119 protein-coding genes and 1 pseudogene (2 of these 120 cut by a window edge) are annotated in these 112,658 nt (G+C 66.9%); 48 read left to right on the top strand and 72 right to left on the bottom strand.

Features of this window, described 5'->3' with window-relative positions; translation table 11 throughout:
* From JOF56_RS21465 to rpsO, 3 genes are all read right to left on the bottom strand, one after another.
* Positions 1 to 1,166, bottom strand: the 5' portion of a protein-coding gene (locus JOF56_RS21465; RefSeq protein ID WP_209640921.1) for a M16 family metallopeptidase. The gene continues 211 nt to the left of window position 1, outside the view; the window shows 1,166 of its 1,377 coding nt (coding positions 1-1,166); its start codon is at positions 1,164 to 1,166; its stop codon lies off the left edge, out of view.
* Positions 1,163 to 3,418, bottom strand: coding sequence for a polyribonucleotide nucleotidyltransferase (locus JOF56_RS21460; RefSeq protein ID WP_209640919.1), 2,256 nt, complete (start codon positions 3,416 to 3,418; stop codon positions 1,163 to 1,165). Before JOF56_RS21460 ends, JOF56_RS21465 begins: the two co-directional genes overlap by 4 nt.
* A gap of 219 nt (positions 3,419 to 3,637) precedes the next feature.
* Entirely contained in the window at positions 3,638 to 3,907 is a 270-nt protein-coding gene (rpsO, locus tag JOF56_RS21455) for a 30S ribosomal protein S15 (protein ID WP_209640917.1), read from the bottom strand.
* A 185-nt stretch (positions 3,908 to 4,092) separates the two neighbouring features.
* On the opposite strand from rpsO, the gene JOF56_RS21450 reads away from it, so the two are divergent.
* Together JOF56_RS21450 and JOF56_RS21445 are read left to right on the top strand one after the other, a co-directional pair.
* Positions 4,093 to 5,298, top strand: coding sequence for a sensor histidine kinase (locus tag JOF56_RS21450; RefSeq protein WP_209640915.1), 1,206 nt, complete (start codon positions 4,093 to 4,095; stop codon positions 5,296 to 5,298).
* Entirely contained in the window at positions 5,295 to 5,939 is a 645-nt protein-coding gene (locus JOF56_RS21445) for a response regulator transcription factor (RefSeq protein WP_209640912.1), read from the top strand. Before JOF56_RS21450 ends, JOF56_RS21445 begins: the two co-directional genes overlap by 4 nt.
* A gap of 12 nt (positions 5,940 to 5,951) precedes the next feature.
* Here JOF56_RS21445 and JOF56_RS21440 read toward each other — a convergent pair whose 3' ends face one another.
* The 3 genes from JOF56_RS21440 to JOF56_RS21430 all read right to left on the bottom strand — a co-directional run bounded on the left by JOF56_RS21440 (position 5,952) and on the right by JOF56_RS21430 (position 7,446).
* Complete coding sequence (locus JOF56_RS21440; protein ID WP_245378337.1) at positions 5,952 to 6,290, bottom strand: hypothetical protein; 339 nt, start codon at positions 6,288 to 6,290, stop codon at positions 5,952 to 5,954.
* A gap of 100 nt (positions 6,291 to 6,390) precedes the next feature.
* Positions 6,391 to 6,666 (bottom strand): hypothetical protein, encoded by a 276-nt coding sequence (locus JOF56_RS21435; RefSeq protein WP_209640911.1) that lies wholly within the window; start codon positions 6,664 to 6,666, stop codon positions 6,391 to 6,393.
* 177 nt (positions 6,667 to 6,843) lie between these two features.
* Entirely contained in the window at positions 6,844 to 7,446 is a 603-nt protein-coding gene (locus tag JOF56_RS21430) for a DUF4383 domain-containing protein (protein ID WP_209640909.1), read from the bottom strand.
* 294 nt (positions 7,447 to 7,740) lie between these two features.
* On the opposite strand from JOF56_RS21430, the gene JOF56_RS21425 reads away from it, so the two are divergent.
* Positions 7,741 to 8,418: a hypothetical protein gene (locus JOF56_RS21425; protein WP_209640907.1), complete on the top strand. Its 678-nt coding sequence runs from the start codon at positions 7,741 to 7,743 to the stop codon at positions 8,416 to 8,418.
* 14 nt (positions 8,419 to 8,432) lie between these two features.
* Entirely contained in the window at positions 8,433 to 8,609 is a 177-nt protein-coding gene (locus tag JOF56_RS21420; RefSeq protein WP_209640905.1) for a hypothetical protein, read from the top strand.
* Here JOF56_RS21420 and JOF56_RS21415 read toward each other — a convergent pair.
* The 5 genes from JOF56_RS21415 to JOF56_RS21395 form a co-directional block, all read right to left on the bottom strand.
* Entirely contained in the window at positions 8,606 to 9,067 is a 462-nt protein-coding gene (locus JOF56_RS21415; protein ID WP_209640903.1) for a 2'-5' RNA ligase family protein, read from the bottom strand. The two genes, JOF56_RS21420 and JOF56_RS21415, sit on opposite strands and share 4 nt — an antisense overlap.
* Positions 9,064 to 9,543, bottom strand: coding sequence for an XRE family transcriptional regulator (locus JOF56_RS21410; protein ID WP_209640901.1), 480 nt, complete (start codon positions 9,541 to 9,543; stop codon positions 9,064 to 9,066). Before JOF56_RS21410 ends, JOF56_RS21415 begins: the two co-directional genes overlap by 4 nt.
* Positions 9,544 to 9,634: 91 nt before the next feature.
* Entirely contained in the window at positions 9,635 to 10,585 is a 951-nt protein-coding gene (locus JOF56_RS21405; protein ID WP_209640900.1) for a bifunctional riboflavin kinase/FAD synthetase, read from the bottom strand.
* A 29-nt stretch (positions 10,586 to 10,614) separates the two neighbouring features.
* Complete coding sequence (gene truB / locus JOF56_RS21400) at positions 10,615 to 11,511, bottom strand: tRNA pseudouridine(55) synthase TruB (RefSeq protein ID WP_209640897.1); 897 nt, start codon at positions 11,509 to 11,511, stop codon at positions 10,615 to 10,617.
* A 55-nt stretch (positions 11,512 to 11,566) separates the two neighbouring features.
* Complete coding sequence (locus JOF56_RS21395) at positions 11,567 to 12,283, bottom strand: Scr1 family TA system antitoxin-like transcriptional regulator (protein ID WP_209640896.1); 717 nt, start codon at positions 12,281 to 12,283, stop codon at positions 11,567 to 11,569.
* Between the two features lie 100 nt (positions 12,284 to 12,383).
* Between JOF56_RS21395 and JOF56_RS21390 the strand changes: the two genes are divergently transcribed.
* The gene (locus tag JOF56_RS21390; protein ID WP_209640894.1) at positions 12,384 to 13,205 is read left to right on the top strand and encodes a helix-turn-helix domain-containing protein; all 822 of its coding nucleotides are present in this window, start codon (positions 12,384 to 12,386) and stop codon (positions 13,203 to 13,205) included.
* Between the two features lie 61 nt (positions 13,206 to 13,266).
* On the opposite strand, the gene JOF56_RS21385 is transcribed toward JOF56_RS21390, so the two are convergent.
* Positions 13,267 to 14,523, bottom strand: a complete 1,257-nt coding sequence (locus tag JOF56_RS21385; RefSeq protein ID WP_209648386.1) for an MFS transporter — start codon at positions 14,521 to 14,523, stop codon at positions 13,267 to 13,269.
* 86 nt (positions 14,524 to 14,609) lie between these two features.
* The gene (locus tag JOF56_RS21380) at positions 14,610 to 15,902 is read right to left on the bottom strand and encodes an MATE family efflux transporter (protein ID WP_209640892.1); all 1,293 of its coding nucleotides are present in this window, start codon (positions 15,900 to 15,902) and stop codon (positions 14,610 to 14,612) included.
* Positions 15,903 to 15,969: 67 nt separating this feature from the next.
* Between JOF56_RS21380 and JOF56_RS21375 the strand changes: the two genes are divergently transcribed.
* Together JOF56_RS21375 and JOF56_RS21370 are read left to right on the top strand one after the other, a co-directional pair.
* A complete protein-coding gene (locus tag JOF56_RS21375) occupies positions 15,970 to 16,494 on the top strand; it encodes a CGNR zinc finger domain-containing protein (RefSeq protein WP_209640891.1) in 525 nt (174 codons plus the stop codon).
* A gap of 4 nt (positions 16,495 to 16,498) precedes the next feature.
* Positions 16,499 to 17,467, top strand: a complete 969-nt coding sequence (locus JOF56_RS21370; protein WP_209640889.1) for a DHH family phosphoesterase — start codon at positions 16,499 to 16,501, stop codon at positions 17,465 to 17,467.
* On the opposite strand, the gene JOF56_RS58090 is transcribed toward JOF56_RS21370, so the two are convergent.
* Both JOF56_RS58090 and JOF56_RS21360 read right to left on the bottom strand, forming a co-directional pair.
* Positions 17,451 to 17,978: an alpha/beta hydrolase gene (locus JOF56_RS58090; RefSeq protein ID WP_245378336.1), complete on the bottom strand. Its 528-nt coding sequence runs from the start codon at positions 17,976 to 17,978 to the stop codon at positions 17,451 to 17,453. The two genes, JOF56_RS21370 and JOF56_RS58090, sit on opposite strands and share 17 nt — an antisense overlap.
* Before the next feature lie 508 nt (positions 17,979 to 18,486).
* On the bottom strand, positions 18,487 to 19,017 hold the full coding sequence (locus tag JOF56_RS21360; RefSeq protein WP_245378335.1) for an SRPBCC family protein: 531 nt from the start codon (positions 19,015 to 19,017) through the stop codon (positions 18,487 to 18,489).
* Between the two features lie 17 nt (positions 19,018 to 19,034).
* On the opposite strand from JOF56_RS21360, the gene JOF56_RS21355 reads away from it, so the two are divergent.
* Positions 19,035 to 19,424, top strand: a complete 390-nt coding sequence (locus tag JOF56_RS21355; protein WP_209640884.1) for a VOC family protein — start codon at positions 19,035 to 19,037, stop codon at positions 19,422 to 19,424.
* A gap of 35 nt (positions 19,425 to 19,459) precedes the next feature.
* Positions 19,460 to 22,327: a DEAD/DEAH box helicase gene (locus JOF56_RS21350; protein WP_209640882.1), complete on the top strand. Its 2,868-nt coding sequence runs from the start codon at positions 19,460 to 19,462 to the stop codon at positions 22,325 to 22,327.
* On the opposite strand, the gene JOF56_RS21345 is transcribed toward JOF56_RS21350, so the two are convergent.
* Positions 22,324 to 22,752 (bottom strand): MarR family transcriptional regulator, encoded by a 429-nt coding sequence (locus JOF56_RS21345; RefSeq protein WP_245378334.1) that lies wholly within the window; start codon positions 22,750 to 22,752, stop codon positions 22,324 to 22,326. The genes JOF56_RS21350 and JOF56_RS21345 overlap by 4 nt on opposite strands.
* A gap of 137 nt (positions 22,753 to 22,889) precedes the next feature.
* Here JOF56_RS21345 and JOF56_RS21340 point away from each other — a divergent pair, with 137 nt between their 5' ends.
* Positions 22,890 to 23,096 (top strand): alpha/beta hydrolase, encoded by a 207-nt coding sequence (locus tag JOF56_RS21340; RefSeq protein WP_245378333.1) that lies wholly within the window; start codon positions 22,890 to 22,892, stop codon positions 23,094 to 23,096.
* A 70-nt stretch (positions 23,097 to 23,166) separates the two neighbouring features.
* Here the strand turns inward: JOF56_RS21340 and JOF56_RS21335 are convergent, their stop codons facing one another.
* Positions 23,167 to 23,595, bottom strand: a complete 429-nt coding sequence (locus tag JOF56_RS21335) for a MerR family transcriptional regulator (protein ID WP_209640878.1) — start codon at positions 23,593 to 23,595, stop codon at positions 23,167 to 23,169.
* 39 nt (positions 23,596 to 23,634) lie between these two features.
* Between JOF56_RS21335 and JOF56_RS21330 the strand changes: the two genes are divergently transcribed.
* From JOF56_RS21330 to JOF56_RS21315, 4 genes are read left to right on the top strand one after another with little or no spacing between them, the layout of a single operon-like run.
* Positions 23,635 to 24,300 (top strand): class I SAM-dependent methyltransferase, encoded by a 666-nt coding sequence (locus JOF56_RS21330; RefSeq protein WP_307855191.1) that lies wholly within the window; start codon positions 23,635 to 23,637, stop codon positions 24,298 to 24,300.
* 41 nt (positions 24,301 to 24,341) lie between these two features.
* Positions 24,342 to 24,935: an ArsR/SmtB family transcription factor gene (locus JOF56_RS21325; protein WP_209640876.1), complete on the top strand. Its 594-nt coding sequence runs from the start codon at positions 24,342 to 24,344 to the stop codon at positions 24,933 to 24,935.
* Positions 24,936 to 24,937: 2 nt separating this feature from the next.
* Positions 24,938 to 25,348 carry a VOC family protein gene (locus JOF56_RS21320; protein WP_209640874.1) on the top strand — a complete coding sequence of 137 codons (411 nt, stop codon included), beginning with the start codon at positions 24,938 to 24,940 and terminating at the stop codon, positions 25,346 to 25,348.
* Between the two features lie 5 nt (positions 25,349 to 25,353).
* A complete protein-coding gene (locus JOF56_RS21315) occupies positions 25,354 to 26,088 on the top strand; it encodes an SRPBCC family protein (RefSeq protein ID WP_209640871.1) in 735 nt (244 codons plus the stop codon).
* Between the two features lie 62 nt (positions 26,089 to 26,150).
* On the opposite strand, the gene JOF56_RS21310 is transcribed toward JOF56_RS21315, so the two are convergent.
* The 7 genes from JOF56_RS21310 to rimP form a co-directional block, all read right to left on the bottom strand.
* Complete coding sequence (locus JOF56_RS21310) at positions 26,151 to 27,998, bottom strand: ABC transporter ATP-binding protein (protein ID WP_209648383.1); 1,848 nt, start codon at positions 27,996 to 27,998, stop codon at positions 26,151 to 26,153.
* 209 nt (positions 27,999 to 28,207) lie between these two features.
* The gene (rbfA, locus tag JOF56_RS21305) at positions 28,208 to 28,657 is read right to left on the bottom strand and encodes a 30S ribosome-binding factor RbfA (protein WP_209640869.1); all 450 of its coding nucleotides are present in this window, start codon (positions 28,655 to 28,657) and stop codon (positions 28,208 to 28,210) included.
* A gap of 27 nt (positions 28,658 to 28,684) precedes the next feature.
* Positions 28,685 to 28,981, bottom strand: a complete 297-nt coding sequence (locus JOF56_RS21300; protein WP_209640867.1) for a DUF503 domain-containing protein — start codon at positions 28,979 to 28,981, stop codon at positions 28,685 to 28,687.
* A gap of 78 nt (positions 28,982 to 29,059) precedes the next feature.
* Entirely contained in the window at positions 29,060 to 32,200 is a 3,141-nt protein-coding gene (gene infB / locus JOF56_RS21295; RefSeq protein ID WP_209640865.1) for a translation initiation factor IF-2, read from the bottom strand.
* An 89-nt stretch (positions 32,201 to 32,289) separates the two neighbouring features.
* A complete protein-coding gene (locus JOF56_RS21290; protein ID WP_245378332.1) occupies positions 32,290 to 32,661 on the bottom strand; it encodes a YlxR family protein in 372 nt (123 codons plus the stop codon).
* 18 nt (positions 32,662 to 32,679) lie between these two features.
* Entirely contained in the window at positions 32,680 to 33,696 is a 1,017-nt protein-coding gene (gene nusA, locus JOF56_RS21285; protein ID WP_209640863.1) for a transcription termination factor NusA, read from the bottom strand.
* Positions 33,693 to 34,208 (bottom strand): ribosome maturation factor RimP, encoded by a 516-nt coding sequence (gene rimP, locus JOF56_RS21280; protein WP_209640861.1) that lies wholly within the window; start codon positions 34,206 to 34,208, stop codon positions 33,693 to 33,695. Before rimP ends, nusA begins: the two co-directional genes overlap by 4 nt.
* Positions 34,209 to 34,326: 118 nt before the next feature.
* Here rimP and JOF56_RS21275 point away from each other — a divergent pair, with 118 nt between their 5' ends.
* Positions 34,327 to 34,782 (top strand): hypothetical protein, encoded by a 456-nt coding sequence (locus tag JOF56_RS21275; protein WP_307855190.1) that lies wholly within the window; start codon positions 34,327 to 34,329, stop codon positions 34,780 to 34,782.
* Entirely contained in the window at positions 34,779 to 35,258 is a 480-nt protein-coding gene (locus tag JOF56_RS21270; protein ID WP_209640859.1) for a ferritin-like domain-containing protein, read from the top strand. The genes JOF56_RS21275 and JOF56_RS21270 overlap by 4 nt, the downstream gene beginning before the upstream one ends.
* Positions 35,259 to 35,261: 3 nt before the next feature.
* Here the strand turns inward: JOF56_RS21270 and JOF56_RS21265 are convergent, their stop codons facing one another.
* Both JOF56_RS21265 and JOF56_RS21260 read right to left on the bottom strand, forming a co-directional pair.
* Positions 35,262 to 35,972: a hypothetical protein gene (locus tag JOF56_RS21265; RefSeq protein WP_209640857.1), complete on the bottom strand. Its 711-nt coding sequence runs from the start codon at positions 35,970 to 35,972 to the stop codon at positions 35,262 to 35,264.
* 22 nt (positions 35,973 to 35,994) lie between these two features.
* Complete coding sequence (locus JOF56_RS21260) at positions 35,995 to 37,026, bottom strand: aminotransferase class V-fold PLP-dependent enzyme (RefSeq protein ID WP_307855189.1); 1,032 nt, start codon at positions 37,024 to 37,026, stop codon at positions 35,995 to 35,997.
* Between the two features lie 60 nt (positions 37,027 to 37,086).
* Between JOF56_RS21260 and JOF56_RS21255 the strand changes: the two genes are divergently transcribed.
* Complete coding sequence (locus JOF56_RS21255; RefSeq protein ID WP_209640853.1) at positions 37,087 to 37,497, top strand: secondary thiamine-phosphate synthase enzyme YjbQ; 411 nt, start codon at positions 37,087 to 37,089, stop codon at positions 37,495 to 37,497.
* Here the strand turns inward: JOF56_RS21255 and JOF56_RS21250 are convergent.
* Positions 37,435 to 38,445, bottom strand: a complete 1,011-nt coding sequence (locus JOF56_RS21250; RefSeq protein WP_209640851.1) for a YhgE/Pip domain-containing protein — start codon at positions 38,443 to 38,445, stop codon at positions 37,435 to 37,437. The genes JOF56_RS21255 and JOF56_RS21250 overlap by 63 nt on opposite strands.
* Before the next feature lie 139 nt (positions 38,446 to 38,584).
* Here JOF56_RS21250 and JOF56_RS21245 point away from each other — a divergent pair, with 139 nt between their 5' ends.
* Both JOF56_RS21245 and JOF56_RS21240 read left to right on the top strand, forming a co-directional pair.
* Complete coding sequence (locus JOF56_RS21245; protein WP_209640849.1) at positions 38,585 to 39,280, top strand: DUF8017 domain-containing protein; 696 nt, start codon at positions 38,585 to 38,587, stop codon at positions 39,278 to 39,280.
* Positions 39,281 to 39,304: 24 nt separating this feature from the next.
* Positions 39,305 to 40,123: a DUF8017 domain-containing protein gene (locus JOF56_RS21240; protein ID WP_209640847.1), complete on the top strand. Its 819-nt coding sequence runs from the start codon at positions 39,305 to 39,307 to the stop codon at positions 40,121 to 40,123.
* Here JOF56_RS21240 and JOF56_RS21235 read toward each other — a convergent pair.
* Together JOF56_RS21235 and JOF56_RS21230 are read right to left on the bottom strand one after the other, a co-directional pair.
* Positions 40,117 to 40,422 (bottom strand): transcriptional regulator, encoded by a 306-nt coding sequence (locus tag JOF56_RS21235; protein ID WP_209640845.1) that lies wholly within the window; start codon positions 40,420 to 40,422, stop codon positions 40,117 to 40,119. The genes JOF56_RS21240 and JOF56_RS21235 overlap by 7 nt on opposite strands.
* Positions 40,419 to 41,291: a hypothetical protein gene (locus JOF56_RS21230; RefSeq protein WP_209640842.1), complete on the bottom strand. Its 873-nt coding sequence runs from the start codon at positions 41,289 to 41,291 to the stop codon at positions 40,419 to 40,421. The genes JOF56_RS21235 and JOF56_RS21230 overlap by 4 nt, the downstream gene beginning before the upstream one ends.
* Positions 41,292 to 41,401: 110 nt before the next feature.
* On the opposite strand from JOF56_RS21230, the gene JOF56_RS21225 reads away from it, so the two are divergent.
* Both JOF56_RS21225 and JOF56_RS21220 read left to right on the top strand, forming a co-directional pair.
* Entirely contained in the window at positions 41,402 to 42,115 is a 714-nt protein-coding gene (locus JOF56_RS21225) for an HAD family hydrolase (RefSeq protein WP_307855188.1), read from the top strand.
* A 10-nt stretch (positions 42,116 to 42,125) separates the two neighbouring features.
* Positions 42,126 to 42,950 carry a DUF8017 domain-containing protein gene (locus tag JOF56_RS21220; RefSeq protein ID WP_209640838.1) on the top strand — a complete coding sequence of 275 codons (825 nt, stop codon included), beginning with the start codon at positions 42,126 to 42,128 and terminating at the stop codon, positions 42,948 to 42,950.
* 71 nt (positions 42,951 to 43,021) lie between these two features.
* Here the strand turns inward: JOF56_RS21220 and JOF56_RS21215 are convergent, their stop codons facing one another.
* The 3 genes from JOF56_RS21215 to mtnA all read right to left on the bottom strand — a co-directional run bounded on the left by JOF56_RS21215 (position 43,022) and on the right by mtnA (position 47,745).
* Positions 43,022 to 44,770 (bottom strand): proline--tRNA ligase, encoded by a 1,749-nt coding sequence (locus JOF56_RS21215; protein ID WP_209640836.1) that lies wholly within the window; start codon positions 44,768 to 44,770, stop codon positions 43,022 to 43,024.
* 67 nt (positions 44,771 to 44,837) lie between these two features.
* On the bottom strand, positions 44,838 to 46,763 hold the full coding sequence (locus JOF56_RS21210; RefSeq protein ID WP_209640834.1) for a bifunctional aldolase/short-chain dehydrogenase: 1,926 nt from the start codon (positions 46,761 to 46,763) through the stop codon (positions 44,838 to 44,840).
* The gene (mtnA, locus tag JOF56_RS21205; protein WP_209640831.1) at positions 46,744 to 47,745 is read right to left on the bottom strand and encodes an S-methyl-5-thioribose-1-phosphate isomerase; all 1,002 of its coding nucleotides are present in this window, start codon (positions 47,743 to 47,745) and stop codon (positions 46,744 to 46,746) included. Before mtnA ends, JOF56_RS21210 begins: the two co-directional genes overlap by 20 nt.
* A 145-nt stretch (positions 47,746 to 47,890) precedes the next feature.
* Here mtnA and JOF56_RS21200 point away from each other — a divergent pair, with 145 nt between their 5' ends.
* From JOF56_RS21200 to JOF56_RS21190, 3 genes are all read left to right on the top strand, one after another.
* Positions 47,891 to 48,241, top strand: a complete 351-nt coding sequence (locus JOF56_RS21200; protein WP_245378331.1) for a VOC family protein — start codon at positions 47,891 to 47,893, stop codon at positions 48,239 to 48,241.
* Between the two features lie 15 nt (positions 48,242 to 48,256).
* Positions 48,257 to 48,994, top strand: a complete 738-nt coding sequence (gene yaaA / locus JOF56_RS21195) for a peroxide stress protein YaaA (protein ID WP_209640830.1) — start codon at positions 48,257 to 48,259, stop codon at positions 48,992 to 48,994.
* Positions 48,995 to 49,221: 227 nt separating this feature from the next.
* Positions 49,222 to 50,622: a DEAD/DEAH box helicase gene (locus JOF56_RS21190; RefSeq protein ID WP_307855187.1), complete on the top strand. Its 1,401-nt coding sequence runs from the start codon at positions 49,222 to 49,224 to the stop codon at positions 50,620 to 50,622.
* 75 nt (positions 50,623 to 50,697) lie between these two features.
* Here the strand turns inward: JOF56_RS21190 and cobA are convergent, their stop codons facing one another.
* Positions 50,698 to 51,912, bottom strand: a complete 1,215-nt coding sequence (gene cobA / locus JOF56_RS21185) for a uroporphyrinogen-III C-methyltransferase (RefSeq protein WP_209640828.1) — start codon at positions 51,910 to 51,912, stop codon at positions 50,698 to 50,700.
* Positions 51,913 to 51,995: 83 nt separating this feature from the next.
* Here cobA and JOF56_RS21180 point away from each other — a divergent pair, with 83 nt between their 5' ends.
* The 4 genes from JOF56_RS21180 to JOF56_RS21165 all read left to right on the top strand — a co-directional run bounded on the left by JOF56_RS21180 (position 51,996) and on the right by JOF56_RS21165 (position 55,482).
* On the top strand, positions 51,996 to 52,907 hold the full coding sequence (locus JOF56_RS21180) for an alpha/beta hydrolase (RefSeq protein ID WP_209640826.1): 912 nt from the start codon (positions 51,996 to 51,998) through the stop codon (positions 52,905 to 52,907).
* 93 nt (positions 52,908 to 53,000) lie between these two features.
* Positions 53,001 to 53,621 carry an RNA-guided endonuclease InsQ/TnpB family protein gene (locus JOF56_RS21175; protein ID WP_209640824.1) on the top strand — a complete coding sequence of 207 codons (621 nt, stop codon included), beginning with the start codon at positions 53,001 to 53,003 and terminating at the stop codon, positions 53,619 to 53,621.
* Positions 53,622 to 53,717: 96 nt separating this feature from the next.
* Positions 53,718 to 54,479 carry a DeoR/GlpR family DNA-binding transcription regulator gene (locus tag JOF56_RS21170; protein WP_209640822.1) on the top strand — a complete coding sequence of 254 codons (762 nt, stop codon included), beginning with the start codon at positions 53,718 to 53,720 and terminating at the stop codon, positions 54,477 to 54,479.
* Between the two features lie 181 nt (positions 54,480 to 54,660).
* Entirely contained in the window at positions 54,661 to 55,482 is an 822-nt protein-coding gene (locus JOF56_RS21165; RefSeq protein ID WP_209640820.1) for an ATP-binding cassette domain-containing protein, read from the top strand.
* Positions 55,483 to 55,496: 14 nt separating this feature from the next.
* Here JOF56_RS21165 and JOF56_RS21160 read toward each other — a convergent pair whose 3' ends face one another.
* Positions 55,497 to 56,249: an SDR family NAD(P)-dependent oxidoreductase gene (locus JOF56_RS21160; protein ID WP_209640818.1), complete on the bottom strand. Its 753-nt coding sequence runs from the start codon at positions 56,247 to 56,249 to the stop codon at positions 55,497 to 55,499.
* 109 nt (positions 56,250 to 56,358) lie between these two features.
* Between JOF56_RS21160 and JOF56_RS21155 the strand changes: the two genes are divergently transcribed.
* Complete coding sequence (locus JOF56_RS21155) at positions 56,359 to 57,516, top strand: alkaline phosphatase PhoX (protein WP_209640816.1); 1,158 nt, start codon at positions 56,359 to 56,361, stop codon at positions 57,514 to 57,516.
* Here the strand turns inward: JOF56_RS21155 and JOF56_RS21150 are convergent.
* Positions 57,513 to 58,211 carry a PIG-L deacetylase family protein gene (locus JOF56_RS21150; RefSeq protein WP_372448059.1) on the bottom strand — a complete coding sequence of 233 codons (699 nt, stop codon included), beginning with the start codon at positions 58,209 to 58,211 and terminating at the stop codon, positions 57,513 to 57,515. The genes JOF56_RS21155 and JOF56_RS21150 overlap by 4 nt on opposite strands.
* 17 nt (positions 58,212 to 58,228) lie before the next feature.
* Positions 58,229 to 59,320, bottom strand: a complete 1,092-nt coding sequence (locus JOF56_RS21145) for a cobalt-precorrin-4/precorrin-4 C(11)-methyltransferase (protein WP_209640813.1) — start codon at positions 59,318 to 59,320, stop codon at positions 58,229 to 58,231.
* A gap of 72 nt (positions 59,321 to 59,392) precedes the next feature.
* On the opposite strand from JOF56_RS21145, the gene JOF56_RS21140 reads away from it, so the two are divergent.
* On the top strand, positions 59,393 to 60,553 hold the full coding sequence (locus tag JOF56_RS21140; RefSeq protein ID WP_209640811.1) for an 8-amino-7-oxononanoate synthase: 1,161 nt from the start codon (positions 59,393 to 59,395) through the stop codon (positions 60,551 to 60,553).
* Here JOF56_RS21140 and JOF56_RS21135 read toward each other — a convergent pair.
* The gene (locus JOF56_RS21135) at positions 60,522 to 60,965 is read right to left on the bottom strand and encodes a GNAT family N-acetyltransferase (protein ID WP_209648378.1); all 444 of its coding nucleotides are present in this window, start codon (positions 60,963 to 60,965) and stop codon (positions 60,522 to 60,524) included. The two genes, JOF56_RS21140 and JOF56_RS21135, sit on opposite strands and share 32 nt — an antisense overlap.
* Positions 60,966 to 61,012: 47 nt before the next feature.
* Positions 61,013 to 61,804: a S1 family peptidase gene (locus tag JOF56_RS21130; RefSeq protein ID WP_209640809.1), complete on the bottom strand. Its 792-nt coding sequence runs from the start codon at positions 61,802 to 61,804 to the stop codon at positions 61,013 to 61,015.
* A gap of 104 nt (positions 61,805 to 61,908) precedes the next feature.
* On the opposite strand from JOF56_RS21130, the gene JOF56_RS21125 reads away from it, so the two are divergent.
* Entirely contained in the window at positions 61,909 to 62,736 is an 828-nt protein-coding gene (locus tag JOF56_RS21125) for a M15 family metallopeptidase (protein WP_307855186.1), read from the top strand.
* A gap of 6 nt (positions 62,737 to 62,742) precedes the next feature.
* Here JOF56_RS21125 and JOF56_RS21120 read toward each other — a convergent pair whose 3' ends face one another.
* A complete protein-coding gene (locus JOF56_RS21120) occupies positions 62,743 to 63,825 on the bottom strand; it encodes a M48 family metallopeptidase (protein WP_307855185.1) in 1,083 nt (360 codons plus the stop codon).
* Between the two features lie 141 nt (positions 63,826 to 63,966).
* Here JOF56_RS21120 and JOF56_RS21115 point away from each other — a divergent pair, with 141 nt between their 5' ends.
* The 3 genes from JOF56_RS21115 (at position 63,967) to JOF56_RS21105 (ending at position 67,880) form a co-directional block, all read left to right on the top strand.
* The gene (locus tag JOF56_RS21115) at positions 63,967 to 64,494 is read left to right on the top strand and encodes a YbhB/YbcL family Raf kinase inhibitor-like protein (RefSeq protein WP_209640807.1); all 528 of its coding nucleotides are present in this window, start codon (positions 63,967 to 63,969) and stop codon (positions 64,492 to 64,494) included.
* Between the two features lie 38 nt (positions 64,495 to 64,532).
* The gene (locus JOF56_RS21110; protein WP_209640805.1) at positions 64,533 to 65,924 is read left to right on the top strand and encodes a mycothione reductase; all 1,392 of its coding nucleotides are present in this window, start codon (positions 64,533 to 64,535) and stop codon (positions 65,922 to 65,924) included.
* A gap of 66 nt (positions 65,925 to 65,990) precedes the next feature.
* The gene (locus tag JOF56_RS21105; RefSeq protein WP_209640802.1) at positions 65,991 to 67,880 is read left to right on the top strand and encodes a transglycosylase domain-containing protein; all 1,890 of its coding nucleotides are present in this window, start codon (positions 65,991 to 65,993) and stop codon (positions 67,878 to 67,880) included.
* A gap of 7 nt (positions 67,881 to 67,887) precedes the next feature.
* Here JOF56_RS21105 and hrpA read toward each other — a convergent pair whose 3' ends face one another.
* Positions 67,888 to 71,763 carry an ATP-dependent RNA helicase HrpA gene (gene hrpA, locus JOF56_RS21100; protein ID WP_209640800.1) on the bottom strand — a complete coding sequence of 1,292 codons (3,876 nt, stop codon included), beginning with the start codon at positions 71,761 to 71,763 and terminating at the stop codon, positions 67,888 to 67,890.
* 177 nt (positions 71,764 to 71,940) lie between these two features.
* Here hrpA and JOF56_RS21095 point away from each other — a divergent pair, with 177 nt between their 5' ends.
* Positions 71,941 to 72,621 (top strand): FadR/GntR family transcriptional regulator, encoded by a 681-nt coding sequence (locus JOF56_RS21095; protein ID WP_209640798.1) that lies wholly within the window; start codon positions 71,941 to 71,943, stop codon positions 72,619 to 72,621.
* Positions 72,622 to 72,876: 255 nt separating this feature from the next.
* Here the strand turns inward: JOF56_RS21095 and map are convergent, their stop codons facing one another.
* From map to dxr, 6 genes are all read right to left on the bottom strand, one after another.
* On the bottom strand, positions 72,877 to 73,737 hold the full coding sequence (map, locus tag JOF56_RS21090; RefSeq protein ID WP_209640796.1) for a type I methionyl aminopeptidase: 861 nt from the start codon (positions 73,735 to 73,737) through the stop codon (positions 72,877 to 72,879).
* Positions 73,738 to 73,746: 9 nt separating this feature from the next.
* Positions 73,747 to 75,549, bottom strand: a complete 1,803-nt coding sequence (locus tag JOF56_RS21085) for a penicillin-binding transpeptidase domain-containing protein (protein WP_307855184.1) — start codon at positions 75,547 to 75,549, stop codon at positions 73,747 to 73,749.
* A 36-nt stretch (positions 75,550 to 75,585) separates the two neighbouring features.
* Positions 75,586 to 76,440: a GNAT family N-acetyltransferase gene (locus JOF56_RS21080; protein WP_209640794.1), complete on the bottom strand. Its 855-nt coding sequence runs from the start codon at positions 76,438 to 76,440 to the stop codon at positions 75,586 to 75,588.
* 95 nt (positions 76,441 to 76,535) lie between these two features.
* On the bottom strand, positions 76,536 to 77,690 hold the full coding sequence (gene ispG, locus JOF56_RS21075; protein WP_209640792.1) for a flavodoxin-dependent (E)-4-hydroxy-3-methylbut-2-enyl-diphosphate synthase: 1,155 nt from the start codon (positions 77,688 to 77,690) through the stop codon (positions 76,536 to 76,538).
* Between the two features lie 10 nt (positions 77,691 to 77,700).
* Complete coding sequence (locus JOF56_RS21070) at positions 77,701 to 78,912, bottom strand: M50 family metallopeptidase (RefSeq protein ID WP_209640791.1); 1,212 nt, start codon at positions 78,910 to 78,912, stop codon at positions 77,701 to 77,703.
* A gap of 2 nt (positions 78,913 to 78,914) precedes the next feature.
* Entirely contained in the window at positions 78,915 to 80,060 is a 1,146-nt protein-coding gene (dxr, locus tag JOF56_RS21065; protein ID WP_209640790.1) for a 1-deoxy-D-xylulose-5-phosphate reductoisomerase, read from the bottom strand.
* Positions 80,061 to 80,149: 89 nt separating this feature from the next.
* Here dxr and JOF56_RS21060 point away from each other — a divergent pair, with 89 nt between their 5' ends.
* Positions 80,150 to 80,404, top strand: a complete 255-nt coding sequence (locus JOF56_RS21060) for a DUF2631 domain-containing protein (RefSeq protein WP_209640788.1) — start codon at positions 80,150 to 80,152, stop codon at positions 80,402 to 80,404.
* A 218-nt stretch (positions 80,405 to 80,622) separates the two neighbouring features.
* Here the strand turns inward: JOF56_RS21060 and JOF56_RS21055 are convergent, their stop codons facing one another.
* From JOF56_RS21055 to rlmN, 10 genes are all read right to left on the bottom strand, one after another.
* Entirely contained in the window at positions 80,623 to 82,404 is a 1,782-nt protein-coding gene (locus tag JOF56_RS21055; protein ID WP_209640786.1) for a hypothetical protein, read from the bottom strand.
* Positions 82,405 to 82,476: 72 nt separating this feature from the next.
* On the bottom strand, positions 82,477 to 82,830 hold the full coding sequence (locus tag JOF56_RS21050; protein ID WP_209640785.1) for an arsenate reductase family protein: 354 nt from the start codon (positions 82,828 to 82,830) through the stop codon (positions 82,477 to 82,479).
* Positions 82,831 to 82,844: 14 nt separating this feature from the next.
* On the bottom strand, positions 82,845 to 83,582 hold the full coding sequence (locus JOF56_RS21045; RefSeq protein ID WP_307855183.1) for an ArsR/SmtB family transcription factor: 738 nt from the start codon (positions 83,580 to 83,582) through the stop codon (positions 82,845 to 82,847).
* 66 nt (positions 83,583 to 83,648) lie between these two features.
* On the bottom strand, positions 83,649 to 83,906 hold the full coding sequence (locus JOF56_RS21040; RefSeq protein ID WP_209640781.1) for an amphi-Trp domain-containing protein: 258 nt from the start codon (positions 83,904 to 83,906) through the stop codon (positions 83,649 to 83,651).
* A gap of 183 nt (positions 83,907 to 84,089) precedes the next feature.
* Positions 84,090 to 84,314: a hypothetical protein gene (locus JOF56_RS21035; protein WP_209640779.1), complete on the bottom strand. Its 225-nt coding sequence runs from the start codon at positions 84,312 to 84,314 to the stop codon at positions 84,090 to 84,092.
* On the bottom strand, positions 84,304 to 84,726 hold the full coding sequence (locus JOF56_RS21030) for a PIN domain nuclease (RefSeq protein WP_209640776.1): 423 nt from the start codon (positions 84,724 to 84,726) through the stop codon (positions 84,304 to 84,306). Before JOF56_RS21030 ends, JOF56_RS21035 begins: the two co-directional genes overlap by 11 nt.
* On the bottom strand, positions 84,723 to 84,938 hold the full coding sequence (locus JOF56_RS21025) for a type II toxin-antitoxin system VapB family antitoxin (protein WP_209640774.1): 216 nt from the start codon (positions 84,936 to 84,938) through the stop codon (positions 84,723 to 84,725). Before JOF56_RS21025 ends, JOF56_RS21030 begins: the two co-directional genes overlap by 4 nt.
* Positions 84,939 to 85,035: 97 nt before the next feature.
* Positions 85,036 to 85,467, bottom strand: coding sequence for a type II toxin-antitoxin system VapC family toxin (locus JOF56_RS21020; protein ID WP_209640773.1), 432 nt, complete (start codon positions 85,465 to 85,467; stop codon positions 85,036 to 85,038).
* Positions 85,468 to 85,544: 77 nt separating this feature from the next.
* Positions 85,545 to 85,709 (bottom strand): FitA-like ribbon-helix-helix domain-containing protein, encoded by a 165-nt coding sequence (locus tag JOF56_RS21015; RefSeq protein ID WP_307855182.1) that lies wholly within the window; start codon positions 85,707 to 85,709, stop codon positions 85,545 to 85,547.
* Between the two features lie 50 nt (positions 85,710 to 85,759).
* On the bottom strand, positions 85,760 to 86,866 hold the full coding sequence (rlmN, locus tag JOF56_RS21010; protein WP_209640770.1) for a dual-specificity RNA methyltransferase RlmN: 1,107 nt from the start codon (positions 86,864 to 86,866) through the stop codon (positions 85,760 to 85,762).
* Positions 86,867 to 86,982: 116 nt separating this feature from the next.
* On the opposite strand from rlmN, the gene JOF56_RS21005 reads away from it, so the two are divergent.
* The 4 genes from JOF56_RS21005 (at position 86,983) to JOF56_RS20990 (ending at position 89,925) form a co-directional block, all read left to right on the top strand.
* Positions 86,983 to 87,495, top strand: coding sequence for an RNA polymerase sigma factor (locus tag JOF56_RS21005; protein ID WP_209640768.1), 513 nt, complete (start codon positions 86,983 to 86,985; stop codon positions 87,493 to 87,495).
* On the top strand, positions 87,495 to 88,355 hold the full coding sequence (locus JOF56_RS21000; protein ID WP_209640767.1) for a VOC family protein: 861 nt from the start codon (positions 87,495 to 87,497) through the stop codon (positions 88,353 to 88,355). Before JOF56_RS21005 ends, JOF56_RS21000 begins: the two co-directional genes overlap by 1 nt.
* A 130-nt stretch (positions 88,356 to 88,485) precedes the next feature.
* The gene (locus JOF56_RS20995; protein WP_209648374.1) at positions 88,486 to 89,148 is read left to right on the top strand and encodes a peptidylprolyl isomerase; all 663 of its coding nucleotides are present in this window, start codon (positions 88,486 to 88,488) and stop codon (positions 89,146 to 89,148) included.
* A 30-nt stretch (positions 89,149 to 89,178) separates the two neighbouring features.
* Positions 89,179 to 89,925 carry a thioesterase II family protein gene (locus JOF56_RS20990; RefSeq protein WP_209640765.1) on the top strand — a complete coding sequence of 249 codons (747 nt, stop codon included), beginning with the start codon at positions 89,179 to 89,181 and terminating at the stop codon, positions 89,923 to 89,925.
* Positions 89,926 to 89,940: 15 nt separating this feature from the next.
* Here JOF56_RS20990 and JOF56_RS20985 read toward each other — a convergent pair whose 3' ends face one another.
* The 5 genes from JOF56_RS20985 to JOF56_RS20970 all read right to left on the bottom strand — a co-directional run bounded on the left by JOF56_RS20985 (position 89,941) and on the right by JOF56_RS20970 (position 94,961).
* Positions 89,941 to 91,353, bottom strand: a complete 1,413-nt coding sequence (locus JOF56_RS20985; RefSeq protein ID WP_307855181.1) for a S28 family serine protease — start codon at positions 91,351 to 91,353, stop codon at positions 89,941 to 89,943.
* Positions 91,354 to 91,503: 150 nt separating this feature from the next.
* Positions 91,504 to 92,712, bottom strand: coding sequence for an ABC transporter permease (locus JOF56_RS20980; protein ID WP_245378329.1), 1,209 nt, complete (start codon positions 92,710 to 92,712; stop codon positions 91,504 to 91,506).
* Positions 92,705 to 93,376 carry an ABC transporter ATP-binding protein gene (locus tag JOF56_RS58085; protein WP_307855180.1) on the bottom strand — a complete coding sequence of 224 codons (672 nt, stop codon included), beginning with the start codon at positions 93,374 to 93,376 and terminating at the stop codon, positions 92,705 to 92,707. Before JOF56_RS58085 ends, JOF56_RS20980 begins: the two co-directional genes overlap by 8 nt.
* Entirely contained in the window at positions 93,373 to 94,443 is a 1,071-nt protein-coding gene (locus tag JOF56_RS58080) for a peptidoglycan-binding protein (protein ID WP_245378328.1), read from the bottom strand. Before JOF56_RS58080 ends, JOF56_RS58085 begins: the two co-directional genes overlap by 4 nt.
* Positions 94,440 to 94,961 carry a hypothetical protein gene (locus JOF56_RS20970; RefSeq protein ID WP_209640761.1) on the bottom strand — a complete coding sequence of 174 codons (522 nt, stop codon included), beginning with the start codon at positions 94,959 to 94,961 and terminating at the stop codon, positions 94,440 to 94,442. Before JOF56_RS20970 ends, JOF56_RS58080 begins: the two co-directional genes overlap by 4 nt.
* A gap of 114 nt (positions 94,962 to 95,075) precedes the next feature.
* Here JOF56_RS20970 and JOF56_RS20965 point away from each other — a divergent pair, with 114 nt between their 5' ends.
* The 3 genes from JOF56_RS20965 to JOF56_RS20955 all read left to right on the top strand — a co-directional run bounded on the left by JOF56_RS20965 (position 95,076) and on the right by JOF56_RS20955 (position 97,601).
* Positions 95,076 to 95,732: a response regulator transcription factor gene (locus JOF56_RS20965; protein ID WP_209640760.1), complete on the top strand. Its 657-nt coding sequence runs from the start codon at positions 95,076 to 95,078 to the stop codon at positions 95,730 to 95,732.
* The gene (locus JOF56_RS20960; RefSeq protein WP_245378327.1) at positions 95,729 to 96,931 is read left to right on the top strand and encodes a sensor histidine kinase; all 1,203 of its coding nucleotides are present in this window, start codon (positions 95,729 to 95,731) and stop codon (positions 96,929 to 96,931) included. The genes JOF56_RS20965 and JOF56_RS20960 overlap by 4 nt, the downstream gene beginning before the upstream one ends.
* 97 nt (positions 96,932 to 97,028) lie before the next feature.
* Positions 97,029 to 97,601, top strand: a complete 573-nt coding sequence (locus tag JOF56_RS20955; RefSeq protein WP_209640759.1) for a PadR family transcriptional regulator — start codon at positions 97,029 to 97,031, stop codon at positions 97,599 to 97,601.
* Positions 97,602 to 97,606: 5 nt separating this feature from the next.
* Here JOF56_RS20955 and JOF56_RS20950 read toward each other — a convergent pair whose 3' ends face one another.
* Together JOF56_RS20950 and JOF56_RS20945 are read right to left on the bottom strand one after the other, a co-directional pair.
* Positions 97,607 to 98,665, bottom strand: coding sequence for a threonine aldolase family protein (locus JOF56_RS20950; RefSeq protein ID WP_209640758.1), 1,059 nt, complete (start codon positions 98,663 to 98,665; stop codon positions 97,607 to 97,609).
* Between the two features lie 9 nt (positions 98,666 to 98,674).
* Positions 98,675 to 99,406, bottom strand: coding sequence for a class I SAM-dependent methyltransferase (locus JOF56_RS20945; protein ID WP_209648371.1), 732 nt, complete (start codon positions 99,404 to 99,406; stop codon positions 98,675 to 98,677).
* Positions 99,407 to 99,537: 131 nt separating this feature from the next.
* Between JOF56_RS20945 and JOF56_RS20940 the strand changes: the two genes are divergently transcribed.
* Positions 99,538 to 100,362, top strand: a complete 825-nt coding sequence (locus tag JOF56_RS20940) for a VOC family protein (RefSeq protein WP_209640755.1) — start codon at positions 99,538 to 99,540, stop codon at positions 100,360 to 100,362.
* A gap of 33 nt (positions 100,363 to 100,395) precedes the next feature.
* On the opposite strand, the gene JOF56_RS20935 is transcribed toward JOF56_RS20940, so the two are convergent.
* The 5 genes from JOF56_RS20935 to rpsB all read right to left on the bottom strand — a co-directional run bounded on the left by JOF56_RS20935 (position 100,396) and on the right by rpsB (position 104,458).
* Positions 100,396 to 101,259: a phosphatidate cytidylyltransferase gene (locus tag JOF56_RS20935; protein ID WP_209648370.1), complete on the bottom strand. Its 864-nt coding sequence runs from the start codon at positions 101,257 to 101,259 to the stop codon at positions 100,396 to 100,398.
* Positions 101,260 to 101,271: 12 nt separating this feature from the next.
* Positions 101,272 to 101,829, bottom strand: coding sequence for a ribosome recycling factor (frr, locus tag JOF56_RS20930; protein ID WP_209640752.1), 558 nt, complete (start codon positions 101,827 to 101,829; stop codon positions 101,272 to 101,274).
* Positions 101,830 to 101,883: 54 nt separating this feature from the next.
* The gene (gene pyrH / locus JOF56_RS20925) at positions 101,884 to 102,627 is read right to left on the bottom strand and encodes a UMP kinase (RefSeq protein ID WP_209640750.1); all 744 of its coding nucleotides are present in this window, start codon (positions 102,625 to 102,627) and stop codon (positions 101,884 to 101,886) included.
* A 108-nt stretch (positions 102,628 to 102,735) separates the two neighbouring features.
* Positions 102,736 to 103,551, bottom strand: coding sequence for a translation elongation factor Ts (tsf, locus tag JOF56_RS20920; RefSeq protein WP_209640748.1), 816 nt, complete (start codon positions 103,549 to 103,551; stop codon positions 102,736 to 102,738).
* Between the two features lie 76 nt (positions 103,552 to 103,627).
* The gene (gene rpsB, locus JOF56_RS20915; RefSeq protein ID WP_209640747.1) at positions 103,628 to 104,458 is read right to left on the bottom strand and encodes a 30S ribosomal protein S2; all 831 of its coding nucleotides are present in this window, start codon (positions 104,456 to 104,458) and stop codon (positions 103,628 to 103,630) included.
* 344 nt (positions 104,459 to 104,802) lie between these two features.
* Here rpsB and JOF56_RS20910 point away from each other — a divergent pair.
* Positions 104,803 to 105,234: pseudogene (locus tag JOF56_RS20910) on the top strand (peptidoglycan DD-metalloendopeptidase family protein); the annotation flags it as partial.
* Positions 105,235 to 105,372: 138 nt separating this feature from the next.
* On the opposite strand, the gene JOF56_RS20905 reads toward JOF56_RS20910, so the two are convergent.
* Both JOF56_RS20905 and JOF56_RS20900 read right to left on the bottom strand, forming a co-directional pair.
* The gene (locus JOF56_RS20905; protein ID WP_209640745.1) at positions 105,373 to 106,317 is read right to left on the bottom strand and encodes a FliA/WhiG family RNA polymerase sigma factor; all 945 of its coding nucleotides are present in this window, start codon (positions 106,315 to 106,317) and stop codon (positions 105,373 to 105,375) included.
* Positions 106,318 to 106,417: 100 nt separating this feature from the next.
* Complete coding sequence (locus JOF56_RS20900) at positions 106,418 to 107,410, bottom strand: tyrosine recombinase XerC (RefSeq protein ID WP_372448387.1); 993 nt, start codon at positions 107,408 to 107,410, stop codon at positions 106,418 to 106,420.
* 191 nt (positions 107,411 to 107,601) lie between these two features.
* Between JOF56_RS20900 and JOF56_RS20895 the strand changes: the two genes are divergently transcribed.
* Together JOF56_RS20895 and JOF56_RS20890 are read left to right on the top strand one after the other, a co-directional pair.
* Positions 107,602 to 108,786 carry a S8 family serine peptidase gene (locus JOF56_RS20895; RefSeq protein WP_209640744.1) on the top strand — a complete coding sequence of 395 codons (1,185 nt, stop codon included), beginning with the start codon at positions 107,602 to 107,604 and terminating at the stop codon, positions 108,784 to 108,786.
* A 39-nt stretch (positions 108,787 to 108,825) separates the two neighbouring features.
* A complete protein-coding gene (locus JOF56_RS20890; protein WP_209640743.1) occupies positions 108,826 to 109,053 on the top strand; it encodes a hypothetical protein in 228 nt (75 codons plus the stop codon).
* Between the two features lie 75 nt (positions 109,054 to 109,128).
* Here JOF56_RS20890 and JOF56_RS20885 read toward each other — a convergent pair whose 3' ends face one another.
* Complete coding sequence (locus JOF56_RS20885; protein WP_209640741.1) at positions 109,129 to 111,138, bottom strand: tachylectin-related carbohydrate-binding protein; 2,010 nt, start codon at positions 111,136 to 111,138, stop codon at positions 109,129 to 109,131.
* A 310-nt stretch (positions 111,139 to 111,448) separates the two neighbouring features.
* Between JOF56_RS20885 and JOF56_RS60720 the strand changes: the two genes are divergently transcribed.
* A complete protein-coding gene (locus JOF56_RS60720; protein ID WP_372448386.1) occupies positions 111,449 to 111,817 on the top strand; it encodes a DUF6886 family protein in 369 nt (122 codons plus the stop codon).
* A 2-nt stretch (positions 111,818 to 111,819) separates the two neighbouring features.
* Here JOF56_RS60720 and dprA read toward each other — a convergent pair whose 3' ends face one another.
* Positions 111,820 to 112,658, bottom strand: the 3' portion of a protein-coding gene (gene dprA / locus JOF56_RS20875; protein ID WP_307855794.1) for a DNA-processing protein DprA. 199 nt of this gene lie beyond the right edge of the window; 839 of the gene's 1,038 nt are visible here — the last part of the coding sequence; its start codon lies beyond the right edge, outside the window; the stop codon is at positions 111,820 to 111,822.

The following is a 112,658-nucleotide window of genomic DNA, read 5'->3' as shown; positions in this document are numbered from 1 at the left end:
CTGGTGTCCTCCAAGCCAAGCACGAGTCCACCACGCAACTGCCCCTTGCCACGGGCCACTTCCGCGTCGGACAGGCCTTCACGAGCCACCTTGTGCAGGACCTCACGGATGACCGAAGCCGTCTCGCCGAGACGATCCGGCTGCACGCCCGCGTAAACAGAGAGGTGCCCGGTGTCCGAATAGGACGCGACCGAGGAGTACACCTGGTACGCCATCCCACGGTTCTCCCGGACCTCCTGGAACAGCCGCGAACTCATGCCGCCGCCCAAAGCTGCGTTCAGCACGCCAAGGGTGAAACGGCGTTCGTCATGACGGTCCAGCGCACGCACGCCAAGCATCAGGTGCGTCTGCTCGGTGTCCTCGGTGTGCAGCACGAGCCGAGGCGCGCCCGCAATGCGAGCACGGCCCTTGCGCGCGGGCAGCGGAGCGACCTCGCCGACCAGGCGAGCGCGGAGAGCCTTACGCACCAAGCGAAGCACGTCGGCGTGCTTGATGTTGCCGGCCACCGCGAAGACCATCCGCGGCAGCGTGTAGCGACGCTTGTAGAAGCCGTACAGCGCGTTGCGGCTCAGCTCGGTAATCGACTTCTCGGTCCCGAGGACTGGACGGCCCAGTGTGTGATCCGGCAGCAGTGCCGCGCAGAAGGCGTCGTGCAGCAGGTCTTCCGGGTCGTCGTCGCGCATCGCGATCTCTTCGAGCACGACGCTGCGCTCGGTCTCCATGTCGCGCTCGGCCAGCAGTGCCTCGAACACCACGTCGCACACCAGGTCCACGGCCAGCGGCAGGTCCTCGTCGAGGACGTGCGCGTAGTAGCACGTGTGTTCCTTGGCGGTGAACGCGTTCAGCTCGCCGCCGACGGCGTCGATCTCCTCGGCGATCTGCTGGGCAGTCCGCCGGGACGTGCTCTTGAAGAGCAGGTGCTCCAGATAGTGCGCGGCCCCGGCGACGCTTGGCTGCTCGTCACGGGAACCGACACCGACCCACATGCCGACCGAAGCCGACCGCACACCGGGAACGTGCTCGGTCACGACCCGCAGCCCACCGGGCAGCAGGGTGCGGCGGACCTCGCCCTGCTCGGTGCGCTCCAACGTCCGGGTGGTGCCGGGCTTCTGAAGGAAGGCACTGCCCCGGGAGAGACCCGGGGCAGCACCGTTGCGAACCGTCACGTGGTTGCAGGCTCCTGCGTCGCCTCTTCGGTGGCCGGCGCGGGGGACTCGGCCGGCTTCTCGGCCTCGTCCTCCTTGACCAGGATCAGGCTGATCTTGCCGCGGGCGTCGATGTCGGCGATCTCCACACGGAGCTTGTCACCGACCTTGACGACGTCCTCGACCTTGCCGATGCGCTTGCCGTTGCCCAGCTTGGAGATGTGCACCAGGCCGTCCTTGCCCGGCAGCAGGGAGACGAACGCGCCGAAGGCGGCGGTCTTGACGACCGTGCCCAGGAAGCGCTCGCCGACCTTCGGCAGCTGCGGGTTGGCGATGGCGTTGATCCGCTCGATCGCGGCCTCGGCCGAGGGGCCGTCCGCCGCACCGACGTAGATCGTGCCGTCGTCCTCGATGGAGATGTCGGCGCCGGTCTCCTCGGTGATCGAGTTGATCATCTTGCCCTTCGGGCCGATGACCTCGCCGATCTTGTCCACCGGGATCTTCACGCTGGTCACGCGCGGGGCGTAGGCGCTCATCTCGTCCGGCTTGTCGATCGCCTCGGCGATGACCTCGAGGATCGTCAGCCGGGCGTCGTAGGCCTGCGACAGCGCGCCGGCCAGGACCTCGGAGGGGATGCCGTCGAGCTTCGTGTCCAGCTGCAGCGCGGTCACGAAGTCCTTGGTGCCGGCGACCTTGAAGTCCATGTCGCCGAACGCGTCCTCGGCACCGAGGATGTCGGTCAGCGCGACGTACTCGGTCTTGCCGTCGACCTCGTCGGAGACGAGACCCATGGCGATACCGGCGACCGGGGCCTTGAGCGGGACACCGGCGTTCAGCATCGACAGCGTCGAGGCACACACCGAGCCCATCGAGGTGGAACCGTTGGAGCCCAACGCCTCCGACACCTGACGCAGCGCGTACGGGAACTCGTCCCGCTTGGGCAGCACCGGAACAAGCGCCCGCTCGGCAAGCGCGCCGTGGCCGATTTCGCGGCGCTTGGGCGAGCCGACCCGGCCGGTCTCACCGGTCGAGTAGGGCGGGAAGTTGTAGTGGTGCAAGTAGCGCTTGGTCGTCTCGGGCGAGAGCGAGTCGATCTGCTGCTCCATCCGCAGCATGTTCAGCGTGGTGACACCCAGGATCTGGGTCTCGCCGCGCTCGAACAGCGCCGAGCCGTGCGCCCGCGGGATCACGGCGACCTCGGCCGACAGCTGCCGGATGTCGGTCAGGCCACGGCCGTCGATGCGGACCTTGTCGCGCAGGATCCGCTGGCGGACCAGCTTCTTGTTCAGCGAACGGAACGCCGCGCCGATCTCCTTCTCGCGGCCCTCGAACTCCTCGCGCGCACCGACCGTCTCGAGCACCTCGGCCTTGACGGCGTCGATCGCGGTCTCGCGGTCCTGCTTGCCGGCGATGGTCAGCGCCTCGGCCAGCTTGGCCGACGCGGCGGCCTCGACGGCCTCGTAGGCGTCCGGCTGGTAGGCCGGGAACAGCGGGAACTCGCCGGTGGCCTTGGCGGCCTTCTCCGCCAGCTCCTGCTGCGCGATGCACAGCGAGCGGATGAACGGCTTGGCGGCCTCGAGACCCTGGGCCACGATCTGCTCGGTCGGCGCGGTGCCGCCCTGGCCGATCAGGTCGATCACGTTCTCGGTGGCCTCGGCCTCGACCATCATGATCGCGACGTCATCGCCGACGATGCGACCCGCGACGACCATGTCGAACACGGCCTTCTCAAGCTGCTCGTAGGTGGGGAACGCGACCCACTGGCCCTCGATCAGAGCCACCCGCACGCCACCGACCGGGCCGGAGAACGGCAGGCCGGCGAGCTGGGTGGAGGCGGACGCGGCGTTGATCGCCACGACGTCGTACAGGTCCTGCGGGGCCAGGCTCATCACGGTGACGACGACCTGGATCTCGTTGCGCAGGCCGTCCACGAAGGACGGGCGCAGCGGCCGGTCGATCAGCCGGCAGGCCAGGATCGCGTCGGTGGACGGCCGTCCCTCACGGCGGAAGAACGCGCCGGGGATACGGCCGACCGCGTACATCCGCTCCTCGACGTCGACGGTCAGCGGGAAGAAGTCGAAGTGCTCCTTCGGGTGCTTGGAGGCCGTCGTGGCCGACAGCAGCATGGTCTCCTCGTCGAGGTAGGCCACCACGCTGCCCGCCGCCTGGCGGGCGAGGCGACCGGTCTCGAAACGGACCGTGCGCTTGCCGTACGTGCCGTTGTCGATCACGGCAGTGGTCTCGTGGACCCCAGCTTCCTGGGAGTCAGTCATGTAGTTGGTTCTCCTCGTGTACACGGGCCCGCGGTCGGAACTACTCCGCTTTCGACGCGGTGTGGACGAGGCCGGTCTTCGATCGAAGCCCCCGGGGGCCTTGTTCATGCCCGGGAGCCACTACCGAGGACCGGCGCGAATACTGCCCCGTCCGCCAGCCCTTATCTTCTTGTCAAATGTGCTGAGGGGGAGCGACCGGCGGCCGCTCCCCCTCCAGGTTCACCTGCGCAGGCCGAGACGCTGGATCAGCGTCCGGTAGCGCTGGATGTCCACCTTGGCCACGTAGTTGAGCAACCGGCGGCGGCGTCCCACCAGCAGCAGCAGGCCGCGGCGGGAGTGGTGGTCGTGCTTGTGCTGCTGAAGGTGCCGGGTCAGGTCGCTGATCCGCTTGGTCAGCAGGGCGACCTGCGCCTCGGGTGATCCGGTGTCCGAGTCGTGCAGGCCGTACTCGCCAAGGATCGTCTTCTTCTGGTCGGTGGTCAGCGCCACGCGTGTTCTCCTCTATGTTCGTTGTCCCGTGAGGACGCCGATCGGCGTTAGTCGGTACCGGCCGCCACGGACCGCAGCCGGACCCAACTACGAAGGGTATCAGGGCCCTTGCGCACGCGGGCAACCGAGCGGGATGGGGGCTGGCCGGGTACACCGGCGCCCTCCGCTCGGGCAGGCTGGTCGGCATGTTCACCAGGCGCACCTGGGCCGAGTTGCTCTACGCGCTCACCAGCCTCCCCTTGAGTGTACTGGGTCTGGTGCTGATGGTTCTTCCCCTTTTGCTGGGGACAGTGCTGTCGATCGCCTTCGTCGGCCTGCCCGTCATGGCCCTCGGGGTGCTGCTCGCGCGTGGGCTCGGCAACGTGCACCGAGGGCTGGCCTCCGCCCTGCTGGGCGTGCACGTGGGCAAGCCGGCACGACCGGCTCCGAGGCAGGGCATCGTCCCCTCGGTGCTGCTGAACGCCGCGAGCTGGCGCGCGGTGCTCTACGTCATCCTCAAGGCGCCGGTCGGGCTGGTGACGTTCCTCATCCCGGTCGGGTTCTGGGTGTACGGGCTGTTCATGCTCACTCACGTCACGTACTGGTGGGCGCTCTCGGAGAACCTCCAGCTGCCGCTCGGCCGGTACAGAATCGACACCTGGCCGAACGCCGTGCTCTTCGCCGCCAGCGGGTTGGCGCTGGTCATGGCGTCGCCGCACGTGACGCACGCCGTGCTGTTCCTGGATCGCCTGCTCGTCCGCGGCCTGCTCGGACCCACGACCCTGACTCAACGCGTACGTGACCTAGAGGAGACCCGCGCGCACGCAGTCGACGACGCGGCCGCGCGGCTACGTCAGATCGAGCGTGACCTGCACGACGGAACGCAGGCCCGGATGGTCGCGCTGGCCATGCACCTGGGGATGGTCAAAGAGGAGCTCGAAGGCGAACCGGACCTGGAGATGACACGCAAGCTCGTCGACATGGCACACGCGAACGCCAAAGAAGCCCTGGTGGAGGTGCGTGACCTGGCCCGCGGCATCCACCCGGCGGCACTCGACAAGGGCCTGGACGCCGCACTGGCGACGCTGGCGTCCCGCAGCCCGATCCCCGTCGAGCTGTCGGTGTCATTGCCGCGACGGCCACCACGCGCGATCGAGATGATCGCCTATTTCTGCACGGCCGAGCTGCTCACCAACATCACCAGACACTCACAGGCGACCGCCGCCACGGTCACGGTCACCGGTATGCCGCTACGGATCGCCGTGACGGACAACGGAATCGGCGGCGCAGAGGCCAAACCCGGCTCCGGACTGACCGGGCTACGCGAACGAGTGGCCACAGTGGACGGAACAGTGCGGGTCTCCAGCCCGTCTGGAGGCCCCACCGAGATCGTGATCTCATTCCCGCCATGAGGATCGTCATCGCCGAGGACAGCGCGGTACTCAGGGATGGACTGTCGCTGCTGCTGACCACACGCGGGCACGAAGTCCAGGCCGCGGTCAGCACGGGAGAGGCCCTGGCGGAGGCGATCGCCGAACACGTCCCGGACATCGCGGTGGTGGACGTACGAATGCCGCCCACATTCACCGACGAGGGCATCCGTGCGGCGCTGGCTGTGCGTAAAACGCATCCGTCGGTCGGTCTGCTGGTGTTCTCCCAGCACATCGAAACGCGTTACGCCGCCGAACTGCTGGCAAGCGGAGCACGAGGAGTCGGCTACCTGCTGAAGGACCGGGTCGCGGACGTCAAGGACTTCCTCTCCGCCTGCGAACAGATCGCCGACGGCGGCACAGTCCTGGACCCCGAGGTCGTGACCCAGGTCCTGGGCGCGAGTCGGCGCGCCCAGGACCTGTCCGCGCTCACCGCGCGGGAACGCGAGGTGCTCAGCCTGATGGCCGAGGGCCGGACGAACACAGCGATCGCCAAAGCCATGTTCATCTCCGAAGGCTCGGTGGAGAAGCACATCAGCAGCATCTTCGCCAAGCTCGGACTACCACCCTCAGAAGCCGACCACCGTCGCGTCCTGGCCGTCTTGAAGTACCTCGCAGGCTAGTGCGCCAAACCTTCAGAGATCGGCCGTTGTTGTGGCCGTCTCAAGAGCGTGAAGCGACACATATCGTTGGCTTCGAACGAAAGCCGAGCCGCGACCGCTCGCTTGGTGCGGCAGCGCGGCACGCAGCTCGCGGTGGTCGGGATGCCCTCGAGGCGTCAGCAGGAAGACCTGATACCGCCCGTCGGTCCACGTCGCCACCGATGTGCCGATCACCGTGGCGATCTTCCGATCGAATCGGTCTGCCGACGCGCGCAGTCGAGCAGCCTCCTCACAGGTCCACTCGACATTGTCGCGCCGGTGGACAACAGCCGGGATGTCCGGCTTGATCTCCCGGTCGGCGTAGAACGCCATGCGTTCGATCGGCCGGAAGCTTCTTCCAGGTTGGCACACATAGGCCTGGCACTCCTCATAGAGTGACCACGCTTGCTTTGCCGATACGACAACGGTGTCGTCAACCGTGCTCGCCGCCAGGAGTAGGCAGCAGGAACCACGGAATCCCGCATTGATCTTCACGGAAGTACTCGCGCATACAGCGATCAAGTGCATTGCGTAGCAGCACCTCGAGGTGCCCGACGACCTCGAACACCGCAGACGATGTCCGAGCACTCCACTCGTACAGGCCGAGCGCTACGCCCTTGTCATGCGCGGCGAGCGGCAGGTATGGCGCCATCCGGGGCTCGGAAAACATGTTCCACACAGCAGGTACATCGACCTCGACGGATGACACTCCCGGATGCTAACGTCGACGACGAACGCCCCAGTGGCGCCTCTGCTTGCATGCGCCTGGGGCTCCTTTATGCCTTCCACCAGGAGAACGTTCCAGGTCATCGGCGATCATCATGACCCGGAACGCCCTCCAGCGATGCTCGTGGGCAGCACCCGCTTCACTCTTTGGGATTAATTTTCAGTGCGCTGAGCGGTTGCGGAGGCTGCTCAACCTGTGCAAGCCGCGGGGCTTGTGTTGCTGCTCTTCGGTGGTGGTTTCGGGTTCGGTGCGGTCGGTTGCCACGGGCTGCTGGACCGGGACTGGGTCGGTGATCGGCTCTTCGACAGGGGTGCGCTCGGGTTCGGTCTGCACGATTCGCCTGCGGGCGGGGACGATCGCGACGACCAGGCCGAGTACGGCGATGCCGAGGTGCAGCCAGTTGTCGGCGATGTTGAGGTTCAGTGGGTTGCCCAGCTCGGAGACCGGGTTCGTGGACGTCAGCCCGACGATCGCCAGGCCCCAGATCACCAGTACGCCGTAGCCCGCGAACAGCAGCCAGCCGTACAGCCGTGCGGTGACCGAGCTCCACGCCAGCAGCACACCGACCACACCGAAGAGCAGGTGCACGATGTTGTGTAGCGGGTTGATCGCGAAGCCGAGCAGCATGCCGTGCCCGTGCCCGGCGAAATCGCTGAAACCGGTGCGCACGAAGCCGGCGATGCCCAGCGTGAGGAACGCCAGTGCGACTAGTCCGGCCAGCACCTGGGTGGGCTGTACGCGTGCCCGTACTGACTCAGCCATGACCTACTCCCTGGTGATATGGATGTCCCTTAGAGGTTTGCCCGCTTGAGGGCCTGATAAACCGCAGGATTGGGCTGTGGCCACCAGTCACCCTCAGCGATGCCACCGAGGAGGCGACCTGCGTCTCGGCTGTCGCGTGATGTACCGGAAATCGAGGACAGACGACGGGCGGTCCGGGCAGGCACGCTTTCCTGGCAGGCAACCGAGCCAGGAGGTCCACATGAAACTGTTGCGAAGACAGGCGGGCTTCACCGCCGGGGAGATCCGCGGCCAGAGTGAGACGCTGGGCAGGCCATGACCGCGCCGGACCTGACCAATCCCGACGACGCGTTCGTGATCCTGCTGGAACGGTTGTGGGGACCGGAAAGCCTGATCGCGGTCGGTGTCGCGGTGGCGATGTTCCTGTACGCGTGGTGGCAGGCAGGTGTCGCCGCGGCAAGGCTCGCCCGCCGGGCATACGCCGGGGTGTCCTCTTTGGACCCTGACGGCAGGACCCGGGTCGCCCGTACCTCGGTGGGACTTGGCCTGGCACAAGCCGGATACCTGCTGCTGAGCTACTTCATCGCGGTCGAGCTGTCGGTGTTCCTCGGGCTGCAGCCCGGCGTGCCACTGCCGGACTTCGCCAACTGGGCCAAGGTTCCGGACAACGCGCACTGGGACGGGTTCGTCACAGTGTGGTTCCTGATCGCCGTGGTGCTCGTGCTCACCGCCAACTACTGGGCGGCCAAGGGCGGTTCCGCGACGTTCCTGCTATGGCTGTGCGTACCCGGCGGGATGGCCGGGCTTGCCCTTGTGGTGGCCGGGCTGGGCGCCTTCATGGGGTACAAGGACGGTGATCCCCAGTACACGAGTTACGTGGTGTGGACGTATCCGGTGGTTCTGGGCGTTCTGGTGGTCTACCTCACCCTGTACTGCCTCGCGGTGCTCGCACCCGCACGCTTCTTCGCCGCATGGCGTGAATCTGTCAACTGAAACGGGAGGACATGATGGGATTCAAGGAATTCATGGAGCGCCGGGCTGAGGAGTACCGGCAGGCGCAGGAGGACTTCGAGGTCGGTTGCACGATCCTGGGGCCGCCCAGCAACCCGAACTCGGTCATGCAACGCAAGGCCCGCGTCGACGCCGGGCGCCGCGCCCGGGAACGTCGCCAGCGCGGGGACTAAGCGGGTAGCCCGATGCGGTCGACGACTGTGTAATCATGGCGTTTCTCAGCGCCGAGCAACACGACCTCGTCGACAGTCCACTCCGGACCGGCGTACGGCAGATCCACCAGCGGCCCACGGCCCACGGTCAGATGCGGGATGTACTCGGGATGTTTGTCGTCCCAGCGCAGCACCGCCGCGAGATCGGCCAATCTCTTGTCCGGAGTGGACACACGCATGAGCAGCGTTTCACCGAAGTTGCCCAGTTTGGCCAGTGCGACGCGTGGCCGCGCCACGCTGGTCAGCCGGGACCGCACCCACGGAATCCGGCCGGCTGGATCTTCCTCGCCGTAGTAGCCGAGGGTGATGTGCCAGGCCGCACGGGGCGCCCGGTAGGTCATCCCGGGCACGCTCGCCAGCGCGGCTTCCAGGTGGTCGGCGACCTCGGGCGGCGGGATCGCCGCAGTGAACAGCCTCACGTCAGGGCACCCGCGCGGCGCAGCACCTCGGCCAGGCCAGGGAACCGGCCGTCCAGCAGCCGGGCGGCCTCGGCCAGCTCGTCCGGGGTGGCGACACGCCGCAGCAGCACGAGCCCGGCCCGGTCGGCCCGGCCCGGGTCGACCGGGAGCATCTCGCGGCTGACGGTGGGATTGGAGTCCCGGACGTCCTCAAGAGCCTTCTGCAGCGCCTCACGGCGGCCGGAGGCGACCTCCGGGGTGAGCACCTTGCGTTCCAGCATGATCAGTCTGGCCAGCACGGCCGGGTTGCCGATCTTGGCCCGGCGGCCGCTCATCACCTGGCTGAGCATGGGGGCGCTGATCCCGAGCACGTCGGCGAGGTTGGCCTGGGAGACGTCGAAGGCCACCACCAGCCGCCGGACACGGTCGCCCAGCGGTTCGCCGTACCACTGTTTCTGCAGCTCCAGGTTGCGCTGGACGATCTTCTGGTCCTCCACCTTTGCCCCTCGTCGCAGGGTCGCTCGACCTGCATCCTGCCAGGCCAGAACACCTGGCGAGGCGAAATGACGTTTCCCGATCGGGGCCCGCTCAGCCCTCGCCGAGCACCTCCCGGGCCCTGGCCACGTCGAGGTGCATCTGATCGACCAGAGCCTCGACGGTGTCGTAGCGTTCCATCGGCCGCAACCGCTCGATGAAGTCCAGGCCGACCCGCTGGCCGTAGAAGTCCTCGTCGACGTCGAGCACGAACGCCTCGACGCGGCGCTCCCGGCCGGAGAATGTCGGGTTGGTGCCCACCGACACGGCGGCGTTCAGCGACCGCTGGCCGCTGCTGGCCAGCAGCGTGAACCGGCACGCGTAGACGCCGTCCGCCGGCACGGCGGTGTACCTCGGCGTCGACAGGTTGGCCGTCGGGAATCCCAGTTCATGGCCGCGGCCGTCGCCACGCACGACGATGCCCTCCAGCCGGTGCGGACGGCCGAGCGCGGCCTGCGCGGCGACCACGTCACCGGCGTCGACGCAGGCCCGGACGTACGTGGAGGAGAAGGTGATCTCCCCATTGGTCGCCGAGGTGAGCAACTTCGCGCCCTCGACCACGAAGCCGAACCGGCTGCCGAGCTTGGTCAGCAGCTCGATGTCGCCCTGTGCCTTGTGGCCGAAGCGGAAGTTCTCGCCGACCACCACGGCCGACGCGTGCAGCCGGTCGACCAGGACCTCGTGCACGAACTCGTCACCCGGCATCTTGGACAGTTCGGGCGTGAACGGCAGCACGCAGAACACGTCCACCCCGAGCTGTTCGACCAGTTCGGCCTTGCGGCGCAGCGTGGTCAGCTGCGCCGGATGACTGCCCGGACGGACGACCTCGGACGGGTGAGGGTCGAAGGTGACCACCACACTCGGCACATCTCGTTGTCCGGCCAGTTCCACTGCCCGCTGAATGAGTCCCTGGTGACCTCGGTGCACTCCGTCGAATACGCCGATGGTGGCCACACAGCGCCCCCAGCCGCCCGGCAGATGCTCCAACCCGCGCCATCGCTGCACGATCTGCAGCGTACGTGGTCCAGGGATATTTATCCCGCAGGGGCAAGCACGACTATGGCCCTCGCCACAGAACCTTCGTCGGTCGCGAGCGCCAGCACATGCCCGTCCGGGTCGAACACACCGTACGTACCCTGCACGCCTGCGGCCGGGATCCGTTGCCCATAGCGCAATGCGGCCGTCTGACGCTCGTCCGCGTCGTAACGCGCGAACGCTGTGGACACCGAGTCGTCCAGGTTGAGCGACAGGCCAGGCTCCTGCTCTAGCTGCTCCAGGGTCCGCGCGACCCGCAGGTCGAACGGGCCGACACGGGTGCGGCGCAGAGCGGCCAGGTGCCCGCCGACGCCCAGGTCCGCGCCCAGGTCACGGGCCAGGGCACGGACGTATGTGCCGGATGAGCAGTCGACCATCACGTCGAGCTCGGTGGACGTGCCTTCCCGGCGGATGCTGAGGATGTCGAACCGGTTGATGGTCACCGGGCGGGCCGGGATCTCGACCGTCTCGCCTTCGCGGACGCGGGCGTAGGCCCGTTTGCCGTCGATCTTGACCGCGCTGACCGAGCTGGGGACCTGCATGATGTCGCCGGTGAGCTTGGCGATCCCGGCCCGGATCGCGCCCTCCGCCACCGCTGAGGCGTCCATTTCGGACAGGATCTCGCCCTCGGCGTCGTCGGTCGTGGTGGCCGAGCCGAGCTTGATCGTGCCCAGGTACACCTTGGTGTCCAGGGCCAGATGACCCAGCAGCTTGGTGGCCCGCTCGACGCCGAGCACCAGCACACCGGTGGCCATCGGGTCGAGCGTGCCGGCATGGCCGACCTTGCGGGTACCGAGGATGCGCCGCACCCTGGCGACGACATCGTGCGAGGTCATGCCCGGTGCCTTGTCGATCACGACGAGGCCGGGCGGCGGAGTGGGGCGTTTGGCTGACACACGCGGAATCCTCACATCCCGTCCGCGTCCGGCGGAACCGACCTGGGCATCGGCCTCATCCGGAGCCTGCTTGCGCGTAGGCGGCCATCTCGACGAGCTGCTCACGGGTCTGGGCGGCGTCCATGCAGGCGTCGGCGATCCGGCCGGCCAGCGCGCAGTACGCGGTCACGGCGTCGTGGTCTTCCAGGAACAGCCCGACGTATTCGCCTTCCACATAGACCAGCGGCCGGTGGGCGTTGAACTGCAGCATCCGGAATCCACCGCCGTAAATCTCACCGCCTTGTACCACCTGGACCGAGATGAACGGCATTTCGGTGAGCAACAACAGCTTCAACACCTGGTCGAGACTCATTCCGGCCAGCACCCGTTCGTGCAGCAGGAAAATCCGTTTCGGATTCGGCCGGAACACGGTCTTGTCACCCACCTGCATCGGACCGGGGACCGCTTCCGGGCAATATGTCACGCAGACCTCGGCCAGTCCTTCGTGAAATCCCAGCGATTCCACACTGCCGAGCCAGTAGCCGAGATCCCGTGCCGATTCGCGACTCAGCGCCCGCAACCCGCGCATCTCGTTCGCGGAATATCCCAGCATGGCCAGGTACTGCACCACGTCGGTCTCCGCGGCACCCCGCCATCCCGTCTCCAGCCTGGACATCTTGGAGTGCGACCAGCCCAGCCGGTCGGCGAGTTCCACCGAGGACAATCCCACCAGTTCGCGACGGCGGCGCAATTCGAAGCCCAGTTCCCGGCTACAGGCCGTGGTCTCTTTCATTCCGGTCAAGGTGCCATTGGCCAGCCGGTGGTCACGATTCCTGATACGTCACCACAAGCAGTCATTCTCGGCGGCCACCACGTTACTCAGGAGTGAAGACATGGGAACCCCCGGAATGCCGAACTTCCACGGCAGGCAGTTGCTGCGCGAACTGAAGCGCCTGCGTGAACAGACCGGCATGACGCAGGACGAAGCCGGGACACGGCTGCACCTGACCTTGCAGAAACTCAGCCGGATCGAGAACGGCCAGCTGCCCGGCTATCACGAGACCCGCGCGATGCTGAAACTCTACGGACTGACACCGGAACAATGTGCGCCATACCTCGAACAATGGGAGCGCGCCCGGAAACGCGGCTGGTGGCGGCAATACGGCCTGCGCGACTCCAGTTACGTCTGCATGGAGCAGGAAGCCTCGAGGATGTTCGAATTCCAGCTCGGCCGGCTGCCCGCGTTGCTGCAGACCGAGAGCTACGCACGCAGATGCCTGTGCGCGGCGGTTCCCGCATGCGACGCCAAGGAGGTCGAGGCCGCGGTGGCCGTCCGGACGCGCCGCCAGGAACGGCTGTTCGACGGTGAGAAACCGCTGGTCCTGCACGCCCTCGTGCACGAACCCACACTCTGTCAGGGAGTCGACCGCGAACAGCTGATCCTGCTGGTCGAGCGGGCGCAGATGCCCAACGTGACGGTACGGATCGTGCCGCAGTCCGCCGGGCCGCACAGTGGGCTCGACGGGTCGGTGATCCTGCTCGATTTCGACGACCCCCAGGAGCCGGACATCGTTTTCACCGACACGGTGCTCGGTCTGGCACAGAGCCAGGACGACAGCCGCACTTCAGCCGTCCGGATGACGCTGGAGGACCTCGCCGCGCGGGCACTGAGCCCGGAGGACTCCCTGGACACGCTCAAGTCGATGATCGCCTGATCCGGCCTGGTCACGCCGATTCAGGTGATTCGGCGTGACCGCTGGCATATTGTCGCCATGGTCAAGATGCAGCGACTGCCACCGAGTCCCAACGGCGCTGCCGGATCCGGACCGGGACGGACTCGCCACGGGCCTCCGCCGCGAAGATCGCGGCCCGCGCCCGCCGCCACCACACGGCCGTGCGCCAGATTCCCAGCGACATCAGCGCGGCCGGGATCAGCAGCGCCAAGGGGAACGAGCCGGTCAGATCCAGCATCAGGCCGATACCGAACGCCGCGATCGTCGTCGCCAGGAAGCCGCCGACGTTGACCACGCCACTCGCCGTACCGACCCGGCTGATCGGGTTGTAGTCGCGGGCGATCGAGAACCCGATGGCGGACAACGGCAAACCGAGCGCCAGCAGTCCGAACACGACACCCAGCAGCACAGCAGACATAGGCAGGACCAGCAATGCCGTCCACAGCAGGACTTCGAGTACGAGATAGCCCGCGACGAGCGGCATCCGCAGCTCCGGCCGAGGCCCGATCAAGGCACCGATCAGCGGGCCGCTGACGACCGCCACGATCACCATCACACCGAGCACCGAACTGGCCGCCTGCTCGGAAAGTCCGTGCGCGCCAACGAGATACGGGAATCCCCAGAGCAGGCTGAGCACCGCGGGCGCCTGCATGGTGGCGAAGTGCACCCAGAAACCCAGCCGGGTACCGGGAACCTGCCACGAGTGCACCACACTGCGGGCCACGGTCCGCAGTTTCGCCGGCTCCGCGCGCGGTGCCGGGCCTTCGGGCGTGTCCCTCAGCCGGAGCGCGACCAACGCGTAGCCCGCCGTCACCAGACCGGTGATCAAAAACGTCGTCGTCCAGCCGGCGGAGTTCAGCAGCGCGGTCAGTGGGACTGTCGAGGCAAGACTGCCGAGACCGCCCAGAGCCGCGGTGAAGGAGACCACAAGCGAGTACTGGCGTGCGGAGAAGTACGCGGAAGTGAGGCGCAGCAAGCTGATGAACGTCATAGCGTCGCCGAAACCCAGTACCGCACGGGCGATCAGGCCTAGCGGGTAGGACGTCGCGACCGCGAACAGCACCTGGCCGGTCCCCATCAGCAGGGCAGCCATGAAAAGGGTCTTACGCGGGCCGAACCGGTCGACCAGAAGCCCAGTTGGGACCTGCATCGCCGCGTAGACAAGCAGTTGCAGCACAGTGAACGTACCGAGTGCGGCCGGGCCCACGCCGAAACGGTTTGTCGCCTCAAGACTGGCCACTGCCAACGAACCACGATGAAACGCCGCCGCCATATAGACGACCACTGCCATTGCCCACATCAACCACGCCTTGCCGGCGGCGCGCACGCGTGTACCCCTCTCCGAAGATCATTTAGTTAGCTGCCCTTTGCTAACTAAATGCCATGCTAACGAACCGCCCCCACCACTGCCCACCTGCCCGAACGCGTCCGGCCGACAACAGCGACGAGTCTCACAACCATGAACGCGGCCAGTCCGGTCCAGATCCCCGCGAGCCCCCAGCCGAAGATCGCGGCGGCCCAGATCAAGGGCAGAAAGCCGGCGATCGCGGCAAGCAATGTGGAATTCCGCATGAACGCCGCGTCACCGGCGCCGAGCAGGACACCGTCGAGCGCGAACACCACACCGCAGATCGGCTGCAGCGCAACGAAAAACCACCACGCGTGCGGAATCTCGGCGAGCACGGCGGCGTCCGGCGTGAACACCTTCGGCAGAATCCCGGCCAGTGTGGCGAAAACCACGCCGAGCAGTACGCCGAACGCGAGCCCGTAACCCGTGACCTGCCAGGCCACCTTGCGCGCCCGCTCCTCGTCCTCGGCTCCCAGCGCTTCACCGACCAGCGATTGCGCAGCGATAGCAAGGGAATCGAGTACCAACGCGAGGAACACCCACAGCTGCAACACGACCTGGTGCGCACCGACTGTCGCGGTCGACGCGTGCGACGCGACCGTGGTCGCCGAGATCCAGCACGCCTGGAACGCCAGGCCACGCAGCACCAGGTCTCGCCCGAGCCCCAACTGGGCCCGCATCCTGCCGAACTCGGGCCGCAGCGGCACCCGTTCGGCGATCAGCGCCCGGATGAACATCGCGGCCGACACCACCTGGGCGACCACGTTCGCGATCGCCGAACCCTCGAGTCCCCAGCCGACGACGTGCACCAGAATCGGGCACAGCAACGCGGACAACCCGTTGCCTGCGAGCACGTAGCGCAACGGCCGGATGGTGTCCTGGACGCCGCGCATCCAGCCGTTGCCCGCCATCGTGATCAGGATCATCGGCACACCGAACAGGGCGATCCGCAGCCAGCCGACCGCCGCGTCGGCGACCTGCTGCTCACCGGCCAGCACGATCGCGATCGGCCGTGCGAACACCTGGCCCACGACGATCAGGATCACGCCGACAATCACCGCCAGCCAGGTCGCCTGCACACCTTCGGCGACAGCCTCCGCGCGTCTGCCCGCACCGTGCAGCCGCGACGCGCGGGCCGTGGTGCCGTACGACAGGAACGTCAGCTGGGTGGAGACCTGGGCCAGCACGATCGCCGCGACCGACAGCGCGGCCAGCGGCACCGCACCGAGGTGACCGACCACGGCCGTGTCCACCAGGAGGTAGAGCGGCTCCGCCGCCAGCACGCCCAACGCCGGCACGGCGAGGGAGAGCACTTGTTTCAGCGGCGTCACACACGTCTCCTCTTGTAAGGTGTATGCACTGGTTTGACCCCTGACAGGTTAAATGTAAGGACCGCAGATGGACAATGCCGATTACCTGGACGTCGCAGTCCGGCTGGCCAACGCCGACCTGGCGGACGTTCCGGCACTCCAGGAGGCCCTGTACGCCGAGCCGTGGTGGGCCGAGCGGGTCACCCACCAGGACCTGGCAGCCCTGCGACCGGTCGCCACCGGGCTCCGCGTGGTACTCGACGCGGCCATCTCCGGCGACACGCCCGGTGTGCGATCCGCCGTCAACTCGCTGCTTGAGGCCTACCCCCTGCGACCTCGACTGTCCGCAGGTCACTCGGCCGATCCGAACTGGCACATCCACGTCGCCGACACCGACGAGCCACCCGCCACCGAGGTCGCCGCAGCGGCCGCCTGGGGCATCGCCCAGGGCATCGTGCGGCTGGGCCTGGAGCGCTGGGGCCAGTGCGCCGACGCAAGCTGCGCGAACTACTTCGTCGACACATCGACCAACCGTGCGAAGCGCTTTTGCTCGGCACGATGTGCCAACCGTGTCCACGTTGCAGCGCACCGGTCCCGTCAACGCCTAGGCTAGGCGGGTGAGTGATCTCGACGGCGCCATCGAGCTGCTGCGTGCGGCGACAGACGTGACCCTGTTGGCCCATGTCAACCCCGACGCCGACGCCCTCGGCAGCGCCCTCGCGCTCGGCCTCGCACTGCATCGGCGAGGTGCGAACGTGCGCGTGTCGTTCGGCGAGCCCGACAAGGTGCCGGAGACACTCCTGCCGCTGGACTTCGCGGGCCTGCTCGTCCCCGCATCGGAGGTTCCGGCCACCGCGCCGTTGGTCATCGCCCTGGACTCAGGCAGCCAGCAGCGGCTCGGCCAACTAGGCGACCGCGTCACCAACACAATCAACGCAGGTGGCCAGGTGCTTGTCGTCGACCACCACGCCTCCAACACCTACTACGGCACACACCACGTCGTCGACGAACACGCCGTCGCCACGGCCGCCCTGGTGGCCGCGTTGCTCGACGCCCTGGGCGTCGAACTCGACGAACAACTCGCCAAGTGCATCTACGCAGGCCTGGTCACCGACACAGGCTCCTTCCGCCGGGCCAACCCCGAGACCCACCAGCTCGCGGCCCGTCTGCTCGCAGCCGGCGTCAACCCCGACGAGACCGCGCGTGAACTGATGGAAGCGCACCCTTTTGCTTGGCTGCCAATGCTTTCCTCTGTGCTCGGCCGAGCGGTTCTCAATCCTTCCGTGGGTGGTCACGGCCTGGTGTACACATACGTGACCCTGGAGGACGCCGCCGCTGTCCGACCGGAAGAGGTCGAGTCCGTTGTAGACATCGTGCGGACAACAAGCGAGGCCGAGGTCGCGGCAGTCTTCAAGGCCGTCGCCCCGGACGAGTGGACAGTCTCGCTTCGGTCAGTATCCACTGTGGACGTCAAGGACATCGCAGTGGCACTGGGCGGCGGAGGCCACCGGCGAGCGGCCGGATACACCGCCTACGGCCCGATCACGTCGGTGATCGAAGCCCTGCTGACTACCCTGTCCCGCTGAGCCTGGCACCGACAAAAGCAAGCACTTCCGGCAGCACACGCATCCAGTACGCGTTGTCGTGCGCACCCCCGGTTATCCTCGTCTCCGCCGGACGTGCTTGCCCAGCAAGAGCTTTGGCCGCGTACAGCAACGGATCCTCAGTGCCGCACCAAACTCCGAGCGGGACACCCTCGATCTCCTTGAGATGCCTGAGCGGCTCGTTGTCCTCCCAATGCTTCTGGTCAAGAAAGACGTTCTTGGACCGAGCATCCGGCCAGCGCCGGAACAACGCCGGACTGATGACCCCGACAGCCTTCAAGTCCTTGCGATCCCGCGCGAACCGCAGCGCCCCGAACCCACCCATCGAAATCCCGAACGCAGCCTGAATCGGCCCCAACTCGTCCCTCAGCATCCGCTGCGGATCATCCCCATCCGCACGGACCGTCCAATAAGAATCCCGCCCACCATCAACAGAAACAACGGCGAAAGGCGGCACACCAGCCTGGACGGCCGCGGTCAGAAACCGATCCACCCCAAGCTGCACCATCCAATCGGCGTCCCCACCCCGCCCATGCAAAGCCACACACAGAGGCAACTTCTCAGCGTCAAACCCTTCCGGCGCCATCGTGATCACCGTGACATCCCGCCGCCGAGCCGCCGAGAAGTACGTCTTCACCACCTTGGCACTCGGCCCCGCACCTTGCCCTGTCTCCGACGTTTGCCCTGTCCCTTGTGTCGCTGTTGCCCCTTGAGAGGGCTCCGTCCCCTGCGCAGGAGCACCACCCGCCAGAACATCAGTCACCACCGCAGCCCCAACTCCAGCAACTGCGACGCCCGCCCCACCAAGAACGAGGACCCTCCTGGAAACCGCCACCCCGCCAAGCTACCCGCCATCAATCCCAACGAACGGCACCACTCGCAAATCTCGTTGTCCACAGGTCGCTTCTCCCCCCCTTGTCGATCACACTCCCCGGTAGTCAGACTGGAGCAGGGACGCCCCCCAGTGGCGGGTGGGGGCTGTCTACTTATGCATGGGACTGTCAGATGGTTGCGAGTTTGCCGGTTTCGAGGAGTGTTTTCAGGTCGGAGAGGAGTTCGGGCCAGCCGCCGCTTTCTTTTAGTTGGCCACTGATGGCTTTGTGCATTGTGCTGCCGGGTTCGAAGTTGTTGTGCATTACCGTCAGCTTTGATTTTCTGTCGGTTTTTTCTATCAGGAATGTTACTTTTGATTGGGGTTCTTTGGCGTGTTCGGCGAATTGGGATTCGGTCCAGCCGAAGACTTCGGCGTGGGCTGGCTGGAATCTGTGCCAGCTGTAGGAGAGCTTGTGGTAGGGCTCCGCCTCGAGGACTACCTGGCCATGGTCTTCCGGCTCGCTGTCCGGCGTGTATTGGAGGTGGACGGGTGAGCCTGCTTTCCAGTCTGAGATCAGGGCCAGGCCTCCCCAGTATTCGCGGGTGAACGCCGGTTCTGTCAAGGCTTGCCAGAGTTTCTCCGGGGTTGTGTTTATGAAGGTTGTGTAGATGAATTCGGGGTTTTCCACCGGATAGGCAGCCCGGCGGCTGCATGTCAAGGTGACATGATGGGGATATGGCCTATGTCGGACTCTTCGCGCTGGTTGTCCGGGATTACGACGAAGCGATCGCGTTCTATGTGGACACTTTGGGGTTCGTGCTTCGGGAAGACACCAGGCTTTCTGATGAGAAACGGTGGGTTGTCGTCGCACCGCCCGGCTCCACGGAGACCGCTTTGCTTCTGGCGCGGGCTGCTTCTCCAGAGCAGGAGGCCCGGGTCGGCGACCAGACTGGCGGCCGGGTGGGGTTTTTCCTGAATACCGAGGACTTTGAGCGGGACTATGCCCGGATGGTCGCGGCCGGGGTCACGTTCGAAGGGCAACCGAGGCATGAGTCGTATGGCACGGTCGCGGTGTTCCGTGACCTGTACGGCAACCGATGGGACCTGATCCAGCACCGCCCATGACCAAAACTGTCGGTGCCTCCGGCTAGCGTGGTCGTGTGACATCGGAGTGGGAACAGTCCCTGGGATCACTGCTCAGTCCTGACCAGGACCTGGGCGGAGCATCCCTGGGCATCGAGCTGACGCTGGCGACAGAGCCGTTGCTGTCGCGCGTGCGTGGCCCCGCTCCTGGTCCGACGATCTTCGCCAAAGTGGTGCGCCAGGGCCGAAACGGCTGGGTCGGCAGCGGATTGTCCTGGGGAAAGCTGGGCCCGTTCGGGTACAACAGCTCGCATGTGCGGCTGTTGCAGCAGATGTATGCGCTTTATCGCTCGCAGGAATCTGTTCACTTCCGCGATGACCGGGTGATCGATCTGTCCAGGTTCGACAGCCGGTATCTGTGGACCTTCCTGGATGAGGCCCAGGAGATCGGCGTGCAGCTGGTACACGCCCAGAAACGGTTCGGCGCGATCGACGGGTACGGCTCCGCTCAGATCTGCCTGGACGCCCAGAGCGATGACGATCTTGTTGTGACGCCGTGTGTACGGGTCGAGCACGTGGCAGACGCGGTGCCGCTCCGGTTCATCGGCGATGGCCATGGGTTTGTGTACGTGCGGCGAGCCGAACTGGTTGAGGCGGGTGACTACGAGGATTGCCGGATCGGGCTGGCGAGACTCGACAGGCAGGCGCCGCAACCGTTGCAGGACATGATTCTCGCCGATCGCCAGTTGGTGATTCCGGCGCGGGAGCGGCCCAGGTTCGTGGACCGCTACTACCCGAAGCTCCGGCACATGGCCGAGATCGTGTCGTCCGACGGCTCGTTCACGCCACCCGTGATATCCGAGCCCAGGCTCGTTCTGAGTGCGTCCTATCTGGACGAACATGACCTCGAGCTTGTCTGGGAATGGGTTTACCAGATCGGCGAGAAGCAGGTACGGGCCTCGCTCGACGCAGAGCCAGGCCCATATCGGGATCTGGCCATGGAAAGCGACATCCTGGCGCGGCTGACCGTTGAACCTGTGGACCGGTTTCTGCGCGGTGTCGACACGATGCAGTTCACCACCGAAGTACTTCCCATGCTTGCCGAACAGGTCGAGGTCGACATCGCCGGCGTGCCCGCGGAGTACCGCGAGGCGGGTGACTCGGTACAGATCGGCGTATCCACCGAGGAGATCCCGGGCCAGACGGACTGGTTCGACCTTGGCGTGAACGTCACGGTCGAGGGCCGCACGATCCCGTTCATGGACGTGTTCCTGGCCCTGTCAAAGGACAAGCCGTATCTCCTGTTGCCCGACGGCGCCTATTTCTCCTTGCAGAAGCCCGAGCTGCGGGCGCTGCACAAGCTGATCATCGAGGCGCGGGCGTTGCTCGACCAGCCCACCGACTCGCTCAAGATCAGCAGATTCCAGGCCGGGCTCTGGGACGAACTGGTGAACATCGGCGTGGTCGAGCGCCAGGCCCGGGCGTGGCGGCGGCAGGTGCACGGCCTGTTGTCGCTCGAGGAAGCCGAGCAGGTGGAAATCCCGGCCATGCCGGACGCCCTGCTGCGCCCGTACCAGGTGACCGGCTTCCAGTGGCTGGCCTTCCTGTGGGAGAACAAGCTCGGCGGCGTCCTGGCCGACGACATGGGCCTCGGCAAGACACTGCAAACCCTGGCATTGATCTGTCACGCAAGGAAAACCACGGACACACCGTTCCTGGTCGTCGCGCCGACAAGCGTCGTGTCAAACTGGGAAGTCGAAGCCGCACGGTTCACGCCAGACCTGAAAGTAATGTCCATTTCGGACACAATGCGGCGCAGGAAGCAGGACATCAGCCAGATCGCCGCCGATGCCGATGTCGTTGTCACGTCGTACACGTTGCTACGCCTGGATTTCGACGCGTACGCCAAGCTGCCGTGGGCCGGTCTCGTACTGGATGAGGCCCAGGTGGTCAAAAACCACCAGTCCAAGGTCTACCAGTGTGCAAGGCGGCTGCCTGCGCCGTTCAAGCTGGCCATCACCGGTACGCCGATGGAGAACAATCTGATGGAGCTGTGGTCGTTGCTGTCGATCACGGCGCCGGGCCTGTTCCCGGATCCTGTGCGGTTCCAGCAGTACTACGCCCGCAGGATCGAGCGGGTCGGCGACCCCGGACTGCTCGCGCAGTTGCGCAGACGGGTCCGGCCCCTGGTCAAACGGCGGACCAAAGAGCAGGTGGCGGCCGACCTGCCGGCCAAGCAGGAGCAGATCCTCGAAGTCGAGCTGCATCCCCGGCACCGCAAGGTCTACCAGACCCATCTGCAACGCGAACGGCAGCGCGTGCTGGGCATGGTCGACGAGGACATGAACAAGAACAGGTTCACGATCTTCCGCTCGTTGACCATGCTCCGGCAACTGAGCCTGCATCCCGCGCTGATGGACGAGCAGCATCGCGACCTGCCGTGTGCCAAGATCGACGCCCTGCTCGAACAACTCCGGGATGTGGTCGAGGGCGGTCACAGGGCGCTGGTCTTCAGCCAGTTCACCAGTTTCCTCGACATAGTGCGCAAACAGCTCGACGCGGCCGGAATCCCGTACAGCTATCTCGACGGCTCGACCCGCGACCGCGGCGGTGTCGTCGCCGGCTTCAAGGAAGGCGCCACACCGGTCTTCCTGATCAGCCTCAAGGCCGGCGGGTTCGGTCTCAACCTGACCGAGGCGGACTACTGCTTCATCCTCGACCCGTGGTGGAACCCGGCCACCGAGGCCCAGGCCGTCGACCGGACCCACCGGATCGGCCAGACCCGCAACGTCATGGTCTACCGCCTGATCGCCAAGGACACCATCGAGGAGAAAGTCATGGCGCTCAAGAGCAAGAAAGCCGAGCTGTTCACCAGCGTCATGGACGACGGCGCCATGTTCGGCTCAGCCCTCAACGCCGACGACATCCGCATGCTCTTCGGCTAAGGCTCAAGGCGCCTGGCCGGGGACACGTCAGCGATTCGTTGTCGCATTGGACGGCGTTGCAGAGCATCGAGCGCCTCATCGATGAGGCGGCTCAAAGGGAATGACAGCTCAGCCTCCAACTCGGTGGCCGCGGCGGTGGTGGCCGCCCATTCGGCCTGCAGGATCGGCAGCAGCCACTTGGCTTTCGGTGTCAGGTGGACGATCCGCTGCCGGGCGTCCTGGCCTGGGGTCAGGATGACCAGTTCCTGCTTGACCAGCTGGGCCACGGTCTGGCTCGCCGCGGAGTGAGTCACCCCGGTGACCTGGGCCAGGTCGCGGATAGAGCTGGGTCCTGAAGCGGCCAACGTCCCGATGATCGGCGTGAATCTCGGGCGGAACCCGTCCAGCCCGAGATCGGTGTAGCCAGCCGCGACAGCGCTCTCCATGAGCTCAAGCAGATGACGAAGCCGCGTTCCCAGAAGCTCGGGACCAAAAACAGCTGGACTCATCCGCCCGGCTGGCCTTCGTCCGAATCTGCGCGCACTACTTCGCCAACGGCGCCTGGCTGGAGGAAGGTGCCCTGGTGCGCGACGCCGGACGCCTCGCAGGCATCCCAGGTGTGTTGATCCACGGCCGGCTCGACATGGGCGGTCCGATCGGCACCGCATGGGAGCTCACCAAGGTCTGGCCGGACGCGGAACTGATCGTCATCAGCGACTCGGGCCACACAGGCAGCGACACGATGCGCACCCGCATACGCGCCGCCCTCGACCGATTCGCCCAGCGGTAACGGAAAAGCCCGGCATCTGTCGATAATGGATTTCGGGTTCGCCTTGCCGGTATTCCTCGCGTGCGGCCGATCAGTGCGGATGAGCCTCAGCGAGGGACTTCCCGGCCAGGCGGGCCGCGACAACGCCGGCGAAGTTGGGGCATTCGAGGATGTTCTCGTGGGGGCAGGCCAAGGCGTGAGCGACCGCGGTGCGGGCGACATTGGCGTGGGCGATACACCGGTCGAGCTCGGTCAGTTTGCGCTGGGCCAGGGCTCGCCAGGCGTCGCCGGACTGGGTGCGCGCGGCGATGAGCGCTTTGAGTTCGCGCAGCGTGTAGCCGATTTCCCGCAGCAGCAGGATCTCGCCGACCCGCTCGATCGCCGAGGGTGGATAGCGCCGGTGACCAGAGACCCGGGCCGGCGCCGGGAGCAGGCCGATCTGGTCCCAGTAGCGCAAGGCCGAGGTGGCGACGCCCGTGCGATGCGCCAACTCGCCGATGGTCAATTGCTGTTCCGGCATCTTGACTTCGAGCGTACTTGAAACCGTTGGATCGCTACCGTGACGACAGCAGACAGAACCCTCAAACGACGCGCGATCATGACAATTGTCCGGCAGTTCGGTCGTCCCCGGGGCATCCCCGGACAGGTGGCCGGCTGGATCATGGCCCATCGCCGCTCCAACCAGCAGCGCAACCGATGGGCAGTGGCACAGCTCGAACCGCGGCCCACAGACCGGGTGCTCGAAATCGGCTTCGGCCCCGGCCTCGCCATAGCCGAGCTCGCGCAACGTGCCCACCAAGGCCACGTCTACGGCATCGACCACTCCGAAGTCATGGTCCGCCAGGCCAGCCGACGCAACCAGGCTGCCATCCGCGCCCACCGCGTCGAACTCGTTCAGGCGTCCGTGGACCAGCTCCCGAGCTTCGACGAACCGCTCGACATGATCTTGGCCGTCAACTCCATCGGCTTCTGGGCCGATCCCGTCGAGACGCTCCGTGGCCTGCGACGGCTCCTGCGCCCCGGAGGACGCATCGCCCTCGTGACCCAGCCCCGCTGCCCCGGCGCCACCAGGGATACCACAACCCAAGCCGCCCAAGGACTCCAAGACCTGCTCACCCAGGCAGGCTTTGCCCGGTTCCGGGTCGAGACCCTCGACCTCGACCCGCCCGTCGCCTGTGTCCTGGCCACCAATCCAGCCGACGAGAACCACCACACACACGGGTGACGTTTCTTGACAAAAAAAGTTGTCGGTGCGACTGTGCGGGCATGCACGACGTGGCAGTGATCGACGATCCGGGAGCGGCCGAGGTCTCGCTGGACCCGGTGCGTGCCAGGCTGCTCGCCGAGCTGTCCGAACCCGGCTCGGCGACCACGCTGGCCCAGCGGGTGGGGCTGACCAGGCAAAAGGTCAACTATCACCTGCGCGAACTGGAGCGGCACGGGTTGGTCGAGCTGGTCGAGGAGCGGCGCAAAGGCAACTGCACCGAGCGCGTGCTGCAGGCGACCGCAGCCTCGTATGTGATCTCGCCGAGCGTCCTGGCCGCGGTCGAGCCTGATCCGGAGCGGTCCCCGGACCAGCTGTCCGCGCGCTGGCTGCTCGCGGTGGCCGCGCGATTAGTGCGTGACGTAGGCGAGTTGATCACCGGCGCGGCCAAGGCTCGCAAGCGGCTCGCGACGTTCGCCATCGACGGTGAGGTCAGGTTCGCCTCCGCGGCCGATCGCGCCGCGTTCGCCGAGGAGCTGTCCGGGGCAGTGACGTCGCTGATCTCGAAGTACCACGACGAATCCGCACCCGGCGGACGGGCACACCGGCTCGTGGTCGCCGTGCATCCGACAGTCCGACGAGAAGAGAAAGGTTGACGATGTTCGTTCCGGTGACCAGCATCCTGGTCGACGACCAGGACAAGGCCCTTGCGTTCTACACCGACGTGCTGGGCTTCGTGAAGAAGACCGACATCCCGGTGGGCGACGCGAAATGGCTGACCGTCGTCTCGCCCGACGCGCCGGACGGCGTCGAGTTGCTGCTCGAGCCGGACGGCAACCCAGGGATTCAGATCAACGGCAAGCCTGCCGCGCAGGTGTACAAGAAGACGCTCTACGACGCGGGCATGCCGTTCACCATGCTCGGCACCACGGACCTGCAGAAGGACTACGAGCGGATGACTCAGCTCGGGGCCAGGTTCACGATGGAGCCGGCAAAAACCGATTTTGGCGCACAGGCGGTGTTCGACGACACCTGCGGCAACCTCATCGTGCTCGTCCAGAAAGACTGATCGCGGTGGACGAACGCCGGCGTCTGGCCAAGGAGATCGAGCTCGCCGCCACACCGGACCAGGTCTGGCAGGCGATCTCCACTCCGCAGGGCATGTCGATCTGGTTCGTGCCGCACGAGCTCACCGGCGAGCAGATCGAGGCGGACTTCGGCGGCGGCAACACCCAGGCCGGCCAAGTGCTGGAATGGGAGCCGGGTAAGCGGGTCGTCTACGCCGCGCCCAGCCCGGACGGCGAACCGCCGATGACAATCGAGTTCCTGGTCGAGGGCAGACAGGGTGGCACCACCGTGCTCCGCCTGGTCCAAAGTGGATTCTTCGGCGACGACTGGGAAGCCGAGTACGACGGTTTCGGCAAGGGCTGGACCATGTTCCTGCACAACCTGGCCGAGTACTTCCGGCACTTCCCCGGGCTGCCGGTGACCGGCGTGGTCGCCACCGGCTTCACCGAACTGCCCGGCGAAACAGTGTGGGCCACCATGATCGCCCGGCTCGGCGCGGATCCGGCACTCGGCGAGCAGGTACACCTCACCCCGGAGGGCCTCGAGCCCATCGATGGAGTCGTGGACCTTCGCGACAAGTCGCTGCTCGGCATCCGCACCGAACACGGTTTCTACCGCTTCATGGCCGACGACCTGCACCACATGGTGAGCACAACCCAGTACTTCTACGGCGTCACGGTGGACCGCGAGTCGCGCACCGCCGCCTGGCAGTCCTGGCTCAATCACCTCGTCGAGGAGTGAAAGCAGACCCTAGGCCGTCCGCCCAGCTCGTCACCGTCGAACCGAGCTGGGCGGACCGGCTGTCAGGCGGTGGGTACTGGGCGGTCGTCGAACTGGGTGTTGTAGAGCTCCGCGTAACGGCCGTTTTGGGCGAGGAGATCGGAGTGGGTGCCGCGTTCGATTACCTGGCCTGCCTCGATGACCAGGATCAGGTCGGCGGCGCGGACGGTGGAGAGCCTGTGGGCGATGACGATGGACGTGCGGCCGGCCAGAGCTTCGACCAGTGCTTCCTGGACCGCTGCCTCAGAGGATGAGTCCAGGTGGGCCGTGGCTTCGTCGAGAATGACGACCCTGGGTTGGGCGAGTAAGAGGCGCGCGATGGTGAGGCGTTGACGTTCGCCGCCCGACAAACGGTAGCCGCGTTCACCGACGACGGTGTCGAGCTGGTCGGGCAGGGATCGGACCAGGTTGTCCAGGCGGGCACGGGTCAGTGAGTCCCAGAGTTCCTCGTCGGTCGCGGACGGCCGCGCCAGACGGAGGTTCTCGCCGATCGTCTCGTGGAACAGGTGCCCGTCCTGAGTGACCAGACCCATCGTGTAGCGGATGGAGTCGAAGGACAGGTCGCGGACATCCACATCGGACAGCCGGACCGAGCCGGAGTCCGTGTCGTACAAGCGAGGCGCGAGAGAGGCGATGGTCGACTTGCCCGCACCCGAGGAACCGACCAGGGCCACGAGCTGCCCGGGTTCGGCGCGGAAGGATATGCCGCGCAAAACCTCCTCGCCGCCCCGAGTGTCCAGAACGGCGACATCCTCAAGGGAGGCAATGGAAACCTTGTCGGCTGCCGGATACGAGAACCGGACGTTGTCGAACTCGACGGACACCGGGCCGTCCGGCACAGGCCGGGCGTCGGCCTTCTCCTTGATCAGTGGCGGAAGATCCAGGACCTCGAAGACCCGCTCGAAGCTGACCAACGCGGTCATGACGTCGACACGCGCGTTGGCCAGGCCAGTCAGCGGACCGTAAAGACGGGTCAGCAACAAGGCCAACGACACGACCGTGCCCGCGTCGAGCTGCCCCTCCAGCGAGAGGTATCCGCCGAGGCCGTACACCAAAGCCAACGCCAGTGCGGAAACCAGGGACAGCGCAGTCATGAACAGCCACTGGTTCACGGCTGTCCGCACACCGATGTCCCGGACTCGCTTGGCGCGACGGCCGAACTCCGACGATTCGTCCTTGGGCCGCCCGAAAAGCTTGATCAACGTCGCGCCGGGCGCGGAGAACCGCTCGGTCATCTGGGTGGTCATCGCGGCGTTGTGCCCGGCCGCCTCACGCTCCAGCCCGGCCAGGCGACGGCCCATCCGGCGCGCCGGCAGATAGAAGATCGGCAGCATGATCAACGCCAGTAACGTGATCTGCCACGACAACGCGATCATCACGGCCAGCGTGAGCACCAGCGCGATGATGTTGCTGACCACTGTGGACAGTGTCATCGAGAACGCCCGCTGCGCCGCGATCACGTCGTTGTTCAGCCGGCTGACCAGCGCACCGGTCCGGGTCCGGGTGAAGAACGCGACCGGCATCCGTTGCACATGGTCGAAAACCGACTGCCGCAGCCGGAGAATCAGGTCCTCACCGACCCGCGCGGACTGCCACCTCTCCACGATCCCGACGACCGCGTCGACCACCGCGATCGCGGCGATGACCAGCGCGAGCCCGACAACCAGGCCGGTTCCCTCCCGGTTGACGATCCCGTCGACCACGCGTCCGGCGATCAGCGGCGTCGCCACCGCGAGCACAGCCGTCACCACACTGAGGGCGACCAGCACGAACACAGCCTTACGCAAGGGCCGGGCAAACCTGATGATCCGCCGGACAGTCGCCCGGCTGACCCGTTTGCCTCCCTCCTGCATGGCACTTTCCAGCGCCATCCACGAATTGAAATTGATCTCCACGTCCTACTCCCCAGTCAGGCGTCACGGGCAACTTGCCCCCAGCATGCAACCTCAAGCAATATCGAGGTCAACCATCAAGCTCGACAAGCACCATAGACCCGACCACCGACAAAAACGGTCGACCGCAGGTGGGGACAGCAAAAGCCCGGCACCGAGACCGGTGCCGGGCTTCGCGGATGACCTTCTCAGTCCTCGGGGTCGGTTTCGCGGGGCTGGCGGTATGGGTCCGCTTCGCCCGCCGGCTTGGCGTTGGTGGCGATGCGGGCGACCTGCTCGTCGACCTCGCGAGCCTTGGCGAGCAGATCCTCGATCTTGCGGGCGTCCTCGGGCACGGTGTCGGCCACAAAGGTCAGAGTCGGTGTGAAGCGCACGCCGGTGCCTTGTCCCACAAGGGAACGCAGCACGCCTTTGGCGCTGTCGAGCGCGGCCGCCGCGCCCTTGAAGTCCGGCTCGGCGTTGAGTGCCTCGCCGAACACCGTGTAGTACAGCGTGGCGTCCTGCAGGTCACCGGTCAGCTTGACGTCGGTGATGGTCACGAGGTTCAGACGCGGGTCCTTGACCTCGTGTTCCAGTGCGGACGCCACGATTTGCTTGATCCGCTTCGCAAGTTTGCGGGCGCGGGCCGGGTCGGCCACGGCGCTCCCCTCCTGTCCAAAGTAGAACTATTCGTCCTCGGGCCCGACCAGCCGGTGCCGCGCGGAGAGCAACTGCAGCTCGGGGCGGCCGGCCACCAGCCGTTCGCACGCGTCGAGCAGGTCGCGGACGTGCTCGGCGTCCGGCGCCACGGCCGCGACCCCGATCAGGGCACGCCGATGCAGTTCCAGATGCCCGGCCTCGGCCGCGCTGACCTCGAATCTGCGTCGGAGCTCAGCGATGACCGGCCGCACGGCGGACCGTTTCTGCTTGAGCGAATGGACGTCACCGAGCAGGATGTCCAGCTCAAGTGCACCGACGTACAACAGGCATCACCGTGTTGGGTTGATAGTCGAGAACCCGTGCGGGGCCTGGGATGAAGACCAGGCCCCGCACGGATACGGTCAGCCTCGCGGCTTCTCGCGCATCTCGTAGGTTTCGATCGAGTCGCCGACCCGCAGGTCGCCGTACGAGCCAAGGGTCAGACCACACTCGTAGCCCTCGCGGACCTCGGTGGCGTCGTCCTTGAACCGGCGCAGCGAGCTGATCGGCAGGTTCTCCGCGACCACCTTGCTGTCGCGCAGCAACCGGGCCTTGGCGTTGCGCCGGATCTCGCCGGACATCACCAGGCAACCCGCGATCGTGCCGAACTTCGAGGACTTGAAGACCTCGCGGACCTCCGCGCGGCCCAGCTCGACCTCTTCGAACTCCGGCTTGAGCATGCCCTTGAGGGCCTGCTCGATCTCGTCGATCGCCTGGTAGATCACCGAGTAGTAGCGGATGTCGATACCCTCGCGGGTGGCCTGCTCGGCCACCTTCGCCTCGGCCCGCACGTTGAAGCCGAGAATGATCGCGCCGGACGCGATCGCCAGGTCGACGTTCGCCTTGGTGATGCCACCGACGCCGCGGTCGATCACGCGCACCTGCACCTCGTCACCGACCTCGATCTTCATCAGCGCGTCCTCGAGTGCCTCGACGGTACCCGAGTTGTCGCCCTTGATGATCAGGGTGAGCTCGCCGGTCTCCTTCAGCGCGGAGTCCAGGTCCTCCAGGGAGAACCGCTTGAACTTCGCGGCGTTCTGCGCGTTGCGGGTCCGGGCCTGGCGGCGCTCGGCGATCTGCCGGGCCACCCGGTCCTCGTCCACGACCAGGAACGTGTCACCCGCGCCGGGCACCGACGTGAAGCCGATGACCTGCACCGGACGCGACGGCGTCGCCACCGTGACGTCCTCGTTGTACTCGTCGACCATCCGGCGCACGCGGCCGTACGCGTCACCGGCGACGATCGAGTCACCGACGCGCAACGAACCACGCTGCACCAGCACGGTCGCGACCGGGCCGCGGCCACGGTCGAGGTGGGCCTCGATCGCGACGCCCTGGGCTTCCATGTTCGGGTTGGCCCGCAGGTCCAGCGCCGCGTCCGCGGTCAGCAGGATCGCCTCGAGCAGGCCGTCGATGTTGATGCCCTGCTTGGCCGAGATGTCCACGAACATGGTGTCGCCGCCGTACTCCTCGGCGACCAGGCCGTACTCGGTGAGCTGCTGGCGGATCTTGGCGGGGTTGGCCCCCTCCTTGTCGATCTTGTTCACCGCGACCACGATCGGCACGCTGGCCGCCTGGGCGTGGTTGATCGCCTCCACCGTCTGGGGCATCACACCGTCGTCGGCCGCCACCACGATGACCGCGATGTCGGTGGCCTGGGCACCACGGGCACGCATGGCGGTGAACGCCTCGTGACCCGGGGTGTCGATGAAGGTGATCAGCCGCTCGACACCTTCCAGCGACGCCGGCACCTGGTAGGCACCGATGTGCTGGGTGATGCCACCGGCTTCGCCCTCGTGCACGTTCGCCTTACGGATGGTGTCCAACAGGCGCGTCTTACCGTGGTCGACGTGACCCATGACGGTCACGACCGGCGGCCGGGCCTGGAGCGCCTCTTCGCCGCCGGAGTCCTCGCCGTAGGTGATGTCGAAGGACTCGAGCAGCTCGCGGTCCTCCTCCTCCGGGCTGACGACCTGCACGGTGTAGTTCATCTCGGTACCGAGCAGCTCGAGCACGTCCTCGGAGACGGACTGCGTCGCGGTGACCATCTCACCGAGGTGGAACAGCACCTGCACCAGCGAGGCCGGGTTGGCGTTGATCTTCTCGGCGAAGTCGGTCAGCGAGGCACCGCGCGGCAGCCGGATGGTCTCCCCGTTGCCCTTCGGCAACCGGACACCGCCGACGCTCGGCGCCTGCATGTTGTCCATGTACTCCTGGCGCTTCTGGCGCTTGGACTTCCGCCCACGGCGCGAAGGACCACCGGGACGGCCGAACGCGCCCGCGGCACCGCCGCGGCCACCGCCGCCACCCGGACGGCCACCGCCGCCACGGAAACCGCCGCCGCCACCGGCCGGCGCACCACCGCCGCCACCGGGACCGCCACCACCGGGACGGAAGCCACCGCCTCCGCCTCCACCGCCGCCACCGCCGCGGAAGCCACCGCCTCCGCCGCCGCCACCGGGACGACCACCGCCGCCACCGGGACCACGGCCGCCACCACCGCCGGGGCCACCACGACCGCCGCCGGGACCGCCACCAGGGCCACCACGACCGCCGCCACCTGGGCCACCGCCCGGACGCTGCGGCCGGGGCGGCATCATGCCCGGGTTCGGGCGCGGGGGCATGTTGCCCGGGCTCGGCCGTGGGCCGGCCGGACGGTCGCCGCCGCCACCGCGAGGTGCACGGTCCTGACGGTCGCCGCCGGGACGCTGGCCACCGCGCTCCGGACGGTCACCACGGTCGCCGGGCGCTCCGCCACCAGGGCGAGGACCGGACGGACGTGGCGTCGGAGCACCGCCGCCGACACCGAACGGGTTGTTACCCGGACGCGGCGCGCGCGGGCCGGGCTTCGGCGACTGGGTACGCGGCGGAACCGTGTTCCCGCCACCGCTGCCGCCGCCCTGCTGGGCAGGCTGCTGCTTCGGGCCAGGACGCGGACCAGGCTTGACGCCGGGGGCGTCGGTCCTGGCAGCGGCCGGCTTGGGCTGCTGCTGCGGCGGCTGGGACTGCGGCTGTTGCTGCTGCGGCGGTTTCGGCTGCTGGCGCGGACCAGGCCGGGGACCGGGCGTGGACGGCTTGGCAGGCGCCGACGGGGCCGCCTGGAAAGTCGCCGTGTTCGATGCCGCGGCAGGGGCCGGCTGCGGCCTCGGCGCGGGCTTGGCCACCGGGGCGGACGGAGCCGCGGACGGTGCGGGTGCAGCGCTGGCAGCGGCTGCGGCAGGCGCCGGAGTCGCTGGCTGGGGCTGCTGGGGTGCTTGCTGTACGGGAGCCGGTTTCGGAACCGGCGGACCGGGCCGAGGGCCCGGTTTGGCGCCAGTGGGCCTGGCGCCCTTGGCTTCGCCCTGCTTCGGGTACGAGTCCCGCAACCGGCGCGCCACCGGCGCCTCCACTGTGGAGGACGCCGACTTCACGTACTCACCGAGATCGGCGAGTTTCGTGAGTACTTCCTTGCTCGTGACACCGAGCTCTTTCGCGAGCTCGTGCACGCGGGCCTTGCCTGCCACTGCTCTCCTCACTGGGGAGGCCGGCGGCAACTGACCCGCTCGACCTCGTCCTAACGTCGCACGTTCATGGCTTCAGCTTCACGGCTGACTCATGACGGGTCGACCTGCTTCCTGTGTCCGGCTGGACCCGGTACCACCGGGTCGTCTGTCGGTCGGGCGACGTGCCCGATCTGGTCTCGCACCAAGTCTGAACCGAGTGGCCCCGCGACACGTAGTGCCCTGGGGAACGCCCGCTTCTTCTCGGCGGAGTCCAGGCACGCCTTCGCGGGATGCAGCCATGCGCCCCGACCAGCGTGCCGCCGCCGTGGATCGGGAATCAGATTCCCGTCCTCGGCGACCACGCGCAGTAATTCCTCGGCCAGCGCCCTGGTCCGGCAACCGACACACGTACGGATCGGGCCATGCCCTTGCGGGGGACCCTCTCGACGTGCGGGAACCGGCCCTCGACGACGACCTGCCAAGATTCTACCTACTACCGCCTACTCAGCCGAACCCGATGTCGGTCCAGCCGCGTTGGCGGCTGTCTCGGCGTCGCTCCGGATGTCGATCCGCCACCCGGTCAGACGAGCGGCAAGCCGGGCGTTCTGGCCTTCCTTGCCGATCGCGAGCGACAACTGGAAGTCTGGCACAACGACGCGAGCGGTTTTCGCCCGCTCGTCGACCACCCGTACGGAGACAACCTTCGCAGGTGAGAGGGCATTCCCGACGAACGTCGCGGGATCCTCGGAGAAGTCGATGATGTCGATCTTCTCGCCGGCCAGCTCGCTCATCACGTTTCGGACACGGGCGCCCATCGGGCCGATGCAGGCGCCCTTGGCGTTGACCCCGGCCACGGTCGAGCGCACCGCGATCTTGGACCGGTGCCCGGCCTCGCGGGCGACCGCCGGGATCTCCACGGTGCCGTCGGCGATCTCCGGAACCTCCAGCGCGAACAGCCGCCGGACCAGGTTCGGGTGCGTACGCGACAGCGTTATCTGCGGCCCGCGGGCACCGCGGGTGACGCCCAGCACGTAGCACTTGATCCGCACACCGTGCTCGTAGCGCTCGCCAGGCACCTGCTCGACCGCGGGCAGCACGCCCTCAGTGTCGCCGACCTGGACCACGACCATGCCGCGCGAGTTCGCCCGCGCGTCGCGCTGCACGACGCCCGCGACGATCTCGCCCTCCTTGGCGGAGAACTCGCCGAAGGTCTTCTCGTGCTCGGCGTCCCGCAGCCGCTGCAGGATGACCTGGCGGGCGGTGGTCGCGGCGATCCGGCCGAAGCCCTCCGGGGTGTCGTCCCACTCCTCGACCACGTCACCGGCTGGGCCCAGCTGCTGGGCCAGCACGCGGACCACGCCGGTCCGCCGGTCGATGTCGATCTTGGCGTGCGGCACGTGGCCGTCGGTGTGCTTGTACGCGGTCAACAGGGCGGTCTCGATCGCCTCGATGACCGTCTCGAATGGAATGTCCTTGTCGCGCTCGATCGCGCGCAGTGCGGCGATGTCGACGTTCACGATGACCCCTCCTGGCTACCGCCGCCCAGCAGGGCCAGCTCCTCTTGTGGTGGTTGTTTGAACTCGACTTCGATCACGGCGTGGTCCACCTGGCCGTACGGCACCTGCCGCAGCTGCCCGCCGACCAGCATCTGCACCTCGTCGTCAGCGGCCTCGCCGACACGCCCGATGAACGTCTCCCCGGCCGTGCGCACCTTCACCAGGCGCAACCAGGCGCGACGCCAGTGCCGCGGTTTGGTCAGCGGCCGGTCCAGGCCGGGTGAGGTCACTTCGAGGGTGTAGGGGCCGCCCAGCACGTGGTCGTGCTCATCCAGCACGCTCGCGAGTGTGCGGCTGACGTCGGCCACCTCGTCGAGGCCGATGCCGGTCTCGCCGTCCACGACCACCTTGAGCAGGCTGCGGCGACCGGCGCGCTGGACGTCGAGCTGTTCCAGCTCGAAGCCGGCCGCGCCGATGGCGTCCCGCACGACGGGCTCCAGCGCCGCGCCGAGATCACCTTGCTGGTTCGCCACGTCCGCCGCTCCTGTTCTGGATGATGGTCTCGATCATGTTCGAGGATGTACATCCAAGAGTATCCGGTCGGGCGGATACCGCCTGCCGGCTGATGCACGCCTGGCAGGATTGCCGGTTGTGAACACCGTTGGAAGGCGCGCCGTGCTGGCCGGCCTGATGCTGCCGCTGGCGGCCGCGTGCACCGCCGAGCCCAAGCCGCCACCACCGCCGGATCCGTTGGCGGAGCTGGCTGAGCAGGCCCGCAAGGACGCCGCCGCGGCGAACGCGCTCGCTCAGTCCAACCCGGAACTCGCGGCGCTGGCGGGTGAGATCGCCAAGGCCAGGACGACGCACGCGACGGCGTTGCAGACCGAGGTGGACAGGGAACGGCCGCCGGTGAGCAGCACGGCTCCCCCGCCATCCACACAGTCCACACAGGCACCCGCGCCCGCGACGAAGGCGACGATGGTGGAGGCGTTGAAGACGGCCGAGCAACGAGCCGGAGCGCTCGTTCCGACCGTGTCGCGGTACCGGGCAGGACTGCTCGGGTCCATCGCTGCCGGGTGCGCGAGCTTGCGGGAGGTGCTGGCGTGACTCAGCCGACGACCACGACCACAACGACCACCAAGGCGATCCCCAGTGCCTCGGTCGACGCCGTCCAGAAGGCGCTCGGCGCCGAGCACGCGGCCATCTGGACGTACAGCCTGGTCAGCGCGTTCTTGCCAGCCTCGTTCAACGCCGCGCTCAGCGACGGCGTGACCTCGCACCGGGCACGCAGGGACGCGACCGAACGAGCATTGACGGCAGCTGGTGCCACGCCCAAGTCCGCCGAGGCCGCGTACGTTCCGCCACAGCCAGTGACCGATCAGGCATCGAGCTTGGCTGTGCTGGCGCTCGCGGAAGCCGACGCGACGGTGGCGTGGCGATCCGTGCTGGAGAACACCGACGACGCAGACCTACGCAAGTCGGCGCTGGAGTACCTGACAGCCTCAGCCGTCCGGGCGACCCGGTGGCGCAAGGCGGCCGGGGCGAACCCGGCCACCCCGGCACTGCCAGGGCAGCCAGGCTGAGCCTCACTTCCGCAGGGCGTCGCCCATCGTGAGGGCCTCGTCGCTGACTTCCTCGAGCTTGGCCTCGTCCTCCTTCTTGCTGCCGCCCTCGAAGTCCGACTCGACGATGATCACGTCGTTGCCGACGACCTTGGCGGCGAAGGCACCGTTGGACAACGACTTCAGGCCCTGCACCTTGACGCGGCCGGCGCGCACGAGGTCCGTCACGTTGCCGGTGCCGTTGGTCTCCGTCAGCTTCTTGAGCTCCTCGGCGTCCGCGGCGCTGGTCATCCGCACCATGGCGACGGAGCTGTAGGCCGTCTTGCCGTCCACGGTCGTGACGTAGAGCTCACGGACCATCTGTGTGCACGGCTTCTTGGCGAAGAACTGCTTGACCTTCTCGTACGAGTTGCTCTCGCAGTTGCTGTCCATCACGGGCGCGTTGGCCTGCTCGTGCTTGACGAACTTGAACTTCGTCTGCGGCTGCACGGGGGTCTTGTCCTGGGCACTGGGCCCAGGGTCGTTGCCGCCCTGCTGGATCAGCCACCAGAGCATGCCCGACAACACCGAGACAAGCAGCAGTCCGAGCCCTTTGAGCACGTACTCACGCGTCTTGTTCGTCGGCGGTTCGGGCGCGCGCGACGGCATGGGTTGCCGTGACCGCAGTGGCGGTATGCGCGTGGTCTGGTCCAGGCCTGGCTGAGGGTACTGGCCCGGACGGTAAGGATCGGACACGTCAAGCACGGTACCCAGTCACCTACCCCTGTAGTGCCGCCAGTACCGATTCGATATCCCCGGCGGTGTTGTACAGGTGGCAGGCAAGCCGGACCCGACCTGCGCGAATACTGGATTTCACGCCGATTTCGGCCAATCGCCCGGCTGCATGCGCGCCCTGAAGCGAGACGATCGCGGACCCCTTGGGCGGCAAGCCGAGCGCGACGAGCAGTCCGTCGGCGAGTCCCACGCAGTGATCACGGACCGCCACCATGTCCAGGGAAGCCAGCCACGGCACCACGATCGCGGCGGTGAGCTGCGAGAACCACACCGGCGAAAGATCGAATCGGCGGGCGTCGGCGGCCAGCCGCAACGGAAGCCCGTACACCGCGGCCCACGGATCCTCGCCCGCGTACCAATTGGCTGACAGCGCAACGGTTCGCTCCATCGCATCCGGCCGGACAGCCATCCAGGCCGCGCCCCGCGCGGACATCAACCATTTGTAGCAACCGCCGATGACCCAGTCAGCCCAGTCGAGTCGCAACGGCATCCAGCCGGCGGCCTGCGTGACATCGAGCACGACCTGAGCGCCCGATGCCGTTGCGGCGTCTCGCAATGCCTCGACATCGAGCACGGCACCATCGGCGGACTGCACGACGCTGACCGCGACCAGATCGTGGCGATCCACATGGGACGGTAACTCGGCCAGATCCACTTCGGTCACCGTCACCCCGCGATGTGCCTGCGAGGCAAAGGGAAACGAGACACTGGTGAACTCACCACCGACGGTAAGCACGCGCGCACCGTCCGGAATGCTCGCCGCGACCAAGCCCATCAGCTGGGAAACACTTGCGCCAGAAGCAACCCGGCTTTCCTCCACGCCGACCAGCGCACCCCAGGCCTTACGGGCATTGCGGACGTCGGAGTCGAAATCGGTCGGCACGTCCGATCCGGACTGCCAGCGCCGGACCGCGTCCACCAGACCGTCGGCGGCTACTCTCGGTGGGATCCCGATACTCGCCGTGTTGAAATATCCGTCCGGCACGTCGAAACTCTGCCCGAATGCAATGCGCACGCTGGGTACGTTACCCGGCATGATCGGCAACGGCAGGCTCGTTTTCCCGGGGAGAACCGAATGTACAGCGAACAGATACAGATCCGGACCGGATCGCAGGAGGTCGTGCACGACCTCACCGACCGGTGCCGCCGTTTCCTGGCCGACGCGGACGCCTCCGACGGGCTGCTGCACGTCTGGGTGCCGCACGCGACGGCCGGGCTGGCGATCATCGAGACCGGCGCGGGCAGTGACGACGACCTGCTCACCGCGCTGGGCGACCTGCTGCCCAAGGGCAAGAGGTGGCAGCACCGGCACGGTTCGCCAGGGCACGGCAGGGATCACGTGATGCCTGCGTTCCTGCCGCCCTACGCGAGCGTGCCGGTCCTCGACGGGCAGATGGCACTGGGGACCTGGCAGTCGGTCTGCCTAGTGGACACCAACGTGGACAACACCACTCGGACGGTCCGGCTCAGTTTCCTGGCCGGCTGAGATTCGCTTGCCGGGCAGCAGGATCACCAGCAGGCCGACGACCGCCATCGAGCCGAGCACGATCACGCCGGTCCATACGTCCGGCGCGGAACCCGTGCCCTGCAACAGACTCCGGGTGCCTTCGGCGGCGAACCTGAACGGCGTCCACGACCACAGGATGTCGCGGTAGAACGGGTGCAGCATCTCGGGTACCTGTCCGGCAACGGCAGGCGCGATGAGATACAGCGGTCCCAGGATCGCCGCGGCCCGCAAACCCAGCAGTTTCAGCAAAGCGCCTTGCACACCGGTGAACGCGAGCGCGGCCAGCAGCATGAAGCCGAGCACGTCCCAGCCAAGGTCCAGGCTCGAATCCCACAACAGCAACAGAAGCGCGACAACGCCTACTGACAGCACACTCGCCGTGAGCGGCAACGTGATCCTGGCCGCGATACCGGGTTTGACGCCGGTACGAGTCCGCAGCGCCACGAACAACAGTCCGGCAGCCAGTCCGGCGATCCACAGCAACGCACTGCCCGCGAGGGGCGCGACCCGGCCTGCCGCACTGGCCGGGTGCAACGTGATTGTCTGCGGCGGCGCGCCGTCCGGGATGGAAGCGGCCAACGTCTGCGCCGCGCCGGTGAGTACCTGCTGCGTGACCTGTGTGCCGCCAGGGTTGATCGCGCCGGACAGCAGGACCTTGACCGGCTGCCCGAGTTGCAGGACGCCGTAGACCTCCTTGTCCTCAAGCAGCCTGCTGCCCTCGCCAGGCGGGACGACGTGCCACTCCACGTGTTCGCCACCTTGGCTTGCGACACGCTGGGCGAGTTGGCTCATCGGGCCGGGCGGCGCCTCGACGGCCAGTGGGAGGTGGTCGGGGTCCACCGTGGCCTGCGCTCCGAACGTCAGGAGCCCGAGTACGGCCGCGACCAAGGCCCCGATCAGGCCCGCGACCAATGCTTTTGCGGTCATAAGTGATCCATCTCGTGCTGTTTTCTCATCATCTGTTGAATTCGGGATGAGCGTACGCCCCGGCTCTGTCCAAAATCAACACGCGTTGGATTAACACCCCTGTTCGGCAGCTCACGTCACGAGCAGCTACCGTGCAGACGTGGTTTTGCGACGGTCGACTCGACTGCTGATCACCCTCGGCGCCGTCGCGGCGCTGCTCGTGGTCGGCGGGATCTCGGCCGCGTCCTTGCTGCGGCGTGGCGCTCAGCCTCCTGCCGCGCACTTCGACGAGCCCGCGGCTGCGGCGCCGCACACCACCTGGCAGCCGGTGTCCGATCCGGCGACGCACCTGGCCTACGAGGTTCCGCCCGACTGGGAGCTGGCAGACCAGGAGGAGTCGCTCACCACGTCGAACGGCGTCAAGCTGGGCCACCTCGCCGACTGGGGTCCCTACACCTGCCAGGGCGCCGAGTACGGGCGCGCTTTCGCGGCCAGTGGCGTGACGCCGAACGACCGCAAGCCGAGCCGGGTGGCTTCAGAACTGGCCGCGGCCGTGGCGGCCGACCAGTACAGCGACGGCCATCAGACAGCAGCCGTGAAGGTCGACAAGCCCAAGCCGACCACGATCAACGGAGCGCAGGGCGCGATCGTCCGTGCCGAAGCGACACTCAACGAATCCACAGACCCTTGTGCCAGCAGCAAAGGCACCGTCACAGTGGTCGCGGTCACGACGCCCGCGGGCAATTCCGTACTGGTCGTCGCCGCGGATGCCACGCCTGGCCCGGAGCAGCCGACCCCGCTCGCCGACCCGGAGCGGCTCGACCTGATCGTGCAGAGCCTCCGCTTCGCGAGCTGACAGTAATCGGTTACCGTCCCTGCGGTGTACCCAGGCAATGGCCAGCCCCAACAGAACTGGGGCCACCAGCAGTATCAGGGACTCGGGTATTTCCCACAGCCAGGCAGCCAGCCGCCGCGCAAACGCGGCCGCCTGGTCGTGATCTTCGCGATCGCGGCGCTCGTCGTGATCATCGGCGCGGTCGTGACGATCGTGCTCGTCAACCGCTCCTCCGACGAGCCACAAGCGCAGAACCAGCCGGCCACCAGCACCCCGGAGACCACAACTGCCAGCCAGGGCACGGCCCAACTGGAGCCGCAGAACGCGGGCTGGAGCGTGATCAAGAACGAGAAGGCGTCGCTGATCTACGAGGTCCCACCGGCCTGGACGCCTTCCCCGGGCGGCACCGTGACCAGCAAGACACAACCTGACGTGGTCCTGTCCTCGCCTGCCACACTGGCGAGCTATACGTGTGAGGGCAAGCGGTACAGCCGTGGCGGCATGGGCGGCGGCACAGTCAAGAAGAGCAATCTCGCAGAGGCAGCCGCCAATATGGCCAAGGCGCTCGGCGAGGAGTTCTACGGCAGCGCCCAGCCGTCGGCGCAGGTCGGCCCGCCCAAGCAGGTGAGTGCCAAGACCACCGAAGGCAAGCCGATCAAAGCCGTTCAGGTGGACGCGACCATCACGACCACCGGCAACGCTTGCATGGCGTCCCAGGGAAAAGTGTCCGTACTGATGCTGGAAGGCCCGGACACCTACAGTTTTCTGCTGGTCAACACCGATTTGACTGGTGGCCCTGCGACTCCGCCTCCCCCGAATGAGGCGGAGTCGCAGAAAATCATCAACAGCGTCCGCGGCTACTGATCGTGCTTGGCGAGCAAAGCGCGTAGGGCAGCGATCTCGGCGGCGAGCGCGGTCCGGCCGGCGTCGGTGATCGCGACCCAGGTCTTGGGACGCTTGCCCTCATAGCCTTTTTCGATGTCGACCAGCCCGGCATCGTTGAGAACCGTTATGTGCCGGGACAAATTGCCACCGGTGAGTTCCAGCGCGTCCTTGAGGTAGCCGAACTCGACCCGTTTGGACTCCGCCGCGATGGTCAGGATGCCGAGCCGATGCCGTTGGTGCACAACGTCATTGAGATCGCTTGTCGGGTGTGCGCTCACCGCGTCGCCCGCTTCGACTGAGCGACTGCCACCAGGCCGCCGAGGAGCAGAACGGCGCCAGGCAGCGCGAGGTCCTGCAACAGGATCAGTCGCCCGTCGACATCGCGTAGCCCGCTGCTGAGGTACTCCGACAAGCCTTCGAGGTTGGCGTGCAGGGCTGCCGCAGTGAACAGCACGCCGACCACGCCGAGCAACACGCTTCGCTCGATCCAGGCGAGGAAGAGCAAGGCCGCGGCGACGACCAGCAGCGCCGACAGGCCGTTGATCATGTAGACGCCCACTGCCGCGAACGCCACAGTCGCCAGCAGAGTGCCCACGAACAAACTGAGCTCGCGCAGCCTTTTCCAGCGCACACCCACGAAGAAGACCGCGGCCGACGCCACTGCCGAGATGATCAGGATCGGCAGGTTGACATCGGGCGTGGAGTACAGGGTGTTGCGGGGCGCCGCGGTCGTCTCGAGCACCGGCACGCCGAACACCAGGCCGGTCAGTGCGGCGCCTGCCGTGATCAGGCAGCCGCGGAGGTCGGTCTCCACGCCGATCAGCTCGGCCCTGCGGCGGTACCACCACGTCGTGACCGCGAACCCGATCAGCAGGGTCAGCATCCAGTACCACTGGATCAGCAACGGGTTGTGCACCAAGAGCGCCCGCCGGTATTCGAACGCCGGGAACGGTCCGGGCACGCTCTCGAAGTAGACCCCCTCGGCCGGAATCGGATCGGGCCACGGCCGGTCGGCGTAGCACAGGGACGCCGCCAGGATCAGGACTCCGAACATCAGCAACGGCAGGGCATAGCCATGCCGGTCACGCCGGACTTTGCTGCGCAGCCTGCGCAGATCGCCGAGCAGCTCGGCCGGGCTCTCTGTCATTGCGAACCCCCAATTCGATTGCGATGCAGTTAGGTTTGCATTGCAAACTGGGAATGTCAACAGACCTTCGACACGCCGAAGAGGTCGCCCGATCGTGTCACTATGAGCGAGTGGGTAACCGAACGCTCGTACTGTGGGATATCGATCTGACCCTGGTCGACCTGGCCGGCATCGGCCAGGAGTGGTACTCGGCCGCGCTTTCCAACGCCCTGGGCCTGTCCCTGTCGCATCTACCAGCGTTTCCGGGCAGGACCGAACGTGCCATCACGCACGAGTTGCTCTCGGCGCACGGCGCGGCGGCCACCGAGGAGGAGATCCAGCTGATCTTCACCGAACTGGTCGCGATCGCCGAGGCGGACCGTGACCTGCTACCCGAACGTGGGCATGTCCTGCCGGGCGTGACCGAGATCGTCACCGCACTCGGCGGTCTGGACCACGTCGTGCAGTCGCTCGTCACCGGCAACCTCCCCGAGGTCTCGCAGGTGAAGCTGGCGCCGTTCGGTCTGCTCGAGCACATCGACCTGGAGATCGGCGGATATGGCTCGCTGTCGGCCGAACGCAGCGACCTGGTGTCCGCGGCGATGCGGCTGGCCGGCGAGAAACACGGCGGGTTCGAACCGGATTGCGTGGTCGTGATCGGCGACACCCCGCACGACGTGAACGCCGCGCTGCACCACGGCGCCGTCGCGATCGGCGTCGCAACAGGTCGCCACAGCCTTACATCCCTGCGGGAAGCCGGTGCGCACGCGGTGTTCCGCGACCTGTCGGACACCGCGAAAGTGCTTTCCACGGTTCTGGACCGGCAGTCGGTGAACGGGCACTAGTCTCAGGCCTGTGACTGCTCCAGGTGGGGGATATCAAGGCCTCGGCTACTACGCCGAACCCCCGGAAGAGAAGAAGAAAGCGACCGGCCTGTTACTCGCGGTCGTGGTCGCGGCGGTGGTGGTCGTCGGGCTCGTCGTGACCCTCATCGTCGTCGGCCCCAGCCAGCCGACCTCGGGCGTGCCGCTCGCGGCGCAGGGCTCCGTCTCTTCTTCGGCCAGACCTGGCGGCAATCCGTTGCAGCCGAAGGCAACCGGCGCACCCAAGGTGGCCGGCTGGAAAGTGATCCCGATCAACGACGGCAAGAACCTGCAGACCTCCAAGGCCTATGACGTGCCGTCGAACTGGGAGCCGTTGACCACCTCGGCCGCGTTCGGCCCGGACGGCAACAGGTTCACCCTGTTCACCCCCGCGATCTTCCAGAAGGGCTACTGCCCCGGCGCCCCCACGTCGTTCCGGGCGATGGCAGGCGTGACAACCGTGACGAACTCCGGTGACAACGCCGCCCAGTCGATCGCCGGCGCCCAGAAGATCCTCGACGCGGTCTTCCACACCAAGAACAACACCAAGCCCCAGGTCACCATGGGCCAGCCGACGCCGGTGAGCATCGACCGCGACAAGCGGGGCTACACCGTGACCGCGAAGGCCGACATCACGCCTGGGCCAGAAGACAAATGCACGCCGGCCAAGGCGACAGTCAGCGTCGTGGTGCTGGAGACCAAGCCGGAAGAGAAGACCAGCGTGGTGATCGCCGCGTTCGCCGACCAGGACTTCGCCCAGGCCGTGCCGGAAACCGACCTGCAGAAGATCGTCACCAGCATGCACGCCGCCAACTAGCTTGGGGCTTTGCCCCCAAAGTGGCGTTGGGAGCGTTGGATGCTCCGAAAGCCACTTTGGGGGCACAAAACTCAGCTGTTGACGAGGGCCTTGAGGTGCTCGACGATCTCGCCGACCGCGATCTCGGTGCGCTCGCCCGACGCGCGGTCCTTGACCTCCACCAGGCCGTTGGCCAGGCCACGGCCGACCACGACGATCGTGGGCACGCCGATCAGCTCGGCATCCGCGAACTTCACGCCCGGCGACGCTTTGCGGTCGTCCAGCAGCACGGCCACACCGGCCGCGTCGAGCTCACCGGCGAGCTTCTCGGCGTACTCACGGATGCTGTCGTCCTTGCCCGTCATCACGATGTGCAGATCGAACGGGCTGACGTTGCGGGGCCACACCAGGCCCTTCTCGTCGTTGTACTGCTCGGCGATGACCGCCACCGCGCGGGAAACGCCGATGCCGTACGAACCCATCGTGATCCGGATCGGCTTCGAGTCCGGGCCCAGCGCGTCGAGTGAGAACGCGTCGGCGTACTTACGGCCGAGCTGGAAGATGTGCCCGATCTCGATACCGCGGGCGGCGACCAGGGTGCCCGTGCCGTCCGGCGCGGGGTCGCCTTCCCGGACCTCGGCGGCCTCGATCGTGCCGTCCGGCGTGAAGTCCCTGCCGCACACCAGGTCCACCACGTGGTGGTCGGCCTTGTCCGCGCCCGTGACCCACGCCGAGCCGCGCACGATCCGGGGGTCGACGAGGTAGCGGACGCCGTTCGCGGCCAGCGCGCCCGGGCCGATGTATCCCTTGACCAGGAAGGGATTCGCGGCGAAGTCCTTCTCCTCCAGCAGTGCGACCTCGGCGGGCTCGAGCGAGGCTTCGAGGCGCTTCATGTCGACCTCGCGGTCGCCGGGCACGCCGACGCCCAGCAACGTCCACTCTTTCTCGCCGGGCTGGCGGATCTTGAGCAGCACGTTCTTGAGCGTGTCGGCCGCGGTGAACTTCCGGCCCAGCTCGGCGTTGTTCAGGAAGTCGACCAGGGTCTCGATGGTCGGCGTGCTGGGCGTGTGGTGCACCTGCGCGTCCGGCTTGTCCTCAATGGACTGCTCAGCGGGCGCGGGAGTGGTGACCGCCTCCACGTTGGCCGCGTAGTCCGAGCCGGTGCTGCGGACGTAAGTGTCCTCACCGGACGCCGCGACGGCCAGGAACTCCTCCGACGCCGAGCCGCCCATCGCACCGGACGTGGCCTTGACGATCACGTACTCCATACCGAGCCGGTCGAACGTCTTGATGTACGCGTCGCGGTGCAGCTGGTACGAACGCGCCAGGCCCTCGTCGTCGAGGTCGAAGGAATACGAGTCCTTCATCACGAACTCACGGCCACGCAGGATGCCCGCGCGGGGACGCGCCTCGTCGCGGTACTTGGTCTGGATTTGGTACAGGATGACCGGGTAGTCCTTGTACGAGCTGTACTCGCCCTTCACAGTCAGCGTGAAGAGCTCCTCGTGCGTGGGGCCCAGCATGTAGTCGTCGCCCTTGCGGTCCTTGAGCCGGAACACGCTCGGGCCGTACTCGGTCCACCGGTTGGTGGCCTCGTAGGGCGCGCGGGGCAGCAGCGCGGGGAACTGGATCTCTTGCGCGCCCATCGCGTCCATCTCCTCGCGGACGATGTTCTCGACTTTGCGCAGCACACGCATGCCCAACGGCAGCCAGGAGTAACCGCCCGGGGCAACCCGGCGGACGTAGCCGGCGCGTACCAACAGCCGGTGGCTGGGTACCTCGGCGTCCGCCGGATCCTCACGCAAAGTGCGTAGGAACAGCGACGACATCCTGGTGATCACGGCGTTCACTCCTTGCTGCGGGTGTGCAAAGCAGGGTAGTGAAGGCCGTTGGCCCACTTCCAACCGGTTAAACCACGCGCTCGTTCCCGCCGTCGATCGGCACCTGGGCGCCGGTGGTGAACGCGAACGTCCGGGAGCACATTTCGGCCACCAGACGGCCGACCGCGGCACTGGTCACCTCGGTCCTCAACAGGTTGCGGCGCTTGTACTCCTCGATTGCGAGTCCGTAGTGGGCGGCGCGTTGCGCGAGGACTTCCGGTGTCCAGACGCCGGTGTCGAAAACGGCGTCCGGATGGACCGCGTTCACCCGGATCCGGTCCGGCGCCCACTCCAGGGCCGCGACTCGTGCCAGCTGCGTCACGGCTGCCTTCGAGGCTGAGTACGCGGCTGCTCCGGGGCCAGGTGCGGGCACGTTCTTGGACGCGATCAGGACCACCCTGCCGCCGTTGGGCGCGAGCTTCAGCAACGGGTGGACCTGCGTGAACAGCTCCGCGATGGCGTCTGTGTTCACCGCCAGCGTCCGCCGCCAGGTCTTGGCGTCAAGCTGCGCGATCGGGGTGCTGGGCGGGAACACGCCTGCGGACGGCACCACCATGTCGATCCCGCCGAACCGCTCCACACCTGCCGCGATCGCCTTGGCGACACTCTCGGAGTCGGTCACGTCGGCCTGCAGACCGAGGTAGTCCGCCGCGCTGTCGGTCTCGGTCAGGTCCAGGCCGATCACGCTCGCACCTTTGGCCCGTAGCGCCTGCACGCAGGCCTTGCCGATGCCGGACGCGGCTCCCGTGACCAGTGCCGTCTCGCCGGTGAACTCCGCGGGTGCGCCGGCGAGCTTGAGTTTGGCCTGCTCCAGCTCCCAGTACTCCATGTCGAACAGGTCCTTGGCCGACAACGCCTGATATGTCCCGATCCGTTCGGCATCCTCGATGATCTTGATCGTGTGCCGGTAGATGTCCGCCGCGATATCGGCGTCCTTGGCGCGACGGCCAATCGTGAGCATGCCCAGCTCAGGGTCCAGGATCACGCGCGGCAACGGGTCCAGCATGATCTTCTCGGCGGTCGCGTTGTCGTGGAAGTACTGCTCATAAGCCCGTCGGTAGCCGTCGATGTCGCGACCGACCAGCGGGACTCGTTTGGTGCGGATGACGTGGTCCGGGGTGGCCGGGCCCCTGGTGGCGACATCGGCGAGATCCGGCCGGCCGACAAAGGCCATGGTCTGCGCGTCGGTATGCCTGGTCACGATCATCGGCCCAATCTGGTTGCGGAGCCTCGCAAGCTCCAAGGTTGCCCCCATAGTGGCTTTCGGAGCACTGGATGCTCCGAAAGCCACTTTGGGGGCGAATGAGCCGCTGATGTACGCCTCGGCCTCGGTGACCAGCTGGATGTGCCGGTCGTAGGCCTCTTTGGCGGTGTCGCCGAACGTGAACAGACCGTGGTTCATCAGCACCACGCCGATGGTGTCGTCGGTGAACTGCCCCGGGAACAGCTCGGCGCACGTGCGGGCCAGGCCGAAACCGGGCATCACATAGGGGACCACCACGACTTTGTCGCCGTAGACCTCTTTGACCAACGGCTGCTGCAGGTTGGTCAAAGTGATCACCGCGTCGGCATGGCTGTGCAGCACGGACTTGTGCGGCAACACAGCGTGCAGCAACGTTTCCACGCTCGGATCGGGCGCTTTCGCGTCCAGCAGCGCACACCGGAGTTCGTTCATCATCTGGTTGTCCGGCAACGATTCCAGAGTCAGCAGCTGCCGCAGGCGAGTCAGCCGCAACGGCGCGAACCCGGGGCGTTCGATACTGGCCAGGTCCCAGCCGCTTCCCTTGACGTACAGGACTTCCACCTCATGGCCGGTGATGTCCGGCTGGATCAACTTGACCGAGGTGTTGCCGCCGCCGTGCAGCACCAGATCCGGCTCGGCACCCAGCAGCCGGGAAGCCCGCACACAGTCGTCGATCGGGTCTGGAGACGTTTCAGTCCAACGGTTTTCCATTGATGATCCGTTCGTCCGTGACGATCGCGGTGACCAGGTCGGCCGGGGTGACGTCGAAGGCGTAGTTCAGCGCTTTGCTGGCACCGGGCGAGTCCGGGTGCAGGATCTCGGCGGCGTCCCGGATCTCGATCTCCACCGACTCGCCGTCCGGCGTGTGCGGGTCGATCGTGGATTCCGGCGCGGCCACGACAAACGGGATCCCGGCGCGAGCGGCGGCCAGGGCGAGCGGATAAGTGCCGATCTTGTTGACCACGTCGCCGTTGGCCGCGATCCGGTCCGCGCCGACGACCACGGCGTCAGCGAGCCTCCTTGCCACGACGGTCGGCCCAGCGGAGTCCACCACGACCGTGTGCTCGACGCCCATTTGCGCAAGCTCCCACGCCGTCAGCCGTGCTCCTTGCAGCAACGGACGGGTCTCGTCCAGGTAGACATGCCCCAACGCGTCGCGCTCCTTGAGCGCACGTACGACACCGAGGGCTGTGCCCCACTCAACGCAGGCGAGCGCGCCCGCGTTGCAATGCGTATGGACGTTCACGCGCGGACCGACCCTGTCGATCAGCCACTGCGCGCCTCTCCTGCCCAGGTCCGCATTGCGCCGGATGTCGTCTTCGAGGACATGGACGGCTTCGGCGACCATCTCCTCCGGGCTGCCCTTGGCGAGTACACGATCGACTCCCCAGGCCAGGTTCACGGCCGTCGGACGGGCTTTCCGCAGTTTCTCGGCCTCTTTGGGCACATCCGACCCGTTCGTGGCGGCCAACGCGACACCCAACGCCCCGGCGACGCCGAGTGCGGGCGCTCCGCGGACCGCGAGGCGTTTGATGGCGTCGATCAACTCGTCGACGGTGTCGATCTCGATCGTGGTGAGCGTGCCCGGCAACAGGGTCTGGTCGATCAGGACAATTCGCCTATTCACCCAATCGATCGTGCGTGTCCATGTCCTCGCTCCGCTCGGACGGGCTTGGTCGCCAAAGCCGGTCATTTCCACCCCGCCCCACGCAGCCGACATCTTCGCTCTGGGCAGGTTATCGCCGTGGCCGGGGCGATGTCGGGCGCGTTGCGGCGCGTAAACGACCAGCGCGACCAAGCCATCCCAAATGTCAGAGGCTGGGTCTAGCGTGCGGAGCATGCAACTCGTAATGGTCACCATCGACTGCGCCGAGCCCCGTGAGCTGGCCAGATTCTGGACAGCGGCCCTCCGCACGGAGGTGTCCCAGGACTACAACGGCGATTTCGTCATCCTCGCGCCGTGGGGCGGCGGCTCGGTGGGCCTCGGCCTGCAGCGCGTGCCCGAGGAGCTCGTGGGCAAGAACCGGGTCCACCTCGACATGCACACCGACGACCGCGAAGGCGAGGTCGACCGGCTGGTCGGGCTCGGCGCGACCATCGTGGACGAGCAGAAAATGCCCGGCCTGAGCTGGGTTGTGCTGGCCGACCCGGCAGGCAACGTGTTCTGTGTGGGCCAGCAGGAGCAGTAAGTACACTCGTTTGCCGTGCTCGTGCTGCTTCCGCCGTCGGAGACCAAGGCCGAGGGCGGCAGTGGCCCGTCACTCGACCGGATCACGCTGTCCTTCCCCGAACTGGACCCGGTCCGGGAGAAGCTCTGTTCCGCGCTTGTCGACCTGGCGGGTGATGTGGCCGCCAGCCTGACCGCGCTCGGGATCTCCGAGCGTCAGTCCGGTGAGGTCGAGCGCAACGCGGCACTGCGGTCGTCGCCGACGATGCCCGCGCTGTCGCGGTACACAGGCGTGCTCTACGACGCTCTGGACGTGACGGGCATGACCAAGGCCGAGCTTGGGCGCGCGTCCGGGCGGCTCGCGGTCGCGTCCGCACTGTTCGGCCTTGTCCGGGCGGATGATCACGTGCCCGCGTATCGGCTCTCCGCGTCGAGCGCGATCCCTGGCGTGGGCCCGTTGGGCGCTTTGTGGCGGCCCGTACTGGAACCTGTTCTGGCAGGGCTGGACGGCCTGGTGATCGACATGCGTTCCGGGCCGTACGCCGGATTGGCCAAGATTCCCGGCGCGGTAACGGTCCGCGTTGTTTCACAGGAAGCGAACGGCCGCCGACTCGCCGTGACGCATTTCAACAAAGCGTACAAAGGCAAACTCGCCCGCGCGTTGTCGACTGCGAGTCGCGAACCTGCCACCGTGAAAGCGGTGATCTCCATTGCCGCCAAGGCGGATCTGCACGTGGAGCAGACCGGCCCGGCCGCGCTGGAACTGGTGATCTGAGCAGGACTCGCTTGCCGGCAACCAGGTTCGTACGCAGGCGTAGAACGTACGGTAGATCACAGCGGGACTAATCGGTTCGAATCCGGTGTTGGCAGTCAGGTAAGCTGATCAGGAACTGCGAGCGGCCAGCGGGCCGCCGGTTCTTCCCATCCATCGGCGCCGCCGCGCGCCGGGCTCGTCCGGCCGGAGAAACCTGCTCGGGACGTGCCAACTTCCGAGAGGTTTTCGTGCTACCCACGTTCGACCAGTTGGGCCTGCCCCAGCCGTTGCTCGCCGCGCTGTCCCAGGCCGGCATCACCGAACCCTTCGAGATCCAGGCAGCCACGCTGCCCGACGCCCTGGCCGGCAAGGACGTGCTGGGCCGGGCGCAGACCGGTTCCGGCAAGACCCTCGCCTTCGGCCTCGCGCTGCTGTCCCAACTGGATGGTGGCCGCGCCAAGCCGAAGCGCCCGCGTGCGTTGATCCTCGTGCCCACCCGTGAGCTCGCCCTCCAGGTGAGCGACGCGCTGTCGCCGCTGGCCCGCGCGCTCGGCCTGTGGTGCCGTGCCGCCGTCGGCGGAATGTCCTTCGTCAAGCAGGCCGAGGCGCTGCGCCGCGGAGTCGATCTGCTGATCGCCACCCCGGGCCGGCTGTCCGACCACGTGCGCCAGGGCACCGTTGTCCTGCACGACATTCTGTACACGGCCATCGACGAGGCCGACCAGATGGCGGACATGGGCTTCCTGCCCCAGGTTCGCGAGATCATGGACCTGACCGACCCGACGGGCCAGCGCCTGCTGTTCTCCGCGACGCTCGACGGCGACGTCGACCAACTGATCCGGCAGTACATGAAGAGCCCGGTCACCCACTCGGTCGCGCCGCCGACCGCCAGCGTGACCACAATGGACCACCACGTGCTGCTGGTTTCCCGCGAGGACAAGCCGGCCGTGGTCGCCGAGGTGGCCGCCCGTGAGGGCCGCACGATCATGTTCGTGCGCACCAAGCACCACGTCGACAGGCTCGCCACCCGGCTGCGTTCGATCGGTGTCAACGCCGGCGCACTGCACGGCGGCAAGGCCCAGGGTGCCCGCACCCGCGTGCTCGCCGAGTTCAAGGACGGCCACACGCCCGTGCTCGTCGCCACCGACGTCGCGGCCCGCGGCATCCACGTGGACGACGTAAGCCTCGTCGTGCACGTCGACCCGCCGGCCGACCCCAAGGACTACCTGCACCGCGCCGGCCGCACCGCCCGCGCAGGCCAGTCCGGCACCGTCGTCACCCTGGTCACCCACGACCAGCGGCACGGCGTCCGCCGGATGACCGAACGCGCAGGCGTCCGCGCCCACAACATCAAGGTCCGCCCAGGCGACGCCGAACTGATCCGCATCACCGGCGCCCGCGTCCCCAGCGGCGAGCCAGTGCCCGAGCGCGAGATCCCCGCCCGCCGTCCCAAGGCCCCCCGCGCAGGCGGCGGCTACAAGGGCGGCAACCGCAAGTTCGGCGACCGCACCGGCAAATTCGGTGACCGCGACCGAGACCGCGGCAGCAAGCGCGACGCCGGCCACGGCTCAGCCCACGGCGGCAACCGCTCCTTCCGCGGCAAACGCGACGGCGGCCGCACCTCCCCCCGCCGCGTAGCAGCCGAGTAAGCAAGACATCCAGCCTGAAACTGACAAACCCCGGCCTGGTCAGGCCGGGGTTTGTCGTGTTCGGGGTTTCTGCGTTCAGCCCAGTTCCGACAGGCCGGCGACTGGGCCGATGACTATGATGGCGGGTGGGCGGATCCCTTCCGCCTGCACATCTTTCGCCACTCTGTCCAAAGTGGACCTTAGTACGCGTTGGTTGCGGGTGGTGCCCTCCTGGACGACTGCGACTGGGGTGTCGGTGGGGCGGCCTCCTGCGATGAGGGTGTCGGCGAAGGCTGCTATTCGTTCGACTCCCATCAGCAGGACGATGGTTCCGCGCAACCGGGCCAGGGCTGACCAGTCCACAAGGGACGCTTCGGAGTCTGGGCTGACATGGCCTGATACCACTACCACTTCGTGGGCTACGCCGCGGTGGGTCACCGGAACACCGGCAACCGCGGGCGCCGCGAAAGCCGACGTGACGCCGGGGACAACAGTGACCGGCACGCCCGCTTGGGCGCACGCGATGAGTTCTTCGAAGCCGCGGCCGAACACGTAGGGGTCGCCGCCTTTGAGGCGTACCACGAATTTTCCGGCCAGGGCGTTCTCCACCAAGGTTGTGTTGATGAAGTCCTGGGAGGCCGCCCGGCCGTAGGGGATCTTCGCCGCGTCCACCACTTCCACCTGGGGTGGCAGGTCGTCCAGCAACTCCCGCGGGGCAAGCCTGTCGGCGACGACGACATCGGCGCGGGCGAGCAGGCGTCGGCCGCGAACGGTGATCAGTTCGGGGTCGCCGGGGCCGCCACCTATCAGGGCGACGCCGGGGAGTTCGGAACGCTCGGGCCGTGCGGTCACGCGTCCCTCACGCAGAGCGTCGAGGATCTCGTCCCGTACGGCTCCCGAACGACGGTATTCACCGCCAGCGAGCACGCCAACGAGCAGACCGTCGTGGTCGCCGACGGCGGGCGTGACGGCGCTTCCCTCAGTTCCGGCGTCAGCACGGACACAGAAGACACGCACGCGTTCGGCTTCGACAGACACGGCGGCGTTTACAGCAGGGTCCGAGGCGCAGCTGACGACGTACCAGGCGTCAGCGAGGTCGCCGGGCTCGTAGGGCCGCTGGTGCCAGACGATCTCACCGTTGTCTGCCATCGCCTGGACGGCCGGGGTTGCTGACGGTGCGACAACCTCGACCCGCGCACCGGCGGACACCAACCGGGGCAGGCGGCGTTGAGCGACGGTGCCCGCGCCCACGACGACAACCCGGCGGCCAGCGAGGTTAAGACCGGCCAGGTAGTGCGGCTCTGTGTGCATGCCGGACAGCATGCCCTCTCGACCCCATGACTCGCGCCACGAGGCACATCGAATTAGTCACACCCACGGGCTAATCTGCGCGGGTGACCGACGACTTCGAGGCACGGACGCTGCCTCTCGCTGGCGGCAAGTTCGCCACCCTGGTGCGGGTTCCGGCCGAGCAGGCGCGCGGCGCGATCCTCTATGTGCACGGCTTCGCCGACTACTTCTTCCAGCGGCACGTCGCCGAGCATTTCACCGCTCAGGGCTTCGACTTCTACGCCGTCGACCTGCGCTACTACGGCCGGTCCCTGCGCGACGGCGACACGCCGAACTTCGTGCTGGACATCACCGAGTACTTCGAGGAGCTCGACGCGGCCGTCGAGCTGATGCGCGAGGACGGCCACGAACGGCTGACCGTGATGGCGCACTCCACAGGCGGCCTGATCACGCCACTGTGGCTGGACGCGCGCAAGGACTACCCGGTCGACGGCCTGATCCTCAACAGCCCGTGGTTCGAACTGGCCGAGCCGTGGGTGATGCGCACGATCGGCACGGCGGTGATCAAGGGCGTCGGCCGGATCGCGCCGAAGCTGGTGATCCGCAACGGCCTCGGCGGCGTGTACGGCCAGAGCATCCACAAAAACCACCACGGTGAGTGGGAGTTCGATCTGAAGATGAAGCCCATCAACGCCTTCCCGGTACTGGCCGGCTGGCTGCGGGCGATCCGGATCGGGCACGCCCGGCTGCAGGCCGGACTGGACATCCAGGCGCCGGTGCTCGTGCTGCACTCCAGCCGCAGCTGGCTGCACGCCAAGGCCTGGGCGCAGGACGCGATGACCGCGGACACCGTGCTCGACGTCGCCGACATGATCAAATTCGCGCCACGCCTGGGCAAGCGTGTCACGGTGGTGGAGATCCCGGACGGCCTGCACGACCTGTTCCTGTCCGCCGAGCCGGCCCGGACCAAGACCCTCACCGAGATCGACGACTGGCTGACTCGGCAGCGGTCCTAGGACGCCGATCGGTGGAGACCGCACCTTGAGGCGTGGACAGGAAACGATGCCATCGATCCAGTGTGGCGTGTCCCGAATTGCTGTTACTGGCTGTTGACATTGGGTCATGCCTCGTTACCGGCTGGCCTGACAGCAGGCGAGCAGCACCGGCTGGATCGCTTGCGCCGCGCGTTGGCTCGCCGCAAGCGGGGATCGAACCGGCGCGGCTGGGTCAAACGCGCGATCGCGCGCCTGGCCGCACGTGTCACGGATCGACGGAAGGACTGGGTGGAGAAGACGTCCACCAGTCTGGCACGCGGATGTGACGTGATCCGGGTGGAGGCACTCTCCATTCGAGGCATGACCCGCTCGGCGAAGGGCACCCTCGATCAGCCGGGCCGTGGTGTGCGGCAGAAGGCCGGGCTCAACCGGGGCATCCTGGCCAACGGATGGGGAATGCTGGTAACTCGGCTCGACCACAAGGCACCAGGTCGGATGGAAAAGGTCAAGGCCGCGTACACCTCGCAGCAGTGTTCGGCCTGTGGGTACATCGCGCCGGAGAACCGCAAGAGCAAAGCGGTGTTCCAGTGTGTCGCCTGCAGGTTCGTCTGCCATGCCGATGTGAACGCGGCAAAGAATATCGCCGCCGGACGGGCGGTGACAGCGCGGGGAGCCCTCCAGCCACTGGGCGGGGCCGTGAACCGCGAACCTCAACTCGCGCCTCTCACTCTCTGAGTACAGGTAGCGGGTTGGAATCCCCCGGGTCAACCGTGGGGAGGACGTCAAAACCGGTCACTGTCCGATCAGAAGTGATCACGTTAATCTCGGCGCATGTTCGCCGCCGAACGCCGTCAGGTCATCCTTGAATTGGTCCGGTCCAACGGCGCAGTGTCGCTGCGTGAACTGGCCAGGATCGTCAAGACGAGCGAGGTGACGGTCCGGCGCGATCTGCGCCACCTGGAAGCCGAGGGCATGCTCGCGCGGCGGCACGGCGGCGCGGTCGCCAACGACCGGACGGCGTACGAACCGAGCTACACCGAGAAGGCCGGGGTCGCCAGCGACGAGAAGGCCGCGATCGCCGATCTTGCCGCCGAGCTCGTCGCACCTGGCGATGCCATCGTCATCGGCGCCGGAACCACTACCCAGGCGCTGGCCAAACGGCTGGCCAGGCTGCCCGAGCTGACCGTGGTCACGAACTCGCTGCTGGTCACGCAAGCGTTTGCGCGATCACCCGGGATCGAGGTGATGGTCACCGGCGGACTGCTGCGCGGTTCGATCTACGCCCTGGTCGGCAGCTCGGCCGAGGAGAGCCTGGCGACCCTGCGCGTGCAGCGGGCGTTCCTGTCGAGCAACGGCCTGACCGCGGCCCGGGGCATGTCGACACCGAACGCCGGCGTCGCCGGAATCGACCGCGCGATGGCCGCAGCGGCGACCGAAGTGGTGGCGCTGGTGGACAACACGAAGATCGGAGTGGACACAATGGTCCAGACCGTTCCGGCCGCGCGGATATCCCATGTGGTGACCGACTCCCGCGCCGATCCAGCGGAACTCGCAGCTCTACGAGCCTCCGGCGTCAAGATCTACATCGCGTAGTGAGCACCATGGGAAACAAAACACCGTTGCGCTGATCGGTTTTCCGCTCCCGACCGATCACTTTCGATCGTCACCGTGTCAATTCTTGACGATTGGTCTACCGGGCATAACTAATAGGACACACGCCGTCACCAAGGACGATCGGCGTCCGTCCTACCCCGAAGGCCAGACGGAGGCTCATTTGCTCGAGGCTGTCCGCGTCACCAAACACCTCGCCGGCACGCCCGCCCTCAAGGGCGTGGACTTCCTGCTGGAGCGGGGCCAGGTGCACGGGCTGGCCGGCGTGGACGGCGCGGGCAAGTCCACTTTGGTCAAGGTGCTGACCGGGGTGTACCAGCCCGATCAGGGACTGCTGTTCCACAAAGGCGAACCGGTGCGGTTCAAGGGAACCCAGGACGCACAGCAACGCGGCATCAGCACGGTCCACCAGGACGCCCGCCCGGCGGGCGCGTTGTCGGTCAGCGCCAGCCTGTTCCGGGGCCGCGAACCTCGCAACCGGCTGGGACTGGTCTGCTCGCGGCACATGCACCAGGCCGCGTCGAGACTGCTGGAGTCACTGGGCATCTTCATCGATCCGCGCCAGGAGCTGCGATCGTTGAGCCCCGACATCCAGAAGATGGTCGCGATCGCGCGGGCCGTGAACACCGACGCCCGCATCGTCATCATGGACGAGCCCGCGTCCTCGTTGGAACCGTCCGATATAGACACTCTCTTCGACGTGATCCGCGGGCTGCACGAGCGGGATGTGGCAGTGATCTACGTCAGCCACCAGCTCGACGAGCTTTACCAGATCTGCAACCGGATCACCGTGCTGCGCGACGGCGAGGCCGTCCACACTGGACTGATGTCCGGCATCTCACCGGCCGGGCTGGTGGCCGCCATGCTCGGCCGCCGGCCGGATGCCGTGCGCCGGGAAAGCCTGGCGGCTTTCACCGGCAAACACGAGGCAGCGCGGAGTTCAGTGTTGAAGGCGGAGAAGTTCTTCAGGCATGCGCATGAATGACAACGTTGACGTCTCTAACGTTTCCGCAGTCGCAGCGAAGTCCAGCTGCCGTCGGCCGTCCAGCCACCGTCGACCGGCAACGCGACACCGTTGATGAAGCCCGACATCCCGGAATCAGCAAGGAATGCGACGGCCGACGCAATGTCCCCGGGCGCAGCGAACCGTCCCATCGGCACCTGACCAGTGATGTCGTCGTCGGTGTATCCGCCACTGGCCTGGTCGGCGACGTCCATCTCGGTCTTCACCCACCCCGGGCACACCGCGTTCACGCGCACGCCCCGGCCGCCCCACTCGGCGGCCAGCGTCCGCGTCAGGCCGATCAACCCGTGCTTGCTCGCGTTGTAGGCAGCGCGGTCGGACACGCCCTGCAACCCGGCGATGGAGGCGATGTTCACGATCGAGCCCGACCCGGCGGCGAGCATGTCCCGGCCGAATTCCTGGCAGAGCAGAAAAGGCCCGGTCAGGTTCACGTCGATCACCCGGCGCCACTGCTCGGCTGTCGTCTCCTCAGCAGGCCGCAGCAGCGACACACCGGCATTGTTGACCAGCACGTCCACCCGGCCGAACGTCGAGCGCACCTGACTGGCCAGCGAAGCCACGCTATCCGGGTCACTCACGTCACCGAGCACTGTCAACGCACCGGTTTCAGCGGGTTCCTGCAGGTCAGTCAGAACAGTCGCGTAGCCACGGGCAGCAAGCACACGGGCGACCTCACGGCCGATCCCCTGCGCCGCCCCGGTGATCACGGCAACGGGTGGTGTCGTCATGCCACCCATCCCATCAGTTCGTCGGGTGTTGGCGCAGCTGTCACTGCGCGACACTACGTTCGTTACACGTTGCAACTGGCCCTGTACCCACCGCGAACGGAGTTCAACAGTGGAACGTCGTGACTTCTTACGTGTCGGCGTCGTCGGTGCGGCCGCTGCCGCGTTCGGCGGAGCGTCCTGGCACGACGCGTTCGCCGCGACCGCCCAGCCCGGACCGAGCCCGTACGGCCCGCTGCAGGCCGCTGACGCCAACGGCGTGTCGTTACCGAGCAACTTCACCAGCCGGATCATCGCCCGGTCCGGGCAGCGCGTGGCCAGCACGTCGTACACCTGGCACTCAGCGCCTGACGGTGGGGCGTGCTTCGCCGACGGAACAGGCTGGATCTACACGTCGAACAGCGAAGTCCCGCTCGTCGGCGGCGTGGGGTCGGTGAAGTTCGACGCAGGCGGCAACATCGTGGACGCGTACCGCACGCTCAACTTCACCAGCGTCAACTGCGCAGGCGGCGCGACCCCTTGGAACACCTGGCTTTCCTGTGAGGAAATCGACCGAGGCTACGTGTATGAGACCGATCCGTTCGGTGTGAAGGCCGCGATCCGCCGCCCGGCGATGGGCCGCTTCAAGCACGAGGCGTGCGCGGCCGACCCTGAGCGCAAGGTCATCTACCTGACCGAGGACGTGCCCGACGGCTGCTTCTACCGGTTCATCCCGAACACCTGGGGCGATCTGTCCGCGGGCCGGCTGGAAGTGCTGATCGGCACGGACTCGCAGACCAGCGGCCCGGTCACCTGGAAGCAGGTACCGGACCCGGACGGCAGCCCGGCAACGCGCGGCCAGGTCGCCGGCGCCAAGCGGTTCAACGGCGGCGAGGGCTGCTACTACGCGGCCGGGGTCTGCTGGTTCACCACCAAGGGCGACAACCGGGTCTGGGCGTACGACGCGGCCAACAGCTCGATCAGCCTGACCTACGACGACTCGCTCGTCAGCCCCGGCACACCGCCGCTGACCGGTGTGGACAACGTGACACGCTCCAGCGCGGGCGACCTGTTCGTCGCGGAAGACGGCGGCAACATGGAGATCTGCCTCATCACGTCCAACCTCGTCGTCGCGCCGTTCCTCCGGGTGAACGGGCACGACGGTTCGGAGATCACCGGGCCCGCCTTCAGCCCGGACGGCAAGAGGCTCTACTTCTCCTCACAGCGCGGCACTTCCAACAGCGTCTTCGCAGGCGTCACCTTCGAGGTGACCGGCCCGTTCCGCAGTTAGCAGGGAATCAGTTCGAACGTCGCAGCGGGCTTGCCGCCGAACCTGGCGGCAGCCTGCTGCGCCGCCTCACGCAGGAAGGTGTTCGGGTCCGACATCGGCCCGGGCCCGAGGGCTTCCAGGTATGCCTTGTGCGCCTGCAGGGATTCGACCCCACGGTCCAAACTGGACGTGACATCGACGGCATGCGTGGCCTGTGGTGAACCGGCCACCGCCACCCAGCGCACGCCGTTCCACGGCTCCAGCTCCAGATCCCGGAATATCCAGCGGTTTCCGGCGTCACCGACGGCGTCCAGCAGGGCCTCGCCGACATTGCGGTGGTCCGGCGAGTTGCGGTACCCGCCGGGCCAGGCCGGCGCGAAGTTCAGCGTGACAATGATCTCCGGCCGATGCCTGCGGATCGCGGCGGCCAGGTCGCGGCGCAACGCAACGCCGTACTCGATCACACCGTCCGCGTGGTCCAGGAATTCCACTTCGGACACACCGACGATCCTGGCCGCCTCGATCTGCTCACGCTCACGCAACGGCCCGGACTCCTCCGGGGCAAGCCCGTCGATGCCTGCCTCGCCACGGCTGGCGAGGACGTAGACCATCGAGCGGCCTTCGTCGACCCACCGCGCGATGGCCGCGGAAGCACCGTATTCCAGGTCATCGGGATGTGCCACGACCGCGAGCCCACGCTCCCAGTCAGACGGCATAGGCTCAAAATTATCAGTCATGACCCGGTTCTCCGGCCACGCTGAGGTTGTGTGCGCGTGGTCTTCTTCGTGGGCGTCTTGGCTGCCGTCTTGGCCGGGGTGGCTGCTTTGACGGGCTGCTTCGCCGCCGCCTTGACCGGTGCCGGTTTTGCCGGTGTCTTCTTGGCAGGCGTGGTTTGCGCGGTCACGGACTTCGTCGCCGTGCTCGCTGCCGCGGCTTTCGCGGGCGCGGGCTTCTGTTCCGGCTCGGCGACCGCGGTGACGGTCACGCGCTCTGGCTCAGGCGCAGGCGTTTCCACGACTGTCCGCTTCGACTCGGCGCGCCAGCTGGACTTGCTACGAGTACGGGACCAACGGACCACGCTCTCCGGCCGGCGGGCCGGCTCACCGGCGACCGCACGCGCACGCCCGGCCCGCACAGCGCCGCCGATCAGGAACAGCGTGTGCCGCCAAAGCCGGTGCTGCTTAACGGTTGCGACCAGTTCACCGATGGTCGTGCGGACCACGATCTCGTCCGGCCAGCTCACCTTGTAGGCGGCCACGATCGGGGTCTCGTCGTCGAATCCGCCGCTGCGCAAGGCATCCGCCAGCTCAGCCGCGCGGGCGGCAGGCACGAGCACCGCCATCGTGGTGCCGAACTGGGCGTACTCCTTGATCTGCGCGAGATCGGGCATGCCGGCGGTCTCCTGGCCTGCCGAGATCACCGAGTCGGCGAAGCCGGGCTCGAGGAGGGAAACACCCATCGAGACCGCGGCGGCCGAAGCCGGCGAGACACCCGCGATCACCTCGGCCGGCAGTCCGACCCGGGCGCAGATGTCCAACTGTGCCCGCAATCCGGGCCACGTGGCCGGATCACCTGCGTGCAGCCGGGCCACGCGAAGCTTGTCGCGGACCGCGCGCCGGTACACCTCGACGATCTCGTCGTCGCCATGCCGCGCCATATCGATGAGTTCGGCCCCGGGTCTGGTGTTCTCCCGCACCCAACCGGCCTCGACGATGGCCGGCGTCCACAGCACCACGTCGGCCTCGCCGATACGGCGAGCGCCTCGCACCGTGATCAGGTCCGTGGCCCCCGGACCCGCTCCGACAAAGCTGATTCCTGCGCTCACCCGGCGACCGTACCGTGACACTCGGCACCTCCCGTGCTCGCCCCAGGCACTCGCGATGCGACACTCCAGGGCGTGACTTCGACTGGCGAGCAGGTCTTCGACTGGATCGACGCGCGGGCCGACGAGCGCAGGCGCGCCGGTCTGACCAGGCAACTCCGTCCACGGCGGGCGGACAGTACGCTGCTCGACCTGGCCGGGAACGACTACCTGGGACTCAGCCGGGACAAGCGGGTGAGCGGTGCCGCGGCGGCCGCGGCGTTGCGCTGGGGTGCGGGGTCGACCGGGTCGCGGTTGGTCACCGGCACCACCGAGCTGCACACCGAACTCGAGCACTCGCTGGCGACTTTCTGTGGCGCACAAGCGGCTTTGGTGTTCTCGTCCGGTTTCGCGGCCAACCTCGGCGCGATCACGGCACTGTCGGGAAAAGGTTCGGCAATCGTTACCGACGCCTACATCCACGCGTCGTTGATCGACGGATGTCGTCTGTCACGTGCGGACATAGCGGTGATGCAGCACGGCGACGCGGCCGCCATCAAGCGCGCACTGGAGACCAGGCGCACCGAGCACGCCCTGGTCGTCACCGATTCGGTGTTCTCAGTAGACGGAGACCTGGCGCCGCTGCCCCAGCTCGCCGCCGCGTGCCGTGACCACAAGGCCGGCCTGCTGGTCGACGACGCACACGGCTTCGGCGTGCTCGGCGAGGGCGGCCGCGGCGCGGTCGCCGAAGCCGGACTGATCAAGGAACCCAACGTGATCACCACCATCACGTTGTCGAAATCCCTTGGCGCGCAAGGAGGTGCAGTACTCGGCCCGCGCCGGGTGATCCGTCACCTGCTGGAAACCGCGCGGACGTTCATCTTCGACACCGGACTCGCCCCGGCGAGCGCCGCCGCCGCGCTGGCCGCGCTCAACGTCCTGCGTGAGGAGCCCGACCGTCCCAGCCGTGTCCGCGATGTCGCGGCCACGCTGGCGTTTCGCTTGAAGGACGCGGGTTTCCGCGTGACCGTTCCGGACGCGGCGGTGATCTCGGTGCAGGCACCGTCCCCCGAAGCCGCCCTGCAATGGGCCGAAGAATGCAGAGCGGCCGGAGTGTGGGTGGGCTGTTTCCGCCCGCCGTCAGTGCCGGACAAGATCTCGCGGCTGCGGCTGACCGCACGGGCAGACCTGACCGACGCGGACGTGGACCGCGCGGTCGACGTGATCACCCGGTGCGCGCCAACCGGCGCATCGTGACGTGCGGAATGCCATCTTCGTCGACGTATTCGTCGCCCTCCGCGACATACCCGAACCGCTCATAGAAGCCACGCGCGTAGACCTGGGAGTCGAGCACGCTGCGAACAGCGCTCAGGTCTTCGACCGCGGCGGCCATGAGCTGGTAGGCCAGACCCCCGCCACGCGCCCGCTGCGCCGCACAGACACGACCGATCCGCATGTCGCCGTGTGGCTCCGTGAGCACACGCAGATACGCGAGCACACCGTCGACGTCCTCAAACCAGTAGTGGATCGTGCCTCGCTCCAGGTCACGGCCGTCGACATCCAGATAGGCCGCCTTCTGCTCGACGATGAACACCTCAGCGCGCAGCCGCAGGATGGCCTGCAGGTCGGCCGCTGACAACTCTGGCCCAGGAACCTTCTTCACCCGGATGAATCTAGTTGCCTGCCGGCCTGCGCGATAACCAGCAAACGGCTGGATCACCGAGCCGGGCTCGGCTTGATCTGCTGGGCCAGCTCCGGGTAGTAGGCCATGACCCGGGTGTAGACGCCCGGCTTGTTCGGCAGGCCGCAGCCCTCGCCCCACGAGGAGATCCCGATCAGCCTGCCGTAGGCGATCATCGGGCCGCCGGAGTCGCCCTGGCAGCCGTCTATCCCCCCTTGGGGGTAACCCGCGCACACCATCCAGTCGTTGTTGTACTTCGAGAACGACTTCTTGCACTCCTCGTCGCCCACGATCGGGACCTTGGCCTCCAGCAGGTACTGGGAGCTCGGCCCGCCGGAGGACGTCCGGCCCCAGCCCAGGATCGTGGCCTCCACGCCTTCGGCGTACGCCTGGTCGTCGGCCGAGGAGGCGATCGGCAGCGGCGCGTACTTGGTGATCCGCTTGGCCAGGTTGAGCACCGCGACGTCGTACCCGATCAGGGCGTCGGTGTACTTCGGGTGGATCCAGATGCTCTTGACCGGCACCGAGATTCCCTCGGTCGTGGACTTCTTGTCATCCCTTCCGGCGACGACGAACACCTCTTCGGGCCGCTGGCCCTTGGCGCAGTGCGCCGCCGTGACGACCTTGTCGACCGAGGCCAGGGTGCCGCCGCAGAACTGGAACCCGTCCTTGGTCGCCAGGTAGACGACGAACGGGTACGTACTGGTGCTCGCCCTGGTGCCGCCGACGATCCGGACGTCCGCGGACGCCGGGACAGCCGCCGCGGTCAGGCCCGCCACGAGACACACCACCGCCAGCAGGCTTCTGATTCTGCGCTTGTCCCCCATGGCGTGCTCCCTCCGACTCCTGACAGACATGCCCACGTTATGTGAGAAGACATCAACGCGCTGTCACTGAATCGGGTGGTCTTGTCCCGTGCTTAGCTAGGGGTGTGCGGAGTTTGTTGCTGATCTTGTTGCTGCTGGCCGGATGCAGCACGCAACCTGCGGCCGCGCCTGCTTCGCAGTTGCCGCCACCAGCTTCGACGCAGCCGTCTCAGGCCGCTCCGGCCCCTGCGGCCAAGCCGGTCTGGGAGGTCGGGCGGACGCCGTTGCCACTGGGCAAGGACGGGTTCGGGCAGATCCTGCCCACACCGCCCGAACTGGTGAATCGGTCATTGCCGACAAAGGACACGTTGCCGCCGCCCCAAAATGGTGCGTATGCGTCGAGTGTTGTCCCGGTTCCCGCGGATGTGCTGGCCCGCAGCACGTGGCAGCCGTCATGCCCGGTCGGCAAGAACGACCTGCGCTACCTGACCATGTCGTTCTGGGGATTCGACGGCAGGCCGCACACCGGTGAGATGATCGTGCACGCCCGCGTGGCCCAGCAGATCACGCAGGTTTTCGGCAAGCTCTGGCAGGCGAAGTACCCGATCGAGGAGATGCGGGTGACCTCGCCTGCCGAGCTGACCGCCGCACCGACCGGCGACGGTAATGGGACAGGCAGCTTCGTCTGCCGGCCGGTGCGTGGCCAGACGACCTGGTCGGCGCACGCTTCCGGCCTGGCCGTCGACCTGAACCCCTTCTGCAACCCGTACAGCAAAGGCGAGCTCGTGCTGCCCGAGCTCGCCTCCGCGTACCTGGATCGGGGGAAAGTCCGGCCCGGCATGATCCGGGCCGGCGACGTCGCCGAACGGGCCTTCGCCGCGATCGGCTGGACCTGGGGCGGGACCTGGCGGTCGCCCAGGGACCTGATGCACTTCTCGGCTACCGGCTCCTGACGGCCGCTACTTCTTGGTGTCGCCGTTGCCGCCGTTGGTGCCGCCCTCGTCCTCCGGCGTCTGCTGGCCGCCACCCCGGCGGAACCCGCTGAAGACCTTGTCGGCCACGCCGGACAGCGCGCCACCCACATCGCTGAAGACCTTGACCAGCGGATCGGTGGAGTTGTTCCACGAGTCCTTGTAGGACTTCGCCGCGCCCTGGATGTCCTCGTTGAGCGGGTTGCCGGTGTCCTGGGCGTCCCGGCGCAGGTACTGGCCGGCCAGGATCGCCCGGTATTCCTCGGACGCGGCCCAGCGCTGCAGCTGCGAGGCCCGCACGACCGCGAACGGGTGCGTCTGGTGTTCGACCGCGAGCAGCTTGATGATGCTGTCGCGGATGTCGTCGATCTCCTCGTACTCCTTGGCCTGCTCGAGGAAGGAGGGGATGTCGATCTGTGACAGGTCCGTGGCACCGGCGAGGTACATGTGCGTGCGCAGTGCCGCCTGCGGGTCCTGGCCGACGAGCAGACCGGCCCGGTCACAGCTGAGCTCGGACTTGCGCTGCCACTCGTACAGCGCGGCGATGACCGCACGCAGGCCGATCACGCCCAGCGGCACCCACGCCACCGAACGCTGCAGCCGCAGCAGCCGGTCGAGCAGGGTGAGCAGCACGGCGTGCCCGGACAGCACATGGCCCATCTCGTGGCCGATCACGAACCGCAGGGCCTCGGTGTCCAGCGCCTCGACAAGACCCGTGGACAGCATGATGAACGGCTCGTCGATGCCCCTGGTCTGCGCGATCGCACGCGGGTCACGGGCGACGTAGATCTTGGGAACAGGCTGGAGGTCAAGGACCTCCGCGGCCTCGTTGCGCAACCGGTCCAGCACCGGATACTGAGACGGGCCCACCCGGACGTGGGACGCCACCGCCATCAACCGCTCGGCCCGCTCGTTGAACAACGAGTTCAATGTCTTGAGCACGTCGGCGACGCCGGGCACGGCGCGCAGTGTCGCCATCGCTCCCTTGTCGGCCGGGTGCTCGTAAGCGCGCGGGCTGATTCCGGGGAATCGGACGCGCGGCGACGACTGTTGGACGTCAGATTCAGTCACGGCTGTTAACCCTCTCCCTGTGGTTATCGCCAACCTACGCGGAAACGGACATCAAGTGGGCCGACTGGACGGCATACCCGGCAAAAGCCAGGGTTATCCCTGACGCCAGACTGGGGAGTCCCCACGAGACGGAGGTTGACCATGAGCCTGGAGCGTCCAGTCACGCCCGACCCCTACGGCCTGCTGCCCGCGACCGGGTCGTTCACGGTGAGTTCGAACGACGTGACCGGCGACCAGCTGTTGAACGAAGCGCACCTGTTCGAGGGCGGCAACACCTCACCGCACCTGAGCTGGTCAGGGTTCCCGCAGGAGACCAAGAGCTTCGTGGTGACCTGCTTCGACCCGGACGCGCCGACGCCGTCCGGCTTCTGGCACTGGCTCGCCGTGGACATCCCGTCCTCGGTGACCGAGCTGGCCACCGGCGCGGGCGAGAGCGACGCGACGCTGCCCCAGGGCGCGTTCCACACCCGCAACGACTTCAGCAACCACAAGTTCGACGGTGCCGCGCCGCCGGCCGGTGACCAGCCGCACCGGTACTACTTCGTCGTGCACGCCGTGGACCAGGAGAAGCTCGGCGTCGACGAGGGCGCGTCGGCCGCGTTCGTGAGCTTCAATCTGGTGTTCCACACGCTTGCCAGGGCGATCATCGTGCCGACGTACCAGCACTGAGAGGAACAAGCCGGGCGCCGGTGCTGTTGACTGGGTACGTGCGGAACTTCGACCTGGTGATAATCGGTACCGGCTCTGGCAACTCCATCCTTGACCCAAGGTTCAAGGACTGGAACGTCGCGGTGGTGGAGAAGGGCACCTTCGGCGGCACGTGCCTCAACGTCGGCTGCATCCCGACGAAGATGTTCGTGCACACCGCCGACCTGGCCGCCACCCCGGCCCTCAGTGCCCGGCTCGGCGTCGACTCGACGCTGGACGGCGTGCGCTGGGCCGAGATCCGCGACCGGATCTTCGGCCGGATCGACCCGATCGCCGCGGGCGGCCGTGAGTACCGGATGCACCACGCGGACAACGCGAACGTGACCGTCTACGAAGGACTGGGCCAGTTCACCTCGCCCAAGGTCCTGCAGATCGCGCTGAACGACGGCAGCACCGAGACCATCACGGCCGAGAAGTTCGTGCTCGCGGCGGGCAGCCGTGTGGTGGTCCCGGACGTGCCCGGCCTGGCTGACGTGGGCTATCACACCAGCGACACCATCATGCGGCTGGACGCGTTGCCGCAGCGGATGACGATCCTGGGCAGCGGCTTCGTCGCGGCCGAGTTCGCGCACGTCTTCTCGTCCTACGGGGTTGACGTGACCGTGATCGCGCGCTCGGGGGCGTTGCTGCGCGGTGAGGACGAGGACATCAGTTCCCGGTTCACCTCACTGGCCTCGGCCAAGTGGGATGTCCGGCTGGATCGCAAGACCGTGCGGGCCGAGCGGGCCGGCGACAGCGTCCGGCTGCATCTGGAAGGCCCGTCCGGCGCGGAGGTCGTGGACTCGGACGTGCTGTTGGTCGCGGTGGGCCGTCAGCCGAACTCCGACCTGCTCGACGTGACCGCGGGCGGGATCACGACGGGTCCTTCCGGGCACGTGGTCGTGGACGAGTACCAACGGACATCGGTGGACGGCGTGTACGCGCTCGGCGACATCAGCTCGCCCTACGAGCTCAAGCACGTCGCCAACCACGAGTCGCGGATCGTTCAGCACAACCTGCTGAACCCCGCTTCGCTGCAGGCGTCCGACCACAGGTTCGTGCCGCACGCGGTGTTCACGTCTCCGCAGATCGCCTCGGTTGGGCTGACCGAGCGCGAGGCGATCGCCAGCGGGCAGCGATACGTTGCCGCGACACAGGACTACGCGGGCATCGCGTACGGGTGGGCGATGGAGGACACCACCGGGTTCGTGAAGCTGCTGGCGGATCCCGCGACCGGGCAGCTGATCGGCGCGCACATCCTCGGGCCGCAGGCGGCCAGCGTGATCCAGCCGTTGATCCAGGCGATGAGTTTCGGCCTGGGCGCGCACGAAATGGCACGCGGGCAGTACTGGATCCACCCGGCGATGCCGGAGGTCGTGGAGAACGCGCTGCTCAAGCTCGTATTGGACTGAACCACTCAACCTTCACCGGCTCCCCGGCGTACACGGACCGTACACGGACCGACGCCGGGGAGTTCTGTGACTGACGAACCTATTGCCGCTGTTTCCGCCACGAAGTCCCGCAAGGGCAAGCGGTTATGGCGGGTGGTCCGCAGAACCTGTTTCGCACTGGTGTTCCTGGCGATCGCGGTCCCGATCATCGCGTTCCGCATCTGCTACGAGATCTACAAAGTGCCTGATCCGAACGAGATCGCGGCCGGTCAGAACCAGACCATCACGCTCTACTACTCCGACGGCAGGACCGAGCTGGGGCGGATCGCACCGACCAGCGGCAACCGGTCGTCGGTGCGATTCCAGGACATCCCCAAACACGTCCAGGACGCCGTGCTCGCCGCGGAGGACAACTCGTTCTGGGACAACGTCGGCTTCGACATCACCGGAATCGCCCGGGCGGCGTGGAACAACCTGACCGGCGCGTCCGGCGGCGGCTCGACCGTCACGCAGCAGTACGTCAAGAAGGCGACCGGCAACGAGAGCCTGTCGCTGGAACGCAAGTGGCGGGAGCTGGTGCTGGCCAAGAAGATGGCCGACACCTACAGCAAGTCCGACCTGCTCACGGCCTACCTGAACACCGTCTACTTCGGACGCGGCGCGAACGGTATCCAGGCGGCGGCCCACGCGTACTTCGGCAAGGACATCCAGCAGGTGACCGTCTCGGAGGCCGCGCTGCTGGCCGGCGTGATCCAACGGCCGACGTACTGGGACCCGGACGTGGACCGGGAGAACGCCGAACGCCGCTGGAACTTCGTGCTGGACCAGATGAACAACCAGGGCTGGTTGCCGGTCGACCGGGCGTCGCTGCGTTTTCCCGCAACGCTTCCCCGGGACGCGTCGCCCAGCAGTGCCCGGATGCAGATCCAGAACCAGGTCCTCGCGGAACTGGAGGAACTCGCCGACCTGCGGCGCGACGAAGCCCATCAGCGTGGCTACCGCGTGATCACGACCATCGACCGGGACGTGCAGAACTCGGTCGAGCGCGCGGTGAACGACGTGATGACCGGCCAGCCCGACTATCTGCGTGCGGCAGTTGTGTCGATCGATCCCCGCACCGGTGGCGTGCTCGCGTATCACGGCGGCGGCAACGGAATCGGCCTCGACTACGCCCAGAGTCCGCAGGAAGCCGGCACGACCTTCGGCACATTCGTGGCCGTGGCGGCCATGGGTAAGGGTTATCGGCTGGACTATCAGGTGGACGGCGGCTCACCCCGGATGATCGACGGAATCCCGTTCCAGAACCCGGCGGGCGTTACCTGTCGTCCCTGCACAATCCGCAAAGCTCTCCAACAACCGGTGAACACCGCGATGGCGCAGCTGACCTCCCGGGTCAGCGTGGGTGCGGTGGCAGACGCGGCCTACCAGGCCGGAATCCCCCGCGAACTGCGCGGGAAACCCGCCCTCGGCAAAGACCCCGACACCCGCATCGCCATCGGCTCCGGCAGCACAACCGTCCGAACCATCGACATGGCCCGCGCCTACTCGACCCTGGCCGCCAGAGGCGTCCGCACAACCCCGCATTTCGTGAGCCGCGTCGAAGACATCACCGGAACTCCCCGCTACAACGCGGCGCTCTCACTGACCCAGGCCATCGCGCCCCGCATCGCCCAATCAGTGACCGAAGCCCTGTCCTTCTCCCTCTTGCCATCAGGACAACGCGTCGCCTCCCGGCCAGGCATCCGCCCCTACGGCGACGAAGGTGCAACCGCCAAAGCCTGGATGGTCGGCTACACCTCCGAAATAACCACGGCAGTCTGGATGGGCGCGGACAAACTGTTGCCCATCAAGAACAAAGCAGGCAAAGACATCACCGCGGCCGGCGAACCATCCGTGATCTGGCGCGCCGCCATGGACTCCTACCACGGCGGTCAAATCCCCGAACCCGCTGCCAGACCAACCCCGCCGACCTCTTAGCCTTACGTCACTGCAGCAGTTGGTCGATGGCCTTGTAGATCCTTTTCTCGGAGACCGGGTAGGCCGTTTTGATCGACTGGGCGAAGTAGCTGAGCCGGAGCTCCTCGATCATCCAGCGGACCCGGCGGGCGTCGGGGCCGGCCGGCAGTTCGCGGTAGGCCTCCCAGACCTCCTCGATGATCTGCGCCCATTCGAGGTCGCGGTCGGGGCGTTCGGGCAGTTTGTCGAGTCTCAGTTCGATGCCACGCAGGTAGCGGGTCAGGTGCGGCAGCTGCGCATAGCCGGTCGCGGTCACGAAACCTCGGTACACCAGGCGGGACAGCTGGGTGCGGATGTCCTTCAGGGAAGGTTCCAGCCTTGGTCCGCCCATTGTGGACAGACGGGTCCGGACCGCGTTGTACGCCGTCAAAGCCTGTTGCACGTGGTTGACCACTTCGAATACGGCCGGGTTCAGCTCAGCGCGGACCTTGGTCTGCAGAGCGGTGAAGCCGGCCGCGTCCCAGGCGACGCCGCCGCCTTCGATCACCAGTTTGTCTGTGGCGCAGGCGATGCAGTCGTCGAACAGGTCCTGCATGTCGCGGTGCGGGTTGGTCGACAATGCCAGTTTCGCCGCGTTCGTCATCCGGCCGAGGACGTATTTCAACGGTGACGGCGTGCCCAGGAGCAACAGCCGCCGAGTGCCCTGCCACATTGAAGTTCGCTGCTCGGCCTCGGTTTCGAACATCCGGACGTCGACCGTGGAACCGGCGTCGACCAAGGCCGGATATGCCGTCACCAGGAATCCGTGCTGCTCTTGGCGGAGCATCTTGGGCAGCGTGCCGATATCCCAGGTGCGCAGGCCTTTTCGTTCGATCTCGCCCGCCGCTTCGGACAGGGTCTCGCGCATTTTGGGCTGCAGCCTGCGTTTCAGATCACCCAGGTCTTTGCCCTCGGCCAGCAGTTTGCGGCTTTCGTCGACCACCCGGTAGGTGACCTTGAGATGGTCCGGGATCTTGGTCAGGTCCCAGTCCTGTCTCATCACGGTGATACCCGACAGTGCGCGGATCTCCCGCTCGACCACGTCGAGCAGGTTCTGTTCCTTCAAATCCGGTATCCGGTGCAGAATCGCCTTCGCCCAGTCGGGTGCCGGGACGAAATTCCGGCGCTGCTGCTTGGGCAGCGATTTCAGCAATGCCGTGATGATCTCTTCGCGCAGTCCCGGCACCTGCCAGGCGAAATTGTCCGCGGTGACCTGGTTCAGGATCGGCAGCGGGATGTGCGCGGTCACGCCGTCGTCCTTGCGGCCCGGCTCGAACTGGTAGGACAGCCGCATGGTCAGCCCGTCGGAATTCCAGTTGTCCGGATAGGCCTGCTCGGTCACAGTCTGTGCGTTGGAGTTGAGCAGCATCTCGGTCGGGAACGTCAACAGATCCGGGTCGGTGGCACGGATTTTCTTCCACCACGTGTCGAAATGCCGCCCAGAGACGACCTCCTCGCCGACCCGCTTGTCGTAGAACTCGAACAGGGTCTGGTCGTCCACGAGCAGGTCACGCCGCCGCGCGCGATTCTCCAGTTCTTCAACCTCGGTCAGCAGCTTGCGGTTGTCGTGGAAGAACTTGTGCCTGGTCTCCCAGTCACCCTCCACCAACGCACTGCGGATGAACATGTCCCGGGACAATTCGCGGTCGATGCGGCCGTAGTTCACCTTCCGGGAGGCCACAATCGGGATCCCGTACAGCGTCACCCGTTCGGATGCCATCACAGCACCCTGTTTACGCTCCCAATGCGGCTCGCTGTAGGTGCGTTTCACCAGATGATCGGCGAGCGGTTCCACCCAGTCGGGTTCGATCCGGGCCGCGATCCGGCCCCACAGCCGTGAGGTTTCGACCAGTTCGGCCGCCATCACCCACTGCGGCGGCTTCTTGAACAATGCCGAACCGGGAAAGACCGAGAACCGGGCACCGCGGGCGCCGATGTAGTCGTTCTTCTGCGGATCGCGCAAACCTATGTGGGACAACAAACCGGCCAGCAGCGACTGGTGCACCCGCACGGAGTCGATCTCGCCGGAATCGGTCAGCGTGACGCCCATGGTCTTGGTGACCTGACGCAGCTGCGAGTAGATGTCCTGCCATTCCCGGACCCTGAGATAGTTCAGGTATTCGGCCTTGCACAGCTTGCGGAACCGGTTGCCGGACAGCTCTTTCTGCTTGTCCTGCAGGTACTGCCACAGATTCAGATACGACAGGAAATCCGACGTCTTGTCGGCGAACCGGGCGTGCGCCTGCTGCGCCTGTTCCTGCTTGTCCGCCGGGCGTTCCCGAGGGTCCTGAATGGACAGAGCGGCGGCGATCACCATGACCTCGCGGACGCAGCCGTTGCGGTCGGCCGCGAGCACCATCCGGGCCAGCCTGGGGTCGACCGGGAGCTGAGCCAGCTTTCGACCGAGCGGAGTCAGACCGGACGAACCGAGCGCGCCCAGTTCCTGCAGCAGGTTCACACCGTCGGCGATGTTGCGTTTGTCAGGCGGGTCGATGAACGGGAAGTCGGCCATCTCACCGAGACCGGCCGCGGTCATCTGCAGGATCACCGAGGCGAGGTTCGTACGCAGGATCTCCGGATCGGTGAACTCCGGCCGGGCGTCGAAGCTGTCCTGGCTGTACAGCCGGATGCAGATGCCCTCGGACACGCGGCCGCAACGGCCTTTGCGCTGATTGGCCGACGCCTGCGAGACCGCCTCGATCGGCAGGCGCTGGACCTTCAACCGATTGCTGTACCGGGAGATCCGTGCGGTACCCGGATCGATCACATATTTGATACCGGGCACGGTGAGCGAGGTCTCGGCGACGTTCGTGGCCAGCACGATCCGCCGGCCGCGATGCGACTGGAACACCCGGTGCTGCTCGGCGAACGACAGCCGCGCGTACAACGGCAGGATTTCGGTGTTCTTCAGCTCCTGTTTCGCCAGGGCTTCGGCGGTGTCGCGAATTTCCCGTTCACCGCTGAGAAATACCAGAATGTCGCCGGGGCCTTCCATCGACAGCTCGTCCACCGCGTCCAGGATCGCCTGCGTCTGATCCCGGTCCTCGTCGGCGTCCGGGTCGTCCGGGTCGACGATCGGCCGGTAGCGGACCTCGACCGGGTACGTCCGGCCGGAGACCTCCACGATCGGGGCGTCGGCGAAATGCCGGGAGAACCGCTCCGGGTCGATGGTCGCCGAGGTGATGATCACCTTGAGGTCCGGTCTCTTGGGCAGCAGCTGCTTGAGGTAGCCGAGGATGAAGTCGATGTTGAGGCTGCGCTCGTGCGCCTCGTCGATGATCAGCGTGTCGTACTGGGCGAGGGCGCGGTCGGACTGGATCTCGGCCAGCAGGATGCCGTCGGTCATCAGCTTGACCAGCGTGCCGTCGCCGATCTGGTCGTTGAACCGGACCTTGTAGCCGATCGACTCGCCCAGCTGCGTGCCGAGCTCCTCGGCGATCCGCTCGGCCACCGTGCGCGCCGCGAGCCTGCGCGGCTGCGTATGGCCGATCGTGCCGCGGATGCCGCGGCCGAGCTCCATGCAGATCTTGGGCAGCTGCGTGGTCTTGCCCGAGCCCGTCTCCCCGGCCACGATCACGACCTGGTGGTCGCGGACGGCTTCGAGGATGTCGTCGCGGCGCTGGCTGACCGGCAGCTCGGCCGGATATGTGATCGCGGGCACGTTCGATCGCCGCGCGCCGACTCTAAGCTCGGCAGCGGTGATCTCGGTGGCGATCTGCTCGATGACGGCCTGGCGGGCTGCGGGTTTGCGAACCTTGCGGACGCCGTCGAGGCGGCGGCCGAGCCTGCGCTCGTCGCGCAACGTCAGGGCAGGCAGCCGCTGCGCCAAATCGGCGAGCGTTGATTCTTTTAGCGGAGTTCCCATCTCGACTACCAGGATAAGCAATGGCCGCGTTCAGCACCTGCGGATTAAAAACCGACCGGGTGCTACGCGACACGCCGAAAGAGATGGCACTCTGTTGGGTCGACGCAACACCATGACTACTACAAGAGACGTAGGATGTTCGGTTGTCCCGAACATCGACGTGGGGAGGATGACACCGTGCCGTTGGCCACGACCCGGCGTGCCGGCCTTGTCGACCAAGTGATCGAGCAGATGCGCAGCGCGATCACCACGGGCGAATGGCGGGTTGGCGAGCGAATCCCCACCGAACCCGAGCTCGTCACCGCGCTTGGCGTCGGCCGCAACACAGTCCGCGAGGCCGTACGTGCCCTCGCCCACGCAGGCCTCCTCGAGGTCCGCCAAGGCGACGGCACATTCGTACGGGCCACGAGTGAACTCTCCGGCGCAGTCCGGCGGCTGTGTGGACCCGAGCTACGTGATGTCCTCGAAGTACGGCGGACAATGGAAGTCGAAGGCGCCCGCCTGGCCGCCTCCGCCCGCACCGAAGCCCAGCTCGAACAGCTCACCCGCCTGCTGGAGATGCGCGACGAAGCCGCGGCATCCGGCCAGTGGGCCCGCTTCGTCCAGATCGACGCGGACTTCCACCACCTCGTCGTCATCGCATCACACAACCGTTTGCTCGCCGAACTGCACGCCGGCCTCACCGAAGTGATCAAAGCCAGCATCGAAGCCCTCGACAACTCCCAGCCCGACGCCCGCAAGATCGACCACCGCGGCCTGCTCTTCGCCATCCGCGACCGCGACCCCGAACGGGCCGTCCGCGAGGCCGGCGGCTTCCTCGCCGAAGCCCTCAGCTACCTCGCCGAACACCCAGCCTGACCAAGCAGCCGGCGGTCTGTCTTTCCGAGGGCACATCCCCCGGAAAGACAGACCCAGGCCTGCTCCATGGCGGCCTCCAGCCCCGGAGTCCAGCCTACGAGCGGGATACGACAAGTTTCAGCCACCAACATCCCCGCTGTGGACAGGTCCGTGTCTGTGGACAACCTCCCCTGGAACAGCCTGCCGACACCGCTTCTTGTCAGACCCCGGCGATAGGCTGGTAAACGGGGGCCGTGGCCCATGCTCAGGGCGGCGTCAAGGCAGCGTGAGGATCTCGGCGCCGGTGTCGGTCACGACGATTGTGTGTTCGAACTGGGCGGTCCACTTTTTGTCCTTGGTGGTGACCGTCCAGCCGTCGGACCAGATGTCGTAGTCGACGCCGCCGAGGGTGATCATGGGCTCGATGGTGAAGGTCATGCCGGTCTGGATCTCCGTGGTCACGGAGGGCTCGTCGTAGTGCAGGATCACGAGCCCGCTGTGGAAGGAGCGGCCGATTCCGTGGCCGGTGAAGTCGCGGACCACGCCGTAGCCGAAGCGTTTGGCGTAGGCCTCGATGACTCGGCCGATGACGTTGAGGGCGCGGCCGGGGCGGACCGCCTTGATCGCACGCGTGGTGGCTTCGTGGGTGCGTTCCACCAGCAGGCGGGCTTCGTCGGAGGGTTCGCCGGCGAAGAACGTCGCGTTGGTGTCGCCGTGCACTCCGCCGATGAACGCCGTGACGTCGATGTTGACGATGTCGCCGTCGTCGATCAGGGTCGAGTCCGGGATTCCGTGGCAGATGACCTCGTTGAGTGAGGTGCAGCAGGACTTGGGGAAACCGCGGTAGCCGAGGGTCGACGGATACGCGCCGTGGTCCAGCAGGAACTCGTGCACGATCGCGTCGACGTCGTCCGTGGTGGCGCCCGGTTTGACTGCCTTGCCGCCCTCCTGCAGGGCCTGGGCGGCGATCCGGCTGGCGACGCGCATGGCCTCGATCACCTCGGGCGTCTGCACGTACGTCGGCTCTGTGTTGCGCGCGGGCGCGGGCTTGTCGACGTACTCAGGACGGGCGATGGTGATGGGCACTGGGCGGCGCGGCGTCTGCTCGCCAGGAGTCAGTGGGGCACGTACGGGCATACAACAACACTACGACGCGGCGACAGCGCGCAAGAAACGATCGGTGGCATCCAGTGCCACTCCTGAGCTGCCCGCGTCCGTGAGCAGCACGGCGAACGCGAGATCGCCCTGGTAGCCAGCGAACCACCCGTGTGAATGCGTGCCGTCGCCGAACTGTGCTGTGCCGGTCTTTCCACGCACGTCAGGTAGTTGCGCAAGCGGGTGAGTGGGGTTGGCGGTCACGACTTCGCGCATCATTGCGCGCAACGCATCAAGGACGGGTGCGGGTATTGCCGCGGGCTGCTGGTCGATCTTGGTCGGCTTGTCGCGCAACAACGTGGCCTTCGGCACAGTCCCACTCGCCACAGTGGACGCGACCACGGCCAGCCCGAACGGCGACACGAGGACTTTGCCCTGGCCAAAGCCGTCTTCGGCGCGCTCGGTCAGATCCGCGGCCGGTGGCGCGGAGCCGGTGACCGTGGTGATGCCCGGGATCACGTAGTCGACGCCGATGCCGAACTGTTTGGCCGCGTTGGTCAGGGCGTCCGGCGCCATGTCGGCGGCGAGCTTGGCGAACGTCGTGTTGCACGACACGGCGAACGCGGTGTGCAACGGAATGGTGCCTTTGTCGAAGTTGCCCGAGTTCGGGATCGCTCGCGGGCCGATGGTGATCGTGCCTGGGCATCCGACCGGCGTGTCGGCGGTGACTGCCGAGCCGGCCTGGAACGCCGCCGCGGAGGTGATGATCTTGAACGTCGAGCCGGGCGGGTAGCGGCCGGTCAGGGCTATGGCGCCCTGAGCATCGGCCGGCGCGTTCTGGGCGACGGCGAGCACATCGCCGGTGGACGGCTGAATCGCGACGATGGCGGAAACTTGCGGCACGGGGTCGATCGCTGCCTCAGCCGCGGCCTGGATCTTGCGGCTCAACGTCACGTACGCGGCGGTGCCCGCTTCGGCGTCCTTGACGAAGATCTCCTCGACCTCGCCGCCTGCGGCGTTCAACGTCACCACCCGGAATCCGGGCTTGCCGGAGACCTGGTCCTCCACGAGCTTGCGGATGTTCGGCAGCAGTTGGGTCGCGAGGTTCTTGTCGACCGCCAGCAGCCGTGTCGCGGCGGTGAACCGGACGCCGGGCAGCTCGTAGATCTGCGCCTTGGCCGACTGATAGTCCGCGTCCCGCAACGAGACCACGGTGTACGACTGGCCCTTTGGCGTCTTGTTGACCCCGTCGACGATCGACTGCTGGGTGATCGCCGGGTCGACCTTGCCGACCGCGGCGGCCAGCGTCCCCGCGACCGCTGCCACATCACCGGCCTTCGCGGGGTCCAGAATCACCGAAACCACTCGTTCGGGTGCCAGCAGCGGCGCGCCGTCACGGTCGAGCACAGGCGCCTGCGTGGCTTCCTTGTCCCGCAGGCCGATGGTCTGCTGCGCGCCCAGTTTGGGGTGGATGACCGACGGCAGCCAGTGCACGCGGAAGGAGTCGTTGTCCGGGCGGACTTCCATCTCGCCCTCGTAGGACCAGTGCCGGTCTTTGCCGAGATCCCAGTCGGCGGTGAACCGGACCTTCGCGCTCTTGTCCTCCATCGTCGTCGAACCGGTGACCTGTGTCTTGACCGCGACCGGCTTCAACGCGCCACGCACGTTGTCCAGTAGCGCCTTCGCGTTCACGGCAGAATCGGTCCGACCAGCGGCGCCGCTGGTGTCGCCGCTGGCGTATGCGGTCAGGAAATCGCGGGCGAAGTCCTCGGGACCAGGCTCAGAGCCGAACAACCCGCAGCCGGCTATCGGCAGGACCACCAGGAGTGCGGCGACAAGCCCCGTTCGGTTCACTCGGCGCAGTATGCCGCAACCGCCAAATGAGTAGCGTTAAAACAGCACCGTCGCGTAGACCCCGACCTGGGTGAATCCGATCCGCTGGTATGCGGCCCGCGCAGGCGCGTTGTACGAGTTGACATACAGGCTCGCGGTCCGGTTCATGCCTTTGACGAGCCGTTCCACCACGGCTGCGGTGCCTGCGGTGCCTATGCCGCTGCCCCGCCGGTCGGGGTGCACCCAGACGCCCTGGATCTGCCCGACGGACTTGGAAAGCGCCCCGATCTCGGCCTTGAACACCACGTTGCCGCCCTCGAACCGGGCGAACGCCCGGCCACCGGCGATCAACTCGGCCACGCGGGCGCGATAGCCGGCACCGCCATCACCCACACGGGGGTCGACGCCCACCTCTTCGATGAACATCGCGATCGCGGCGGGCAGGTAGCGGTCCAGCTCGTCCGGCCGGACCGGCCGCACCAGCGGATCGGCTTTGACCAGCGGAGACGAGCTGATCGCCATCAAGGGCTGGTCCGCGCGGACCTCCCGGGGCGGGCCCCATTCCGGCTCGAGCTCGGCCCACATGCCCAGCACCTGCTCGGCCGGGCCGACCAGCGACGAGCACATCCGCCTGCGCCGAAGCGCCCGGTCGGCGAAACACCGCAGCGCAGCCTTGTTGCCGCGCAACGGAATCAGGTTCGGGCCGACGTAACACAGCCCGTCAAGGCGCCCGTTGCGCATCGGCCGGACGTCGGCTCCCCACAGCTCACCACCCAGCCGCCAGGCGTCCAGACCTGCGGCTTCGACCCTCGCCGCCACCATGCAACACGCGACCGGATCCGCGGCCAGCACGGCTCGCACCGCCATGCCGTCTCGTTCGTCGAGTAACCGCGCGGAAGCCATCCGAAGCACCTACTAAGCGTGCCAGATGAACCACCGAATCGAGGAGTCCAAGTGCCCAACCCGTCGAATCAGGCACCGTCTCCGGCCACCACCGAACTGCTGGGTCAGGACACCGTGACGACGGGCGAGCCCTCGACCGGCTCCATGTCCTCGGCGATGCGCATCGCCTCTTCGATCAGGGTCTCCACGATCTGGTGTTCGGGCACGGTCTTGATGACTTTGCCGCGCACGAAGATCTGGCCCTTGCCGTTGCCGGACGCCACGCCCAGATCGGCCTCCCGGGCCTCGCCCGGTCCATTCACGACACACCCCATCACCGCGACCCGGAGCGGAACCTCCATCCCCTCCAGGCCCGCCGTGACCTCATCGGCCAGTTTGTACACATCCACCTGTGCCCGGCCGCACGACGGGCACGACACGATCTCCAGCTTGCGCGGCCGCAGGTTCAGCGACTGCAGGATCTGCGTGCCGACCTTGACCTCCTCCACCGGCGGCGCGGACAGCGAGACCCGGATCGTGTCGCCGATGCCCTGGCGCAGCAGCGCGCCGAAGGCCACCGCGGACTTGATCGTGCCCTGGAACGCCGGACCGGCCTCGGTCACGCCCAGGTGCAACGGGTAGTCACACGACTCCGCCAGCAGCTCGTACGCCCGGATCATCACCACCGGGTCGTTGTGCTTGACCGAGATCTTGATGTCGTGGAAGTCGTGCTCGGCGAACAGCGACGCCTCCCACAGCGCGGACTCCACCAGCGCCTCGGGCGTCGCCTTGCCGTACTTGGCCAGCAGCCGCGGATCCAGCGAACCCGCGTTCACCCCGATGCGGATCGGCGTGCCGTGGTCGCGCGCCGCGGCCGCGATCTCTTTGACCTTGTCGTCGAACTTCTTGATGTTGCCCGGGTTGACCCGCACCGCGGCGCACCCGGCCTCGATCGCGGCGAAGACGTACTTCGGCTGGAAGTGGATGTCGGCGATCACCGGGATCTGCGACTTGCGCGCGATCGCCGGCAACGCTTCGGCGTCGTCCTGCGACGGGCAGGCCACCCGCACGATGTCACAGCCCGCCGCGGTCAGCTCCGCGATCTGCTGCAGGGTGGCGTTCACGTCCGCGGTCACGGTCGTGGTCATCGACTGCACCGAGACCGGGAACTCACTGCCCACACCGACCGAACCGACCATCAGCTGCCGGGTCTTACGCCTCTCTGACAAGACCGGCGGCGGCAGTGACGGCATGCCGAGCAGCACTTCGCCGCTGGTCATGACAACTCCTCTAGTTGAGCGTGATCGGGTTGACAATGTCGGCGGTGATCGTGAGCAGCATCACCGCACCGCCGATGAAGACCACCACCATGGTGAGCCCCATCAGCTTCGTGTAGTCCACGGGACCACCCGCCGGTTTGCCGCGCATGCGGCGGAACGCGTTGCGGACCTTCTCGTAGACGATCACCGCGACGTGTCCCCCATCCAGCGGCAACAGCGGTAGCAGGTTGAACACGCCGATGAAGAAGTTCAGGCTCGCCAGCAGCAGCAGAACCAGGTCCCACAAGCCGCGTTCGATCGCTTCGCCACCGAGTCTACTCGCGCCCACGACACTGATCGGCGTGTCGGGGTCGCGCTCGCCGCCACCGATGGCCTTCACCACAGCGGGCAGCCGCTCGGGGAAGCGCATCAGGCCTTCCCAGGTCTTGACGAACATGTCACCCGTGAAGCCGACAGTGCCACCGACCGCGTTCCAGGCGTTGTACTCGAATATCCGCTCCTGGAAGACGCCGATGCTGCCCTGCGGGTCCAGCACCCGCTGGTCACCCTTCTGGGCCAGGCGCTGCGCGACCGCGACGTCCACAGTGAACGTCCGGTCCTGACCGTCCCGCTCGACGGTGATCTGCTGCGGGCCCGACAGCGGCTTCAGAGTGGCGCGCAGGTCGCTGAAGGTCTTGGTGTCCTTGCCGTTCACCGCCACGACCAGGTCACCCGCCTGCAGCCCGGCATCCCGCGCGGGCGACCGGTCGCTGGGTGAGCACTGTGGCCGGGGAGTGTTCGGGTCCTGGTTGAGAGTGTCGTTCTGGACACACGACGTGCTGGCGATCACCGGCTTGTCGACCAGGTTGGGCAGTCCCATGCTGGCGGCGAGGATGTAGAGCAGGATGAAGCCGAGGATGAAGTGCGAGATCGACCCGGCGACCATCACCACCACGCGCTTCCAGGCGGGATAGCGCCACATCGCGCGCTTTTCCTCGTCCGGTGTGAGCTCGTCCATCGCGGTCATGCCGGCGATGTCGCAGAAGCCGCCGCCGGGGATCGCCTTCAGGCCGTACTCGGTCTCACCGCGCTTGAAGGAGAAGATCTTCGGGCCGAAGCCGATGAAGTAGCGGCGCACCTTCATGCCGAACCACTTGGCCGTGAACATGTGCCCGGCCTCGTGCAGCGCGACCGACAGGCCGATGCCGAGCGCGAACAGCACGATTCCGAAGATCAACTCCACGGTCAGTTCCTTCCGAGATGTTCGCGGGCCCGTGCCCGTGCCCAGTCCTCAGCCGCGAGGACCTCCTCGACACCGCCCGGGGTCCCTCGCCAGGCATCGGCCTGCGCCAGTACTCGTTGCACAGTGTCCACGATCGAGGTGAAGCCCACGTTCAGCTCTAGGAAAGCGGCCACTGCCTCCTCGTTCGCGGCGTTGTAGATGGCCGGGTGGCAGCCACCGGTCTCGCCGGCCTGCCGGGCCAGCCTGACCGCGGGAAACGTGTCGTCGTCCAGCGGTTCGAAGGTCCAGGCCGTGGGTTCGTCGAACCTGGAGCGCTGCGCCGAGCCGGGCAGACGGTCCGGCCAGCCGAGCGCGAGCGAAATCGGCAGGCGCATATCCGGCGGGCTGGCCTGCGCCAGCGTGGACCCGTCACTGAACGTGACCATGGAGTGAATGATCGACTGCGGGTGGACGACCACGTCGATCCGGTCATACGGGACGCCGAACAGCAGGTGCGCCTCGATGACCTCAAGACCCTTGTTGACCAGGGTGGCCGAGTTGATCGTGATGACCGGGCCCATCGACCAGGTCGGGTGCGCCATCGCGGCCTCGGGCGTGACGCTCTGCAGGTCGGCCTTGGCCCAGCCCCGGAACGGACCACCCGATGCGGTGACAACGAGCCGCTCGACCTCTTCGGCCCGCCCGCCCCGCAGGCACTGGGCGACCGCGGAGTGCTCGGAGTCGACCGGCACGATCTGGCCCGGTTGAGCCGCTTCGAGCACGAGCGGGCCGCCCGCGATCAACGACTCCTTGTTGGCCAGCGCCAGCCGGGCGCCGGTCTTGAGAGCGTGCAGCGTCGGCTCAAGACCACGCGATCCGGTGATCGCGTTGAGAATCACATCCGCGGGCACCGCCTCGATCAGATCGAGGACGGCGCGCGGCCCGGTGAACACCCTGGCGTCACCGAATCCGGTGCCGCCCTGTGGCACCGCGACGTTCTTGACGCCGAAGTCCTGAGCCTGTTTTGCCAGTACAGCGGGGTTGGCACCACCCGCAGCGAGCCCGACGACCCGGAACTTGTCCGGGTTGGCCGCGATCACCTCGAGCGCCTGGGTACCGACCGACCCGGTGGAGCCGAGGAGGATGACAGAGCGAATGTTTGCGGACATCGCCGCCTATTGTCGCCGACCGTGCCTGAGGCACCGGTGGCCGGGTATGGGACCATTACCGATGTTGGCAGCGTGAACAAGGAGGGACCGTGGCGAGCTCTGAAAAGGCTCCGGCGCACACCGTCAGCCCGCAGGACGAGCCGTCGGCCGAATGGGGCTGGCACGGCAGCTTCCCCAAGGGCACCCGGATCGCCGGCTGGTTCACCGCCTTCGCGATGTTCATCATGCTCATCGGCAACCACACCGGCCGCACCGAGGACCTCTGGCTGATCGGCACCGGAACGGGCCTGATCATCCTGCTCGTGATCGACCAGATCCGCCGCCGCACCAGCTGGCGCCGCTGAAAACCCCCGCACCATTTCGCCTTGGGGCGGCCCTCGGCCCCCCGATTTCCAGCCTACCGGTGGGGACTGACAGAAAACGGTCGCCTCCGAGGCAACAGCCCCCTGTGGACAGCCTGCGTCCCCAAGATCAAGACTGAGGACGCTTGTCGGACCCCCTGAGTAGCATGGAAAACGGGGGGCCGGAGGCCTCGTCTGGGTGTTTGAGGCACGCGCCTCGGTCAGCGGCGGGGCACGAGTTCGTAGAGGATTCGGGCCCCGAAGGGCGCCATGAGGATGTTCTGGCCGACGGCTCCCAGGGCTGAGACCGGCCAGCCGGTGGCGAAGAGGCGGGTGGCGTTGGCGGCTGTGCCGAAGGTCCGGGCGAAACGGGTTGTGTCGACGTTGCTGGATGGGTCACGGGAGCCTGGGTAGCCGCTGACCTGGATTGTGCGGGCTGTGCCGTCTTTGCTGTTGACGCGGACCACGGCTGGGGCGTTGATCTGGCTGGTCATGGCGTGGACGAGGATGTCGTCGCCCGCGCCGGCCAGCTGGCGGCGGCCGAGTTCCAGCGGGCTGAGGCCGACGCCGTCTATCTGTGCGCTGACAGTGGGGAAGCCGACGGGGACTTGGCCGCGGCTGTTGAGGACGCTGATCCCGCCTTGTGGGGTGCTGACGGCGAACCGGCCGCCGGTGAGCGCGGCGGTGCTGCTGCCCGCGGCAATCTGAGTAACGGCTGGGAAGACTGTCGCGTCGAGGATCTTGCCGTCGCGCAGAGCGTCGACTCGCCAGACGCGGGCGTGCGCGCTGTCAAGCAGCACGGGTGTTTCGCCGTCGAAACTGACCGCGGAGAACTGGCTTTCGTTCCAGAGGTCGATCGAATTGGGGATCGGCCGCCCCGCTGGATCCTTGATCCGGCTGGAGTCGGCGTCGTTGGGCGCCTTGATCGCACGGAGGTCGACTGCGCGTCCGCCGTTGAGCTGGACGATCCGCACCGGCCGGGACAGCGTCCCACCGGCCTGTTTGGACGTTGCGTTCGTCGGTACGAGCCAGACCTGGTCCTTGTGCAAGGTCAACGCACTCACCGCACCCAACGTGTCCCGGCCCTGTAACCGGAGTTTCTCCGGAATGTCACCGGGAACTGGGCTGGCGTTCACCGAGAACGGCGCCAGGTTCGGATCCCACGCCACTTCGACGACACCGTCGGTACGGATCCGTAGGATCCGCAGGCTCTGTCCCCACGGCGCGGTGTCGCCTTCGACGCTTCGCGGGCTGACGTCCACCGAGTACTTACGCCCCACGAAGTAGACAGTTCCGTCGGGCGCGGTCGTGATCGCCTCGACAAGACCGATGCTGGCCGACGGCCCCGGTGACGGTCCACTTGGGACATCCGTGTCGCCGTTACCGGCCTTCATCAGGACGTTGCCGCGTTGTTCCTCCTCGAGCGGCGGCGCGACCTCGGACCGGCAACCGAGCCTGCCGCCGTACTTCGACGCCACCACACCGGACAGATCGGCCAGGTCCGCGTCAACGGTGTTGCGGCGCGTGTCGTATCCGGTGATGTCGATTCCGATTTGGACAGGACGGTTACCGCATTTGATGGCGAGCGAGATGGATGGCGCCGCCTCGTTGCCTTTCCGCAACGGGTTGGGCAACGGCGTGCGTGCGCCACGTTCCTGAGCTATCTGAATCGCTTCATTGACACGAACAACCGCGCCTGCCTGATTCGTGTCGATCCGGAGCCGCGCTACTGTCTGTCGCGATTCTCCCTCCGAGACAAGCACGTCGCATTGACCACGGTCCGTGTCCGGCCCGACTGGCAGGTCACCGACAGCTGTCAGATTCTCCTCGGCGCGGGCGGTCAGATGTGCTATGGCCTGTTTCGGCAGCAGAGAACAGATCTCCGGCCCCGCATCGGTCACCTTGTCGGTGTTCAGCGGCTGACGACCACCCGGATCCGGGCTGGTACAGGCAGTCAGGCACAAGATCAGCGCCGATCCCAGGATCCCCAGCCGAGTGCGCACGACCTTGATCGTCCCGCAGGCGTCCTGAGTGGATCGGCTTTATGCCTCAGCCGCAAGTCGATGCGAGACCGGCTAGAGCACCGACCGGACCGCGTCTTCGGAACGGCCCACCACTGTGGTGCCGTCATCGGCCGTGATGATCGGCCGTTGGATCAGGATCGGATGAGCGGCCATCGCCTCGATCCAGCGGTCCCGGTCGGCCGGTGTGCGGCCCCAGCTCTTGACATCCAGTTCTTTGGCCACCGGCTCGGCGGTCCGGACGATGTCCCATGGCTCCAAGCCGAGCCGCGTGAGCACGTCGCCGAGTTCCTGCGCGGTCGGCGGCTCCTCCAGATATCGCCGGATCGTGTAATCGGCACCGGCCTCGTCGAGCATCTTCACCGCGGACCGGCATTTCGAGCACGCCGGGTTGACCCAGATCTCCATGCTGCCCAGTATCCCTAATAAAGGCTGGAACCCGTCTCCAGCAACGTCTTGAGATCGCTGAGCACCTCGGCCCAGCCGCCGCCCACCTGTGCGGCGGTCCGCGGAGCATCGCGAACGTCATGTGTGACAGTCAGTGAGCAGACGCCGTTCCGGCCCTCTTTGATCTCGTAGGTCAGACGCGTAGCCGGTTCGCCAAGCCAGGTCGGGCGCCACGTCTGCACGAGCCGGCGCGGCGGGTCGGCCTCGATGACCTCACCCTCGACCAAAACGCTCGTCGAGTCCACACCGGCCGGCACCTTGAACACACCACCGGGCCGCAGTTCGTACGAAACCGGGCCGCGAAAGCCATAGCGCACCGACCATTCCGGGTCGGTGATGGCACTCCAGATCGCCTCCGGCGCCGCCTTGACGTAGATGCGGTGCACCTGCACGGCCACGGGGTTCTCCAGCTGGGTCTTCAGCTGGACGAGTGCGGCCACCTGCGGCTCGGTGTACTTGTCGATCCATCGGTCGTGGATGAGCCTGATCGGCACCACGTTGAGAAAATGCAGTTTCTCCCGGCCGGATTTCCGGGTGGTGACCAGGCCGGCGTCCTCAAGCTGCTTGAGATGCTTCATCACGCCGAACCGCGTCATGTCCTCTTCGGATTCAAGGTCCGACAACGTCCGGCCGTCGCGCGCGAACAGCCGGTCAAGCAGCCGCCTGCGCGTCTTGTCGGCCAGCGCCTTGAAGACACGGTCGTCGTCGGTCACCCCACGACGATAGGTGACCAAAATGTCACGTGTCAACGCGCCGGCGCCGGCCGCAAGGCGCAGGAACTAGACGACCTTCTCGTCGTCGTCCTCGTCGTCATCGTCCTCGAGTGTCCACTTGAGCTGGAACTCGATCTCCTCTTCCCCATCGCCACGCTCATGCTCGACGGAGAACTCGGCGCGCGCGGGAACCCGGATCCGCTCGCCGGCGATCTGAATCCGGAAAGCCGTCTCCGACTCCAGCGCGTCCGCCAGGCGGCGCAGCTTCGCCACCACATCAGCCGTGGCGTAGACCTTCTCGACGTCCCGTGTTGCGTCGGCCATCCGACCTCCGATCTCGGGGCCCCACCTCTGCAGGTGCCTAGGCACGCCATTCAATCGTGCACCCGCACCAGACCCGCCACCGGATCGAGTGACACTCGCTCAACGACAGCGTTCCTTACATCCAGACGTAAGAAACGCTGTCGACAAATGTAAGCATTGCTGCAGCAGCGCGAGCCTTGGGAGCTATCGACAGTGACGAGGCAACGGAGCGGTCTGTTCGTTGTCGGCGATGTCAGCCGCAACCGCTTCGGCCTCTTCCTCGGCGAGATCCTCTCTCGACCTTGCATGGCGCAGCATGCGCTCACGTGTGACCGGGTCTGCCTCCTCCTGCGCGGCGTCCCTCTGCTCGGCGACTTCTCGCAAGATCCCGGCCAGCACCTGCTCACGCGCCGAACTGTCAGCCACCATCCACCGGTCCGTACCACTGCAGGGCCTGGCCAGTCACCGCAGCGATGCGCTCGAAGTCGTGGTCCCGGTGGAGCAATGTCAGGCCCTGCAACTCGGCGGTAGCGGCGACAACAAGGTCCACCGGGCCTGCGCTGCGATGCTGCCCCTTTGCGGTGAGCTCACCCTGAACCTCCCGGGCGCGGTCATAGGATCGGTCACCGATGGGCACCCAGCCGAACAATGACCGCATGTCCTCGATGCCCTGCTCGCGGTCGGCGAATGATCTCGCGCTGTAGAAGAATTCCAGCTCAGTGATGGGACACACCGCGATGAGCCCGGCCGCGGCAGCCTGGTCCCAGCCGAACGACTCGGCGTCCGGTCGCAAGAGCCGGGCCAGCGCACTGGTGTCGATCAGGAACTCGGCAGGATTCACCGACGGTAGTCTCGCTTGTCCTCAAGTTTTTCCAGATCGAAAGCACCGTCGGCCGCGGAAGCCCTTAACCGGGTCAAAGCCAAGGCCCGGCGGCGGTTCTCCAGAACCTCACGCAGAGCCGCGTTGACGGTCTCCTTCTTCGTGCTGGTTCCCAAGGCCCTGGACACATCTGCCACCAGGTCATCGTCGAGGTCGATCACAGTACGAGCCATGCCGCACCTCCAAGATATCAAGATCTGAATCAATGATATCAGATGTTGCACATGCCTCGATACCCGTCGTGATCCGCCCCACGGCGGCGATACCGTCCTACAGCTTGGGCGGATCGCCCCACGGATCGCGCAACGCGATACCCGCGTCCGCGAAGTCCTTGGTGTTTCGCGTCGCCAGGCAGGCGACGAAGCGCCGGCAGATCGCGGCTATCTGGGCGTCAGCCATGGTGATCGGGCGGCCCTGTTTCTCGCGCGCCGCCGCGATCTGGCCGTAGTGGCCGGCCGCCACTTCGTCGAACGGCAAGATTTGATCTCGGAAGTCGTCTGCGAGAAGTTCCGCGATCCTGGCTGCGAGCACGGTCTTGCGTTGACCGTCGGGAAGCCGGGCGACGCCATACGCGAGTTCGGCGGCCGTCACGGACGTAATGAAGACCTCATCCGCAGGGTATCGATCAACCCACTGGACCACGGTGTCATCCGGGTCCTGCCTCATCAGTTCAGAGATGACATCGGTGTCGAGAACGATCACTCAGGAAACTCCACCGCTCGCACCTGCTCCACCCGTGGTGGAAGCTCGAACGATCCGGAGTCCGCGTCGGCGAACCGCTACCGAATCCTCGACCCCATCCCAGGACCGGGCACCCGCTTGGTCAGCACTGAGGCGAGGATCGCGCGCACCTCGGCCTCCATTGAGCGGCCGTTCTCGGCGGCACGGATCCTGAGCTGAGCCTTCAACCCCTCGTCGAGGTCACGGATCGTCAAGACCGCCATGCTTCACCTCCAGTGCTGTCATTGCATTCAATGCCAGCACACAGTGTGGCTTAGCCTTCGGCGGCGAGTTGGCCGCAGGCGGCGGCGATCTCGCGCCCGCGGGTGTCACGGACGGTGCACGCGACACCGGCGGCGTTGACACGACGGACGAACTCGGTCTCCACAGGCTTGGGCGACGCGTCCCACTTCGAACCCGGAGTCGGGTTCAAAGGGATCACATTCACGTGCGCGAACTGCCCCAGATGACGGCGAAGCAACTTGCCCAGCAGATCAGCCCGCCAAGGCTGATCATTGATGTCACGAATCAAGGCGTACTCGATGGAAACACGACGTCCCGTGCGATCGGCATAAGCCCGGGCCGCGTCAAGGACCTCCGAAACCTTCCACCGAGTGTTCACCGGCACCAGAGTGTCGCGCAATTCGTCATCCGGCGTATGCAAAGACACCGCCAAACGAACCTGCAAACCCTCCTCGGTCAGTTTCCGAATAGCCGGAACCAGACCCACAGTCGACACAGTTACCGAACGCTGGGAAATACCCAGGCCCGAAGGAGACGGATCACAAATACGGTGAACCGCGTCCACCACTCGGCGGTAGTTCGCCAGCGGTTCACCCATTCCCATGAAGACTATGTTCGAGAGTCTGCCTGGGCTGCCGGACATTTCGCCGTCGCGCATGGCTGCTGCCGCCAGACGGACCTGGTCGACTATCTCCGCGGTGGACATGTTGCGTTGCAGGCCGCCTTGGCCTGTTGCGCAGAAGGGGCAGGCCATGCCGCAGCCGGCTTGGCTGGATACGCACAGTGTCGTCCGGTCGGGGTAACGCATGAGCACGCTCTCGACCAGAGTGCCGTCGTGTGCGCGCCAGAGTGTCTTGCGGGTTGAACCGTCGTCGCATTGGACGTGCCGGACCACGGTCAGCAGGGGCGGCAGGAGTTCCTGCACGAGCCGCTGCCTTGTCTCCGCCGGGATGTCGGTCATCGCTTCCGGGTCGGCGGTCAGCCTGCCGAAGTAGTGGTGCGACAACTGGTTGGCACGGAACGGTTTCTCACCGAGCGCCACAACGGCTTCACGCCGGGCGGCTGCGGAGAGGTCGGCAAGGTGGCGCGGCGGCAGGCCACGCTTGGGCGCGTCGAAAACGAGAGGCAGAGCGGTCATAGCCCTACCAGTGTGTCACGTCCGTGGACTAGCGACTCGAACCGGGAACTGTCAAGACCCCAAAGACGCGTAAATCACCCCGTCGGAGAACCGGTCTGCCGGACGACGATGGGGGTATGACGCAACCGAGGGCCCGCCCGGACCCGGCGTTCGACCTGCTCGAGCTGTATGAGTCGGCGTTGCCGGAGGTGTACGGATACCTGCTGTCGCGGTGCGGGAACCGCTCGGTGGCCGAGGAGCTGACGTCGGAGACGTTCCTCGGCGCGGTCGGCTCGTGCCGCAAGGCCGATGCCCCGCCGGTCAGTGTCGCGTGGCTGATCGGGGTCGCGCGGCACAAACTCGCCGACCACTGGCGGCGGCGGGAGCGTGAGGAGCGGGGCCTGCGGCTGATCCATGAGCCTGACGTCACCGATCCGTGGACCGGGGAGCTGGACGCCCTGGTCGCGCGGGAAGTCCTGGGGCGGTTGGGCGCCCACCACCGGGCCGCGCTCACGTTGCGATATGTCGATGGCCTGCCGGTCAACGAAGTCGCCGAGTGCCTCGGCCGGACCGTGCACGCCACCGAAGCGCTGCTGGTCCGCGCCAGAACCGCGTTCCGCAAGGCCTATCACCTCAAAGGAGGGCAGTGATGACCGATCCACTCGACGCCCTCCGCCAGCCGGTCGAGCCGGCCACCCCTGATCCGCGATTCGCTGCCGAGTTGCGCGACAAACTGCGCCGCGCGGTGCTGATGGGAGAGGACATGACCACAACCGAGACAACGACCAGCGCACTCACGCCCTACCTGGCTGTGCCGGACGCGCGAGCGGCATTGGATTTCTACGTCGACGTGTTCGGTGCGCAACGGCGTGGCGAACCGATCGTGATGGATGACGGCCGGATCGGGCACGCCGAGGTGTCCATCGGCGATTCGGTCCTGATGCTGTCCGAGGAGTTCGCGGAGATCGGCCATGTCGCGTCCACAGGAGGTGGCGCGAGCGTCCGGGTCGAAGTGCCCGATCCCGATCGCGCTGTGGACCGCGCAGTCGAACTGGGCGCGGAGCTGATCCGTCCTGTGACGTCGTCGCCGTACGGCCGGGGCGGGTCGATCCGTGACCCGTTCGGCCAGCGGTGGCTCGTGACCCAGGGAACGCGGCCGGACGCGCCGCCGGTCCGGCACGGCGCCGCGGGCTACTTCACGTTCCAGGTCCCGGATGACGCGGCGGCCAAGGACTTCTACGGCGCCGTGCTCGGCTGGCAGTTCTCCCCCGGCCGGGTCGACCGTGGCTGGGGCATCGAGGGCAGCGGGCTGCAGGGCGGTCTGTGGGGCGGCCCGGGCAGGCAGGTCGGCTGGAAGCTGATGTATGCGGTCGACGATCTGCCTTCCGCGCTCGAACGGGTCCGCGCCCACGGCGGGCAGACCGGCGAGATCGAGCAGGAGTCGTACGGCCTGTCCGCGGACTGTGTGGACAACCAGGGCATCGAGTTCTGGCTGTGGGAGCAGCCTTAACGACGTTAGTTTCTTGCCGGAAACCATCGGACACGGTTGTCTTACCCGGTCATAGACCGAGAACGGGAGGACGATCGTGTCGAGACTGGTCCGATTGGCCGTCGTCGCGGGGATCGCCGGGACGGCGCTGATGGTGACGGGCGGGGTGTCCTCGGCGGAGCAGGCAGCGCCGCCGAAGACCACCCACGGCCCGTGCAAGTACACCGAGACTCCGGAAGAGCCGGCCGCGCGGCCGGTGCCGTTGCCGCCGGACCCGCGCAGGACTCCGTCCCACGGCCTGGTCCGTGTGGATGTGCCGACAAATCAGGGAAAGCTGACGGTCACGCTCGACCGGGCCAAGGCGCCGTGCACGGTGCAGAGCTTCATTCACTTGGCCAAGCACCGGTTCTACGACTTCACGTCGTGTCACCGGCTGACCAGCTACCCGACTTTGAAGGTGCTGCAGTGTGGTGACCCCAGCGGCACGGGTGAAGGCGGCCCGGGCTACCGCTACAAGGACGAGCTGCCAACGGGTCTGCCACCCGCGCCGACCGACCCGACCGGTGAGCGCAAGGTCTACGCGCGTGGCGTGCTGGCGATGGCCAACGCGGGCCCGGACACCAACGGAAGCCAGTTCTTCCTGGTGTACGGCGATTCCGCGCTCCGGCCGAACTACACGATCTTCGGCACGGTCAGCCCGGCCGGACTGTCCACACTGGACAAGGTGGCCGCCGGTGGCGTCGTGCCGCCGGACACCGTGGACGGCCGTCCCGCACTGCCGGTCGACATCCGCAAGGTGCGCGCCCACTGTTGATGCCTTGGCTGGTACTGGTATCAACGAAAGGTGAACAAGACCTGGTTCCGCCAGTACCGGCCCTCAGCCGCGCCGGACGTCCGGCTGATCTGCCTTCCCCATGCGGGCGGGGCACCCAGTTCCTACCGTGAGTGGCCGGTCCTGTTGCCCGGAAACGTGGATGTTCTCGCAGTCTGCTATCCCGGGCGGCAGGATCGGTTCGCAGAACAGTGTTTCACCGACATGCACGCCTTGGCCGACGCGCTGACCGAGGTCGTACTGCCGCTCACTGACACGCCGTTCGCCCTGTTCGGACACAGCATGGGAGCCGCGCTGGCGCACGAGGTCACCATCCGGCTGGCCAAGACGGGCCGCAGGCCCCAGGTTCTGATGGTGTCCGGCCGGGCGGCGCCACACCTGGCCAAACCGGAGGAGAACCATCTCGGTGGCGACGAGGCGATCCTCGCCGATGTACGCAGACTCGGCGGTGAGACGTCGTCGGACGCGCTGGACGATCCCGACCTGCGCGAACTGTTGATGCCCGCCTTGCGGGCGGACTATCACATCGTCGGGACGTACCAGCCCTCGAAGGCCGGACCGGTGGCCACGCCGATCGTCGCGTACACCGGCGACAAGGATCCCGATACCCCCGTTGCGGACGTGGAAGGCTGGGCTGAGATCACCACAGCGGGCTTCCGGTGCAAGGTCTTCCCCGGTGACCACTTCTTCCTTGAGCCCAACCAGCGCGACCTGGTCGCGGATGTCGCGAATGTGCTTGTGGGTGGGCCGGCACGCTGACCCACCCACAAGACGTCACCTGGGGAAGCGCGCCTCGCGCGGGTCCACGCGGTCCAGCTCGGACAGCGCCAGTGTCTTGGCGGTGACAGCAGGCGCCGTCACGTTCGCCCAGCGCTGCAACGTGGTCGTCGCGGCAGTGCGCTCCGCGGGGACCAGCTGAGCGATGTTCGCGCCATGGTTGGCGCCTGGCGCGGTGTAACGGTACGAGTCACGCCGGCTCGGGTGGAACGGCTCAGCGCCCCACGGGTCGTCTGAGCCGTACACGAACAGCATCTGGCTGGACTGCGTCCGCACCCAGAAGTCCACGTCCATCATCGGCCACGCCTGGTGCCGCGAGCGCAACTCCTTCGGCAGGTTGGAGTTGGCCTGGTAGAACGACGCCGGATAGTGGGTGAGGCCGCGCAGGTGCTCGAACTTCAACGCGGGCCAGCCCAATTGGGTCGCTGCCTGGTAGTAGTACGGCGCGTACGGCAGGACGCCCTGGTCGGTGTAGAAGGCCCAGCCGGCCACGTCGTCGATGAACTTGTAGATGTCGTCGGTGGACGCGGTCTTGGCCGGCACGTTCACACAGTCGGCCTGCTTGAAGTACTGCCAGAACGCCCACACCGTGTCCAGCACGGTCATCTCGAACGCCTTGTCGGCCGAGCCGAGGACCTGGTTGAACGTCCGGTTGTCGGACTTCGCCCACGACTCGTAGCGCGCCACCATCTCCGGCCGCCGTTTGAGAGCTTCCCGCTGCAGGTCATCAAGGGCCTGGCGGCACGCCGGATCGGTCCCGACGGTGTCGAAGAACTTGTCGTACGCCCGGTCCTCGTCGTTGATCGGGTCGTTCGGGGCCACATAGGCCACCACACCGTCGACATCACGCGGGTAGAACCTGCGGTGGTAGACCGAGGTCATGCCGCCCTTGCTGGCCCCGGTGGAGATCCACTTCTTGGAGTAGACCGGCTTGAGCGCCTGCACCAGCCGGTGGTGGTCGGTTGCCGCCTGCCAGATGTCCAGGTCGTCCCAGTCGGCGGGCTCGGGCCGCGACGGCAGGAAGAACCGCTGTTCGGTGGAGATCTGGTTGCCGTCGATCAGCTGCGTCGGCTCGGAGCGGAACGCCGTCGTGCGCACGTTGTAGCCGCTGGTGTGCAGCACCATCGGCCGGTCGGTCGACTTGTGCAGCAACTGGAAGCGCTGCTCGAACTTGCCTGCCCGCGGGTGCCGGTGGTCGACCGGCTGGGTGTAGCTGAGCATGAAGAACCGGTATCCGGCCGGCGGGGTCGCCGACTCGGAGACCACGGTCAGCCCAGGCACCTTCTTGAGCTGAGCCAGGATGTCACTGTCGGCCGCCTGAGCCGGGGCCGCGCCGACGACGCCGGCCAGCCCCATGGTCAACGCGGTGACCAGACCGGCTGTCAGCGCTCGTCTTCTTCGGAGGAACACGCCGAATCTCCTTAAGCTCCCTACGGCATGGAAGCGCGAGTCTCGCAAATCGAACGTGCCGCCGGTAGCTACGGAAGTGTCGTGTCGGCAGGCTTGCCCCGATTGGGGTCGCGCCCCGTGAACCCCCCAAATGCTCACGGGGCGCGACAATCAAGGCGTCGCCAACGCCTCGGTCGGGGACAGCCTGCTCGCCCGGATGGCCGGGTACAGGCCGGCGATCACGCCGATGAGCATCGTGGCGCCCACCCCGCCCGCAGATGCCCATGCGGGCACGACGGACGGCCAATCCTGGTACGCCGCATAGGAAGCCGTCACCACAACGCCGAGCAAGACGCCGCCAAGGCCGCCCAATGCGGACAACAACAGTGATTCGGCGAGGAACTGGATCCGGACCTGTCCTCGGGTCGCACCGAGTGACCGTCGCAAACCGATCTCCGCCCGGCGTTCCAATACCGAGATGACCATCGTGTTGGCCACGCCGACGCCCCCGACCAGCAACGCCACCGCACCAAGCCCCAGGAGAAGACCGTTGAGAGTCTGGTCGGTCGCTTGCTTGGCGGCCAATGCGTCCGACGGCCGGGACACCGAGACTTCGTTGGGGTTCTCCGGGTTCGCGGTGGCCGCCAGCACGGCCTGCACCGATTCCACCGAGTCCTCACGGGCTCGCGTGTAGACGGTTGTGGCATAGCCGTCGAACTCCAGTGACTGCTTGGCAACCGGCCAGCCGATCAGGGCCGCGCTGTCCAGTTCTGGTGCCAGTGGTACGACATTGAGCACGCCGACCACCGTGAACCACTGGCCTCTCAGGTAGACCCGTTGTTCTTCACCGGCTGTGCCGACGCCCAGCCGCTCGGCCGCCTTCTGGCCGAGAACGACCGCCGGGTACTGGGCGCTGGCGTCGTTGAGGAACGCGCCGCTGGCGATCGTGGCGCCGACCGTGCCCGGCAGGTCCGATCTGGCTGCCAGCACCGCGATCCCGCCGGACTGGGTGTCGGGAATCCGGTCGTTGCGGTACACCTTCGCACCGACGACCTTGCCGGTCGCGGACGTGGACTCGACCGGGGCGATCCGGTCGATCATCCCGATCGCCTCGTCGGGCAGGTGGCTCTGCTCGCCGAACAGCGACTGACCTGGGCCGACGGTGAGCAGGTTGGTGCCGAGCGCGGCCAGTTGCCGGTCCAGGTTCTCCCGGCTGGACGTGGAGATCCCGACCACCGCGATCATCGCGGCGATACCGATCGCGATCCCCAGCGCGGACAGGAACACCCTCAGTGGCCGGGCCCGTAACCCAGCGCCACCGACACGGATGACATCGCGCGTGCTGAGCCGCGCGGGCCTGAGTCTCGACCGGTCAGCCATGGTCACCCACGATCCGGCCGTCCCGCATGTCGACCTGACGCGGCAGGCTCGCCGCGATGTCCCGGTCATGCGTGATGATCACGACTGTCGTCCCGGCCGCGTTCAGCTCCCGCAACAGCGTGATCACACCGGCGCCCGACTGGGTGTCGAGGTTGCCTGTCGGCTCGTCTGCCAGCAACAACGCCGGTTCACCGACCACGGCGCGAGCGATCGCGACCCGTTGCCGTTCACCACCGGACATCTCGTGCGGCTGGTGATCAAGCCGGTGTTCGAGGCCGACTCCGGCCAGCGCCTCGGCTGCCTTGCGCCGCCGGTTGCGCAGATTCGCTCCGGTGTAGAGCAATCCGTCCGCCACATTGTCCATAGCAGACACACCAGCGGCCAGATGGAACTGCTGGAACACGAATCCGAGCACACGGGCCCGCAAGGCCGAGAGTTCCCGGTCGGGCAGGGCGTGCACGTCGTACTCCTCGACGTGCACGCTGCCGGAGCTCGGCCGGTCCAGCGTGCCGATCATGTTCAGCATGGTCGACTTGCCCGAACCGGACGGGCCCACGATCCCCACCAGCTCGCCGCGGCCGATCGACACGGTCACATCGAGCAACGCCGACACCCCACCGGGATAGACGCGGCTGACACCCCGGAGTTCGACCACCGGAGTCACTTCGGCACCCCCACAACGGTTCCCGCCGCGATCCCCGGCCCGCTGACCTCCACCTTGCCGCCGGCGAACATGCCGGTCTTCACGGCGACGTACTTGGTACTCGTCCCATCGACGACCTGCACGCCGTAGCCGCCTTCGGCCAACGCGACGAGCGCGCCGACCGGGACCACGAGGACGTTCTCCCGCTTCTCCGAGACCAATGTGACATCCACTGGGGCCGCGTCGAGTTTGCCCGCTGCGGCCTGATCTGTCAGCGCCACAACGACTTCGATGGTGCTTGTGCTCGAAGTGCTGCCTTGCTGCGCCGGCTTCGCGGTCGCGACGTTGCCCACTGACGTCACGTTCCCGGGAACGGTCTTGCCGTCCGGCAGCGTCACCGTTGCCGCGATTCCTTGGCTGACAAGGTGTTGCTTGGAGACATCCAGGTTGACCGTAACGGTCCTGGTCGTGCCGGTGTAGGTGAGCATCTGGCCGTTGGCCGGGCCGCCGGTCTGCGCCTTGAGCTCCGCGACACGGACCTCGCCAGGGATGACCACGATATCCGCGGTCTGCACGGACCCGGTTTCCTCCCGGCCGAGGTCCTCCTGCCATTGTTCTACTGCGGTCGCTGTGGCTGACGTGTACTCGTTGTCGACCGTGAAACCCTTGTATCCCAGGGCTTGCAGGTTCTCTTCGAGTTGTTTGACGTCGTTGCCCCCGACACCGGATTTCAGGGTGCGATACGGCGGGATCGTGCCGTAGATCGCCGGCACCGCGAGATCGTCCACCGAGTACACCGTCTTGCCGCGGGCGATCACGTCACCGGCTGCGGGCAGCCATGTGACCGTGCCGGGACCGGACCTGATCAGCGGATTCGCCGTACCGTAACCCAGGGTGCCGGAGACCTTCTCAGTGCTGGTCAGCGTGCTGGAGGTGACCTTCGTCGTGCCGGGCGGCAGCCCCGAGGCCGGTGGCGGCGCCGGATCCGTCCCGCCGAAGCCGAACGCCGCCACACCCCCAGCGCCGACCACCACAACGGCGGCACCAACGCCGATCGCCATCCGAGCCGCACCGCGTCGCCGGGTCATCCGCCCAACCGTCCGGGAACCTTGTCCTGGCATGCTTGCATCGCCTTCTTGAACGCCGGGCTGTTGCGATCGATGTTCTGCATCGCGCCAAGGCCCAGCGTCGGGCTGTTCGGATCCGGGTCAGGCACTTCGAGGCCGTTGTCCCGCAGGCACTGGGTCAGCGCCCGGAGCTGGTCGATCAATTTCGGGTCGAGTTTGGACAGATCGCCGCCGCCGGGCAGCATCGACCGGCAGGCGTCCATCGCCTTCTGGAAGGCCGGGCTGTCGCGGTCGATGTTCCCGCCACCGCCACCCATCCCGCCGCCTGGCTCTGGGTCTGGCATGTCCACGCCGTTGTCACGCATGCACTGCGCGAACTTCTGCATCTGCTCTTCGGTGCCGGCCTGTTCGGTCGCGCTTGTCGTCGGCGCCGTCGAACTGTTGCCGTTCGCCGAGGCGACGCCTTGGTCGTTCTCCGGCGTGCTGCTGCATCCCCCGAGCAGGAGCAGCAGCGCCAATGCGGTCATGAATCGTCGCATTCCTGTCTCCCTGTCGTTGTGCGAAACAGTCGAGCAGGACGCCGATAACCTCCGCATAACCACCAGGCCCGCAGTTAACGCGTAAGTTATGCCGGTTTCGCCGATGATGTGTCCATGCGAGTACTTGTGGTCGAGGACGAGCCGATCCTCGCGGACGCCATCGCCGAATGGCTGCGCCGGGAGGCCTTCGCCGTCGACGTCGCCCATCGCGGCGACGTGGCGTTGGAACGGCTGGCGGTCAACTCCTACGACGTGCTCGTGCTGGACCGGGACATCCCGGTGGTGCACGGCGACGAGGTATGCCGGTCGGTGATCAATACCGGTGCCGCGACACGGATCCTGATGCTGACAGCGGCCTCAGGTGTGCGGGATCGAGTTGCCGGACTGGGTCTTGGCGCGGACGACTACCTGCCGAAGCCGTTCGCGTTCGTCGAACTGTCCGCCCGGGTGCACGCTTTGCTGCGGCGCACGATGCCCGCGGCGCCACCAGTCCTGGAACGCGCCGGCCTGCGGATCGACCCGGCGCGCCGGGAAGCCAGCCGGGACGGTGTGCAAATCGCACTGGCCAACAAGGAATTCGCTTTGCTGACCGAGTTGCTCCGGGCATCCGGCGCGGTCGTGTCCACAGAGCATCTGCTGGAGAAGGTGTGGGACGAGAACATCGATCCGTTCACCAACGTCGTCCGGGTGACCATGATGAAACTCCGCCGGAAACTGGGTGATCCACCGATCGTGGAAACGGTCGCGGGCGTGGGGTACCGGATCCGATGAACCGTCTGCTGCCTCGTAACTGGACCATTCGCGGCCGTTTGACCGCGTTGTACGGCGTCCTTTTCTTTCTGGCGGGTGCGATTCTGCTCGCCCTGACGTACCTGCTGGTCCGGCAGATCCTTGAGCGGTCGGCACCGCAGCCGGTGGACTCCGGCGCGCTGCGGGTGGCGCTGTCCCGGCTGGGCACGTTGCCGCTCGGGGAGGGCGGCAAGGAGATCTCGCTGGAGGAACTGGTCAACACGTTCCGGGCCGCCCAGGACCAGCAACGCCAGGAGGTCCTCTCCTCGCTGCTGACCCAGGGCAGCGTGGCGCTGGTCTGCGTCGGCCTGGTCGCGGCCGCGCTCGGCTGGCTGCTGGCCAGGCGCGTGCTGCAGCCCGTGCACAAGATCACCGAGACGGCCAAGCGGATCGCCTCCTCCGACGCCAGCCGTGGCCTGCACGAACGCATCACCCACACCGGCCCGCGCGACGAGGTCACCGAGCTGGCACAGACCTTCAACGCGATGCTCGAACGCCTGGACCGGTCGTTCGACGGGCAGACCCGGTTCATCGCCAACGCCTCGCACGAGATGCGCACACCGCTGGCGGTGAAACGCGCGTTGATCGAGATCACTGTGACCAGGCCCGGCACGTCCCAGGACGCCAAACAGCTCGGCGAGTCCCTGCTGGAGATCAACGCGCGGCACGAGCGGCTGATCGACGGCCTGCTCACCCTCGCCGACAGCCAGAACGAACTGGCCGACGTCAGCCCGCTCGACCTGGCCGATGTCGCCGATCATGTGCTGCACCAGCTGTCCGTGACCGCGGCGGACGCCGACATCACCATCAAGCCCGCGACGCTGTCGGCCGCTCCTGCCGCAGGCGACGCCGTCCTGCTGGAGCGCCTGACACAGAACCTGGTGGAGAACGCCATCCGGCACAACCACCCAGGTGGCTGGCTCGCCGTGAGCACCTCGTCGTCGAACGGGGAAAGCCGGGTCACAGTCAGCAATACAGGGCCGGCCGTTCGGCCGTACGAAGTCGAAGTGCTGTTCCAGCCGTTCCGCCGGCTCGAACGGGAACGCACCGCGGGCGAGCGGGGATTCGGGCTCGGGCTGTCCATCGCCCGGGCTATCAGCCGTGCTCACAACGGTGACGTCACTGCTGTGCCACGCCCAGAAGGAGGGCTCGACGTCACGCTCACGCTCCCCCGTAGCTGAGAGACCTCTCAGCAGGAGACGTTGCATCGCGATACGTTCCGATATATCGTCAACGTATCGGAGGGCAGGCCTCCGAGCATTGACGAAGGAGCAGACGATGTACCGCACATCAGAACGATCATTTGACCCACGCCGGGGACGAGCTCGCCGAGGCGGCTTCCCACCCGGCTTCGAAGACGGCTGGCCCAGGCGTGAGATGGGACGCGGCCGCGGACCAGGACGTGGCCACCGGCGCGGCCGGGGCGACGTGCGCGCGGCGATCCTCGCCCTGCTGGCGGAGCGCCCGATGCACGGCTACGAGATCATCCAGGAGCTCAACGAGCGCACCGGCGGATTCTGGCGGCCGAGCCCCGGCTCGATCTACCCGACCCTGCAACTGCTGACCGACGAAGGCCTCGTCACCTCAGAGGGCGGCGCAGGCAACAAGCGCGCCTACACCCTGACCGAGGACGGCACAGCCGAGGCAGCCAAGCAGGAAACCCCACCCTGGGAAGAGGTCGCCGGCCAGGTCGACCCCCAGGAAGTCGAACTGCGCACAGCAGTCCGCCAACTCATGTCAGCAGCCGCCCAGGTGTCCCAGGCAGGCACAACCACCCAGAAAACCCGCGCGATCGAAACCCTCAACGAGACGAGGCGCGCGATCTACGCAATCCTCGGCTCAGCCGAGTAATGCGGCTACCCGGCGGCAAGCATGAGTTCGCCGACGAAATCGCGTACCTCGGCGTCGGTGACGTCGTCGAGCTGTTCGGTGACTGTGATCTCGAACTTGCAGCTCAACGGGTTGTCCGACCGCTGTACCTGGCCGAACACGCGCAATCCGGTCCGCTCGGACAGCAGCTTCGCGTGCTGCATGACGCGATCGGGTTGCGCGGCAAGGTGAACGTGGAACAGCGGGGTCTGCGGCGGGTCCGGAACCACCTGCACGCCGGGGATCGCGTTGAGCACACCGGCCAGTGTCTGGGCCCGGGACAGGAATTCCGGCATTCGCGGGAGCAGGTCGTCCAGGCCGCGTTCACCGGCGATCGCCATCGGCCACGACGCCGCGGTGTTCCCGCCGAGCCGGTTGCGCCAGATCCTGGCGTGCTCGACGAAGTCCTTGTCCCCGGCCAGCAATGCGCCCGAGATGCCCAGTAGTCCTTTGTAGAGCGATACGTACACGGTGTCGAACAACGCGGCGATCTCCGCGTGCGACCGGCCGTAGTACGGCTGGGCCTCCCAGAGCCTGGCTCCGTCCATATGGGACGCGACGCCGTGTTCCCTGGTCCAGTCGACCTGTGCCACCAGCTCTTCCCAGGCTGGGAGCAAGCCGCCGATCTCCCGCTGCGGCAGCTCCAGCAGCAACGCGGCGATCGGCTGGTTGATCGCTTCGAGATCCGCCAGCGTGATCAACGAATGCCGCTCGCCGACCAGCACGCTGGACAGGCCGTGCACGATCTCGTAGCCCTTGTGCTCGTAGACCTCCATGTGGCACCGCGGGTGGAAGGCGATCATCCGCACGCCCCGGCGATCGGCGTGGATGCGCATCGCGACCTGTTGCGCCATCGTGCCGGTCGGGAACATCGCGGCGTCCGCCTTGCCCAGCAGGTCGGCGATCCGCCGTTCCAGCCTTGGCACCGCGTCGGCCTTGGATTCCTCATCGGTCACACGGGCACGCAGCAGGTCGACAACGCGCGCCGGGCGGTGCTTGCGCGTTGTCGCGATGGACACGGATCGAACGTCCCCGTTGATCGCCATGGCCTGACACTACCGGTCGCCATGGACTAGACCGGTTGGTTTACTTCGGGTGCGCACCCGGTAGCCGACCGGGATGCTCAGACCGGTGACCTCGGCCACCGCCCGGCGTGCGACGGGTGCGGAGAACTCGATCCGCAGCACGGCTTCCAGGCTCTCGCGATCCTCGAACCGCCACCTGGTGGCCACCGCCCGGGAATCGAACCCGGCCTCGGCGAAGAACTTCTCGATCTTGACCGGGTCGTACTTCGGCAGATCCGCCCGCAGCCAGCCGCCATAGGGCGGGGTGCCGCCGTCCAGATCCACAATGGCGAGCACTCCGCCTGGCCGCAGCACACGATCCACTTCCTCAAGCCCTGGCTCACATCCCGGGCCGAAGAAGTACGCCGTGCGGGCATGCACGACATCAATGCTCGCGTCCGCCACCGGAATCTGTTGCGCCGAACCGCCGACGACCTCGACCGCGGGCAGATCGGACACACGCCCTCGCGCGCGGCGGACCAACGGCTGATGCGGTTCGACACCGACCACACTGCGCGCGGTCTCGGCGAACCGCGGCAGGTGAAAACCGTCGCCACACCCAAGATCGAGCACGTCACGACCGGTCCAGTCACACCGCTCGGCAAGCACTCGCCAGATCTCGCCGTCGGCGTCCTGAGCCCGGTTCTCGGTCTCGTAGATCTCCGGCCAGTGCCAGATATTCGGGCTCGGCACAACGTCATCAGGACGTACCGAGGACAGCAGCGCCTCACGCGCGCGGGAAACGAGACCAGGAAGCCACGTCAATGACACCAAATCAGCAAACCACAAGGCGCAGTTCAGGCGTATCGTCCGCCAGTGGGCTTGTTGCGCCCTTCCCCCACCGGAGGTTCGCCATGCAGTTCGGCACACCCTGTTGGATCGATCTCGCCACGACTGACCCCAAAACCAGCAGGGACTTCTACGGCGGGCTGTTCGGCTGGCAATATCAGGCAAATCGGACAGGAGACTATCTCACGGCCCTGGCCGACAATGTGCCGGCCGCCGGTTTCTACCGGGTTCCCGCTCTGGAACACAGCCCGGCCTGGACGCTCTACCTCGCGGTTTCCGACTGCACGCGAACCGCTGAGCGAATTGTCCGGTTAGGCGGGCAGATCGTGATGCCGCCCCAGGATTTCGACGGCCAGGGCAGCCTTCTGGTCGCCGCCGACCCGACCGGCGCCACCATCGGCTTCTGGCAGCCTGCCGCGCCGTGGCCGTTCGCCACCGGGACCAAAGGCGAGTTCCGCTGGGCCGAACTGAACACCTGGGACGGTGACCTGGCCGACAAGTTCTTCGTGGACCTGTTCGGCTACCAGCTCGAGCAGATCGGCGACGGCCAGGGCTTCGACTACACCACCTGGTCGGTCCTGGGCGCCGCGGAACCGGTCGCCGGGCGGATGCAGTTCGGCGCCGACTTCCCGGCCGGCACCAGGCCACACTGGATGATCTACTTCGAGGTCGGCCCGATGCTGGGCACCGACGAGGCGACCGTGCTCGCAGTGCGGCTCGGTGGCCGTCTGCTGTCCGAACCCGCCGACTCCCCGTTCGGCCGGCTGTCGGTAGTGGAGGACCCGTCGGGCGCCGCGTTCACCTTGATCGACTCGTCCAACAGATCGACGCCACACGCCCCGTCCGAAGACGAACTCGGCGCTGTGGCAGACGATCCCTACGACGACTGACGCTTGATCCTGCGCCGGCCCGGAACAAGAGAGTCAGCTGGGCACGAAAAGCCGCAGCAGCAGCCAGGACACGACCGCGGACGGCAACAGCGAGTCCATCCGGTCCATCAGGCCACCGTGTCCCGGCAGCAGGTTGCCCATGTCCTTGATGCCGAGATCACGCTTGATCAGCGACTCGACCAGGTCGCCGAGCGTTGCCGTCAGCACGATCGCGGCGCCGAACAGCGCGCCCTGCCACCACTGCGCGTCCAGCATCAGCGTGAGCGACAACCAGCCGCCGACGATGCCGGCGACCATCGAGCCGGAGAAGCCCTCCCAGGACTTCTTCGGGCTGATCGTCGGCGCCATCGGGTGTTTGCCGAACAGCACGCCCGCGGCGTAACCACCGGTGTCCGACGCGACAACGGCGATCAGGAAGCACAGCACCCGCGCGACACCGTCGTCCGGCACCACCAGCATCGCCGCGAACGACGCGAACATCGGCACGTACGCGGCGGTGAAGATGGACGCGGAGATGTCGCGCAGATAGTTCTCGACGCCGCCGCGGAACCGCCACAGCAGACACGCCAGGATCGTGACCACGAACGCGGACAGCACGCCGTTGCGCTCGAACGGCCACGCCAGCCACACCATCGCCTGACCGCCGACGATCACCGGCCAGAACGCGACCTGGATGCCGGAGCTCCGCTTGAGCGCACCGACGAGTTCCACTGTGGCGACACCGACGGCGAGCGCCACGATGCCGATGAAGATCTCCTTGATGGTCACCAAGGAGACGATGACCGCGGCGCCGAGCAGCAGCCCGACCCCGATCGCGGCGGGCAGGTTACGACCGGCCCGGGACTTGTTGCTGTCCCCGGCCGGTTCGCCCGTCTCGGTGCCGGCGTTGCTGCCCATGTCGGTTGACAACTAGACCTCGAGAAGCTCTGCTTCTTTGTGCTTCACAAGCTCGTCCACCTGCGCGACGTACTTGTCGGTGACGTGCTGCAACTCCTTCTCGGCGCGTGCCACGTCGTCCTCACCGGCCTCGCCGTCCTTGGCGATGCGGTGCAACTCCTCGTTGGCCTTGCGGCGGATGTTGCGGATCGAGATCTTGGCGTCCTCGCCCTTGCCCTTGGCCACCTTCACCATCTCCCGGCGGCGCTCCTCGGAGAGCTGCGGGATGACGATGCGGATGATGCTGCCGTCGTTGCTCGGGTTCACACCGAGGTCGGAGTCCCTGATCGCCTTCTCGATCGCCCCGAGCTGGCTGACGTCGTACGGCTTGACGACGGCCATCCTGGCCTCGGGGATGTTGATCCCGGCGAGCTGGTTCAACGGCGTCGGTGAACCGTAGTAGTCGACGACGATGCGGGAGAACATGGTCGGGGTGGCCCGGCCGGTGCGTACCGCGGCGAGGTCCTCCTTGGCGACCGATACCGCCTTTTCCATTTTCTCCTCGGCGTCGAGGAGTGTCTCGTCGATCACGGCTGCTCCTTGCTCGTGCCGTTCATGGGACTGAGAATTGCCAACCGGCCCCGGCTAGACCGGAACCGTACTCCCAGGTGTGCTCACCAGCGTGCCGATCCTCTCACCGCGCACCGCACGGGCGATGTTGCCCTCGGTCAGCAGGTTGAACACGACGATCGGCATGTTGTTGTCCATGCACAGGCTGAACGCGGTCGTGTCGGCCACGCGCAGGTCCCGCTCGAGCGCCTCGCGGTGCGTGATGCTCTCGAACATCTTGGCGCTGGGGTCTTTCTTCGGGTCCGCGGTGTAGACGCCGTCGACTGCCTTGGCCATCAGCACGACCTCGCAGCCGATCTCCAGCGCACGCTGTGCGGCCGTGGTGTCGGTGGAGAAGTACGGCATGCCCGTACCGCCGCCGAAGATCACCACACGGCCCTTCTCCAGGTGCCGGATCGCCCGGCGCGGGATGTAGGCCTCGGCGACCTGGCTCATCGTGATCGCGGTCTGCACCCGCGTCTCGACGCCCTCGGCCTGTTCGAGGAAGTCCTGCAGTGCCAGGCAGTTCATCACGGTGCCCAGCATCGCCATGTAGTCGGCCCGCGCCCGGTCCATGCCCCGCTGCTGCAGCTCGGCACCCCGGAAGAAGTTGCCGCCACCGATCACGATCGCGACCTGGGTGCCCGCCCGGACCACCTCGGCGATCTGCCGGGCGACCGTCTGCACCACATCGGGATCCACACCGACGGCACCACCGCCGAACATCTCACCACCGAGCTTGAGCAGCACTCTGCGGAACGGTTTCGCGGGTTCGGTCACATCTCCTCCTGCGGCGTTGCATGCGACGGCGGGGCCATGGACGAGAGAAAAAACGCCGTCCACGACCCCGCCCATGCTGTCATCGCTCGTTTTGCCCAGTTGCTTGGGTCAGGCCTGGCCGACCTCGAAGCGGGCGAAGCGGGTCACGGTGACACCGGCCTCGTCCAGCAGAGCCTTGACGGTCTTCTTGGAGTCGGTGACCGACGGCTGGTCGAGCAGCACGACGTCCTTGAAGAAGCCGTTCACGCGACCCTCGACGATCTTGGGCAGCGCGCCTTCCGGCTTGCCCTCCTCGCGAGCGGTCTCCTCGGCGATCCGGCGCTCGTTGGCGACCAGGTCCTCGGGGACCTCGTCACGGGTGACCCACTTGGCCTTCAGCGCGGCGACCTGCATCGCGGCACCGCGAGCGGCCTCGGCGTTCTCACCCTGGTACTCGACCAGCACACCCACGGCGGGCGGCAGGTCGGCCGAACGCTTGTGCAGGTAGAGCGCGACCGGGCCGTCGAGCACGACGACCTTGGCCAGCTCCAGCTTCTCGCCGATCTTGGCCGACAGCGCCTGCACGGCGTCGGCGACCGACTGGCCGTCGAGGTCGGCGGTCTTGAGGACCTCGACGTCGGCGGGCTTGGTGGCCTTGGCGACCGCCAGGATCCGGTTAGCCAGCTCCTGGAACTCGGTGTTCTTGGCGACGAAGTCGGTCTCGCAGCGCAGCTCGACCATCACGCCGCCGTCCGCGACGACCAGGCCGTTCGCGGTGGCGCGCTCGGCGCGCTTGCCGACGTCCTTCGCACCCTTGATGCGCAGGAACTCGACAGCCTTGTCGAAGTCGCCGTCCGACTCCTCCAGGGCCTTCTTACAGTCCATCATTCCGGCGCCGGTGAGCTTACGCAGCCGCGCGACGTCCGCGGCGGTGTAGTTCGCCATCGTGCGTTTTTCCGTCCTTGTTCGGTGCGGTGCCCGCCCCTTCTCGCAGGAGCGGGCACCAGAGTGAAGGGGTGGATCAGGCTTCGGGCTTGGCAGCCGGCGCGTCACCGGCGTCCGCGGTGGCGCTGACCAGCAGGTCGCGCTCCCACTCCGGCAACGGCTCCTCGGCGGCACCGGGCTCGGGCTTGTCCTCACCCTCGACCGCCGAGCCGTTGCGCCCGGACCGGGCGATCAGGCCGGCAGCCGCGGCCTCGGCCACGACCTTGGTCAGCAGCGCGGCCGAACGAATGGCGTCGTCGTTGCCCGGGATCGGGTAGTCGACCTCGTCCGGGTCGCAGTTGGTGTCCAGGATGGCCACGACCGGGATGTTGAGCTTGCGGGCCTCGCCGACGGCGATGTGCTCCTTCTTGGTGTCCACGATCCAGACGGCGCTGGGCACCTTGGACATGTCGCGGATACCGCCGAGCGTGCGCTCCAGCTTGTCCTTCTCACGCGTGAGCATGAGGATCTCTTTCTTGGTCAGCCCCTGGAAGCCGCCGGTCTGCTCCATCGACTCGAGTTCCTTGAGCCGCTGCAGGCGCTTGTGCACGGTGGAGAAGTTGGTCAGCATGCCGCCGAGCCAGCGCTGGTTGACGAAGGGCATGCCCACGCGCAGGGCCTCGTTGGCGATGGCCTCCTGCGCCTGCTTCTTGGTACCCACGAACAGGATGGACCCACCGTGCGCGACCGTCTCCTTGACGAACTCGAAGGCGCGGTCGATGTAGGTCAGCGTCTGCTGCAGGTCGATGATGTAGATGCCGTTGCGCTCGGTGAAGATGAAGCGCTTCATCTTCGGGTTCCAGCGGCGGGTCTGGTGCCCGAAGTGCACGCCGGAGTCGAGCAACTGCCTCATGGTGACGACGGCCATGGCCGGATTCGCACCTCTTCTGCTCGGGCATGCCGGTCCGAGTGGCCCGGCACGCTGGTCGGTTTTCGCGACTGACCGGGTGGTCTGCCGCCCTGGTGGCAGTACCGGCGTCCGCACCCAACCCAATGGGACCGGCGAACGTCGTTACCGGCTGAAGGCCGGTCGTACTGGCACGCGAAGTCGCCCCGTGAATCCACGGGCCGCGTGAGCAGTGTACGCCGCCCGTCCGACAACCCATTACTCGCTCTACCCCCTCAAGCGCGACTTGTCCACAGGCAGCCCCCTTATCCACAGTTTTCATTCAGCCACTCCCGCCCCCACCGGAGCCCCGGCAGGCTGGACCCATGCGCACATCCCTGCAGCTCACAGCCCTGATGCTGGTGTTGCTGCTGACTGCGCCCGCCCAGGCGGCAGCGCCTGTCGCTCCCCGGGCACGATTCGGCTGGCCGCTCACACCGCACCCCGTAGTACGGCCCTACATAGCCCCCGCTTCGCCCTACGGACCGGGCCACCGCGGCGTCGACCTCGGCGGCACACCCGGCCAAACCGTGCGCGCAGCAGGCGACGGATTCGTGGTCTTCGCAGGCACAGTCGTGGACAGGCCGCTGGTCTCCCTCGAACACCCTGGCGGCCTACGCACGACCTACGAACCCGTCACTCCTGCGGTCGTCCGAGGCCAACGGGTGCAGCGCGGCACTGTGATCGGCCACCTCCTGCCAGGCCATGACCAGTGCCAACCGGCCTGCTTGCACTGGGGCGCCCGCCGAGGCCCCGACTACCTCGACCCGCTCGGACTGGTCACTCCCCGCGGCCGAGTCCGCCTACTGCCATCAGCCGCGACGCTCCAGAACCGCAGGCGAATCAACCTGCACGAGGCGAGCGGGCTTCCCGGCTACTCGCGCCAGGCCAGCGTCTCAGGCGTCGGACTGTTCGACGAGTTTGGCGCGCAGGCGCAGGACGGCGCGGGTGTGCAGCTGGCAGACGCGGGACTCGGTGACGCCGAGGACCTTGCCGATCTCGGCGAGGGTCAGGTTCTCGAAGTAGTAGAGGGTGACCACGATTCGGTCACGCTCGGTGAGCTGTTCGATGGCGCCGGCGAGCTGGCGGCGGTTGTCGAGGTCGACCAGGGTGGCAACCGGGTCTTCGGCGCCTTCGTCGGGCAGGGTCTCGGCCAGCGAGGCGGTGCCGCGGCCGGCGGCGACCAGTTCGTCGAGGGCGACGACGCTGGTGAGCTGGAGCTGGGCGTAGAGCTCGTGCAGGTCCTTGACGCTGATGTCCAGTTCGGCGGCGAGCTCGGCGTCGCTGGGCTGGCGCTGCAGTTTGGCGCCCAGGCGCTCCAGGGCGCGTTCGACCTCGCGGGCCCGGCCGCGCACCGAGCGGGGCACCCAGTCCTGGGAGCGCAGGTCGTCGAGGATGGCGCCGCGGATGCGCTGCATGGCGTAGGTCTCGAACTTCAGGCCGCGTTCGGGCTCGAACTTCTCGATCGCGTCGACCAGGCCGAAGATGCCCGACTGGATCAGATCGCCGACATCGACGTGGGCGGGCAGGCCGGTGCCGACACGGCCGGCGACGTACTTGACCAGGGGCGCGTAGTGCAGGACGAGCCGGTCGCGCAGCGGCTGGTCACGCTCTTTGCCGTACTCGGTCCACAGCGCGACGATGCCGGCTTCGACATCGTCGGCGGTTCGGTGGTCGCCCGGGAGAACGCCGTTCGGCTGGCCGACGCCGTACGGGGTGGCGCGCCCGTTTGTTGTCGGCTTCTCGGGCTCGGGTACGGCCACAGTGCGAGAACCTCTCCCTGCGTTATCCGATCTCGTTGGATCGGGGGTGACCTGATCCAGCCTGGAGCCGCGCGACATGCCGTCCAGCTTAGGAGCTTTCCGTGCCCATCTCGCCCCCTAGTGCGTTCAAATTGTCACGGCGCGTCGCGCAGTACCACTCGCCGGAACACGATTACCGCTACGACCTGGGGTGAGCCTGATCGTGAACGGCGCGCAATCTCTCGACTGTCACGTGGGTGTAAAGCTGTGTCGTGGCAAGGGTGGCGTGCCCGAGCAGCTCCTGGACACTGCGCAGGTCCGCACCGCCCTCCAGCAAGTGGGTGGCCGCGGTGTGGCGTAGACCGTGCGGCCCCAGGTCCGGCGCCCCGGGCACCGCCTTGAGGGCGTCGTGCACGATCTGCCGGACACTTCCTGGCTGCAGCCTTCCCCCTCGCACGCCGATGAGCAACGCGGGCGGTGAGGTCTCGGTTGCCAGTTCCGGCCGTCCATCCGTCAGCCAGTCCTGCACGGCGCGCTGCGCGGGGAGTCCGAATGGAACAGTCCTTTCCTTGTCCCCCTTGCCGATGACCCGGACTACCCGGAGGTCCATATGTACGTCATCAATGTCCAGACCACAAAGCTCAGAGACCCGGATACCGGTCGCGTATAGCAGTTCCAGGATCGCGTGATCCCGCATTGCGACGGCATTCCGCTCGGTGGCACCGGATTGTGACGCCTGCATCAGGTCGTCGGCCTGATCCTGGCGCAGCACAGCGGGAAGCTTACGTTGCGGACGCGGTGCGACGAGCCGTGCGCCGGGATCGGCCGCCAGGTGACCTCTTCGGTGCGCCCACGCCGTGAAGGTGCGAGCCGCCGCCGAGCGCCTCGCAAGTGTGGTCCGGCCCGTTCCGGCAGCCCGTTGAGCGGCCAGCCACGCACGGATCGCGGCGAGATCCAGTTCGCAACCCTGCCGTGGCCGCGATTCCCCCGTGCCGATCACGTCAAATCCATGCACATGACCAAGAAGGGAGACAATATCTCCGACATACGCTCGAATTGTGTGTGGTGACAGCCCGCGTTCGGACCGCAGATGGCGTTCGTACGCGTCCACCATCTCCTGGCTGGGTGGTGGCAGGGCGGCCCGCACCTTGATCAGGTCGACCCGGCGTGGCGATGTCGGCGGCACAGCCACAACGCTGCGCCAGGCCCAGAACAGGGTCAAGCACCCGGCGCACCGGCGTGTTGATCGCCCAGGAATCACAGCGTCGGCCAGTTGGGCCGGAAAGTAGCCCGAAAGGAGCAATGTGATCCCCGTTACGCGGGTCTTGATCGTCCCGATCCTGAGTACATCTGGGGATCTGAGCACCATGAAAGAGGGGCGGCATGACAAGTCCACAAGACGCCGGCTTGACCGGGCGTTTTCTGGTCCTGCTCGAAGACGACTCGGTCGCCGCGGGCGCCAGGGCGATGTCGCGCGTGGCCGGGCTGCGGATGGCGAGTACGGCCGATTCGGCGGGCGCGTCCGTGGCCTCGATGCTCAACGACGCGGACGGCGTGATCCTGCACGAGCTTGGCGTCGCCGTGGTGAGTGCGGCTGAGGATCAGGCCAGCCGGCTCGCGGTCGCGGCCGCCGAGCCCGGGCCGATCGCGACTGTGGAAGCCGAGCGGATCGTGCACGCCATCACCGCCGAGGCACCGGCAGAGCCGGCCGCGACGTCGGACGAGAACACGTTCACCTGGGGGCTGCAGGCTGTCCGCGCGGCCGCGTCCACCATCGACGCCACAGGTATCCGGGTGGCCGTGCTGGACACGGGATTCGATGTGCAGCACCCGGATTTCGCCGGACGTAACGTTGTCACAAGCTCATTCATCCAAGGCGAGGACGTGCAGGACGGCCATGGCCATGGCACGCACTGCATCGGCACCGCGTGCGGGCCTCGTAAGCCTTCGTCCGGGCCGGGTTACGGCGTCGCCTTCAACGCGGACATCTATGCGGGCAAGGTCCTCAGCAACCGCGGCTCCGGTTCGGACGGCGGCATCCTGTCGGGCATTTCGTGGGCCATCTCCAACGGCTGTGCCGTCGTGTCGATGTCGCTGGGCGCGCCGACCAAGCCGAACACACCGTTCTCCACAGTCTTCGAGCAGGCGGCCAAACGCGCGCTAGATCGCGGCACCCTGATCATCGCCGCGGCCGGCAACGAAAGCTCGCGTTCAGCAGGTCACATCGCCTCGGTCGGTCACCCGGCCAACTGCCCGTCGATCATGTCGGTCGGCGCGATCGACGAACGCCAAGCGATCACTGACTTCTCGTGTGGCACCGTGGACATCATCGGCCAGGTCGACGTGGTGGGCCCGGGCGACAACGTCTACTCGAGCTGGCCGGGCGCGCAGCACAAGCGCCTGCGCGGCACGAGCATGGCCACACCGCACGTCGCCGGGATCGCCGCGCTGATCGCCGCCCAGCACGGTTCCCGCGCATGGGAGCTGTGGGCTCGGCTTGTGCAGAGCGCCAACCGCCTTAAGCTGCCAGCTACAGACGTCGGAGCAGGCCTGGTCCAAGCCCCCTAGAACGGCAACCGCGGGCCTCCCGCACCCGAGGAGGCAGCCGTGCCCAGGATCATGGTCTCCGTCGACGACAAAAGCCTGAGCGACCTGCCCCGCCTGATAACCGATCTCCGGCAGGCAGGGCTCAAGGTCGACGAAGTCCTCGAAGCCATCGGCACAGTCACCGGCTCCATCTCCCCGGACGCGGTCGGCTCGCTGATGGCGGTACCCGGTGTCGCCCACGTCGAATGGCAGCGCGACATCACGATCCCGCCGGACAGCTCAACGTAGAACCTGGGATTCTCCACAGCAGGGTGGCCCGCAAGCCGGAGCTTGCGGGCCACCCTGTGCCTGTGTCTCCGGTGCCTACTTGATCTGCCCGGTGACCGCCTTGTTGTCGGTCTTCTTGCTCTGCTTGCCGTTCGTGGTCATCCGCGTACCACTGTCCGATGTGTAGGCGTTCGCCTGGAGCAGGTAGTAGTTACCGTTGCCGTCGATGTAGAAGATCCGCTGCTCGTTTCCGGTGACCGCGGTGAACGTCGGGTCGGTGACCGACTGGTCGAAGTTCGTCTCCCAGATACGCCAGGCCGATGAGCCAGGGGCCGTCTGTCCGCTGCGCCGCACCGTGTTGTCCGACTCACGGGCGACGACCTCGACGATGCCGTGCGCGTTCAGCAACGCGGCCGGCGATCCCTTGAAGGTGAACCCGCCACTGATGTTCGTCCAGCCGCCGAATCCGGTCGCTGTCTCTTTCTGGGTGTACAGCTTGTTGTCGGTCCCGCGGGCCACGAGTTGCACCTTGCCGTCGGCGAAGACCACGGCACTCGGTATGCCATCGGTCATCACACCGCCGGCCACGCGTGCCGCGCCAAGCGAGCCGTTGACGAGCTTCTTGACCTCGACCACGCCGGCTGCGGTCCGGTAGACGACCTCGAAGTCGTTGCCGCTGCGCAACACCGTGAACTGGCTGCTCACACCGCCCGAGCCGACTGCCTTGCGCCACGACATGAAGCCGCTGTCCACAGTGGCCTGGCTGGCGAACCACAACTGGCCGTCGCCGGCCACCGCGAACGCCGTCAGCAGGTCACCGGCACCCCGCAGGAGAATCGGGCTGGACGCGAAGGCACCCTTGACGTTCTCCGGGCCGGTCCAGATGCTCGAGCCGGATGCGGACTGGGTGAACGAACGCACATCCGCGTCGGAGCTGCTGTGGCCGAACGCGACCAGCTTGCCGTCCTGCCTCAGAGCTGCCGTGGCCCGCCCGGTGAAGTTCTGGAATCCCGACAGCCCTTGCCATTCAAGCGTCTCCGTACCAGCGCTGGACTGGTAGCCGCGCCGGAGAATGCCGTCGTTGCCGACGAAGAAGACCTCAAGCCGCTGGGTGGTGGTGTTGTAGAGCATGTGCGCGCGCTCATGGTTCGGCCCTGGCACAGTCGGCCTGGAGGGCACCGGGAAGCTCGGCAGCTTGCAGTGGTCGGAAGCACCGACGACCTCGTACTCGCCGTACCAGCCGTCGCCGACGTGCTTGCCCACGTCGCGGCCGCTGTCCTCCCAGGTGTCGGTGTCTTCGTTGTACCGGTACCACAGCAGCTCGCCGGCACCGACGTTGCGCGTTCCATAAAGGACATCGCCACCGACCGAGAAGACCCGGTTGAAAATGTTCCAGCCCCAACCGACCGGCTTGGCGTACTGCAACCACCGGTCGGTCTCGAAGTGGTAGCGGAAGCGCTGGAACTCGCCGGTGGGCTTACGCGCGTACAGCACGCCGTCGCCCGCGGCCGTGATCGAGTCGTACTGGCCCCACCCGGAGTCGATGACCTTGCCCCCGCCGGTCCCCGGCAGCCAGCCGTTGGTGGCCTTGTCCCAGATGAAGATCTTCAGCTGGCCGGACGAGCTGATCTCGTAGATCCGCTCCTTCTCGTCGATTGTGATCTTGTTGCGGTGCTCGGGGGTGTTGTAGCGCCCCCACCCGCTACCCACCGACTGGAACTGGCCCCCGTTGAAGAGATCCCAGCCGGCGCCGTTGTACCTGTACCGCCGCAATTCGCCGCCGTCGGCCGCACGGAAGAGATACATGGCGCCGTCCGGCCCAGCCAGCGTCCGGCCGTCCTGCCACCCCGTGCCGATGTAGGTCTTCGACCCCCACGCGTACGACCCGTTCTCAGGATCCTGGTGCTTGTAGACGAACAGGTCACCGTCCTGTTCAACCCCGAAGATGTTGACTTCCGGCTCACAGATCGGGGTCGCCGCGAAGGCCGCGTTGTTCCCCGAGGTGACGACCGGAATGGTCACGACTCCGACGGCGAGCGCGATCAACGCGCGCCCAAGCCGCCCCAGTCTGAAGCCACGGGCTTTTCCGGGCTTGGTGCAGGACATGACGAGTTGCCCCCTGAAAGGTCAGTGTCATCGGAACAAAAGCGCGAAACCCATGGGCGCTTCAGGACTGCGTGGCGCGACCTCGCCACCCCTGCCGAGCACGCCGAACTGGCGGCCCGGCCGCCGGTCATCCGGAATCCCCCAAAGTTTCCCCACCTCAGTTGCCGACAGACTAGGCACCATCCAGAACGCCGCTCAATAGGCCGAATGTCGCATTCCGGCACAATAACGGCTATCTGGCAAGAATTTCACCCACGAGGATCTTGCCTGCCTACGAGAATCTGGTAGTGCCGCCTGCCATGCGGTAGACCTGCCCCATGCGACCTCGACAACAACGACCACGGATCGGGAGCGCATCCTGGGACCAGGCGGCGGCGAACGCGTACACGCCGTCGAGTACTGCTGGCTGAACCGGATCCGCGCAGTCGAGCTGTTCGCGTATCGCTTGCCGGCCAAAGATTTCCATCCGTTCGGCGGGCGAGTTCCACACGCTCGCGTGGCAACCGTTGCGGTGGAGCCGCTGGGGCCGCCTGAGCCGGTCGGCGATTTGCTGAGCCTGTATGAAGATGCCGCTATCCAGTTGCGTGTCATGGCCAACCTCTGGGAGTTCTGGGACGGGGTGAAATCAAGCACGCTGGGGTTCAGCGGCATCCGTATGCTCAATGCACGGCCGCGCTGACATCACGCTTTGACGCGGCGCCAGCCTGAATCGCACCGGTCGGCGAGACCGGTCAGTTCCAGGGCGGGCAGCACCGCGCGGACTCGTTGCAGCGGAACGCCGGACACCTCGGCGATTCGTTCGGCCGAATGACCGGCACGCATCTCCAGCGCCTCATGCACACGCAGCGACTCGTGATCCAGGCCGTCCGTCGGCCGTGCAACGGCTTCCGGCTTCGTCACCAGGTCCTCACCGAAAAGGCCAACGGATTCCACGACCTCGGCGACCGAACTCACCGACGTCGCCAGACCTTCACGCAACAGTTCGTGACACCCGATGGACATCGGCGAGGTGACCGGCCCCGGCACGACCATGAGCACCCGGCCCAGCGCCGCGGCCGAAGCAGCCGTGTTCCGCGCCCCACTGCGCTGCCCCGCCTCCACCACCACAGTTCCCGCTCCCAACGCCGCGATCAACCGATTCCTCACCAGGAACCGATGCCGGCCAGGCGGCGTCCCCGGCGGATACTCAGTGATGACAAGGCCATCCTGCGCAATACGATCGAGCAGAAGGCTATGCCCCGCCGGGTAAGCCCGATCAATGCCGCAAGCCAGCACTGCGACCGTGCACCCACCCGCCCGCAACGCCCCCTTATGCGCAGCGCCATCAATCCCATAAGCCGCCCCAGAAACAACCGTCATCCCTCGATCAGCCAACCCAAAGCCGAACTCAGCCGCCACATGCTCGCCATACCCAGTCGCCGACCGCGCCCCGACAACCGAAACCGCCCGCTGCAACGAATCCGCGAGCTTCCCTTTCCCCCGCACCCACAATCCCAAAGGTGGACACGCCCACCGCAACC

It is taken from the genome of Kibdelosporangium banguiense, assembly GCF_017876405.1.
Taxonomy (GTDB): Bacteria; Actinomycetota; Actinomycetes; order Mycobacteriales; family Pseudonocardiaceae; genus Kibdelosporangium; species Kibdelosporangium banguiense.
Note: the sequence above shows the minus strand (reverse complement) of the source record. Positions and strands in the feature narration are given on the sequence as shown.

What these genes read in the sequence shown, in the direction of transcription:
- JOF56_RS21210 (WP_209640834.1), bottom strand. Translation starts at nt 46,763, where the DNA reads ATGGAAAACCGTTGGACTGAAACGTCTCCAGACCCGATCGACGACTGT.
- mtnA (WP_209640831.1), bottom strand. Translation starts at nt 47,745, where the DNA reads ATGACCGGCTTTGGCGACCAAGCCCGTCCGAGCGGAGCGAGGACATGG.
- JOF56_RS20895 (WP_209640744.1), top strand. Translation starts at nt 107,602, where the DNA reads ATGACAAGTCCACAAGACGCCGGCTTGACCGGGCGTTTTCTGGTCCTG.
- JOF56_RS21460 (WP_209640919.1), bottom strand. Translation starts at nt 3,418, where the DNA reads ATGACTGACTCCCAGGAAGCTGGGGTCCACGAGACCACTGCCGTGATC.
- JOF56_RS21440 (WP_245378337.1), bottom strand. Translation starts at nt 6,290, where the DNA reads ATGGCGTTCTACGCCGACCGGGAGATCAAGCCGGACATCCCGGCTGTT.
- JOF56_RS21005 (WP_209640768.1), top strand. Translation starts at nt 86,983, where the DNA reads ATGACGCAACCGAGGGCCCGCCCGGACCCGGCGTTCGACCTGCTCGAG.
- JOF56_RS21050 (WP_209640785.1), bottom strand. Translation starts at nt 82,830, where the DNA reads ATGGAGATCTGGGTCAACCCGGCGTGCTCGAAATGCCGGTCCGCGGTG.
- JOF56_RS21390 (WP_209640894.1), top strand. Translation starts at nt 12,384, where the DNA reads ATGGGAACCCCCGGAATGCCGAACTTCCACGGCAGGCAGTTGCTGCGC.
- JOF56_RS21115 (WP_209640807.1), top strand. Translation starts at nt 63,967, where the DNA reads ATGAGCCTGGAGCGTCCAGTCACGCCCGACCCCTACGGCCTGCTGCCC.
- JOF56_RS20980 (WP_245378329.1), bottom strand. Translation starts at nt 92,712, where the DNA reads ATGGCTGACCGGTCGAGACTCAGGCCCGCGCGGCTCAGCACGCGCGAT.
- JOF56_RS21425 (WP_209640907.1), top strand. Translation starts at nt 7,741, where the DNA reads ATGACCGCGCCGGACCTGACCAATCCCGACGACGCGTTCGTGATCCTG.
- JOF56_RS21130 (WP_209640809.1), bottom strand. Translation starts at nt 61,804, where the DNA reads ATGGGGGACAAGCGCAGAATCAGAAGCCTGCTGGCGGTGGTGTGTCTC.
- JOF56_RS21320 (WP_209640874.1), top strand. Translation starts at nt 24,938, where the DNA reads ATGTTCGTTCCGGTGACCAGCATCCTGGTCGACGACCAGGACAAGGCC.
- JOF56_RS21375 (WP_209640891.1), top strand. Translation starts at nt 15,970, where the DNA reads ATGGACAATGCCGATTACCTGGACGTCGCAGTCCGGCTGGCCAACGCC.
- JOF56_RS20965 (WP_209640760.1), top strand. Translation starts at nt 95,076, where the DNA reads ATGCGAGTACTTGTGGTCGAGGACGAGCCGATCCTCGCGGACGCCATC.
- JOF56_RS21325 (WP_209640876.1), top strand. Translation starts at nt 24,342, where the DNA reads ATGCACGACGTGGCAGTGATCGACGATCCGGGAGCGGCCGAGGTCTCG.
- JOF56_RS20970 (WP_209640761.1), bottom strand. Translation starts at nt 94,961, where the DNA reads ATGCGACGATTCATGACCGCATTGGCGCTGCTGCTCCTGCTCGGGGGA.
- dxr (WP_209640790.1), bottom strand. Translation starts at nt 80,060, where the DNA reads ATGTCCGCAAACATTCGCTCTGTCATCCTCCTCGGCTCCACCGGGTCG.
- JOF56_RS21355 (WP_209640884.1), top strand. Translation starts at nt 19,035, where the DNA reads ATGGCCTATGTCGGACTCTTCGCGCTGGTTGTCCGGGATTACGACGAA.
- JOF56_RS21200 (WP_245378331.1), top strand. Translation starts at nt 47,891, where the DNA reads ATGCAACTCGTAATGGTCACCATCGACTGCGCCGAGCCCCGTGAGCTG.
- JOF56_RS21420 (WP_209640905.1), top strand. Translation starts at nt 8,433, where the DNA reads ATGGGATTCAAGGAATTCATGGAGCGCCGGGCTGAGGAGTACCGGCAG.
- JOF56_RS21310 (WP_209648383.1), bottom strand. Translation starts at nt 27,998, where the DNA reads ATGGCGCTGGAAAGTGCCATGCAGGAGGGAGGCAAACGGGTCAGCCGG.
- JOF56_RS21445 (WP_209640912.1), top strand. Translation starts at nt 5,295, where the DNA reads ATGAGGATCGTCATCGCCGAGGACAGCGCGGTACTCAGGGATGGACTG.
- JOF56_RS20950 (WP_209640758.1), bottom strand. Translation starts at nt 98,665, where the DNA reads ATGGCGATCAACGGGGACGTTCGATCCGTGTCCATCGCGACAACGCGC.
- cobA (WP_209640828.1), bottom strand. Translation starts at nt 51,912, where the DNA reads ATGCACACAGAGCCGCACTACCTGGCCGGTCTTAACCTCGCTGGCCGC.
- JOF56_RS21250 (WP_209640851.1), bottom strand. Translation starts at nt 38,445, where the DNA reads ATGACCGCAAAAGCATTGGTCGCGGGCCTGATCGGGGCCTTGGTCGCG.
- tsf (WP_209640748.1), bottom strand. Translation starts at nt 103,551, where the DNA reads ATGGCGAACTACACCGCCGCGGACGTCGCGCGGCTGCGTAAGCTCACC.
- JOF56_RS21430 (WP_209640909.1), bottom strand. Translation starts at nt 7,446, where the DNA reads ATGGCTGAGTCAGTACGGGCACGCGTACAGCCCACCCAGGTGCTGGCC.
- JOF56_RS21395 (WP_209640896.1), bottom strand. Translation starts at nt 12,283, where the DNA reads ATGAAAGAGACCACGGCCTGTAGCCGGGAACTGGGCTTCGAATTGCGC.
- JOF56_RS21345 (WP_245378334.1), bottom strand. Translation starts at nt 22,752, where the DNA reads ATGGAGAGCGCTGTCGCGGCTGGCTACACCGATCTCGGGCTGGACGGG.
- JOF56_RS21385 (WP_209648386.1), bottom strand. Translation starts at nt 14,523, where the DNA reads ATGTGGGCAATGGCAGTGGTCGTCTATATGGCGGCGGCGTTTCATCGT.
- JOF56_RS20885 (WP_209640741.1), bottom strand. Translation starts at nt 111,138, where the DNA reads ATGTCCTGCACCAAGCCCGGAAAAGCCCGTGGCTTCAGACTGGGGCGG.
- JOF56_RS20905 (WP_209640745.1), bottom strand. Translation starts at nt 106,317, where the DNA reads ATGTCGCGCGGCTCCAGGCTGGATCAGGTCACCCCCGATCCAACGAGA.
- JOF56_RS20935 (WP_209648370.1), bottom strand. Translation starts at nt 101,259, where the DNA reads ATGGGCAGCAACGCCGGCACCGAGACGGGCGAACCGGCCGGGGACAGC.
- JOF56_RS21335 (WP_209640878.1), bottom strand. Translation starts at nt 23,595, where the DNA reads ATGCCGGAACAGCAATTGACCATCGGCGAGTTGGCGCATCGCACGGGC.
- JOF56_RS21015 (WP_307855182.1), bottom strand. Translation starts at nt 85,709, where the DNA reads ATGGCGGTCTTGACGATCCGTGACCTCGACGAGGGGTTGAAGGCTCAG.
- JOF56_RS21150 (WP_372448059.1), bottom strand. Translation starts at nt 58,211, where the DNA reads ATGCCGTCTGACTGGGAGCGTGGGCTCGCGGTCGTGGCACATCCCGAT.
- JOF56_RS21160 (WP_209640818.1), bottom strand. Translation starts at nt 56,249, where the DNA reads ATGACGACACCACCCGTTGCCGTGATCACCGGGGCGGCGCAGGGGATC.
- JOF56_RS21170 (WP_209640822.1), top strand. Translation starts at nt 53,718, where the DNA reads ATGTTCGCCGCCGAACGCCGTCAGGTCATCCTTGAATTGGTCCGGTCC.
- JOF56_RS21255 (WP_209640853.1), top strand. Translation starts at nt 37,087, where the DNA reads ATGTACAGCGAACAGATACAGATCCGGACCGGATCGCAGGAGGTCGTG.
- ispG (WP_209640792.1), bottom strand. Translation starts at nt 77,690, where the DNA reads ATGACCAGCGGCGAAGTGCTGCTCGGCATGCCGTCACTGCCGCCGCCG.
- JOF56_RS21025 (WP_209640774.1), bottom strand. Translation starts at nt 84,938, where the DNA reads ATGGCTCGTACTGTGATCGACCTCGACGATGACCTGGTGGCAGATGTG.
- JOF56_RS58080 (WP_245378328.1), bottom strand. Translation starts at nt 94,443, where the DNA reads ATGACCCGGCGACGCGGTGCGGCTCGGATGGCGATCGGCGTTGGTGCC.
- JOF56_RS20955 (WP_209640759.1), top strand. Translation starts at nt 97,029, where the DNA reads ATGTACCGCACATCAGAACGATCATTTGACCCACGCCGGGGACGAGCT.
- JOF56_RS21000 (WP_209640767.1), top strand. Translation starts at nt 87,495, where the DNA reads ATGACCGATCCACTCGACGCCCTCCGCCAGCCGGTCGAGCCGGCCACC.
- JOF56_RS21040 (WP_209640781.1), bottom strand. Translation starts at nt 83,906, where the DNA reads ATGGCCGACGCAACACGGGACGTCGAGAAGGTCTACGCCACGGCTGAT.
- map (WP_209640796.1), bottom strand. Translation starts at nt 73,737, where the DNA reads ATGCCCGTACGTGCCCCACTGACTCCTGGCGAGCAGACGCCGCGCCGC.
- hrpA (WP_209640800.1), bottom strand. Translation starts at nt 71,763, where the DNA reads ATGGGAACTCCGCTAAAAGAATCAACGCTCGCCGATTTGGCGCAGCGG.
- rpsB (WP_209640747.1), bottom strand. Translation starts at nt 104,458, where the DNA reads ATGGCCGTCGTCACCATGAGGCAGTTGCTCGACTCCGGCGTGCACTTC.
- JOF56_RS20960 (WP_245378327.1), top strand. Translation starts at nt 95,729, where the DNA reads ATGAACCGTCTGCTGCCTCGTAACTGGACCATTCGCGGCCGTTTGACC.
- JOF56_RS21035 (WP_209640779.1), bottom strand. Translation starts at nt 84,314, where the DNA reads ATGGTGGCTGACAGTTCGGCGCGTGAGCAGGTGCTGGCCGGGATCTTG.
- JOF56_RS20940 (WP_209640755.1), top strand. Translation starts at nt 99,538, where the DNA reads ATGCAGTTCGGCACACCCTGTTGGATCGATCTCGCCACGACTGACCCC.
- JOF56_RS21230 (WP_209640842.1), bottom strand. Translation starts at nt 41,291, where the DNA reads ATGACAGAGAGCCCGGCCGAGCTGCTCGGCGATCTGCGCAGGCTGCGC.
- rlmN (WP_209640770.1), bottom strand. Translation starts at nt 86,866, where the DNA reads ATGACCGCTCTGCCTCTCGTTTTCGACGCGCCCAAGCGTGGCCTGCCG.
- JOF56_RS20995 (WP_209648374.1), top strand. Translation starts at nt 88,486, where the DNA reads ATGGTGACGGGCGGGGTGTCCTCGGCGGAGCAGGCAGCGCCGCCGAAG.
- JOF56_RS21450 (WP_209640915.1), top strand. Translation starts at nt 4,093, where the DNA reads ATGTTCACCAGGCGCACCTGGGCCGAGTTGCTCTACGCGCTCACCAGC.